Source organism: uncultured Martelella sp., assembly GCF_963677965.2.
Classification (GTDB): Bacteria; Pseudomonadota; Alphaproteobacteria; order Rhizobiales; family Rhizobiaceae; genus Martelella; species Martelella mangrovi.
This window is the reverse complement of sequence record NZ_CAXXFM010000001.1, coordinates 1877672-1993014: the sequence shown is the minus strand read 5'-3', so window position 1 is coordinate 1993014 and position 115343 is coordinate 1877672. Positions and strand designations below refer to the sequence as shown.

General features: G+C 59.9%; 108 protein-coding genes and 4 pseudogenes (2 of these 112 running past the window's edge). 53 read left to right on the top strand and 59 right to left on the bottom strand.

Annotation, left to right across the window (positions count from 1 at the left end; translation table 11 throughout):
- The 6 genes from ACHZCU_RS09430 to ACHZCU_RS09405 all read right to left on the bottom strand — a co-directional run.
- On the bottom strand, nt 1-661 hold the 5' portion of the coding sequence (locus tag ACHZCU_RS09430; RefSeq protein ID WP_319518577.1) for a sn-glycerol-3-phosphate ABC transporter ATP-binding protein UgpC. 407 nt of this gene lie to the left of the window's left edge; the window shows 661 of its 1068 coding nt (coding positions 1-661); it begins with the start codon at nt 659-661; the stop codon falls past the left edge of the window.
- 47 nt (nt 662-708) lie between these two features.
- The gene (locus ACHZCU_RS09425; RefSeq protein ID WP_319518576.1) at nt 709-2796 is read right to left on the bottom strand and encodes an alpha-amylase family protein; all 2088 of its coding nucleotides are present in this window, start codon (nt 2794-2796) and stop codon (nt 709-711) included.
- 92 nt (nt 2797-2888) lie between these two features.
- Nucleotides 2889-4166, bottom strand: a complete 1278-nt coding sequence (locus ACHZCU_RS09420) for an ABC transporter substrate-binding protein (protein WP_319518575.1) — start codon at nt 4164-4166, stop codon at nt 2889-2891.
- 105 nt (nt 4167-4271) lie between these two features.
- Nucleotides 4272-5150 carry a carbohydrate ABC transporter permease gene (locus ACHZCU_RS09415; protein WP_106311532.1) on the bottom strand — a complete coding sequence of 293 codons (879 nt, stop codon included), beginning with the start codon at nt 5148-5150 and terminating at the stop codon, nt 4272-4274.
- Between the two features lie 3 nt (nt 5151-5153).
- Nucleotides 5154-6089, bottom strand: coding sequence for a sugar ABC transporter permease (locus tag ACHZCU_RS09410; RefSeq protein ID WP_319518574.1), 936 nt, complete (start codon nt 6087-6089; stop codon nt 5154-5156).
- Nucleotides 6090-6327: 238 nt separating this feature from the next.
- On the bottom strand, nt 6328-7341 hold the full coding sequence (locus tag ACHZCU_RS09405; RefSeq protein WP_319518573.1) for a D-2-hydroxyacid dehydrogenase: 1014 nt from the start codon (nt 7339-7341) through the stop codon (nt 6328-6330).
- A 173-nt stretch (nt 7342-7514) separates the two neighbouring features.
- Between ACHZCU_RS09405 and ACHZCU_RS09400 the strand changes: the two genes are divergently transcribed.
- Nucleotides 7515-8288: an FCD domain-containing protein gene (locus tag ACHZCU_RS09400; RefSeq protein ID WP_319518572.1), complete on the top strand. Its 774-nt coding sequence runs from the start codon at nt 7515-7517 to the stop codon at nt 8286-8288.
- 67 nt (nt 8289-8355) lie between these two features.
- Entirely contained in the window at nt 8356-8850 is a 495-nt protein-coding gene (locus tag ACHZCU_RS09395) for an FCD domain-containing protein (protein ID WP_319518571.1), read from the top strand.
- A gap of 529 nt (nt 8851-9379) precedes the next feature.
- On the opposite strand, the gene ACHZCU_RS09390 is transcribed toward ACHZCU_RS09395, so the two are convergent.
- On the bottom strand, nt 9380-10522 hold the full coding sequence (locus ACHZCU_RS09390) for a mandelate racemase/muconate lactonizing enzyme family protein (protein WP_319518570.1): 1143 nt from the start codon (nt 10520-10522) through the stop codon (nt 9380-9382).
- A gap of 94 nt (nt 10523-10616) precedes the next feature.
- Complete coding sequence (locus ACHZCU_RS09385; RefSeq protein ID WP_319518569.1) at nt 10617-11312, bottom strand: GntR family transcriptional regulator; 696 nt, start codon at nt 11310-11312, stop codon at nt 10617-10619.
- A gap of 107 nt (nt 11313-11419) precedes the next feature.
- Here ACHZCU_RS09385 and ACHZCU_RS09380 point away from each other — a divergent pair, with 107 nt between their 5' ends.
- The 9 genes from ACHZCU_RS09380 (at nt 11420) to ACHZCU_RS09340 (ending at nt 20281) form a co-directional block, all read left to right on the top strand.
- Nucleotides 11420-13015, top strand: coding sequence for an ABC transporter substrate-binding protein (locus ACHZCU_RS09380; protein WP_319518568.1), 1596 nt, complete (start codon nt 11420-11422; stop codon nt 13013-13015).
- Nucleotides 13016-13021: 6 nt separating this feature from the next.
- Nucleotides 13022-14077 carry an ABC transporter permease gene (locus ACHZCU_RS09375; protein WP_106311508.1) on the top strand — a complete coding sequence of 352 codons (1056 nt, stop codon included), beginning with the start codon at nt 13022-13024 and terminating at the stop codon, nt 14075-14077.
- On the top strand, nt 14074-14997 hold the full coding sequence (gene nikC, locus ACHZCU_RS09370) for a nickel transporter permease (protein ID WP_106311505.1): 924 nt from the start codon (nt 14074-14076) through the stop codon (nt 14995-14997). The genes ACHZCU_RS09375 and nikC overlap by 4 nt, the downstream gene beginning before the upstream one ends.
- Nucleotides 14990-15871: an ABC transporter ATP-binding protein gene (locus ACHZCU_RS09365; protein ID WP_319518567.1), complete on the top strand. Its 882-nt coding sequence runs from the start codon at nt 14990-14992 to the stop codon at nt 15869-15871. The genes nikC and ACHZCU_RS09365 overlap by 8 nt, the downstream gene beginning before the upstream one ends.
- Nucleotides 15864-16610: an ABC transporter ATP-binding protein gene (locus ACHZCU_RS09360; protein ID WP_319518566.1), complete on the top strand. Its 747-nt coding sequence runs from the start codon at nt 15864-15866 to the stop codon at nt 16608-16610. Before ACHZCU_RS09365 ends, ACHZCU_RS09360 begins: the two co-directional genes overlap by 8 nt.
- Before the next feature lie 216 nt (nt 16611-16826).
- Nucleotides 16827-17618, top strand: a complete 792-nt coding sequence (locus tag ACHZCU_RS09355) for an aldolase/citrate lyase family protein (RefSeq protein WP_319518565.1) — start codon at nt 16827-16829, stop codon at nt 17616-17618.
- A gap of 16 nt (nt 17619-17634) precedes the next feature.
- Nucleotides 17635-18399: a hydroxypyruvate isomerase gene (gene hyi / locus ACHZCU_RS09350; protein ID WP_319518564.1), complete on the top strand. Its 765-nt coding sequence runs from the start codon at nt 17635-17637 to the stop codon at nt 18397-18399.
- A gap of 60 nt (nt 18400-18459) precedes the next feature.
- Complete coding sequence (gene glxR / locus ACHZCU_RS09345) at nt 18460-19356, top strand: 2-hydroxy-3-oxopropionate reductase (RefSeq protein ID WP_319518563.1); 897 nt, start codon at nt 18460-18462, stop codon at nt 19354-19356.
- A 91-nt stretch (nt 19357-19447) separates the two neighbouring features.
- Nucleotides 19448-20281 carry an aldo/keto reductase gene (locus ACHZCU_RS09340; RefSeq protein WP_319518562.1) on the top strand — a complete coding sequence of 278 codons (834 nt, stop codon included), beginning with the start codon at nt 19448-19450 and terminating at the stop codon, nt 20279-20281.
- A gap of 446 nt (nt 20282-20727) precedes the next feature.
- Here the strand turns inward: ACHZCU_RS09340 and ACHZCU_RS09335 are convergent, their stop codons facing one another.
- From ACHZCU_RS09335 to ACHZCU_RS09265, 15 genes are all read right to left on the bottom strand, one after another.
- Nucleotides 20728-21525, bottom strand: coding sequence for a CoA ester lyase (locus ACHZCU_RS09335; RefSeq protein ID WP_319518561.1), 798 nt, complete (start codon nt 21523-21525; stop codon nt 20728-20730).
- A 5-nt stretch (nt 21526-21530) separates the two neighbouring features.
- Nucleotides 21531-22397 (bottom strand): MaoC family dehydratase N-terminal domain-containing protein, encoded by an 867-nt coding sequence (locus ACHZCU_RS09330; RefSeq protein WP_319518560.1) that lies wholly within the window; start codon nt 22395-22397, stop codon nt 21531-21533.
- Nucleotides 22398-22426: 29 nt separating this feature from the next.
- Nucleotides 22427-23620 carry a CoA transferase gene (locus ACHZCU_RS09325; protein WP_319518559.1) on the bottom strand — a complete coding sequence of 398 codons (1194 nt, stop codon included), beginning with the start codon at nt 23618-23620 and terminating at the stop codon, nt 22427-22429.
- Nucleotides 23617-24777, bottom strand: coding sequence for a CoA transferase (locus tag ACHZCU_RS09320; RefSeq protein ID WP_319518558.1), 1161 nt, complete (start codon nt 24775-24777; stop codon nt 23617-23619). Before ACHZCU_RS09320 ends, ACHZCU_RS09325 begins: the two co-directional genes overlap by 4 nt.
- 124 nt (nt 24778-24901) lie before the next feature.
- Entirely contained in the window at nt 24902-26116 is a 1215-nt protein-coding gene (locus ACHZCU_RS09315) for a MaoC family dehydratase N-terminal domain-containing protein (RefSeq protein WP_319518557.1), read from the bottom strand.
- A gap of 213 nt (nt 26117-26329) precedes the next feature.
- Nucleotides 26330-26926 carry a cysteine hydrolase gene (locus ACHZCU_RS09310; RefSeq protein ID WP_319518556.1) on the bottom strand — a complete coding sequence of 199 codons (597 nt, stop codon included), beginning with the start codon at nt 26924-26926 and terminating at the stop codon, nt 26330-26332.
- A gap of 63 nt (nt 26927-26989) precedes the next feature.
- Nucleotides 26990-27625, bottom strand: coding sequence for a GntR family transcriptional regulator (locus ACHZCU_RS09305; protein WP_319518555.1), 636 nt, complete (start codon nt 27623-27625; stop codon nt 26990-26992).
- Between the two features lie 66 nt (nt 27626-27691).
- Complete coding sequence (locus tag ACHZCU_RS09300; RefSeq protein ID WP_319518554.1) at nt 27692-28498, bottom strand: N-acyl homoserine lactonase family protein; 807 nt, start codon at nt 28496-28498, stop codon at nt 27692-27694.
- 11 nt (nt 28499-28509) lie between these two features.
- Nucleotides 28510-29244, bottom strand: coding sequence for an ABC transporter ATP-binding protein (locus tag ACHZCU_RS09295; protein WP_319518553.1), 735 nt, complete (start codon nt 29242-29244; stop codon nt 28510-28512).
- The gene (locus ACHZCU_RS09290; RefSeq protein WP_319518552.1) at nt 29237-30013 is read right to left on the bottom strand and encodes an ABC transporter ATP-binding protein; all 777 of its coding nucleotides are present in this window, start codon (nt 30011-30013) and stop codon (nt 29237-29239) included. The genes ACHZCU_RS09295 and ACHZCU_RS09290 overlap by 8 nt, the downstream gene beginning before the upstream one ends.
- Complete coding sequence (locus ACHZCU_RS09285; RefSeq protein WP_319518551.1) at nt 30013-30999, bottom strand: branched-chain amino acid ABC transporter permease; 987 nt, start codon at nt 30997-30999, stop codon at nt 30013-30015. Before ACHZCU_RS09285 ends, ACHZCU_RS09290 begins: the two co-directional genes overlap by 1 nt.
- Complete coding sequence (locus ACHZCU_RS09280) at nt 30992-31882, bottom strand: branched-chain amino acid ABC transporter permease (RefSeq protein WP_319518550.1); 891 nt, start codon at nt 31880-31882, stop codon at nt 30992-30994. The genes ACHZCU_RS09285 and ACHZCU_RS09280 overlap by 8 nt, the downstream gene beginning before the upstream one ends.
- On the bottom strand, nt 31879-32784 hold the full coding sequence (locus ACHZCU_RS09275) for an NAD(P)-dependent oxidoreductase (RefSeq protein WP_319518549.1): 906 nt from the start codon (nt 32782-32784) through the stop codon (nt 31879-31881). The genes ACHZCU_RS09280 and ACHZCU_RS09275 overlap by 4 nt, the downstream gene beginning before the upstream one ends.
- A 4-nt stretch (nt 32785-32788) precedes the next feature.
- Nucleotides 32789-33538 carry an SDR family oxidoreductase gene (locus tag ACHZCU_RS09270; RefSeq protein ID WP_319518548.1) on the bottom strand — a complete coding sequence of 250 codons (750 nt, stop codon included), beginning with the start codon at nt 33536-33538 and terminating at the stop codon, nt 32789-32791.
- A 79-nt stretch (nt 33539-33617) separates the two neighbouring features.
- On the bottom strand, nt 33618-34826 hold the full coding sequence (locus ACHZCU_RS09265; protein ID WP_319518547.1) for an ABC transporter substrate-binding protein: 1209 nt from the start codon (nt 34824-34826) through the stop codon (nt 33618-33620).
- Between the two features lie 73 nt (nt 34827-34899).
- Here ACHZCU_RS09265 and ACHZCU_RS09260 point away from each other — a divergent pair, with 73 nt between their 5' ends.
- Nucleotides 34900-35196, top strand: a complete 297-nt coding sequence (locus tag ACHZCU_RS09260; RefSeq protein WP_319518546.1) for a hypothetical protein — start codon at nt 34900-34902, stop codon at nt 35194-35196.
- A 145-nt stretch (nt 35197-35341) separates the two neighbouring features.
- Nucleotides 35342-36583: a CaiB/BaiF CoA-transferase family protein gene (locus ACHZCU_RS09255; RefSeq protein WP_319518545.1), complete on the top strand. Its 1242-nt coding sequence runs from the start codon at nt 35342-35344 to the stop codon at nt 36581-36583.
- A gap of 959 nt (nt 36584-37542) precedes the next feature.
- On the opposite strand, the gene ACHZCU_RS09250 is transcribed toward ACHZCU_RS09255, so the two are convergent.
- From ACHZCU_RS09250 to ACHZCU_RS09240, 3 genes and pseudogenes are all read right to left on the bottom strand, one after another.
- Nucleotides 37543-38322, bottom strand: a complete 780-nt coding sequence (locus ACHZCU_RS09250; RefSeq protein ID WP_319518544.1) for an enoyl-CoA hydratase-related protein — start codon at nt 38320-38322, stop codon at nt 37543-37545.
- A 12-nt stretch (nt 38323-38334) separates the two neighbouring features.
- Nucleotides 38335-39196: pseudogene (locus ACHZCU_RS09245) on the bottom strand (hydroxymethylglutaryl-CoA lyase).
- Nucleotides 39193-39462 carry a biotin/lipoyl-containing protein gene (locus ACHZCU_RS09240; RefSeq protein WP_319518543.1) on the bottom strand — a complete coding sequence of 90 codons (270 nt, stop codon included), beginning with the start codon at nt 39460-39462 and terminating at the stop codon, nt 39193-39195. Before ACHZCU_RS09240 ends, ACHZCU_RS09245 begins: the two are co-directional and overlap by 4 nt.
- 60 nt (nt 39463-39522) lie before the next feature.
- Here ACHZCU_RS09240 and ACHZCU_RS09235 point away from each other — a divergent pair, with 60 nt between their 5' ends.
- From ACHZCU_RS09235 to catB, 3 genes are all read left to right on the top strand, one after another.
- A complete protein-coding gene (locus tag ACHZCU_RS09235; protein WP_319518542.1) occupies nt 39523-39633 on the top strand; it encodes a hypothetical protein in 111 nt (36 codons plus the stop codon).
- Between the two features lie 182 nt (nt 39634-39815).
- Nucleotides 39816-40142 (top strand): DMT family transporter, encoded by a 327-nt coding sequence (locus ACHZCU_RS09230; protein ID WP_319518541.1) that lies wholly within the window; start codon nt 39816-39818, stop codon nt 40140-40142.
- Nucleotides 40143-40448: 306 nt separating this feature from the next.
- Nucleotides 40449-41087, top strand: coding sequence for a type B chloramphenicol O-acetyltransferase (gene catB / locus ACHZCU_RS09225; RefSeq protein ID WP_319518540.1), 639 nt, complete (start codon nt 40449-40451; stop codon nt 41085-41087).
- 139 nt (nt 41088-41226) lie between these two features.
- Here catB and ACHZCU_RS09220 read toward each other — a convergent pair whose 3' ends face one another.
- The 11 genes from ACHZCU_RS09220 to ACHZCU_RS09170 form a co-directional block, all read right to left on the bottom strand.
- Complete coding sequence (locus ACHZCU_RS09220; RefSeq protein WP_319518539.1) at nt 41227-42180, bottom strand: SMP-30/gluconolactonase/LRE family protein; 954 nt, start codon at nt 42178-42180, stop codon at nt 41227-41229.
- Nucleotides 42177-43469 carry a TRAP transporter large permease gene (locus tag ACHZCU_RS09215; protein WP_319518538.1) on the bottom strand — a complete coding sequence of 431 codons (1293 nt, stop codon included), beginning with the start codon at nt 43467-43469 and terminating at the stop codon, nt 42177-42179. The genes ACHZCU_RS09220 and ACHZCU_RS09215 overlap by 4 nt, the downstream gene beginning before the upstream one ends.
- 1 nt (nt 43470) lies before the next feature.
- Nucleotides 43471-44007 (bottom strand): TRAP transporter small permease, encoded by a 537-nt coding sequence (locus ACHZCU_RS09210; protein ID WP_319518537.1) that lies wholly within the window; start codon nt 44005-44007, stop codon nt 43471-43473.
- Nucleotides 43991-44971 carry a TRAP transporter substrate-binding protein DctP gene (gene dctP / locus ACHZCU_RS09205; protein ID WP_319518536.1) on the bottom strand — a complete coding sequence of 327 codons (981 nt, stop codon included), beginning with the start codon at nt 44969-44971 and terminating at the stop codon, nt 43991-43993. Before dctP ends, ACHZCU_RS09210 begins: the two co-directional genes overlap by 17 nt.
- Before the next feature lie 75 nt (nt 44972-45046).
- Nucleotides 45047-45994 carry a tripartite tricarboxylate transporter substrate binding protein gene (locus tag ACHZCU_RS09200; RefSeq protein ID WP_319518535.1) on the bottom strand — a complete coding sequence of 316 codons (948 nt, stop codon included), beginning with the start codon at nt 45992-45994 and terminating at the stop codon, nt 45047-45049.
- Nucleotides 45991-47034 (bottom strand): amidohydrolase family protein, encoded by a 1044-nt coding sequence (locus ACHZCU_RS09195; protein WP_319518534.1) that lies wholly within the window; start codon nt 47032-47034, stop codon nt 45991-45993. The genes ACHZCU_RS09200 and ACHZCU_RS09195 overlap by 4 nt, the downstream gene beginning before the upstream one ends.
- A gap of 3 nt (nt 47035-47037) precedes the next feature.
- On the bottom strand, nt 47038-48558 hold the full coding sequence (locus ACHZCU_RS09190; protein ID WP_319518533.1) for a tripartite tricarboxylate transporter permease: 1521 nt from the start codon (nt 48556-48558) through the stop codon (nt 47038-47040).
- A gap of 7 nt (nt 48559-48565) precedes the next feature.
- Nucleotides 48566-49027, bottom strand: a complete 462-nt coding sequence (locus ACHZCU_RS09185) for a tripartite tricarboxylate transporter TctB family protein (protein WP_319518532.1) — start codon at nt 49025-49027, stop codon at nt 48566-48568.
- Nucleotides 49028-49116: 89 nt separating this feature from the next.
- Nucleotides 49117-50070, bottom strand: a complete 954-nt coding sequence (locus tag ACHZCU_RS09180; protein WP_319518531.1) for a tripartite tricarboxylate transporter substrate binding protein — start codon at nt 50068-50070, stop codon at nt 49117-49119.
- Between the two features lie 44 nt (nt 50071-50114).
- Complete coding sequence (locus tag ACHZCU_RS09175; protein ID WP_319518530.1) at nt 50115-50795, bottom strand: RraA family protein; 681 nt, start codon at nt 50793-50795, stop codon at nt 50115-50117.
- A 2-nt stretch (nt 50796-50797) separates the two neighbouring features.
- Complete coding sequence (locus ACHZCU_RS09170) at nt 50798-51808, bottom strand: hydroxyacid dehydrogenase (protein ID WP_319518529.1); 1011 nt, start codon at nt 51806-51808, stop codon at nt 50798-50800.
- A gap of 190 nt (nt 51809-51998) precedes the next feature.
- Between ACHZCU_RS09170 and ACHZCU_RS09165 the strand changes: the two genes are divergently transcribed.
- A complete protein-coding gene (locus tag ACHZCU_RS09165; protein ID WP_319518528.1) occupies nt 51999-52922 on the top strand; it encodes a LysR family transcriptional regulator in 924 nt (307 codons plus the stop codon).
- A gap of 87 nt (nt 52923-53009) precedes the next feature.
- Nucleotides 53010-53321 (top strand): annotated as a pseudogene (locus ACHZCU_RS09160) (transposase); the annotation flags it as partial.
- A gap of 246 nt (nt 53322-53567) precedes the next feature.
- Here the strand turns inward: ACHZCU_RS09160 and ACHZCU_RS09155 are convergent.
- The 4 genes and pseudogenes from ACHZCU_RS09155 to ACHZCU_RS09140 all read right to left on the bottom strand — a co-directional run.
- Nucleotides 53568-53654, bottom strand: a pseudogene (locus ACHZCU_RS09155) (IS5/IS1182 family transposase); the annotation flags it as partial.
- A 193-nt stretch (nt 53655-53847) separates the two neighbouring features.
- Nucleotides 53848-54672, bottom strand: coding sequence for a carbohydrate ABC transporter permease (locus ACHZCU_RS09150; protein WP_319518526.1), 825 nt, complete (start codon nt 54670-54672; stop codon nt 53848-53850).
- A complete protein-coding gene (locus ACHZCU_RS09145) occupies nt 54662-55576 on the bottom strand; it encodes a sugar ABC transporter permease (RefSeq protein ID WP_319518525.1) in 915 nt (304 codons plus the stop codon). The genes ACHZCU_RS09150 and ACHZCU_RS09145 overlap by 11 nt, the downstream gene beginning before the upstream one ends.
- A gap of 62 nt (nt 55577-55638) precedes the next feature.
- A complete protein-coding gene (locus ACHZCU_RS09140) occupies nt 55639-56910 on the bottom strand; it encodes an ABC transporter substrate-binding protein (protein WP_319518524.1) in 1272 nt (423 codons plus the stop codon).
- A 241-nt stretch (nt 56911-57151) separates the two neighbouring features.
- Between ACHZCU_RS09140 and ACHZCU_RS09135 the strand changes: the two genes are divergently transcribed.
- Genes ACHZCU_RS09135 through ACHZCU_RS09120 form a run of 4 tightly spaced genes read left to right on the top strand, consistent with a single transcriptional unit; the run spans nt 57152 to nt 62400 of the window.
- Nucleotides 57152-58348 carry an ROK family transcriptional regulator gene (locus ACHZCU_RS09135; protein WP_319518523.1) on the top strand — a complete coding sequence of 399 codons (1197 nt, stop codon included), beginning with the start codon at nt 57152-57154 and terminating at the stop codon, nt 58346-58348.
- Between the two features lie 31 nt (nt 58349-58379).
- Complete coding sequence (locus tag ACHZCU_RS09130) at nt 58380-59876, top strand: M81 family metallopeptidase (RefSeq protein WP_319518522.1); 1497 nt, start codon at nt 58380-58382, stop codon at nt 59874-59876.
- A 25-nt stretch (nt 59877-59901) separates the two neighbouring features.
- Nucleotides 59902-61263: a Xaa-Pro aminopeptidase gene (locus tag ACHZCU_RS09125; protein ID WP_319518521.1), complete on the top strand. Its 1362-nt coding sequence runs from the start codon at nt 59902-59904 to the stop codon at nt 61261-61263.
- 57 nt (nt 61264-61320) lie between these two features.
- Nucleotides 61321-62400, top strand: a complete 1080-nt coding sequence (locus ACHZCU_RS09120; RefSeq protein ID WP_319518520.1) for a sn-glycerol-3-phosphate ABC transporter ATP-binding protein UgpC — start codon at nt 61321-61323, stop codon at nt 62398-62400.
- Between the two features lie 542 nt (nt 62401-62942).
- On the opposite strand, the gene ACHZCU_RS09115 is transcribed toward ACHZCU_RS09120, so the two are convergent.
- Both ACHZCU_RS09115 and ACHZCU_RS09110 read right to left on the bottom strand, forming a co-directional pair.
- Nucleotides 62943-64097, bottom strand: a complete 1155-nt coding sequence (locus ACHZCU_RS09115; protein WP_319518519.1) for an ATP-binding cassette domain-containing protein — start codon at nt 64095-64097, stop codon at nt 62943-62945.
- 76 nt (nt 64098-64173) lie between these two features.
- On the bottom strand, nt 64174-65283 hold the full coding sequence (locus tag ACHZCU_RS09110) for a LacI family DNA-binding transcriptional regulator (protein WP_319518518.1): 1110 nt from the start codon (nt 65281-65283) through the stop codon (nt 64174-64176).
- A 545-nt stretch (nt 65284-65828) separates the two neighbouring features.
- Between ACHZCU_RS09110 and ACHZCU_RS09105 the strand changes: the two genes are divergently transcribed.
- The 8 genes from ACHZCU_RS09105 to ACHZCU_RS09070 all read left to right on the top strand — a co-directional run bounded on the left by ACHZCU_RS09105 (nt 65829) and on the right by ACHZCU_RS09070 (nt 71901).
- Nucleotides 65829-67094 (top strand): ABC transporter substrate-binding protein, encoded by a 1266-nt coding sequence (locus ACHZCU_RS09105; protein WP_319518517.1) that lies wholly within the window; start codon nt 65829-65831, stop codon nt 67092-67094.
- Between the two features lie 159 nt (nt 67095-67253).
- Nucleotides 67254-68177, top strand: a complete 924-nt coding sequence (locus tag ACHZCU_RS09100) for a sugar ABC transporter permease (RefSeq protein WP_319518516.1) — start codon at nt 67254-67256, stop codon at nt 68175-68177.
- Nucleotides 68174-69010 (top strand): carbohydrate ABC transporter permease, encoded by an 837-nt coding sequence (locus ACHZCU_RS09095; RefSeq protein ID WP_319518515.1) that lies wholly within the window; start codon nt 68174-68176, stop codon nt 69008-69010. The genes ACHZCU_RS09100 and ACHZCU_RS09095 overlap by 4 nt, the downstream gene beginning before the upstream one ends.
- A gap of 31 nt (nt 69011-69041) precedes the next feature.
- On the top strand, nt 69042-70640 hold the full coding sequence (locus tag ACHZCU_RS09090) for a glycoside hydrolase family 43 protein (RefSeq protein ID WP_319518514.1): 1599 nt from the start codon (nt 69042-69044) through the stop codon (nt 70638-70640).
- 127 nt (nt 70641-70767) lie between these two features.
- Nucleotides 70768-71076 (top strand): transposase, encoded by a 309-nt coding sequence (locus tag ACHZCU_RS09085; protein WP_324292333.1) that lies wholly within the window; start codon nt 70768-70770, stop codon nt 71074-71076.
- Nucleotides 71073-71435, top strand: coding sequence for a transposase (locus ACHZCU_RS09080; protein WP_324292332.1), 363 nt, complete (start codon nt 71073-71075; stop codon nt 71433-71435). The genes ACHZCU_RS09085 and ACHZCU_RS09080 overlap by 4 nt, the downstream gene beginning before the upstream one ends.
- An 11-nt stretch (nt 71436-71446) precedes the next feature.
- On the top strand, nt 71447-71803 hold the full coding sequence (locus tag ACHZCU_RS09075; protein WP_324292331.1) for a DDE-type integrase/transposase/recombinase: 357 nt from the start codon (nt 71447-71449) through the stop codon (nt 71801-71803).
- The gene (locus tag ACHZCU_RS09070; protein WP_324292338.1) at nt 71716-71901 is read left to right on the top strand and encodes an integrase core domain-containing protein; all 186 of its coding nucleotides are present in this window, start codon (nt 71716-71718) and stop codon (nt 71899-71901) included. Before ACHZCU_RS09075 ends, ACHZCU_RS09070 begins: the two co-directional genes overlap by 88 nt.
- Before the next feature lie 760 nt (nt 71902-72661).
- On the opposite strand, the gene ACHZCU_RS09065 is transcribed toward ACHZCU_RS09070, so the two are convergent.
- Both ACHZCU_RS09065 and ACHZCU_RS09060 read right to left on the bottom strand, forming a co-directional pair.
- Nucleotides 72662-73855, bottom strand: a complete 1194-nt coding sequence (locus ACHZCU_RS09065) for an enolase C-terminal domain-like protein (RefSeq protein WP_319518513.1) — start codon at nt 73853-73855, stop codon at nt 72662-72664.
- Between the two features lie 14 nt (nt 73856-73869).
- A complete protein-coding gene (locus ACHZCU_RS09060) occupies nt 73870-74520 on the bottom strand; it encodes a GntR family transcriptional regulator (RefSeq protein WP_319518512.1) in 651 nt (216 codons plus the stop codon).
- A gap of 195 nt (nt 74521-74715) precedes the next feature.
- Here ACHZCU_RS09060 and ACHZCU_RS09055 point away from each other — a divergent pair, with 195 nt between their 5' ends.
- The 3 genes from ACHZCU_RS09055 (at nt 74716) to ACHZCU_RS09045 (ending at nt 77742) form a co-directional block, all read left to right on the top strand.
- On the top strand, nt 74716-75747 hold the full coding sequence (locus tag ACHZCU_RS09055; protein WP_319518511.1) for a TRAP transporter substrate-binding protein DctP: 1032 nt from the start codon (nt 74716-74718) through the stop codon (nt 75745-75747).
- Nucleotides 75748-75931: 184 nt separating this feature from the next.
- Entirely contained in the window at nt 75932-76450 is a 519-nt protein-coding gene (locus ACHZCU_RS09050) for a TRAP transporter small permease (protein ID WP_319518510.1), read from the top strand.
- Nucleotides 76447-77742: a TRAP transporter large permease gene (locus ACHZCU_RS09045; protein WP_319518509.1), complete on the top strand. Its 1296-nt coding sequence runs from the start codon at nt 76447-76449 to the stop codon at nt 77740-77742. Before ACHZCU_RS09050 ends, ACHZCU_RS09045 begins: the two co-directional genes overlap by 4 nt.
- 318 nt (nt 77743-78060) lie before the next feature.
- Here the strand turns inward: ACHZCU_RS09045 and ACHZCU_RS09040 are convergent, their stop codons facing one another.
- Nucleotides 78061-79002 (bottom strand): 2-dehydro-3-deoxygalactonokinase, encoded by a 942-nt coding sequence (locus ACHZCU_RS09040; protein WP_319518508.1) that lies wholly within the window; start codon nt 79000-79002, stop codon nt 78061-78063.
- 105 nt (nt 79003-79107) lie between these two features.
- On the opposite strand from ACHZCU_RS09040, the gene ACHZCU_RS09035 reads away from it, so the two are divergent.
- The 5 genes from ACHZCU_RS09035 to ACHZCU_RS09015 all read left to right on the top strand — a co-directional run bounded on the left by ACHZCU_RS09035 (nt 79108) and on the right by ACHZCU_RS09015 (nt 86121).
- Nucleotides 79108-80019 (top strand): dihydrodipicolinate synthase family protein, encoded by a 912-nt coding sequence (locus ACHZCU_RS09035; RefSeq protein WP_319518507.1) that lies wholly within the window; start codon nt 79108-79110, stop codon nt 80017-80019.
- Nucleotides 80016-81185: a mandelate racemase/muconate lactonizing enzyme family protein gene (locus tag ACHZCU_RS09030; RefSeq protein WP_319518506.1), complete on the top strand. Its 1170-nt coding sequence runs from the start codon at nt 80016-80018 to the stop codon at nt 81183-81185. The genes ACHZCU_RS09035 and ACHZCU_RS09030 overlap by 4 nt, the downstream gene beginning before the upstream one ends.
- A gap of 30 nt (nt 81186-81215) precedes the next feature.
- A complete protein-coding gene (locus ACHZCU_RS09025; protein WP_319518505.1) occupies nt 81216-82205 on the top strand; it encodes a TAXI family TRAP transporter solute-binding subunit in 990 nt (329 codons plus the stop codon).
- 66 nt (nt 82206-82271) lie between these two features.
- Nucleotides 82272-84191 carry a TRAP transporter permease gene (locus tag ACHZCU_RS09020; protein WP_319518504.1) on the top strand — a complete coding sequence of 640 codons (1920 nt, stop codon included), beginning with the start codon at nt 82272-82274 and terminating at the stop codon, nt 84189-84191.
- A gap of 178 nt (nt 84192-84369) precedes the next feature.
- Complete coding sequence (locus ACHZCU_RS09015; protein WP_319518503.1) at nt 84370-86121, top strand: SMP-30/gluconolactonase/LRE family protein; 1752 nt, start codon at nt 84370-84372, stop codon at nt 86119-86121.
- A gap of 472 nt (nt 86122-86593) precedes the next feature.
- Here the strand turns inward: ACHZCU_RS09015 and uxuA are convergent, their stop codons facing one another.
- The gene (gene uxuA / locus ACHZCU_RS09010) at nt 86594-87799 is read right to left on the bottom strand and encodes a mannonate dehydratase (RefSeq protein ID WP_319518502.1); all 1206 of its coding nucleotides are present in this window, start codon (nt 87797-87799) and stop codon (nt 86594-86596) included.
- A 2-nt stretch (nt 87800-87801) separates the two neighbouring features.
- Complete coding sequence (locus ACHZCU_RS09005; protein WP_319518501.1) at nt 87802-88950, bottom strand: L-idonate 5-dehydrogenase; 1149 nt, start codon at nt 88948-88950, stop codon at nt 87802-87804.
- Nucleotides 88951-89358: 408 nt separating this feature from the next.
- Between ACHZCU_RS09005 and yiaK the strand changes: the two genes are divergently transcribed.
- The 6 genes from yiaK (at nt 89359) to ACHZCU_RS08975 (ending at nt 94694) form a co-directional block, all read left to right on the top strand.
- Nucleotides 89359-90381: a 3-dehydro-L-gulonate 2-dehydrogenase gene (yiaK, locus tag ACHZCU_RS09000; RefSeq protein ID WP_319518500.1), complete on the top strand. Its 1023-nt coding sequence runs from the start codon at nt 89359-89361 to the stop codon at nt 90379-90381.
- Between the two features lie 2 nt (nt 90382-90383).
- On the top strand, nt 90384-90866 hold the full coding sequence (locus ACHZCU_RS08995; RefSeq protein ID WP_319518499.1) for a YhcH/YjgK/YiaL family protein: 483 nt from the start codon (nt 90384-90386) through the stop codon (nt 90864-90866).
- A 16-nt stretch (nt 90867-90882) separates the two neighbouring features.
- A complete protein-coding gene (locus ACHZCU_RS08990) occupies nt 90883-91404 on the top strand; it encodes a TRAP transporter small permease subunit (RefSeq protein WP_319518498.1) in 522 nt (173 codons plus the stop codon).
- On the top strand, nt 91401-92678 hold the full coding sequence (locus tag ACHZCU_RS08985) for a TRAP transporter large permease subunit (RefSeq protein WP_319518497.1): 1278 nt from the start codon (nt 91401-91403) through the stop codon (nt 92676-92678). Before ACHZCU_RS08990 ends, ACHZCU_RS08985 begins: the two co-directional genes overlap by 4 nt.
- 92 nt (nt 92679-92770) lie before the next feature.
- On the top strand, nt 92771-93769 hold the full coding sequence (locus tag ACHZCU_RS08980; RefSeq protein ID WP_319518496.1) for a TRAP transporter substrate-binding protein: 999 nt from the start codon (nt 92771-92773) through the stop codon (nt 93767-93769).
- A gap of 181 nt (nt 93770-93950) precedes the next feature.
- Nucleotides 93951-94694 carry an FCD domain-containing protein gene (locus tag ACHZCU_RS08975; RefSeq protein ID WP_319518495.1) on the top strand — a complete coding sequence of 248 codons (744 nt, stop codon included), beginning with the start codon at nt 93951-93953 and terminating at the stop codon, nt 94692-94694.
- A gap of 513 nt (nt 94695-95207) precedes the next feature.
- Here the strand turns inward: ACHZCU_RS08975 and ACHZCU_RS08970 are convergent.
- The 9 genes from ACHZCU_RS08970 to ACHZCU_RS08930 all read right to left on the bottom strand — a co-directional run bounded on the left by ACHZCU_RS08970 (nt 95208) and on the right by ACHZCU_RS08930 (nt 103639).
- Nucleotides 95208-95546 (bottom strand): cupin domain-containing protein, encoded by a 339-nt coding sequence (locus tag ACHZCU_RS08970; RefSeq protein ID WP_319518494.1) that lies wholly within the window; start codon nt 95544-95546, stop codon nt 95208-95210.
- Nucleotides 95539-96204 (bottom strand): isochorismatase family cysteine hydrolase, encoded by a 666-nt coding sequence (locus ACHZCU_RS08965; RefSeq protein WP_319518493.1) that lies wholly within the window; start codon nt 96202-96204, stop codon nt 95539-95541. Before ACHZCU_RS08965 ends, ACHZCU_RS08970 begins: the two co-directional genes overlap by 8 nt.
- Nucleotides 96204-97715: an ABC transporter ATP-binding protein gene (locus ACHZCU_RS08960; RefSeq protein ID WP_319518492.1), complete on the bottom strand. Its 1512-nt coding sequence runs from the start codon at nt 97713-97715 to the stop codon at nt 96204-96206. The genes ACHZCU_RS08965 and ACHZCU_RS08960 overlap by 1 nt, the downstream gene beginning before the upstream one ends.
- Nucleotides 97715-98392 carry an isochorismatase family cysteine hydrolase gene (locus ACHZCU_RS08955; protein ID WP_319518491.1) on the bottom strand — a complete coding sequence of 226 codons (678 nt, stop codon included), beginning with the start codon at nt 98390-98392 and terminating at the stop codon, nt 97715-97717. Before ACHZCU_RS08955 ends, ACHZCU_RS08960 begins: the two co-directional genes overlap by 1 nt.
- A 3-nt stretch (nt 98393-98395) precedes the next feature.
- The gene (locus ACHZCU_RS08950) at nt 98396-99403 is read right to left on the bottom strand and encodes a formamidase (protein WP_319518490.1); all 1008 of its coding nucleotides are present in this window, start codon (nt 99401-99403) and stop codon (nt 98396-98398) included.
- Between the two features lie 10 nt (nt 99404-99413).
- Nucleotides 99414-100343, bottom strand: a complete 930-nt coding sequence (locus ACHZCU_RS08945) for an ABC transporter permease (protein WP_319518489.1) — start codon at nt 100341-100343, stop codon at nt 99414-99416.
- Nucleotide 100344: 1 nt separating this feature from the next.
- The gene (locus tag ACHZCU_RS08940; protein ID WP_319518488.1) at nt 100345-101463 is read right to left on the bottom strand and encodes an ABC transporter permease; all 1119 of its coding nucleotides are present in this window, start codon (nt 101461-101463) and stop codon (nt 100345-100347) included.
- Nucleotides 101464-101469: 6 nt separating this feature from the next.
- Nucleotides 101470-102591: a BMP family ABC transporter substrate-binding protein gene (locus tag ACHZCU_RS08935; RefSeq protein ID WP_319518487.1), complete on the bottom strand. Its 1122-nt coding sequence runs from the start codon at nt 102589-102591 to the stop codon at nt 101470-101472.
- Nucleotides 102592-102739: 148 nt separating this feature from the next.
- Nucleotides 102740-103639: a LysR family transcriptional regulator gene (locus ACHZCU_RS08930; RefSeq protein WP_319518486.1), complete on the bottom strand. Its 900-nt coding sequence runs from the start codon at nt 103637-103639 to the stop codon at nt 102740-102742.
- 122 nt (nt 103640-103761) lie between these two features.
- Here ACHZCU_RS08930 and atzF point away from each other — a divergent pair, with 122 nt between their 5' ends.
- Nucleotides 103762-105555, top strand: coding sequence for an allophanate hydrolase (gene atzF, locus ACHZCU_RS08925; RefSeq protein WP_319518485.1), 1794 nt, complete (start codon nt 103762-103764; stop codon nt 105553-105555).
- A gap of 141 nt (nt 105556-105696) precedes the next feature.
- Nucleotides 105697-106062: pseudogene (locus tag ACHZCU_RS08920) on the top strand (transposase); the annotation flags it as partial.
- Nucleotides 106063-106139: 77 nt separating this feature from the next.
- On the opposite strand, the gene ACHZCU_RS08915 reads toward ACHZCU_RS08920, so the two are convergent.
- Nucleotides 106140-107027 carry a LysR substrate-binding domain-containing protein gene (locus tag ACHZCU_RS08915; RefSeq protein WP_106311483.1) on the bottom strand — a complete coding sequence of 296 codons (888 nt, stop codon included), beginning with the start codon at nt 107025-107027 and terminating at the stop codon, nt 106140-106142.
- A gap of 106 nt (nt 107028-107133) precedes the next feature.
- On the opposite strand from ACHZCU_RS08915, the gene ACHZCU_RS08910 reads away from it, so the two are divergent.
- The 4 genes from ACHZCU_RS08910 to ACHZCU_RS08895 all read left to right on the top strand — a co-directional run bounded on the left by ACHZCU_RS08910 (nt 107134) and on the right by ACHZCU_RS08895 (nt 111672).
- The gene (locus ACHZCU_RS08910; protein ID WP_319518484.1) at nt 107134-108108 is read left to right on the top strand and encodes a tripartite tricarboxylate transporter substrate binding protein; all 975 of its coding nucleotides are present in this window, start codon (nt 107134-107136) and stop codon (nt 108106-108108) included.
- Between the two features lie 83 nt (nt 108109-108191).
- Nucleotides 108192-109670, top strand: coding sequence for a sulfatase-like hydrolase/transferase (locus ACHZCU_RS08905; RefSeq protein ID WP_319518483.1), 1479 nt, complete (start codon nt 108192-108194; stop codon nt 109668-109670).
- Nucleotides 109670-110167, top strand: a complete 498-nt coding sequence (locus tag ACHZCU_RS08900) for a tripartite tricarboxylate transporter TctB family protein (protein WP_319518482.1) — start codon at nt 109670-109672, stop codon at nt 110165-110167. Before ACHZCU_RS08905 ends, ACHZCU_RS08900 begins: the two co-directional genes overlap by 1 nt.
- Nucleotides 110164-111672, top strand: coding sequence for a tripartite tricarboxylate transporter permease (locus tag ACHZCU_RS08895; RefSeq protein ID WP_319518481.1), 1509 nt, complete (start codon nt 110164-110166; stop codon nt 111670-111672). The genes ACHZCU_RS08900 and ACHZCU_RS08895 overlap by 4 nt, the downstream gene beginning before the upstream one ends.
- Before the next feature lie 80 nt (nt 111673-111752).
- Here ACHZCU_RS08895 and ACHZCU_RS08890 read toward each other — a convergent pair whose 3' ends face one another.
- Nucleotides 111753-112658 carry a LysR family transcriptional regulator gene (locus tag ACHZCU_RS08890; RefSeq protein ID WP_319518480.1) on the bottom strand — a complete coding sequence of 302 codons (906 nt, stop codon included), beginning with the start codon at nt 112656-112658 and terminating at the stop codon, nt 111753-111755.
- Between the two features lie 88 nt (nt 112659-112746).
- Between ACHZCU_RS08890 and ACHZCU_RS08885 the strand changes: the two genes are divergently transcribed.
- The 3 genes from ACHZCU_RS08885 to ACHZCU_RS08875 form a co-directional block, all read left to right on the top strand.
- On the top strand, nt 112747-114264 hold the full coding sequence (locus tag ACHZCU_RS08885; protein WP_319518479.1) for a sulfatase: 1518 nt from the start codon (nt 112747-112749) through the stop codon (nt 114262-114264).
- A gap of 17 nt (nt 114265-114281) precedes the next feature.
- The gene (locus tag ACHZCU_RS08880) at nt 114282-115259 is read left to right on the top strand and encodes a tripartite tricarboxylate transporter substrate binding protein (protein WP_106311462.1); all 978 of its coding nucleotides are present in this window, start codon (nt 114282-114284) and stop codon (nt 115257-115259) included.
- Between the two features lie 79 nt (nt 115260-115338).
- On the top strand, nt 115339-115343 hold the 5' portion of the coding sequence (locus ACHZCU_RS08875; RefSeq protein ID WP_319518478.1) for a tripartite tricarboxylate transporter TctB family protein. 487 nt of this gene lie beyond the right edge of the window; the window shows 5 of its 492 coding nt (coding positions 1-5); it begins with the start codon at nt 115339-115341; its stop codon lies beyond the right edge, outside the window.

The following is a 115343-nucleotide window of genomic DNA, read 5'->3' as shown; positions in this document are numbered from 1 at the left end:
GGTCGAGAGGCGAACCGATCTGCTCGATGATGCCATCACGCATGACGACGATCTTGTCGCCCATGGTCATGGCCTCGACCTGATCGTGGGTGACGTAGATGGTCGTGGTCCGAAGCTTCTGGTGAAGCTCCTTGATTTCGGCACGCATCTGCACGCGAAGCTTCGCATCGAGATTGGACAGGGGTTCGTCGAACAGAAAGACCTTCGGAGAACGAACGATGGCCCGCCCCATGGCGACACGCTGTCGCTGGCCGCCGGACAATTGCCGCGGATAGCGATCGAGAAGGTCGGTCAGGCCAAGAATCTCGGCTGCCTGCAAAACCTTGGCATGCGCTTCCTGTTTGGGAACCTTTGCCAGCTTCAGCGAGAAGCCCATGTTCTGTTCAACGGTTTTGTGCGGATAAAGGGCATAGTTCTGGAACACCATGGCGATGTTCCGGTTCTTCGCCGGCAGATCGTTCACGACGGTGCCACCGATGTCGATGGTGCCGAATGTGATTTCCTCAAGGCCTGCGATCATCCGCAAGAGCGTTGACTTACCGCACCCCGAGGGGCCGACGAGCACAACGAATTCGCCATCTTCGATATCGACGGAAATACCCTTCATGGCCTGAAAGGCGCCGTAATATTTCTCGACATCCGAAATCAATACCTTGGCCACAGCGCTTCCCCCCTTCTGCTTGTTGACTTCATTGCCTGGCTCCCGCGTTACGACGTCGCCCCTTCAGGTTCGCCCGCAAGGACGATGACCTCGAAGAGTTCGAGTTTCGGCAGGTCGATCACCAGTTCGTCTCCCTCATTATGGCCAGCGACCGACTCACCGGCCCGAAGAAGCTGCGCCGGTCCCCTGCCGCCCCGGATACGGATGCGGGACGGCCCGAGCGTTACATGCGGACCGAAGGCGCGCGTCTTCACGCCCGTCTGGTTGACAACGTGGATGACCAGACCTGCGGCCGAGCGGCCGGCGATGATTTCCACCTGCTCGGGCAGATCGGAGATGATTTCGGGTTTCGCGAAGCCGGCGATGGTGTCCTGCAGGAAATCGCGCACCTCGGTCGTGCCGAATTCGCGATAGGTATGGCCCACCGTCCAGGGAAACTGCGTCACTGAACCGCCGCTGACCAGACGCATGGCCGCCGGACGGTCGCCGGGCATATGGCCGTAGCATTTTTCCGGCGGACCATAAGGCGCTTGCGGAATATACCGCCCGATCCGTTCGGCCCTGGGTTTCCAGACATAATCGGCATAGCTGCCATAGACCGGCACCACCCGTGCCGCCAGGCGGTAGTCGCCGGCATCGGGCTGATCCACATCCGTCACATAGCTCGACCAGAGCGCGTCGCCCTCCAGCGGGGCGCCGGACTGCATGACTGCCGGCCCCGTGGCAAGCTCGCTCTCGCCCTCCGCGGTGATGGCGCTTCCGCCCGTCAAAACCACGTGACCGCCGGCACGCACGAACGCATCGAGCGCCTCGGCCGCATCCCTGCCGATCTCTCCCACGTCGGGCAGTATGATCAGGCTGAACCGCCCGAGCCCGCCCTCGCTGCCGATCCGCGCGATATGGTCTTTCGACAGCACATCGAATGGCAGGCCGCACTCTTTCAAACCCGAAAAAAGCCCCTGGAACTCGGAGGCGCTCGCCATGTGCCCCATGACCGCGCTGCGGACCAGGTTCGGCCGCACCAGTGCGACCGTCGATGCAGGGCCGAGCCCCTCATAAACGTCATGATGATCCCGGAAAAATCTCTGGATCTCGCCTGCAACCGGCAGGCTGGCATAGGGTATGCGCCCCGGCGCGCCCATGATGTAGGTCGAGGGATTGCCGCCGCGCGCAATCGCCTGCAGCAGATATTGCGCGAAGCTTTCAGGCTGCTCGCCGGCCATGCGGTAGGGCATGTCGACAAAGGTCACCGAATTCACCATGACAGGCACTTCGGGAAAGGCCGTTGCATGCGCGCCGACCGATTCCGAGGTGATGTGCGGCCACAGATCACGGCCAAAGGCATTGTTGGCCTCGTGGTAGATGACGTCGGCTCCCTCGCGGTTGAGCACGAGTGCAGCCTCCGGCCGTTTCTTGCGGATATGCGCGCCGATCCGGATACAAAGGTCTCGGATGACCTTGTGCCCAAAGCGTCGCCATTCGGCGTAGGTTTCGTCGTCCGGACCGCTCGGAAGCGACTTGCCGCCGCTGAATTCGGCGAAGGATGCCTGGCATTTCGCGCAGTGACACGGACCATGATAGACACGGCTGTAGTCGAACTCGGGAAAGATGAACCAGTTGAAGAAAAACCCGTCGGCCGGATAGCGGGCAAGAATTTCGTCGACAACCTCTATGGAGCGCTCCTGATAATAATCGCCGGCGGGGCAGCAGCTGTAGAGGGTGTTGTAGACCTGCCGCTCGCCTTTCGGAGAGAGGTAGAGCCAGTCCGGATGTTCCGCGGCGATCCGGGAGGAGACCTTCGAAAAGTCGCAACGGCAGATCACCCTGACATTGCGCCTGTGTGCGGCGGCGATCGCGTCGCCGATCATGTCGCCCGAGGCGCGATCGACGAGAAATGGACTGCGCGTCTGGAAGGGCAATTCCGTCGGATAAAAGGAAACGATGCCGGCGGTGTTGATCAGCCAGGTATCCGCGCCTTGTGCCTCGATGATGTCGAGCGCGCGTTCGACATCCATCGTCGCGTCGACTTCCTGGAGGTTCGACTGGAACACCGAAAAGGGATGGCGCCACCACCCCTCGGTTCCGGTCTCGGGAGACGCTGTTTTTGCGGGATTTCTGCTACTGACTGACGACATGGAAAACACATCCTGAAGGTGGAAAATGAAAGGGCGGCGATGGTGTCCGGCCGCTGCCCGGTAAAACACAGCGGCCGGCCGGTTCGATGAAATCAGGCGCGCCGGATTGCGCTGTTGCCGCGCTTGACGAATTCCTCGGCAGCCTCTTTCGGGCTCGAACGGCCGAAGCCGACGTCTTCGTTGACCTTCTTCATCAGGTCGCGCAAAACGTTTTCCGCGCGTGAAGCCGGAGGAGCCGGTTTCGCCGTCGCGAGTGCCGTTTCGGTGTAGTCGAGGACGTTCCTGTCAAGCCGGTCGAGCGTTGGCAGTTCCTTGACGGCCGCGAGCTGCGTATTCGAAGCCGGCGGTCCGCTGATGAGGCCGAGAATCCGTCCGGATTCGGGTGAAGTACAGAACCAGTCCATAACGAATGCCGCGTTGTCCTGCAGCCTGCTGGCAGCACTCATCGACAGCGAACTCGACGGCAACGGATAACAGCCATTGTTCTGCGCCGTCCCCCAGCCGGGAGGGGCCATCATCGCCAGTTCATCCTCGGTCAAGGCCTGCATGCCGCTCTTCAGATCCTGGGTGAACATGGTGGCGAACAGCGCCTTGCCCAGGACCATCGGGGCGTTGGTCCATTCGCCGAAACCGTAGGCGGCCTGAACATCGGCCGGTACGGCCGCGCCCGTCTTGCGCATTTCCTCCCAGAAATTCAGCCATTCCGCGACGTCATCGACCGAAACGGCCAGCTTGTTGTTTTCGACCAGCACACGATCCTCAGATCGCAGTTTCCGGATGAAGTCCCAGAGAAACGCGCCACCGTCCTGACACCCGTAGAGCGAATTGTCGGCCTTGTGGATTTCGGCACAGAATTCACCGAAGCTTTCATAGGTGAACCCCTCGGCCGGCAGCTCCATGCCCAGCTGTTCCAGGGCCGTCTGGTTATAGCCCATGCACTGCGTGCTCACCGCGATCGGCAGTCCGTAGAGCTTGCCGTCGATCCGGCCCAGATCGAGCACGGAGGGCGCATAGCGATCAGCATGAATGATGTCGGGCACAAATTCGTCCAGGGGCTTGATCACACCACGCGTGCCATACTGCGCCAGGTCGGCAGGCCCGGTCGCAAACACATCCGGCGCATCGCCGCCCGCGATCATCGCGGTCATCTTGTCAGGATAGGCAGCGCTCGGCGTTCCCTCGAAAACGACCGGAATTTCCGGATGCGTCTCGGCAAACAAGGCGACCGATTCTCCCCGGATTCTGAGCTTGTCGGCACTGCCGTTGATGGCAAAGCGCACCGCGTCGCTCTGGGAAAGGGCCTTCGACCCGCCGAAAGCGGCAAGGGTTCCCAGTGCGGCAGCACCTTTGAGCAGCGCCCTTCGGGGCATTGTCGGCCCCGTATACAATCCGTAACGATTTACAGGCATTTCAATTCCTCCCTTTTGCTGTTCCGGCGAGGTCGGCCCCGCCGGTTCCGTGGCCTCCCACCACGGTCATCCTTTCAGCCCGGATGTGCTGATCCCCTCGACCAGGCGTTTTTGAAACACCATGAAGACGATGAAGGTCGGAACGAGACTGAGGACGGACATCGCCAGCAACTGACCATAGACGCCACCCGAATTCCCGATGAGCGAACGCAATCCGACGGGCACCGTCAGCGTATTCGGCGAAGTCAGGTAGATCAGCTGCGAAAAGAAGTCGTTATAGGTCCAGATGAAGGTGAAGATGATGGTGGTCACCAGAGCCGGCGTGAGCAATGGAAAGATTATTTCGACGAAGATGCGAAACATGCCGCATCCATCGATCGTGGCGGCTTCGTCGAGTTCACGCGGGATGCCGCGAATGAACTGGACCATCAGGAAAATGAAAAACGCATCGGTTGCCAGAAATTTCGGCGCAATCAGCGGCAGATAGGTATTCACCCAGCCGAGTTTCGAAAACAGGATGTATTGCGGAATGAGGATGACGTGATGCGGCAGCATCAAAGTCATCATCATGATCGCGAACAGCGTTTTCTTCAGCGGAAAATTGAGGCGCGCAAAGGCGAACGCCGTCAGCGAGCACGCGAAGACGTTGCCGATTACCGCGCCCAGGCACACAATGAAGGAATTGATATAGTACCGGCCAAAACTCGGGTCCGTTGCAAACCATCCTTTGACGTAATTGGTGAGATCGAGTTTCGTGGGCAGTGAGGTCGGTTGGGCGAAAATCAGGGCATCCGGCTTGAACGAGCTCATCAGCATCCACAGCAGCGGATAGAGCATGATGAGCGCGCCGAAGATCAGGCCGCCATATGCCCAGAAGGTTCTTGCCCTGATCGGGGCGCGGCGGCGGAGACGTATGGTTTGGTGTTCGATCGCTGTGTCTGTCATGATTCAATTGTCGCCGTAGAAGACCCAATGCCGCGAACCCCAGAAGTTCAACGCCGTGATTGCACCGATGATGACGAGGAGGATCCAGCCCATGGCCGAGGCGTAACCCATGTGAAAGCGGGTGAACCCTTCCTGGTAGAGGTAGAGCGTGTAAAAGAGCGTGGAGTCCGAAGGTCCTCCCGACCCGCCGCTGATGATGTAGGCGGAGGTGAAGGCCTGGAACGAGTTGATGACGCCCAGAATGAGGTTGAAGAAGATGACCGGGGTCAGCATCGGGATCGTGACGCCCCAGAATTTCTGCATGGTGCTCGCGCCGTCTATCTCCGCAGCTTCGTAAAGCTCCCTCGGGATCTGCTGCAAACCCGCCAGGAAGATCACCATCGATGATCCGAACTGCCAAACATGCAGGATGATCAGGGTGTAGATGGCGTAGGAGGGATGCGAGATCCAGTTCGGCGCATCTATTCCGAACACGGCGAGGAATGAGTTGATCACGCCATCGCCGCCGAACAATTGCCGCCACATGACGGCAATCGCGACGCTGCCTCCCAACAGGGAGGGCAAGTAGTAGATGCCACGGAAAAGGCCGACGCCATGAACCTTCTGGTTCATCATCACGGCGACCAACAGCGCGAAGGCGAGGTTGGTCGGAACGCCCAGAACGACATAAGTCAGTGTCACGCTCAGCGCGGCCCGATAGCTCGGATCGTAGGTGAAAAGATCGATGTAATTCTGCAAGCCGAGCCACTGTGGCATGCTGAGCATGTCAAAGCGCGTGAAAGACAGATAGAGCGACGACAGCAACGGCCCGGCCGTCAGGATGATGAGGCCGAGGAACCAGGGCAGCAGAAACAGATACCCCTCGAAATCCCGCGCCTTCAACCTGCGCCTGGCGGGTTTCCTCACCCGCAGCCCCCTTCCCGCGTCTTGTACAGACATTTCCCCTCCCATCAAAGCGCGACGGCGCGCTCTCCTGTCACCACCCGGGAAAACACAGCGCATGAGCCGGAAGCCCAGTGCTTCGCTCGTCTTCGCCATTTTTCCTGAATGTGGTTCGTGTTCTCCGGACGTCGGCTTGTCCTCCTTCGCCGAAGCTATCCGGTTTGGCAAAACCTGCTATATTTGTAATTATTTGTCAACACACATTGATAAATGTATATTCCGGCGCCAGCCGCCGTTATGCGTCGGCCGTGTAGGCATCCTCCTGACGCAGAAGGTTGATCATCGTCTCTCCGGCATCAAAGCGCCGGATATTTTCGAGGATGATCTCCAGCGAGCGCTCGGAACGGTCGGGTACGGGCGGCGTGAAATGCGGCGTGATCAACGTATTGGGCGCCGACCAGAGCGGATGCCCGGCAGGCAGCGGCTCCGGAGCGGTAACATCAAGCCCGGCGCCGGCCAGATGTCCCTCTTCAAGCAGATCAACGAGCGCATGCTGATCGACGACCTCGCCTCGCGCCATGTTGACGAGCAACGCACCGCGTGGAAGATGCAGAAGTTCCTCGCGGCCAATCAGGCCGGTCGTTGCGTCCGACAGCGAGAGGCAGAGAATAAGGACGTCGCAGCGCACAAGCATGTCTGCGAGCTGGTCACCCCGGTCGCTGCTGTAGATCTCGTCGACGCCTTCATCCTTTTCCTGATCACGTCGGCGATAGGCAAGAACCGTCATGCCAAAGGCCTTCGCGCGCCGGGCGAGCTCCCGCCCGGTATTGCCCATGCCGACGATCCCCATACATCGCCCCGAAAGCGCGCACAATTGCCCGATTTCCGGGCTGCGAAGCCATTCCTGACGCGCCTGGGCCGCCAGAAAAATCCAGGATCGATGCGCCAGCATCAGCGCCATAAGCATGGCATGTTCGGCAAGAGCCGGCGCCGACCGTCCGGCAGATCCGGTCACGGCCAGACCGCGTTCGAAGACTTCGGATCGCGCCGACCTGTTCAGCCCGGCGTGATCGCAATGCACCCATTCAAGATGCGGCGCGCGCAGAAACCTGTCATCCAGATCCGTGGCGATGATGGCGATGCGGGCCATCGCCAGCGCAGCAGTCATGGCCGCATCGTCCTGCGGATTAACGACCGCGACCGCCTTGCCGTGAAACGCCTGCAGGAGCCGGTTCCACTGGTCCTGTGAAAACGGCAATGCGGCAGAAACCAGAACGTCGCAAGCCTGTGTGGATGAGGTTGCCGTCATCGTGTGACCAAGGCGCTGAACATGAATACCCCAATTTCAGTCATTCCGACACGGAATGTTTGATTACAAGGCTACGTTTTATTATCAAATAATAACAACATTTACAACATTCTTGCTATATGCCTATAATTGACGCGCCTTGCGCTTTGTCTCATGTATAATTGGCAAAAGCGGTGATCGACGGAATGCGAGGCGGAAAAACGCCTTTGATCCCAAGTGCGAGCCGGCTTGCGAATACGGGTGACGAATTGACCGACAGCGAAACGACCTACAAACTCTCCGATACCGTTTACGAGGAGATGCTTCCGCTGATCCAGGGCGGCGCATGGGCGACGAACGGGCGGCTCCCTTCGGAGCAGGACATGGCGGCGCAATTCCGCGTGTCACGGCCCGTCATCCGCGAGGCGCTGAAGCGGTTGCGCAGTGAAGGTCTCATTCAGTCGCGGCGCGGCTCCGGAAGTTTCGTGGTCCGGGAGATAGCGCCGGAAACTGAATACCCTTCGATTTCCAGCATCGCCGATCTCGGCCCCCTGGCAAGTTTCCGTGAAGGCGTCGAGGGAGAAGCTGCAGCACTGGCCGCCGAGCGGCGCACCCAGGAGCAGCTGGATTCCCTTTATCGGCTCGTCGATATGCCCCGCGCTGCCGCCGATGAGAAAAATGCCGGCCGCGACTTCGCCTTTCATGTTCAGGTCGCAGAGGCATCGGCAAACCCTTTCTACCGCAACACGCTTTTATCGCTACGCCGTCAGATGATGCTGTCGATGAACCTGACCTGGAGCCTTTCCCTGTTCGAGGCGGATTTCCTGGACACGGTCGAGGACCAACATCGCAGCGTTGTCGTTGCCATCGGAAACCGGAACAAGGACGAAGCGTGCAGGCTGATGCGGCATCACATCCGCTGGGTGCACAACAGATTTTTGCATGGGCACCAGGGGGTACTAGGATAGCAGTACGCGCTCCAAGAATTGGCAAAATTCCGACCGGCGCGCGAGCGATGAGGTGGAGGATCGCACCATGGAGGAAAACAGGTTACTGGTACCGCTTGGCAATCGGGCCTTTTGTTACGAGTACCGGATGGGCGTGGAGGGAGAAGCCGCGGCGATGGCGGCACGCAACAGGACAAGCCGTGATCTGAAGGATATCCGCGAGGCGATGAACCGGCTCGAAACCACGCATGCGGCTTCGGAATATTCGTTCGAACTGGACTTCCGGTTTCATCTCCTTGTCGCCCGGGCGACGAAAAACAGCTTCTTCTTGATGAGTCTCGAGCGCCTTCGCGACACGATCTACAAGGGAATGCTTCTGGCCATCGCGCCGAGCACGACCGACCGGCAGGAAAAGAACCAGGCGATCCGCAACCAGCATCGCGCGGTATTCGAAGCGATTGCCGCGCAAGACGAAGCAAGCGCCCGCGACGCCATGCGCCTCCACCTCACCAAATGCCGCCAGTCGACCTTTCACTGGGCCAACGAGGAACGGGAACTTGAGCTGGAAGCAGAGCCGATCTAGCCGGCTGCTGCAAAACGACAGCGGCGATAGTTTGGGCGGTCTGACGAGATTACAGGCTGCGTTTGCGAAGCCGAAGACAGCCGCGACTTTCGATCTGCTCCGGACCTTGTCCCCGGCGAACCCGGCATATGCGCCTTGATCCGGCTGAACACCTCTTCGAGGCACTTGCGGCAGCGTAGTCTCATGCCGTGAGTTGCGTCCCGTGCGTCTCACATTTAGCTTGTGGGTTTGCGGTTTCGCAATCAGGGACAGCAATCATCAATCAGTGAATAGCTCCGAGCTTCGTAGACACTCCCGGTCTGGATTTTTTGTTGTCGTCCGAACCCGATGGGCGACAGCAGAAAATCAAAGATCCATATCCCAGGACGTGGTGTAGCTGAACGGTGGCCACCGGTATTTTTCCGGTAGGGTCAGTTGTCAAGGATACCATGCTGATGGTGCTGGAGGTCGGAACATCGGAAGCCGGTCCTGAAGAACCGGCTTCGATTTGGGCAGTCTGCCTGGTGCGGTCCGCCCGGGGGAGAGAGGGTTACGGGTAGGCCGTCGAACCGTCCGGCTTGGTGGCCATGACGCGTTCCCAGTGGATGTAGTCGTCCTGCTTCAATCCGCTTTCGTCGATTTCGATACCCCAGCCGGGGCGATCGGGGCGCAGATCGAGATGGCCGTCGACGGGGATATACGGGTCCTTTGCCCAGGCGGCTTCCTTGGCGAACTTGTATTCGAGGAAGCGGAAGTTCACCTGTGCCGCGCAGAAATGCACGTTATGCGCCGTTGCCAGCGGACCCATCGGGTTGTGAGGTGCGACGCTGACATAGTGGGCGTCGGCGAGGTCGGCGATCCGGCGCATCTCTGTCAGGCCGCCGACAACGCAGATGTCGGGCTGGATGATATCGGCGCCGCGGGCATTGAGAAGCGCCAGGAACTCATAGCGGCTGTAGAGCGATTCCCCCGTTGCCAGCGGCACCGTGCCCATCTGCTGGCGCAGCGCGCCCCAGGCCGGAATGTGTTCGGGCCGGATCGGCTCTTCCAGAAACAGCGGATCATGCGGTTCCAGAGCCTTTGCAAGCTGCAACGCCTGATTGGGTTCGTAGATCTTGGCATGGGCATCGAAGCAGAATTCGAAATCGGTCGGCAGGCGCCGCCGTAGCTCGCCCAGATAATTGCCTGCTTCCTCACACAGTGCTCCCCATCGCCCGTTATAGAGGTTGCGCCGGTAGGGGCTGAGCTTGAATGCCGTGAAGCCGTAGTCGGCGTTAAGCTTCAGGATCGCTGGAACGGCTTCTTCCGGATCGGGGGCGCTGTAGACACCGCAATAGACGCGAACCCGATCGCGAACATGGCCGCCGAGCAGCATATAGACGGGAACGCCCGCGGCCTTTGCCGCAATATCCCAGAGCGCATGGTCGATGGCTGCAATTGCGGCAAGGCCGAGTGCACCGGGCGGAAAGCGCGACTGCTGAATGAGCTTCTGGTTGATGAAGGTGACGCGGCGCGGATCGTCGTTTCTGAACTGCTCAAAAAGATAGTCGATGACCGGGGAGAGCGCCTTGTCGGGGCCGTGATTATAGGCCTCGCCCCAGCCGACGATACCCGCGTCGGTTTCGATCCTGACGAGCAGGCGCGGGCGCTCATCGACCCGCTGCATGAAGGTTTCCAGTCTGGATATTCTCATTGTCTCGCTCCCATAGGCCCCGGCAATGCAATGTTGCCGGAGCGATTTCCTGCACAGCCGCGCATCAGCCTTCAGGCGGCCGGCTGCAAACCGTTTATCTGTCTTGCGGAAAAACCGTCTTCATATAGTGCTCGCCCGAACGCCGGACATGGTTGCGCATGGCCTGTTCGGCCTGTTCGGGATCGCCGTCGATGATGGCCGCGGCAATCTGTCGGTGCTCTTCCAGGGCGCGCGCCCGCTCCGACGCGTCATCGTGGATCACCCGACGGGCGCTCTTGTCGTAGAACATCTGCAGATCGACGAGATGGGTCATGTGAACCGAGCGCGATGCGTCATGGATGACATTGTGGAAGACGGTGTTGAGTTCCACCAGAAGGTCGGCATTTGCACCCTTCGTCGCCTTTTCCATGTCCACGACAACCTCCCGCAGCTTTTGTCGCTGCGCGTCGGTGATGCGGGCAGCCGCCAGTGCCGCGATCGTGCTTTCGAGCGCGGCGCGCGCCATGATCATTTCCTCGGCAAACGCCCGGTCGAAGCAGACGATCAGGCCACGGCGCGGTCTGACCTCGATCAATCCTTCGGCGGCAAGCTGTCGCAAGGCTTCCTTGACGGGGGTCGTACTGACGCCAAGGTCCTCGGCCAGCCGTCGCTCATTCAGCCTCACGCCCTTTTCGAAACGGCCGGAAATGATCGCCATGCGCAGCGATTGATGTACGTGATCGCGCAAGTTCATATGTGCATCGACATGAAGCGGGGCCAGCGGCGTCCCTTCTGATCTTTCATCCGTCACGGTCTTTGTCCCCTTCGTCGCGTTTTGCAGTTGACGTCGATATCTGGTGTATGAGATATGATATATCAGACATCAGATACGGATGTCTATATCTACGGGAGGATAATATGAACTTGCAGAAGATATTGCTCGGCTCGGTTTTTGCCGGGGTCGTGCTGGTCGCGGGCATATCCGCAGAGGCGAAAGCGCCCAAGGATCAGTTCGTCATCGCCATGACCATGACGTCCATGCGCGGACTGGACCCGCATGAGCTGAACCAGTTCGAATCGGCCGAGGTCGTCGCCAATCTCTATGACCGGCTGATGATGCCGAATGCCGAGGACCAGACGGTTCTGGAACCGGCCATCGCCGAAAGCTGGGATGTATCGGAAGACGGCAGCACATACACGTTTCACATCCGCGACGGCATCACCTTTCACAGCGGCAACCCACTCACCGCGCGCGATGTCGAATGGAGCCTGCGCCGGCTTGTGAAGATGGGCCTTGCGCCTTCCCGCGACCTCAAGCAGTGGGGCTTTACCGAAGACAATGTCGACGACTTGATCCGCGCGACCGACGACCACACGCTGGTGGTGGAAACGCCGGAAGTCTGGAGCCCGAACCTGGTTCTCTATTCCCTCGCCTCGTTCTCGACATCGGTGGTCGACAGCGCGCTGGTGCAGGAAAACATTCAAAACGACGACTACGGGCTCGGCTTTCTGCAGACCCACGATGCCGGTTCCGGCCCTTATTCGCTGCGCACCTGGCGGGCGAACGACACGCTGATTGCCGAAGCCTTCGAAGACTACTGGGGCGGCAAGCCGGCGATGCGGCGCGTCATCCTGCGCAATATCCCTGAATCTTCCTCGCAACGCCTGCAATTGCAGTCCGATGACGTCGATGTCGCCACCCGTCTGTCCTCATCTGACCTCAACGCGCTTGCGGCGGAAGACGATGTTCACATCGAAACGACGCCCGGCGTCGGCTTCTACTATCTGGCGCTCAACCAGAACGACGAAATCCTGTCGAACCCCAAGGTGCGCGAGGCTTTCCGCTATCTGATCGACTATGAAGGTCTTTCCAACACCGTGATGAAATATTACGGGCGGATGCAGCAGACCATCATTCCGCAGGGCATGACCGGCGCGATCGATGAAAATCCCTATTCGCTCGATGTCGACAAGGCCAAGGAACTGCTGGCCGAAGCCGGCTATCCGGACGGTTTTTCCAAGGTCTATTATGCGACGCCGGTAACCCCCGAATACGAGATCGCCCAGTCGATACAGGCCAATGCGGGACTTGCAGGGATCGATCTCGATCTCCAGTCGGGCGACCATATCGGCGATTTCCGCAAGCGCGACTATGAGGTGTTCTCCGCGCGCACCGGCGAGCGCATGCCTGACCCTTACGCCATTCTGCGTTCCTATGCGCTCAACCCCGACAACAGCCAGGAAGCCAATCTGACCGGCTATATGGCATGGCGCGCGGGCTGGGATGTTCCCGCCGATATCCAGCAGCTTGTGCGCGATGTCGCTCATGAAGTCGATCCGGCCCGCCGGGAGGAACTCTACAGGGAGATCAACCAGAAATATCTCGAATCCTCTCCGCCGCTGGTCACCTCGTTCCAGCGCATGGATGCACGCGCGGTGCGCAATGAAGTGCAGGGCTATGTCGGGCAGATGACCTGGGTCACCCGCTGGGACACGGTTACCAAGACCGAGTAGAAAATCATGAACACCGTTGCACGTGAACACAGGTTGATGGACAGCGACTGGTTTCAGGTCCTGCGCAAGGTGCTGACATCGCTGGGTGTGATCCTGACGACGCTGTTCGGACTGCTTGTTATCACCTTCGTCGTCGGCCGGCTCGTCCCGGCCGACCCCGTGATCTCCGTTATCGGCGATCAGGCGGACCAGGCAGCCTATGACCGCGTCTATCACATGATGGGGCTCGACCAGCCGCTGTGGCAGCAATTCCTGAACTACGTCTATCAGGTTGCCCATTTCGACTTCGGCCAGTCCCATCTTACGAAAAACTCTGTCGCCGCGGACCTCGCGCGGGTCTTTCCCGCGACGATCGAACTGGCGACACTGGCGCTGATCATCGGCACGGTGCTCGGCGTGCCGCTCGGCATCATGGCGGCGGTCAAGCGCGGGTCGTGGTTCGACCATATCGCCCGCGTTGTCGGCCTCGTCGGTTATTCAATGCCGATCTTCTGGCTCGGAATGATGATCATTCTGGTCTTCTACGCCTATCTCGGCGCCATTCCACCCGGTGGCCGGGTCGGCATTTTCTACGAAGGGCTTGTCGAAGGACCGACGGGCTTCCAGATGATCGACGCCGCGCTCGCCGGTGAATGGGATCTGTTCTTCAACGCGCTGCATCACCTGATCACGCCGGCGCTGGTGCTGGGCTATGCGAATATGGCCTATATCAGCCGCATGAGCCGGTCCTTCATGCTGGAGCAGCTCAATCAGGAATATATTCTTACCGCTCAGGCCAAGGGGCTCGCCAACAGGGCGGTGATCTGGCGGCATGCCTTCATGAACATGCGCGTGCAGCTTCTGACGATCATCGCGCTTGCCTATTGCGGCCTGCTCGACGGCACGGTTCTGATCGAAACGGTCTTTGGCTGGCCGGGGCTCGGTCAGTATCTGACAACCGCGCTCTTCTTTGCCGACATGAATGCGGTTCTAGGCGCCGTTCTGCTCATCGGCCTCATCTCGATCAGTGTCAATCTCCTGTGCGATGTCGCTTATCGCCTTCTCGATCCGAGGACGAAATGACCATCGAAACCACATCTGCGCAAAAGCAGAGCCTGCATCAATGGCTGCTCGACGACGATTTCAAGTCGAAGAAACAGGCCATCCTGCACCGCTGGTATGTCGGCCTGCTTGTTCTGCTTGAAAACCCGGTGGCCGCGATCGGTCTTCTGATCGTGATCGCACTACTGCTGATCGCCGCCTTTGCGCCGCTGCTTGCAACCCACAACCCATACCTCCAGGACCTGTCGACGACGCTTCTGCCGCCCTCTTCGGAATACTGGCTGGGCACGGATGAGCTGGGCCGGGATGTCTATTCCCGTCTCATCTACGGTGCGCGCACGACGCTTTACATTACCGTTCTCGTGACCGTGATAGTTGCTCCGGTCGGCTTCCTGATCGGTGCGATTTCCGGCTATGTCGGCGGCGTGCTCGACGTCGTGCTGATGCGGCTCACCGATATTTTCCTGGCCTTTCCGCCGCTGGTTCTGGCGCTGGCCTTTTCCGCCTCGCTCGGCCCGGGACTGGAAAACGCGGTCTTTGCCATTGCGCTCACCGTCTGGCCGCCGATTGCCCGTCTGGCGCGGGCCGAAACACTGACCGTTCGCAATGCCGATTATGTCGCGGCGGCGGAGCTTCAGGGGGCGTCCTTGCCGCGCATCCTGCGGCGCCATCTCGTGCCCGTCTGCCTGCCCTCGATCATCGTCCGGCTGACGCTCAACATGTCGAGCGTGATCCTGACGGCCGCCGGCCTCGGCTTCCTCGGTCTTGGCGCACAGCCGCCGATCGCCGAATGGGGTTCGATGGCGGCAGCAGGTCGTCAGTATCTGCTGGATGCCTGGTGGATGACCACCTTCCCCGGCATTGCCATTCTTCTGGTCAGCCTTGCCTTCAACCTTCTGGGCGATGGCCTTCGTGATGCACTGGATCCTCGAAATGGCTGATATCAAAACCGCAACACCATCCCCGATCCTGTCGGTGCGCAATCTTGAAGTCGCCTTTCCGACGCTGATCGGTCTGAACAAGGCCGTGCGTGGCGTATCCTTCGATATCGGGCGCGAAAAAGTCGGCCTCATCGGCGAATCCGGATCGGGCAAATCGATGACCGGACGGTCGCTGATGCGGCTTTTGCCGAAGGCGGCCCGGGTGACGGCCGACCGCCTGAAATTCGAGGGCGAGGACATCCTGTCCATGCCCGAGGAGCGGATGCGCATGATGCGCGGACGGCGGATTGCCATGATCCTGCAGGACCCGAAATTTTCGCTCAACCCGGTCATGACCGTGGGCGACCAGATTTCCGAAACCTGCCGGATCCACCTGAAAATGGACAGGAAGGCGGCGAAAAAGCGCACGCTGGAACTCCTGGAACGGGTGCATATCCGCAACCCCGAACGGGTCTATCCGCTTTATCCGCATGAAGTGTCCGGCGGCATGGGGCAGCGCATCATGATCTCGATGATGATCATCGCCCAGCCGTCGCTGATCATCGCCGACGAGCCGACATCGGCGCTCGACGTCAGTGTCCGCCAGCAGGTCCTGCACATTCTCGACGAACTGCTGGCCGAACGCGATATCGGGCTCCTGTTCATCTCGCACGACCTCAATCTGGTGCGCAGTTTCTGCGACCGGGTGATGATCATGTATGCCGGTCACATCGTCGAAACTATCGAGGCGTCAAAACTCGACGAGGCACAGCATCCCTATACGCAGGGTCTCCTGAAAGCCTTGCCGCAGCTTGATCATCCGCGTGATCGTCTTGCCGTTCTTCAGCGCGATCCGTCCTGGCTGGAAGATACAGTGGGGGTTCCCAATGATTGAAATCGATGATCTCTCCATCTTCTACGGAGAACGCAACAAGCGCTTCATGGCGGTCGGGAACGCCTCGTTCCAGGTTGGCAAAGGCGAGGTCTATGGCCTCGTCGGCGAGAGCGGTTCGGGCAAGTCGACCGTGCTGAACGCCATTGCCGGCCGTCACCGGGACTGGACGGGCAAAATCCGCCTCAATGGTGAAGACGTCTCGGCAAAGCGCACGCGGGCCCAGTTACGGGCTTTGCAGATCGTGTTTCAGGACCCTTACGGTTCCATCCATCCGAAACACACGATCGGCACCACGCTGGCCGAGCCGCTGGAAATCCACCGGGTCGCCAATCGGGACAAGCGGATTGACGAATTGCTGGAAATTGTCAGCCTGCCGCGCAAATTCCGCTACCGCTATCCGCACCAGCTTTCCGGCGGGCAGCGCCAGCGCGTTTCCATCGCCCGGGCTTTGGCGCTGGATTCCCCGATCCTGCTTCTGGACGAACCGACTTCGGCGCTCGATGTCTCGGTTCAGGCGGAAATCCTCAATCTCCTGAAGGATCTGCGCAAGGAGAAGAACCTCACCTACCTGATGGTCACCCACGACATGGGCGTGGTCACGCATATGTGCGACCGGGTGGCGGTGATGAAGGACGGCGTCATCGTCGAGGAGGTGACCCGGCAGCAACTGATCACCGGCGACGTCAGCCATGACTACACCCGGCACCTGCGGCAGGGCAGTCTCGGCTATGCGGCCTGACGTCCTTTCCCGCTGAATGAATGTGCCGGACGCTGCAGCCCGGCAGAGATGAACCGCCGTTCAGGGCCATCCTGAACAAAGTTCGGTTTCCCCGCGAACGGCAATGACAGCGACTTGAGCAGCGACCGCTCCCGGCGGCCGCAAGGGCGGCGTGTGCCTTGCGTGCGCCTGCCTGCCGCAGCCGCATTGGAGCGAAAGAAAGCAGATACGATGCAGATGAAGAAGAACAGGTTCAAACAGGCAATCTCCACCGGCCAATTGCAGATCGGCCTCTGGAGCAGCCTTTCCGACAATATCTCGGTCGAAATTCTGGCCGCCAGCGGTTTTGACTGGCTGCTGATCGATACCGAGCACGCGCCCAATGAAATCCCCAATGTCGTGCGGCAGTTGCAGGCTGCAGAGACCGGAACCGCCAGCATGGTGGTGCGTCCGGCATGGAATGACACCGTGCTGATCAAGCGGTTTCTCGATGCCGGTGCCCAGACCCTGCTGATCCCGATGGTACAGACCGCCGAAGAAGCCAGGCGCGCCGTCGCATCGACCCGTTACCCATCAGCGGATGGTCTGCGCGGTTTCGCCTCGCAGTCGCGCGCTTCCGCCTACGGTCGCATGGAGGGCTATTTCCAGCATGCGCATGAGGAAATCTGCGTTCTGGTGCAGGTCGAGAGCCTCGCAGCGCTGGAAAATATCGAGGAGATCGCCGCCATCGAAGGCGTGGACGGCATCTTCATCGGCCCCGGAGACCTTTCCGCCGACATGAAACATCCGGGCGAGCCCGGCCATCCCGATGTCGTCGCCAGGGTCGATGCGGCGATTACCCGGGTGAAGGCTGCCGGAAAACCGGCCGGCATCCTGATCGGCAATGAGGCGCTCGCCCGCCATTTCACCGAAGAAGGCTGCGTCTTTACCGCAATCGGCTCCGATATCGGACTTCTGATCAACGGCGCGAAGCGCGCGCTTGCGGCATTCGACGACCTGAAACAGGCCAATGCGCAGAAGACAGCATGAAAATGAGGAGGCTTGAATGCCGAAACTTGCAGCAAATCTCTCGATGCTTTTTACCGAAATGCCGTTTCCCGACCGTTTCGATGCGGCGGCAAAGACGGGCTTCAAGGGCGTCGAATTCCTTTTCCCTTATGATTTCGAGGCGGGCCTGTTACGGGACCGGCTCGACAGGAACGGGCTTGAAATCGCGCTTCATAACCTGCCGTCGGGCGACTGGGGCGCGGGTGAACGTGGCATTGCCTGCCTGAAAGACCGCAAGGGCGAGTTTCAGGACGGCGTCGGCAAGGCCATCGCTTATGCCACCGCACTTGGCTGCCCGAAGGTGAACTGCCTTGCGGGCAAGCTTCCCGAAGGGGCCGACCGCGACGCGGCCGAGGAAACGCTGGTCGACAATTTGCGCTTTGCCGCGGCCGAATTGAAGAAAGCCGGCATCATGCTGGTGGCCGAGGCGATCAACACCTACGACATTCCCGGCTTTTTCCTGTCCGGCACGGCCCAGACGCTGGCGGTCATGGACAAGGTCGGATCGGACAACCTCTTCTACCAGTACGACATCTACCACATGCAGCGCATGGAGGGCGAACTGGCCAATACGATGAAGAAACACTTCGCCCGGATCGGCCATATTCAGCTTGCCGACAATCCCGGTCGCCACGAGCCGGGAACCGGCGAAATCAATTACGACTTCCTGCTGCCCTATATCGACACGCTTGGCTATGACGGCTGGATCGGCTGCGAATATGTGCCGGACCAGGGCTTTGGCTGGCTGAAGCGTTTTTCCTGAAAACATGAACCTTGAAAAGCGTCCCGCCGGAAACGGGGCGCAAAACGGAGGATTTGAACAATGAGCAAGCTCGGATTTATCGGACTGGGCATTATGGGAACGCCGATGGCCGCACGGCTGATGGCGGCCGGACACAGCCTTGTCGTCAACACCAAGGGCGATGTTCCCGAAGATATCGTGAAAGCGGGCGCGACGGTCTGCGAAACCGGTCGCGAGGTGGCCGAACAGGCCGATATCGTGTTCGTCATCGTGCCCGATACACCGGATGTCGCAGCCGTCCTGTTTTCAGAAGGCGGCGTCGCCGAGGGCCTGAGCGCCGGCAAGACGGTGGTCGACATGAGTTCGATTTCACCGGTGGAAACCAAGGACTATGCCGCCCGTATCGAGCAACTGGGATGCGATTATGTCGACGCGCCCGTTTCCGGCGGCGAAGTTGGCGCCAAACAGGGCTCGCTGTCGATCATGGTCGGTGCGAAGGACGATGTCTTTGCACGGGTGAAGCCCTATTTTGAAATCATGGGCAAGAACATCACCCTTGTCGGCGGTATCGGCGCGGGGCAGACGGCAAAGGTCGCCAACCAGATGATTGTCGCGATGAATATCGAGGCCGTCGGCGAGGCGCTTCTGTTTGCGTCGCGGGCAGGCGCAGACCCGGCGCGCGTGCGCGAGGCGCTGATGGGCGGTTTTGCCTCCTCGCGCATTCTCGAACTGCATGGCGAACGGATGGTCAAGCGTACCTTCGATCCCGGCTTCAGGATCGCGCTGCACCAGAAGGACCTCAACCTCGCGCTTTCCGCCGGCCGGCAGATGGGGCTCTCGCTGCCCAATACCGCCACCTGCCAGGAACTGTTCAACGCCTGTGCGGCGCATGACGGCAGCGGCTGGGACCATTCCGGCATGGTGAAGGCGCTGGAACTTCTGGCCGGTTATGAAATCGGACAGGACAGCGACGCCTGAGGGCCTGTTTGTGGTGACTGCAGGATAAGCCTATTTCTGAGCGATACGGCTTTGCCATAAGCCATGCATCATGCGGAAAGGAAGGAAAACGATGAAAACGGTCACGCTTCCCGAAGATGAAACAATTGCCGCGCTGGGACAGGGCACCTGGTATGTCGGGGACGATCCGGCGATGCGTGAAAGAGAGATCGAAGCGCTCAATCGCGGTATTGATCTCGGCATGACCGTGATCGACACTGCCGAAATGTATGGCAGCGGCCGTTCGGAAACGCGGGTCGGCGAGGCAATCGCCGGCCGGCGCGACGAGGTGTTTCTGGTCTCCAAGGTGCTGCCCGGAAATGCCTCGCGCAAAGGCACGATTGCTGCCTGTGAAGCTTCGCTGAAGCGGCTGGGGACAGACCGAATCGATCTCTACCTTCTGCATTGGCGCGGCGGCGTGCCGCTCGGCGAGACGGTTGCCGCTTTCGAAGCACTGGTAAAAGAAGGCAAGATCCGCCACTGGGGCGTTTCCAATTTCGACGTGAACGACATGGAGGAACTATTCTCCGTTCCCGGCGGGGCAAAGGTGGCGGCCAATCAGGTGCTCTATAATCTGACCCGGCGCGGCATTGAATGGGACCTCGCCGACTGGTGCGCATCGCGCGGAATTCCCGTCATGGCCTATTCGCCCGTGGAGCAGGCAAGGCTGCTTCGGCATCCCGATCTGAGGGAACTGGCGGCCGGCCTCGGCATCACCGCAGCCCAGCTCGCGCTTGCCTGGGTGCTGCGCCGCCGCGACACGATGGCGATCCCGAAGGCGTCTTCGCCCTCTCACGTTGCCGACAATGCCGCTGCGGCAGAAATAACCCTCAATGACGAAACCCTTCAAGCCCTCGACCGGATGTTCGCGCCACCGCGCAAAGCGACACCGCTTGAGATGCTTTGAGGTCGTCTGGTTCTGCTGTTGCTTGACACTTCAAACGGCTCTTCCTCAAAGTCTGCTATCCAAGGACAGCATTCTCGCCCGCATCAATTCCGAGCCGGAACAGGCCATACGTAGCTCGCTGCAACGTCTTGAATCAGTTGTCCGGGAGCTTCAACAACAACAAATACTCGTTTCCATCGATGGACGTCATCTGTCCCGTCGAGGTTCCTGCCTATGCTGACCGGATCGCCATCTAGCCGGATGGGGCTCATTCCGACGGGTGTTTCGTCGGCAAACGACAAAAAGGCTTCCCCATAAGAGTAAAGCCGTTGATATGATTGATAACACGGACCTGGTTGCGGAGTCAGAATTTGGACATTGTTTGATCACCAGGCGACAGTTGAGACTGGAAAAACCGCACTGAAACGCGGGCTTGCCAGCCTTCCTCAAACAGAAGCTGGCCTTTCCTATGCCGGATCCACGTTCTCAAGAATGTGGCGCGCATGATCGATCAGCGGGCGGTCGATCATCTTGCCGTCGAGTTGTACGGCCGCGCCGTTTGCTCCTTCGAGCGCGGCGATCACCCGGCGGGCCCAGGCGACTTCCTCGTTGCTCGGTGCAAAGCCGGCATTGACGGGGGCGACCTGGGCGGGGTGGATGCACAATTTGGCGCCGAACCCCATTGACCGGGCGTGACGCACATCACGCTTGATCGCCTCGGGGTCGGAGAGCGCCGTGGTCACGCCGTCGATCGGCGGCAGAAGGCCGCCGAGCCTTGAGGCGAGAACGAGTTCGAAACGGGCATGGTCCAGCCCGTGGCCGCCTTCGGGAATGCGTGCATCGGCGCTGAAATCCAGATTGCCGAAGGCAAGCCGCGTCAGGCCCGCAGCGTTCACCGTGTCGCGCAATGCGGCAAAGCCGGCGACGGTTTCCACCAGTGCCAGGAGCGGGCGACCGGGGAGCTTTGCCGCAACATCCGCCATCCCCGCCGGCGCGGCCTTGGGAACCATGATATCCGCCGAAATGTCGCGCAATGCGGCAACATCATCGTCATGCCAGGGCGTATCAATCCCGTTGATGCGCACAATGCCCTCCCCGCCTTGCATGAACCATTGCATGACATGCGCGCGGGCGTCGTCCTTGGCCGCATGGCTGACGGCATCCTCGAGATCGAAGATCACCGCACCGGCGCCGGCGCTGGCGGCCTTGACAAACCGGTCGGGACGATTGCCCGGAACGAACAGATAGCTGCGTGGAATGGCCATCGACATCACGCCCCGAACACCGCTTCGGCCTTCATCACCAGTTCGCCCTGTGGCCCTTTGGCCCAGAGAGCAAGCCGGTCGGGCGTCTCGCCTTCCGCTGCTTCCAGCGCGAAATCATCATCGACGAACAACGGCGCCATGCCGCGAAATTCAAACCGGGTCAGCCTTTCGTCCGGACGGCAGCGATGGGCGAAATCCTGCAGCAGCGTGGCAACCAGAGGACCGTGGACGACGAGGCCCGGATAGCCTTCCTCTTGCGTGGCATAGGGCCGGTCGTAATGGATGCGATGGCCGTTATAGGTCAGCGCGGAATAGCGAAACAGCAGGACGGGGTCGGGCTTGACCTCCTTGGTCCATATCGCCCCTTCTGGGGCTGCGGCCGGAACCGGCTTCGGCGCATCGGCCGCCGGCGGCGCGCGGTAGACGATGTCCTGCTCCTCTTCGATGCAAAGCGTTCCGCCGCTTGAGATGCGATGGCGGACGGTCACGAAGACAAGGCGTCCGGCGCGACCGTTCTTCTCAACGACGTTGAGGATTTCGCTCTCCTTCTCCGCCACCGCGCCGACGGCAAGCGGCGCGTGATAGGAAATGCGTCCGCCAGCCCACATCCGCCGTGGCAGACCGGTATCGGGCAGGAAACCTCCTGTCTTCGGGTGCCCATCCACGCCGAGGCTGGAACGCCGGACGAAGGGATTGAAGAACAGCCAGTGAAAGCCCGCCGGAAGCGGCTGGCCGGCGACCGGCATGTCCGGCAGTTCCAGCGTTTCGACAAGCGCCGCCACCCGTTCGGGCAGGATCGTTTCCGTCCGGCTTTCCTTGCGCCCGATCGCGGCTTCCAGGCTTGTCTCACGCATGGCGGCTTCAACTGTCAAAATCTTTCTCCCTCAAAACGGCGTCCGGATCAGTAGATGATCCGCTCCTCCACCAGCCGGTCGCGCTCTCTGCGGCCAAGCCCCAGAAGCTCGCCGTAAACATAATCCTCATGCTCGCCAAGACCCGGCGTACCGCGCGTCATCCCCGGCGCATCGCTTGCCGAGAACCGTGCCGGAAAGCCGGCCGCCATGCGCTTGCTCCCGTCGGTCTCGGTCACCTCGACCACGCTGTCGCGGCCTCGCATATGGGGATCGGCGGCGATATCGGCCGCGCGCCAGGAAACATGCGCGGCAATGCCCTTGGCCTGAAGGTCCTGTGCTGCCGTTTCGGCCTCCACACCCGACGCCCATGCGGCGACGATCGCGTCCAGAGCCGCGCGCGCTTCAACACGCGCCGCAGCGGTTGCGAAGCGGGAATCCCCCACAAGCTCCGGATGGCCGATGATGGCGGCAAGGACTCGCCATTCGGCATCCGTGGTGACGGCGATGCTCAGCCAGCGGTCGTCCTCACGCGTGGCATAGAGGCCGTGCGGCGCAAATTGCGGGTCGGCATTGCCCATGCGATGCTGACGAACGCCGGCCGAAGCCGCCGTGATCGCATCGCCAGCAAGCGACGAGGCAACCTCGCGCGCGGCGATATCGACATGGCAGCCCTCGCCGGTGCGTTTGCGGCGCGTGAGCGCGGCAACGGCGGCAAGCGCGGCGTTCATGCCAACCGAATGGTCCATGACATGGCGCATCTCCACCGGCGGGCCATCCGCATACCCGGTCAGATGCCCGAGGCCGCCCCATGCGCCGAACAGCGGCGCATAGCCGGCGAAATGGCTGTCCGGCCCGCTCTGCCCGGATGACGAAACCGAGACCATGACGATATCGGGCTTGACCGCCTTCAGCGCCTCGTAGCCAAGGCCCAACCGCTCCATCACCCCGGCGCGGAAGCTTTCGGCGGCCAGATCAGCCGCGCCGACCAGACGTTTGGCAAGCGCCACGCCTTCCGGATGTTTGAGGTTGAGCCGCACCGACAATTTGTTCGAGGCCACCTGATCGAAGGTTGCCGGCCCCGCGCGACCATAGACAGCATGGGGCTTGCGGAAAATATCGGGGCGCAGCGCGGTCTCGATCTTGATGCATTCGGCGCCGAGCTGCGACAGCATATGGGTGCAGAACGGGCCCGCGGCGTGAACGGTGAAATCGGCGATCCTGATGCCGGCAAGCGGTTTCATGCCGTCGCCCTCCTTGTTGCCGCAGCCGATGAAACAAGCGCCTGATCGGCGCCCGCCTGCGGCGCGGCTGCGGAAAGTTGCGGCGCGTCGGCGCCGAAGCGGAACGGCGCGGTCTGCACCGAAAATGCCCCAACGTCCGGCCACTCCTGCGTCTGGAAGATGCCGCGCGCGGTTTCGTGCGCGCCGGAAAGCACCTGTTGCGGCGTGTTGTAGCGCGCCATCGGCACGCCCAGCTTCTGCGCCCGCGCCACAATTTCCTCGACATCATGGGCGCGCGCCCAGGCGTGGATTTCACGGTTGATCATCTCACCGCGCGCGCTGCGCTCGACAGCATCGTTGAAGGCATCATCGGCGGCCCATTCGGGATGGCCCATCAGTTCCACAAGCCCGCGCCATTGCCGTTCTTCCAGTGTCAGAAGCTCGAAAAAACCGTTGCGGCATTCGATCACGCCGCCATAGCGAAACGAACGCGTCAGCCGGTGTTCGATCGAGCCATCGCCGAAACGCTGCAGCGCGAATGCGCCGACGGCGAGGTTGGCGTCCTGCACCGAAACATCGACGAATTGCCCCTCGCCCGACCACAGCGCTGCAAGTCCCGCAAGGGCGGCGGCCACGCCGCCCTGCATCTCGGCGAAATGGCCGGCGATCTTGAGCGGCGGCCGGTCCGGGAAAAGCGTTGCCGAAAGGCCGTTGGGCAGAAGATAGCCCTCGCCGCCGGCGTGAATGAGATTGATTTCCTCGCCCTTCCAGTCCGCTTTCGGGCCAGTCGCGCCGAAAGGCAGCACGGAGAGATGCACGAGATTTGGGTGGCGGGCGGCGATGGCGGCCTGATCAAGACCAAGCGCCTCCCGCCCGGCAAGCGGCGTATCGTCGATCAGGATGGCGGCATCCCCGAGCAGGGAGGCAAATGCATCGCGACCGGCATCCGTCGCCAGATCCAGAACCACGCTGCGCTTGTCCGCCGCGACATAGGCGAACAGCGCGCTGCTGCCGTTGTCAAAAAGCGGCGCGCGTTGGCGCAAGAGGCAAAGCTCCGGAGGTTCGACCATGATCACCTCGGCGCCCATGGCGGCGAGCAGGCGTCCGGCCCAGGCCCCGGCAACGCCGCCGGCGTGCTCGACAACCTTGATGCCGCTGAGCGGCTTGTCCTGTTGCATGGCGGGACCTCCTCCTCAAGTCCCTGAGCGCTCCTGCTTTCCAGCGAAAGGCGGGAATGCTCCGGCATTTCGATTGTGTTCCGCCGGTGCCCGCTCTCCCGGGCCCGGCGAAACTGCTTCATCCTCAGCGCACGACGGGAAGCTCGAGATCGAGCGCGGAACCGTCGAAGAACACCCGGAGTTCGGGATCGCGGCTCGGCAGGATCACCGTCGCCACGCCCGGCGTTGTCACTTCGCCGCGCTGGTTCTCGCCCCAGATCTCCAGATCGACGAGGGCGTGGCCATCCTTGACGTATTTGCGCGAGACCTTGCCCTTGCACCACGTGCTGTCGCCCATGGTGTTGAAGCGGCGCATTTCGGTGCGGACCCGCTTGAGGAAGGCGGCGTCGCCCATCCAGTTGGTCACCAGCGAGGCCATCCACGAAGACCGCTGCGGGCCGTAGTCATAGACACCGGGCACGCCGACCTCCTTGGCCGTGCTTTCGCGATGGTGGCCGATGCCGGTATATTCGATACCGCCGCCGGCCTCGGGGTTACGGAAGAAATGGCCCGGATGTTTCATTGCCGCCTGGAACACGACGCCATGGGTGTGGCCGCGGCCACAGCCGACGAGAAAGCCCATCGTATCCATCAGCGACAGCGGGCCGCGCACGATCGGGTCGAGGCTTTCACCTTCCGTCACATCTTCGAAGTAGCGCACATTGGCACCGCGGATGCGCTCCGGCTCGCGCATGATCGCGTCATCAAGCGCCTCATATTCGTCAGCCGTATACTCGTGGGTCTTGATATCCTTGTATTTGCCGGCATCGCGGGCGGCCTTGCGCTCGTGGCGGGTGCAGGTGCCGAGCGCGCGGGCGACAAGCTCGCCGCGCTGGTTGGAATAGCTCGCCTCGACATATTGCAGCACCAGCCGGCCCGAAAACTTGCTCTGCTTTTCCTCGACGCCGACAACGCGCTCGATGGCGCTGATGCGATCGCCGGGGCGGATATGGCGGAACAGTTCCCATTCATTGCCGGCGTAAAAACCGTGGACACCCGGCAGGCCCCAGCGGGTGCGGCCGACCCAGCCGAAGGCCATGGGAAACATCGGATGGCCCACCTGCCCGCCATAGCGCGAATTGCGGCCATATTCCTGCTCGCGGTAGAGCGGATTCAGATCGCCGATGCCGTTGCACCAGTTGCGCAGCGTATCCGTCGTGGCGTCCTGCAGATAGGGCCCTTCCGGGCGCAGCTGCAGGCCGATCATGTTGCGCGCGGCGGCAACCGCCTCGTCGGTGATCAGCCCTTCCGCCGGCGCGCCGCCGACGGCTTTTTTGGTCTGCTCTTTGGTGTCAGCCATGGTCACGTGTCAGTCTCCTCTCAAGATGCCCGGACGGCGCTCCCCGCACCATCCTCAGGCTTCGTTTGCTGACCTCAGTTAATGCATTTTATTTTCTTTGGTCAATCAATTTCCAGAAAATAATGCATTTTAATTGCCCTTTTGGGACGATATGGCGATAAAATGCACAAAATCGGACACAATTAGCCGTATCACGCACCATTAAAATGCATTTTATGACAGCGCGAAATCCGAAGCGGTCGTGATTTCCGCATAGCGGCGCAAACCGGCCAGCGCGAAGTCATGCTCCTCCGTGCTCGCCCCGGCGCAGCAATCCTCCAGCACGACGCATTGGTAATCGCGGTCATGGCCCTCGCGCACGGCGGCAGAGACCACGCCATTGGTGGAAACCCCGCACAGGATCAGCCGTTTGATGCCCTGCGCGCGCAACAGCGGCTCCAGCTTGGTGGCGTAAAACGGGCTGACCCGATGCTTGATGATATCGGGATCGCCCTCCTGCGGCGCAAAGTCCGAATAGACTTCCGTGCCCCAGCTGCCGAGCTTGAAGACCCCGGCATCGCGCGCCTTGGCGAAGACCGGCGATGTGGGCGGGCATTCCGCATAACTGGGCGAAAACCCGACACGGACATAGCCGACCATCACCCCGGCCGCGCGCGCGCGGCGGATGGCAAGCTCCGTATTGGTGTAGACGCCCCGCTCCTGGCATTGCGGAACATAGGATTTCGCGCCCATCCCGTGGGGATGAACGAGGTCGTTGAGCATGTCCATGACAAGCAGGATGCTATCGGGCAAAATGCTATCGGCGGGCATTTCGGTCTCCTTTCTGCGATATTCCGGTTTTGGCAGGCCGACCGGAACACGCATCAAGGCGTCCTAGCCGGTGTAGCTGGCCTTGAATTCGTCCCAGCCGGCGCGGATATGGCTGCGCAATGCCGTCAGCATCGCGCCCTCGTCGCGCGACAGAATTGCGCCCAGCATCTCGCGATGCTCCTTCGAGGCGCGATCGATCCGGTTTTCCAGCCTGTTGATCAGGTCGAAGGGGTAGCGCGCCCACAGCGCCCGGACGAAACGCAGCGTCTGCGGCAGGCCGGCGGCGGAATAGAGCACCTCGTGAAAGCGGTAATTGATGGAACGCACTGCGTCCTTGTCGTCGCGCGTGGCGGCTGCTTCCAGTTGCGTCTGAAGGTCGCGCAGCTCCTCGACCTGCTGCGCGGTCAGCCGTTCCATGGCGCGCAGCGCCAGTTTCGATTCCAGCGTCACGCGCAGATCGACGATCTCCTCCGTCGCATTGATATCGAAGGGCGCGACCGTCGCGCCGCGATGCGAGGTGCCAAGGATGAAACCTTCCGCCGCCAGCAGCTTCAGCGCCTCGCGCACCGGCGTGATGCTCATGCCGATGCTCTCGGCGATTTCGGCCTGTTTCAGCTTCGACCCGCGCGGAAACTTGCCGGAAATAATGCCTTCTCTGAGATAGTCCGCGACCTGCTCTTCCTTGGTCTGATGCTTCAACGTATTGACCTTCCATGAAATTTCGCGAACCACTATACCAGTGCTTCACCGGGATAATGCAATATTTCACGGATTGCTCCAAGCTTTTGGTGCGGCATCCAGACGAAGAATATGTTCCTCGCCTTCATGCCGGGGATAAATCTCGGCCAGCCGCGGATCATGCGCCGGCAAAACATGGTCATCGCTGTCGGCAAGGGCACGGATGGTATCGTGCGCGGCGATCATGTCGGAGGAATTGAACACCACGGCAAAGGGCACGCCGCGCTCATATTCCTCGTAGTAATGGAGCGCATCGGAGGCGAGAACCACATGCCCGCGCGCCGTTCGCACCCGCACGATTTCCTGGCCCGCGCAATGGCCGCCGACCCAGTGCACCGTCACGCCGTCGGCGATCTCGCTTTCGCGCCCGTGCAGGGTCAGTCGGCCGCCATGCAGCAGGTTGACCAGCCGGTTGATCTCGTCCGGCTCATAGGCCCGGCGAAACCACCATTTCTCCATCCACGGACCGGTGACATAGGCCATTTCCTCGGCCTGCATGTAGAAATGCGCGTTTTCGAACGCATCCAGAAAGCCCAGATGATCATAATGGGCATGGGTCAGAATGACGGTATCGGCGTCGCGCGCGGAAACGCCCAGCCTTGAAAGCGCATCGACCGGGCTCAGCACATGGGTATGGCCATGCTTTTTCGCTTTCGCCGGGTCCATGCCGGTATCCACGACGATGACCCGGTCATCGCTCACCAGCAGCCATGAATAGAAATCAAGCGGCAGTGCGCCAGCCGGGTCGCTTTCGAGAATGAAATTCTGCCCCCGCGTCCGGGTCGGATTGATGGCGTGGCGGATGCCGAATATCTTCCAGACTGTTTCGCGCATTCCGTTCTCCCTCACGCGGCCGATGCGGCGCCCAAATAGGCGTCGATGGCTTCCTGGCGGGCGGCGCTGTCGCTCAGTTCCTCGGCGGTGCGATGGCCGACAAGCTGTCCGCCGCGCAGGAAATGCAGCTCGTCACAGATGCGCATCGTCATCGCCAGGTTCTGCTCGACCAGCACGATCGCCAGATCGCTTTCGCTGCGAAACGCGCCCAGCCGGTCGAACACCCGCCTGACCAGCATTGGCGCAAGCCCGAGCGAAGGCTCGTCAAGCAGCAGCAGCCGCGGCTTTGCCATCAGGCCCCTGCCGATTGCAAGCATCTGCTGTTCGCCGCCGGAAAGCCGCCATGCGTGCCGGTCGGCCTTGTTGGCGATTTCGGGAAACAGGTCCAGCACCATCTCCGCGCGCGATTTCCGCTCCCGGCCGCCTAGGTGATAGCCGCCCAGCGTCAGGTTTTCGCGCACGGTCATGTCGCCGACGATTTCGCGGCCTTCCGGCACATAGACAATGCCGCGCCTGACCCTTTCGCGCGCGGAAAGCCCTGACACGTCCTCGCCTTCGAAGACCTGCCGCCCTTCCGCCGGGATCAGCCCGGCAATCGCCTTCATGATCGAAGTCTTGCCAGCGCCGTTTGCGCCCAGAAGCGCCACCACCGAACCGGAGGGTACGGAAAACGAAACATCGTCCACCGCCTGGGCGCTGGCGCCATAGAAAACGGAGAGGCCCGATATGGTCAAAAGATCAGTCATCATCGCTCCCCAGATAGATACGGATCACATCCTCGTTTTCGCGCACCTCGGCCGGCGCGCCACAGGTGACGAGCGCACCGAAATTCATCACGTAGATCCGGTCGCAGATCGACATCACGAGGTCCATGTCATGCTCCACCACGACCATGACCAGATCGGGCGAGACCAGCCGCTTGAGGCTGCGCATCAGGTCGCGGGTCTCCGAATTGTTGAGGCCCGCCGCCGGTTCGTCCAGCAACAGCACGTCCGGCTTGCCGACAATCGCGCGGGCGATTTCGACGAGGCGCAGCATGCCGGGCGGCAGTTGCGACGGCATCTTGTCCACCGCCTGTGTCAGACCGAGTTCGGCAAGCGCGGCCATGGCGGCCTCGCGCATGGCCGCCATTTCACTGCGCCCGCGCGCCGTCGGCAGGAAGGCATGCGCCCAGCCGGCGTGATAATTGCGGGCAACGCCGACCATGACGTTTTCGAGCACGGTCAGGTCCGGACTCAGCGCCACATGCTGGAAGCTGCGCACGATGCCCTTGCCGGCGCGTGCCGCCGGCGGCAGGCCGTCAAGGCTTTGCCCGGCATAGGTGATCGCACCGCCCTGAGGCCGGTAAGCGCCGGTCATGCAATTGAAAAGGCTGGTTTTACCCGCGCCGTTGGGGCCGATCAGTCCGGTGATCTCGCCGGCGCGGAATTCCACATCGAGATCCTTGAGCACATTGATGCCACCAAAGGACAACGAGATGCCGTCACCGCGCAACGCCTTGTTTGCCACATCCATCAGTCATCTCCCTTTCGCTGGGCCATGATTGCGCGAAGGCGCGGCAGATAGTGGCCGGCGAGGATCATCGACAACAGGGCAACGCCGTAGAGCACCGGTATCCATGCCCCCGAGGATGACAGGAATTGCGGCACCAGCGTCAAAAATGCACCGCCCAGCAGCGCGCGCGGCAGGCTGAGGCCGTAGAAGCTGACGACCGAACCGACCAGAAGGAAGATCGCCGACCAGAAGGTGAAGCCGCTGGGGCTGACCGTCGATCCGGCAAAACCGAGCATGGCGCCGCAAAGCGCGGCAATACCGCCGCTGATGCCCATGACGGCAACCCGCGCCCAGACCTGGCGCGTGCCAAAGGCATCGGCCGCCGCCGGGTGCGATTTCGACAGCAGCAGAACCAGCCCCTGACGCGAATGGCGCAACCGCGACACGCCATAAACGGCGGCCGCCAGCACCAGAAGGGCCACATAATAGCGCTGCAACCCCATCGGCAGGCCGGGAATGACCGGGGTCGCCACATAAAGCCCTTCATAGCCGCCGGTCAGCCCGTCCATATTGTTGATCAGTTCCGGCACGGCGAGCGCCAGCGCCATGGTCGAGACCGCCAGATAGATCCCCGACAGCTTGCGCGAGGGCCAGGCAAAGGCGATGCCACTGACAACGCCGAGCGCCAGCGCCAGCGGCAGGCTGACGAGCACCGAAAGGCCGTAGCGCGTATCCAGCACGGCAACGGAATAAGCGCCGACGGCGGCAAAAAACGTATGGCCGATCGAGACCTCGCCGCCATAGCGGACCAGCACGGAAACAGACAGCACGCCGATGGCATTGGCAAAGCAGAGGCCAAGCGCAAACACCCACGACCCGCCAAGCAGGAAGGGCAGAACCAGCAGCACCGCGACCAGCGCGATATTCGCCGCATCGGCCCGCGACACGCCTGAAAGGCGGGCCGGCAGGATACGATCGTTTTGCAGGCTTGCGGGGTGATCAGACACGGCTGCCTCCTACGCGGGCCAGAATGCCGTTGGGAAAGATGTTCAGCGCCAGAAGGATAACCCCCAGCAGGAATGTGCTGGAAAACTCCGGCGAGACATAGAAGGTGAAGAGGTTCATCAAGACGCCGATGAGAATGCCGCCGACGAGCGCGCCCGGCAGGCTGGCAAAGCCGCCGATGACGGCGGCGGCGAACGCCTGCAGCATGAAGGAGGCAACCGTGGTGACGCTCAGAAACGTTGTCGGCACGATCAGAAGCGCGCCGACCACGCCGAGCACCGCCGCGACGATCCAGGAAAACAGGTGGATCGAACGCAGATTGAGGCCACACACCTCCGCCGCGAACGGATTGATCGAAATCGCGCGGAAGGCCACACCGAGCTTGGTGAAGTCAACGACGAAAAACAAAAGCGCAATGGTGACGATGGCGACCGCAAGCACGGTCAGGTCATAGCCGGTGATGAAAAGCCCGAGCACCGACATGCCAAAACGCGGCACCGGCAGATCGAGGCTGACGATATCCGCGCCGAAGATCAGCAGCGTTGCGCCCTGCGCGATCAGGCCGATGCCAAGCGTCGCGATGGTGGCGGTGAGATCGCTTTCAAAAACCAGCGGCGCAATCACCGCATAGGTGAGGCAGGCAATCGCGATGACCGCCAGAATGGCAAGCAGCACCGCCGCGCCCCAGCTCAACTGCATCAGCGCGCCGCTGGAAAAACCGTAGATCAGAAAGGCGGCAAAGCCGGCGACATTGCCATGGCTGAAATTGACCACGCGCGAGGATTTGAAGATCATCACCAGCCCCAGCGCGCCGAGCGCATAGAGGCAGCCGGTGATCATCCCCGACCAGAGCAGCGGAAACAGATCGCGAAAAATATCGCTCATGCGCCCCCTCCCTTGCCGCGGGCCATGACGCCGCGCTCCACCAGTTCGATCACGCCGGGAAAATAGCGTCCCGACAGATCGGTCTTGGTGGCGACCTCATAATAGCGGCGCGCCGCATCGGCTGACGGCAGTGCGACGCCGGACTGTTCCGCCAGTTCGAAAACGTAGGAAATATCCTTCAGCACATATTCCGGCGAGAATGCCTTGTCGGGAAATGCGCGCGGCAGCATGGCCTTCAGCCCGTGATTGCGCAGCACGAAACTGTCGCCGGAGCCCTTGGAGACCGCGTCGAGCAGCACATCGGGGGCAACGCCCGCCTTTTCCCCCAGAACCATCATCTCCGCGAGGGCCACCGTGTTGGCGAAGACCAGCATGTTGTTGACCAGCTTCAGCACCTGCCCCGCCCCGACATCGCCGCCATGGGTGACGTCGGTCGCGATATAGTCGAGCATCGGCCGGATACGCGCGTAAACCGCATCGGACGCGCCGACCATGATGGCAAGCGCTCCTTTCTGCGCCGCCTCGCGGGTGCGGGCGACGGGCGCATCGGCAAAATCGATGCCGTGTCCGGCAAGATCGGCGGCGACCTTGCGCGCGGTCGCCACCGGCGTGGTCGACAGATCGACGACCAGCGCGCAACGGCCTGAAGCCTTTGCAATCTCGCCGGTCACCGCCTCGACCTGTGGACCGCCGGGCAGTGACAGGAAAATCACGTCGGCCTCACCGGCCAGCGCCACGACCGAGCCGACCCGCTGCGCGCCGGCTTCCTCGACGGCCTTCAGCGCGTCGTCGGAAAGATCGAACGCCAGCACTGCACCGTCGTGTTTCAGGGCCATGTTGCGACACATGGGACCGCCCATGACGCCAAGCCCGATAAATCCGATTGTCTCACTGTTGCTCATGATCTCAATCCATCAACATGCCGCCGTTCACATCCAGAACGGTGCCGGTGATCCAGTTGGAGGCGGGCGAACACAGGAACAGGATCGCCTGGGCGATATCTTCCGGCTGGCCGAAACGACCGAGCGGCACATTGCCGTTGGCGGAAGGGGCCGCGCGCTGGGTCACGGTCTCCCACATCGGCGTTTCCACCGGGCCGGGCGCGATGATGCTGGCATAGACGCCCTTGGACGCCCCCGCTTTGGCAACCCATTTCATCAGCCCGTGAACCGCCGATTTTGCCGCCACATAGGACGGGCCGGAAGCGACGCCGCCGATCTTGGCGGCGATGGAACCGAGCGCGACCATTTTGCCCATGCCCTGTTCGGCCATGACCGGGAACACCGCCCGCACCGGATTGACGACGCCCATCAGGTTGACGTCGAGAATGGCGCGCCATTCCTCATCGGTGCTTTCGCCGAGCGGGCGATGCGAAATCGTGCCGGCGCACAGGATAAGCGCATCGATGCGTCCATGGTCCGACCGGATATCGGCGACCAGAGCATCCGTCTCTTCCCGCGAGGTCACATCATAGCGGCGATAGCTGACCGCCGGATGATCGAATTCGGCTTTCTCGGCGATATCGGTGGCAATTACCGTCGCCCCCGCCTCGGCCAGCGCCAGCGTCGTGGCGCGGCCGATGCCGCCGGCGGCGCCGGTTACAAGAGCGATCTTTCCGTCCATATGCGCGGGCGCGCTGACTGGTATCAGGGACATCCCTGTCTTCTCCCGTCATTCAAGAATGCAATTTCAAAAGAACTGCGCGCCGCGCTTTGTCGCGGCGCGCGAAGGTCAATTACTCAGGCTTGGCGTCGAAGACGACGGCCGGATAGGGCCGGAACGGCTGCACCAGTTCGAAACTGTCGCCCTTGGCCTGGATAATGCCCTCCTGGCGGGTGCCGCGATGATCGCCGGACTCGAACGTGACGCCCTTCGCGCCGCCAACATCGGCATCCTTCAGCGTTTCCAGCGCGGCGATCAGATTTTCCCGCGTCAGGTCGTTGCCCGAAGCCAGAAGCGCCTCGAACCCCTTGTGGAAGATCGCCGCATTGCTCCAGCCATTGAGGCCGAACACGCCGACCGGATCATCGGGATAGTATTTCGCAATGGAATCCCGGTAGGCGGCGATATCCGGCACATCGGAGCTGACCGGCAGCAGCCAGGACGAGAAATAGACGCCGTCCAGAAGGTCGCCGGCAAGCTTGAAGGTCGACGGGTCGGCCGTGAAGAATGGCGCAAACCAGTCGACATCCAACCCCTGCAGGTCCGCCGCCTTCAGCGCCGCGGCAAGATTGGCATTGGAGCCGAACAGGATCACGGCATCCGCGCCGGAATTGGCAACGCGACGGATATGCGGGCTGAAACTGGTGGTCTTCACGTCAAAGGGGATGGACTCCGCCGGCTCAATGCCGAGTTCGGCCATATAGGCATCGAAACCGCGTTTGGCCGATTTGCCGAGTTCGTCGTTCTCCCAGAGCAGCGCGATTTTCTCGTGGCCGAGCGTGTTGACCGCATAGTCGACATTGGATGCCGCCGACCAGCCATAATCCGGCAAAAGCGGAAACACGGTCGGCTCGACAAAGAACGCGCTTGCGCCGCCAATCGGCCCGACCACCGGCAGATCAACTTCCCGCGCATAAGGCAGGACGGCAACATTGGTTGCCGTCCCGATTGGCGCGGACAGCGCGAAAATACCGTCATCCTCGACCATCTGCCGGGTGACGGCAACCGAACGCGCCGGCTCGTAGCCATCGTCCTTGGTGACGTAATTGACGGTCCAGCCGTCAATGCCGCCATTATCATTGAGGTTCTTGTAATAGGCCTCGGCTGCGTGGGTCAGCGTGGCGTAAAACGGCACCGGCCCCGTGACCGGCGTGAAAGCGCCGATGGTGACAACCTTGTTTTCGGCATCAATGCCGGCATCGGCGGCGGCCAGCGGCCCCGTGGTAAGCAATAGCGTGCCAATGGCGGCCGCAGGGGCCACCCTTCTCAGTCTCGAAAACATGTGATCTCCTCCCAAACATGTTTCGCTCCTCCATCATGACGATACGCAGGCCCTGCGAACAGGTCAATAGAAAATGCATCTTATTTTATTTTCAGATGCTATCGACGCAGATCGACTTTGTAAAAATTCTGAAACCACCTGCCTGCCGGCAAACCCTGCCATACCCTTTTCCGTCACCCTCGGGCTTGACCCGAGGGTCTATCCACGCTTCGGCGTGACAACCTTTAATGATAAATTACTACATAAATACAATATTTTAAATAAAGTTAACTTTATCCATACGGCAAGACAATTGGATCCTCGGGTCAAGCTCGAGGATGACGCCCATAAAAATGAGAAGCTTGCCCTCAGTCCGAATTGCAGCGACTAAATCATCGCTTTCTGCGGAAATCTAACATCCTGGTGATTCCTCACAAACAAAAAATAATGCATTTTATTCTTGTCAAAAACACGTGACCCTGACAGTTATAGCCGGGTCCGGCGCCATTCCGGGCTTCGCAATCAGGGAGGATTGAATGAACAACGGGGTATTGGCCGGCAAGACGATTCTGGAACTGGGCAGCATGATCGCCGCCCCTTTCGCCACCCATATTCTCCAGCAGATGGGCGCCACGGTGATCAAGATCGAGCCGCCCGCCGGCGAAACCACCCGCAAACTGGTGCGCGGCGGCCCGAGCGGCAGCTACCTCGCCTTCAATCGCGGCAAGAAAAGCCTGTGCCTCGATCTCCAGTCCGAACAGGGACGAACGGTCTTCAATCGTCTGGTCGAAGGCTGCGACATCATCGTGCACAATCTTTCCCCGTCCGCGGCCCGCAAGCTCGGAGCGACCTACAAGGACTGCGCAAAACGCAATCCCGAGATCATTTTCTGCCACATCAAGGGCTATGGCGCGGGACCGCTTGAAGAGGAGGTGGCTTCAAATCCCATTGCCGAGGCGGCAACCGGCGTGATGTTTTCAAACCGCGTCGATGGCCGCCCGTCCCGGCTCGGCCCGTCCTATCACGACCAGTTTGCCGGCTGTTATGCCGTGATCGCCGTCCTCTCGGCGCTGCTTTCCAACGACCCTGCCAAGCGCAATATCGAACTCGGGCTTTACGAGACCGGGCTTCATATCGCCGCGCGCGACCTGCTCGGCGTGCAGCTCAAGTCGCAGCTTCTCGGCCGACCGGAAACCGAGCCCTCGGCGGAATTCAGCATACCCGGCTATGGCGCCTATGAAACCAAAGACAAACGCTGGATCTATCTCGTCATGCTGACGGATGATCACTGGCGCAGGTTTTGCGCCGCGACAGACATCCCGCCCGATCCAGCCCTTCAAGGCCTCCGCGACCGTCGGCGCGCGCGCCCGCGGGTGGAAGAAATGGTAACCCGGGCGGTTGCCGCACATAATTTTGAGGCCTTGACCAAAAAACTCTCCAGCCACGGCATCGGCTTCACCGAAATCCTGTCCGCCGACAAGGTGCTGGAAGCGCCGCAGGCAAAGGCAGCGGACAAAACCTCGGCATTCGATTTCGGCGACTACGATTTCACCTCTCCGGACTTCCCGATCCCACCCCTTCTCCGCTCAGAAGGCCGCGCCGACGCCCCGCCCCTTCTCGGCCAGAACACCAGCGAAATCCTGAAAAACCTCGGTTATGACGACGACGCAGTAGACGCAATGCTCAAGGCCGGCGCCGCCGTTGAAGCCAACCGGGACAAGACGCTCTGGTCCAAGCCGAGCCAGACAGGACAACTCGACCGCCGCGCAGGGGACTGAGGGACCCGAGGGCGAAAGAGGGGTAAAAAAACACCGCGCACCGAACGCCATTATTGCCAGCGCCATTGGCGGCGGCTTCAGGCATTCACCTTTCGTCCGCCGACAGCGGACTGGCGGCTGGCCTGACAGTTCATTTCCCCGATCGGTCAGTTCGTCGTTTGTCATGCGCGGAAAGCCCCCTCTGGCTCAGCATTCCCGCGGTGCATACCTTCGGGAAAGATACAAACGAACCGGGCAGGCCTGTCGGTGAGGCAGAAATCATTCCGCTTCAGCAGCCCCTTGAGGAGCAATCATACGAGGCGGCATAGCAGGAGCGCCTGACCGCGCATGCAGCACCCGAGAATGTGCCCCATGCATTCGGGCAGAAGCAAATATCCGACGCCGAAGCATTCTTTGACAGGTCCTATGATCCGACCCTGAAAAGCCTAATTACAGGAAACATCGCGAAAGAAGGTCCGTTGCGGATAGCCTTGCTGGGGCAACGGATTTATGCATTTATCGCCCTAGCGTGTCTGCCGATCAGGCCAGAGGGAGCGGCACTTTCATCGTGCAACCTTCCTGCGTTTCGACAGTTGGGGAAATAAACCTCAAAGCGACAGACCATCGGACTGTGCTTGGTATTCGCATCAAAGATTCCGCCCGATCGGCCGGCGGCGCGAGTGTGGCCAACTTCGAACAGACCGAGTGTACTTCATCGAGATGGCGGAAACACCCAGAGAAATCAATTCCAGCACTGTGCCCTCGGCGACAACACCGACAGGCGGCGCGAAGCGCCCAGCATGGAAATCGGCATATTTGAGGCCGATTGACGTGCGCGACGGATTCGCTGGAATCCTTACGCTTTCGCTGCAAACGAAAAAACCCGACGGTCCGTTGGAGTCATCGCAAGTAAAGCTGGTTGCGGGGACAGGATTTGGACACTGTTTTGTAGGCGCCTTCGAGCCAGGGAGAAAGACACCCTATCCCTTTCGGCTGGCGAAGAAGGTGGCGATCCCGGCCTGTGCTTCCTGTGTTTCCCAGCGGTCGGCAAGCGCTTCGGCGGAAAACGTCATTGCCGCAGCCGGATCCATGCCGGAGACTGACAGACACAGCGCCTTGGCCGCGGCGACGGCGCCGGGGGCGCAGCGCAGGCAGGCTTCCAGCTCTTCTTCGACGGCAGTATTGATTTCGCCTGCCTCACAGACCCGGGCAACGGCGCCGGCGCGGTGCATGAAATCCGCACCGAAGGGCCGGGCGCTGAAGAACACCTGACGGGCGAAGGCCTCGCCGAATTTGCGGACGACGAAGGGGCCGATCGTCGCCGGGATCAGGCCGAGGCGGGTTTCGGTCAGCGCGAACCGGGCGCTTTCCTCAGCCACGACGATATCGCTGACGGCGATCAGGCCAAGCCCGCCGCCATAGGCGCCGCCCTGCACCCGCGCGATCACCGGTTTCGGCAGGTCGTTCCAGAGCTTGAGCATGCGCGCCAGCGTCAGCGCCTCCGCGATCTTGCCGGCCCGATCCTTGTCCCTTTGCGCACGCATCCAGTTGAGGTCTGCGCCGGCGCAAAAGGTTTTCCCCTCGGCCGCCAGCACGACGGCCCTGACATCCACATTGTCGGCGAGGCATGATGCGGCCTCGGCAAGCTCGGAGATCATGGTCGCGTTCATGGCGTTGTGCTTGTCGGGCCGCGCCAGCATCACGGTCGCGACCTGCCGGGCATCAATGCTCAATGAGATGGTTTCGAATGCGTCGGACATGGCCGGCCTCCCTCAGGCTGATGCTTTGGTGATTGAACGCAGATATTGCTCGGCCTCTGCCAGCGCATCATGATCGATACCCGTGTCGAAACCGGCTTTCTCCAGAAACGCAACAAGCGGTCCCGTCGCCAGATTGCCCTTGGCGCCCGGCGCATAGGGGCAGCCGCCAAGCCCGCCGACGGCGCTGTCGAACACCCGCAAACCCAGATCGAGCGCGGCCGCGACATTGTCGAGCGCATTGTCGTGCGTATCGTGAAAATGACCGGCCAGACGGTCGGCCGGCAGACCTGGGAGGACCGCTTTCAGCATGGTCGAGACGGTCTCGGGCGTTCCGGCGCCGATCGTGTCGCCCAGCGAAATCTCGTAGCAGCCCATGTCGAAAAGCGCCCCGGCCACATCGCGCACGGCTCCGGGCGCAACCGGTCCGTCATAGGGACAGGCGATCACGCAGGAGACATAGCCGCGCACGCGCATGCCATCCTTTTTTGCCGCTTCCAGCAACGGTTCGAAGCGCTTGAGGCTTTCGGCAATCGAGCAGTTGATGTTCTTTTGGCTGAAGCCTTCGGACGCCGAGGCGAAGACGGCGACTTCATCCACGTCTGCTACAAGCGCCCGTTCGTAGCCCTTCATGTTTGGTGTCAGCGCTGCATAGTCGGTCCCCGGCCTGTGTTTGATGCCGGCAAGCACCGTTTCGGCGTCGGCCAGTTGCGGCACCCATTTGGGCGAAACGAAGCTCGTCGCCTCGATTTTTTTCGAATCCTGCACGCGAGAGACGGTCGATCAGTTCAATCTTGCGGGCGGACGGAATCAGCATGTCCTCGTTCTGCAGACCGTTACGCGGGCCGACTTCGTAGATGCGGACATGCTCGCTCACGGCGTTTCCTCCTCGAAGGTCACCAGCACGGCGCCGTCATCGACCGTCGACCCTTCCGCGCAGTCGACCGATGCCACGCGGCCTGAACGTGGGGCGACAAGCGCCGTCTCCATCTTCATCGCCTCCATGACGCCGAGTTTCTGACCCGCCTCGACCATGTCGCCGACTGAGACCGAAAGCTGCACGATGGTTCCGGTCATCGGCGCGATCACGGCATCGGTCTCGTCGGCCATGGCCGCCGCGCCGGCGCGTTCGTCAACCAGCACGAAATCTTCCGCGGCGGCCTTGCCTTTGCGCTGTCGCGTGGCGATGCCCTGCCGGACGCATTGCGCTTTGCGTCCGCCTGCGGTGCGCTGGCGACAACCAAACGCGGCGCTGCCGCGACCGCCCCTTCGGTGAAGGAGGTTGAGGCGCTGATGAAATCGGCAAAAGCTTAAACTTTGAGATATTCAGGCGGCCTTTTCGGCCTGAAGTCGGCGTCGGATCAGGCGCGCTGGTGCCAGTGATTGCTTTTCCGCTTCAGAATTTTAAGAATCGTTTGCCTAAAAATGGTCAGCAGAGGTAAGTATCTGTCCACCATTCTTGATAGCTTTTCGCGATATATCGTGAGATGAAAGCTGTGCACGAACATGAAAGTCGGTTACAGGCGCCAATCCTGTCAAACCTTGCGCAAGCGCCCCGCTGGATATGGATCGGCGGTATTGTCGGCGTCGTCTATATCACCGGCGCACTCATGCTTGCCCCGAAACTCGGCGCTGCCGGCTTCATCATGGCGGTCATCGCAGGACAAATGCTGGCATCGGTCATCATCGACCAGTGGGGCCTCGTCGGCCTGCCTCAAAAACCCGTCTCGTGGTCCCGCCTTGCCGGTCTCGGCCTGATCATCCTCGGTCTGGTCGTGATGCAGTTGCAGGCGCTGGGGCTGAGACCGGCCACCAGTTCGTGACGGCTATGGGCCCGTACCGCACCAGGTTTCTTCTTCCTTTCCGGTCAAGCCACGCCCCTTCCCTGCAGACGGCCTGAAAAGGTTTGGTCGTCGCCGTGTCAGAAAGGACGCACTTGCGTCGAAACGGATATCCGGTGCATGATGATCTCATGAAGTCTGCAGATTGTACCATCTGAATCTGTTTCCGCGCATCGCCGCGAGAAGCTGCTGCGCTGGTCGGCTCGTTGAGCTTGCCGGCGCTTGTCCGTTTGCATCATCGCAAACGGGATATCGCCGCTGCTGCGGCAAGGATTCAGTGGTATTTTCATGAACAATTTCTTCGAAAGCCCCTTCAAGGGCATGACGCTCGACCGCCAGATCAGGAACCCGAACATTATTGTCGGTCGTTACAGCTATTATTCCGGCTATTATCACGGTCACAGCTTTGACGATTGCGCCCGCTACCTGCTTCCCGAGCCCGGTGTGGACAGGCTCCTGATCGGCAGTTTCTGCTCGATCGGGTCAGGGGCAGCCTTCATCATGGCCGGCAATCAGGGCCACCGGAACGACTGGATCAGCACGTTTCCCTTTTTCTGGATGGGTGAGGTGCCGGAATTCGCGGGCCCGAAAAACGGCTACCAGCCGGCAGGAGACACGGTTATCGGCAACGATGTGTGGATCGGTTCCGAGGCGATCATCATGCCGGGCGTCAGGATCGGCGATGGCGCCGTGATCGGCACACGCGCCCTTGTGACCCACGACGTGGAGCCTTACGCGATCGTCGGCGGGAACCCCGCCCGGGAAATCCGCAAACGCTTCAAGGACACGGAGATTGCCCTGTTGCGTGAACTGTCATGGTGGGACTGGAGCGATGCGCAGCTCCGCGAGGCGATGCCGATCCTCACAAGCGGCGACATAACCGCACTTCACCATTACTGGCAGAAGAACATCAAAGCAGACGGCTGACGGCGCTCCTGATCGGCGGCGTGTCGCGGCCGGATGAAGTTCCTCTGTATTTCGGCCGAAGCAATTCGCGTTGGCCTGCGCGCCACCACCGAAGCCGGGCCCTTTACGTCCTGCTTCGGTTCTCTCGCCAGGTCCGGGATCAGTCGCTATGGGCGAACATCGGCGCGCCCGAGATTCCGAGTTCGGGCGGAAACGTGGCGCGCAGGATCGAGCCGCTGTCGCTTTCGGTGATGAACAGACTGCGCCCGTCCGGCCCGCCAAAGGCGCAGTTGGTCGTGCCCAGACCCCGCGGGCTGCGCACCACGGCGATCGCCTGCCCCAGGGCATTGTGCACCCAGACGAGCCCCATGCCGGTCTGGCAGACCACCACGCCGCCCTGCGCCGTCAGCGCCAGCCCGTCCGGCCCGGCACGTCCGCCGGAAAACTGGATGAAGAGCCCGGCCTTGTTCACCCGGCCGCTCGGCGAGAGCATCAGCCGCCACACCGCGTTGGCCCGCGTGACCGCGAGAAACAGCACCTGTTCGGCGAGATCCAGCACCAGCCCGTTCGGGCTCGGCGCCGTATCGATCAGGCTGTCGAGCCGCCCGGTCTCCGGCTGCCAGCGATAGACGCGGCCCGTCGGGTCATGCAGGCCCGTCTGCCCCTGGTCGGTGAAGAAAAGCGTGCCGTCCCGGCCGAAATGCAGATCATTGCATCCCTTGAACCCTTCGGTGTCGCAATCGGCCAGAGCGGGCGTTACCGCACCGCTTTCCGGGTCCAGAAGCATGATGCCGTTTTGATAATCCGCCAGGAATATCCGCCCGTCGCGATGGATCTTCAGCCCGTTCGGCTGCCCGTCATATTCCGCCACCTGTTCGACCGCGCCGCCGGGCGAAGCCTTGAATACGCGGCCGAAGGGGATGTCCACGAAATAGAGGTTCCCCGCGCGGTCGAAGGACGGCCCCTCGACGAAGCTGTCCACCGCCTGCCCGCGCCGATTCTTTTCGGCCCAGTAGGATGAGACGCCCGGCCGGCGAAGATGCCCCGGCAACTCGGTAAAAACCTCGGCGTCGATGATGACGGGGTCGGGTGCGGGATAGGTGTGGGTCGTCATCCGAATGTGACCTCCGGCAGGAAGAGCGCGATTTGCGGGAAGCCGATCATCAGCAGCATGAACAGCAGGATGATGGCAAAGAAGGGTATGGTGCCCATGATCACGTCTTCAACCGAAACCTCTCTGGAAGACGAGGCGACGACGAAGAGGATGACCCCGAGCGGCGGCGTCAGCTGCCCCAGCTCCACCAGGATCACCACGAAGACGCCGAACCAGACCGGATCGATATTCAGCGCCAGCAGCGCGGGGAAGATCACCGGCACGATGATGGCGATCATGCCCAGCCCTTCCATGAAGCAACCGAGGATGGCGAAGACCACCATGATAATCAGCAGGAAGGCCACCCGCGACACGTCGGCGCTTTCCAGCTTCGCGACCAGATCCTCTCCCACGCCGGAGAGCGCGGTGGCATAGGCGAAGATCATCGAGGTGAAGACGACGAACAGAATATTGCCGCTCATCACCGCCGTCCGGACCAGCGCCCGGCGGAGCAGATCGACGCTGAGCTTGCGGTAAATTCCGGCAATCAGGATCGCGCCCACGGTGCCCACGGCCCCAGCCTCGGTCGGGGTGGCGAAACCGCCATAGATGCTGCCCAGAACGATGAGGATCAATAGCAGGAACGGCAGGATGTCGAGGCCCGCGCGAACCAGTTCGCCAGGCGTCGCCTTGGTCTCCACGCGGGGCGCGAGGGACGGATTGCGCAGGGCGCGGATCATGATGAAGACCATGTAGAGGGCGGCCAGCACGATGCCCGGCACCAGCCCCGCCGCGAAGAGCCGAGCAATCGAGGTTTCGGTGAACGTGGCATAGATGATCATCGTGATCGAGGGCGGGATCAGGATGCCCAGCGTCCCGCCTGCAGCCAGCGATCCCGCAACCAGGCGGCGGTTATAGCCGCGCCGGCCCAGCTCGGGCAGCGCCACGGTGGACATCGCCGCAGCCGTCGGTGCACTGCCGCCGGAAATGGCGGCGAAGATGCCCGATCCCACGATATTGGTGTGCAGCAATCCGCCCGGCAGACGCCGCATGAAGGGGGCAACGCCGTTATAGAGCCGCGCGGCCAGACCCGAGCCCAGCAGGATCTCTGCCATCAGCACGAACAGTGGAATGGCGGCAAGCGTAAAGCTGTTGGCGGCGCCCCAGCTCACCAGACCCAGAGCCTTCCACCCGGCGAAGCCTTTCAGCATCCACAGGTAGAACAACCCCGCGCCGGCGACAGCGAACTGCACCCACATACCCCCGAGGATAAGGCCGATGAGCAGGCCGAAGGCCAGGATCGCTTCCATGTCAGTCGCTTTCTTTGATTTTGCGGAATGCCAGCAGGAACTGCTCGATGAGGAAGAAACCGATGACGAGGAACCCCGCCGGCGGCACGATCTGCGGGATCCACAGCGGCGTGTGCAGGACGGTGGGCGCGAACTTGCCGCGGCTGAAGGACGACAGCGTCAGGTCCTTGGTCTTCCATGCCAATATCAGGCAGAGCGCGAAAGCCACGAGCACGAAGAGGCACCGCAGCCAGGCCCGCGCCCGATCGCCGAGCGCTTCATACAGGAAATGCACGCGAAAGAGCGCGCCGTGCCGCAGCGCCAGCGCCGCGCCCAGGAAGGTCAGCAGGACCACGCAATAGCCTGTCAGTTCCTTCGCGAAGCCGAGCGAGTAGTTGAACCCGCCCCGCAGCAGCGCCTCGGAGCAGACCAGCAGGACGAGACCGGTCAGGACCAGCCCGGTCAGCGCCCGTGTCACCGTCTCTCCCAAATCGAAGATGGAGCCGGCAGAGGCCGGCCCCATGGTTTTGGCGTTGTCAGTTTTATTTTCCGATTGCATCGCGCACGACTTTCAGGGCTTCGACATATTCGGGGCCGTTTTCTTCAGCCCAGGCTTCCCAGTAGGGCGAAAGCTTCCCGGTCGCCATCTCGATTTCGCTGGCGGAGGCTTCGGTAATGGTCATGCCCGCTTCCGACTGGGACGCCATCTGCACCTTCTCGTCCTTACGGAAATTTTCGGTGATGGCAGGTCCTTCCTCGGCGACGATCTTGCTGAGGGTCGCCTGGGTTTCTTCCGGCAGTGCGTCGAAGGCATCGGTGTTGGCGATGATCATCGAGTTACCGTAGTTGACCGGGAAGCGGTAGTTGTAGGGCAGGAACTCATGCCAGTTCTTGGCGCCGCCCGCACTGGCCGTCAGCACGCCCTCGATCACGCCACGCTCCAGCGAGGTGGGCACTTCACTGCCCGACAGGGTAATCGGCGCTCCACCGAATTCCTCGATGAACTTGCCCTGATCGGGAGAGGTCACGCGGACCTTGTGTCCCTTCAGATCGGCCAGGCTGTTTACCGGGAAGGTGGTGAAGATCGTCTGCTCCGGATAGCGGTAGCCGCCCAGCAGAACGACATTCTGTTCGGCAAAGGCATCAACGAGCGTCGGCTCGATGGCGGCATAGGCCTTGTCCCATTGCTCGTCGTTCTCGATCAGCATGGGCAGGTTCAGGATCCGCGCGATCGGCACAGTACCGGAAAAGAAGAAATCAGCGGCAAAATCGACGATTCCGTCGCCCGTCGCCTGGGTAATGTCGGACGATGCGATCTGCAGCGTCTTGCCTAGGTGCAACGTCATGGTCAGGTCGCCATCGGTTTCCTCTTCGACACGCTCCGCAATGCGGTTCATGCCCTTCACCGCCGCGGTCGTGGAGACCGAGGAATAGGTGTAAGCCGTCCAGTCTTCGGCATGGGCGGTCAGCGGCAGGGCGAAAGTCTGCACCAGCAAGGCCGCGCAAAGGATCTTCAGTTTCATCATCTCTCTCCTTGTTCACCGGGGCCAACCCCGGGGTGGAACGGCTCGCGGCCGGGAACGGCCACGAGAGGGTCATCAATTCCAGGGGGTCTGTTCCCAGATGCCGCGGGCGATCGCATCCTGCTCTTTGGCAACGGCTTCGAACGCATCACCGGAGACGAAGGCGATCGGGTTGCCCTGCTCGGCCATCTTGGTCTGGAATTCTTTCATGCCGTTAACCCTGGTCAGCGCCGCGCGCAGCTTTTCGGCGACCTCCGGGTCGAGGCCCGCCGGCGCGACGATGCCGCGTAGCGAGGACATCTCGACATCGTAGCCCAGCTCCTTCGCGGTCGGCACATCGGGGCGGAAATCCGAGCGTTCGTCGGCCAGCACCGCCAGCACCCGCAGATCATCCCGGAAGTTCGCGGTCTGGCTCAGCGCCATGGTGCCCACGTCAACATGCCCGCCCATCAGTGCGGTGCGCGCCATCGAAGCGCCCTTGAAGGGAACCAGCGTGAATTCAGCGCCGGAGGCCTCGGCCATCATGTTGGCCGCAAAATGGTTGTTGCCGCCCAGCGCCGACAGGCCGACGGTAATCGCGCCCGGATCGCCCTTGGCGGCCTCCAGCAGCTGATCCAGTGTTTTGAATTCAGACGAGGCGCTGACAACGATCGTGTTCGGATCCTCGACGAAATTCGCCAGATAGGTGAAGCTCGACACGTCGTAATCGGCTTTGCGGTCATGGGTCAGCGCCAGCACCGCCGGCAGGTTGAACGTGCCCAGCGTGTAGCCGTCGGGCTTGGCCTTGGCCACCTCGGTAAAGCCGATCTGGCCACCGGCGCCGGGCATATTCTTCACCACCACGGCGGCGCCATCACCCAGAGCGGTCTCCAGAAACTTGCCCACGGTGCGCGCCATCACGTCGGTCCCGCCCCCGGCAGAATAGCCGACGACAACCTCAATCGGCTTTTCGGGATATTCAGCCAGCGCCGGGCTGGCCAGCGCCGCAATGGTCAGCGCTGCAAGACTCAAGGCTTTCTTCATGACAGGGTCCTCCCAGATTGTGTCGTGAAAAGAGTTGGGTCGATACCGTAGGTTCCGACGGCCGTCCGCCAGAACAGCGCGTCGCGCTCGTCCCGGCCAAGCGGCGCGGCAAGATGCTTGAAGGCGTTCCAGAGGGTGCGATAGCCGAACTGTCCCTTGTCGACGGGAAAGTTACTCTCAAACATCGCGCGCCCGGGACCGAAGAGGTCGAGGCAGGCCGCGACATGGGGCTGCCAGTCGCGCGCCAGTTGCCCGGAGCCGGGCGGCAGGGCGGCATCGGCATAGCGATACCCCATGACCGACAGGCCGAAACCGCCGACCTTGACCCGGACATTCGGACAGGCGGCAACCCGGGCCATGCCCCTGCGCCAGTCGGCAAAACAGGCCGGGTCGTCGATCCGATAAGGCCCGATGCCCAGCGGGCCGCCGCAATGATCCAGCACGATCGTCAGTTCGGGCAGCGCGCGGGCCAAAGCTTCCACTTCTCCCAACTGACTCTGGTAAGCCCAGACATCCAGGCACAGCCCGGTCCGGGCGACGGCGCGCGCGCCCTCCAGAAAGGCATCGGTGCGCAGCAGCCCCTCGGGCGCGGGTCTTGGATTGGATCTCACAGCCGGGTCGGCATGCCAGGCGGTGGTGTTGTGGATACCGCGTAACCGCCCCTGTCCGGCCGCGACCAGCGCCTCCAGCACCGGCTGCACCCCTGCCCCAAGCTGCAGGTCGGCAAAGGCGACAAGGCCTGCGGGCAGATGCGGCTGATCCCGGCACCAGTCCAGTATCGTCCGCACCTCGCCCACAGGGCGCATTTCTTCCGGCCCGTCCTCGTCATAGCCGGTGCGGCACTGCACGTAGAGGCTGGCCCGGACATCATGGCCTGAGGCAATATCGGCCCGCAGTTCCGCCGCACGGTAACGGCCCTCGGGCCGGTCCCACAGGTGGTGATGACAGTCGAAGATCGGCTGGGCGGGGTCGATAACCTCTTCTTCGACCTGCGCCAGCCACCCCTCGCGCACCGGAAAATGGGGACTTGCGGTGACCATGCCTCAGCCCTCCGTCCCGTCGCTGTTGCGCGCTGCGCGCCGCGCCACGATCCGGCGCTTGATCATCGGTCCGAAGATCACCGCCAGGGTCAGCGCGACGATCACCAGACTGGTCGTGTTCTGAAACAGCACCAGCCAGTCTCCGCGGCCGATCCTCAGCGCCAGCCGCAGGTTCTCCTCGGCAAAGGCGCCCAGGATCAGACCCAGTACCATCGGCGGCAGCGGGAACTTCATCTTGTCCATGACCCAGCCGATGGCGCCGAAGCCCAGCATCAGATAGACGTCGAACATGCGGCCGTGGATCGAGTAGACCCCGATCACCATCAGCACGATGATGATTGATCCCAGCAGCGGGCGCGGCAGGTTCAGCAACCTGGCAAAGCTGTTGGTGGCCAGTGAGCCACCCAAGAGGACCAGAAGGATCGCGCCGAACAGGAATTGCCACATGAAGCCGAAGACGACATCGGGGTTGTCCCGAAACAGCATAGGCCCCGGCTGCAGACCGTGCACCAAGAGGCCGCCCAGCATCACCGCGGCCACGGCGGTTCCCGGGATACCCAAAGTCAGTGCCGGGATCAGCGCCGAGGCGGTGTCGGCATTGTTCGCGGTCTCGGCGGCGGCCACGCCCTCGGGCTCGCCCTCGCCCCAGCGTTCGGGGTGCTTCGAGGCGCGCCGCGCCTCGTTGTAGGACATGAAGGCCGCCATGGACCCGCCCGCGCCGGGCAGGATGCCGATCCAGATGCCGAGCAGCGATCCGCGCAGCCAGGTCTTCCAGAAATGCTTCATTCGGGGCAACGCCTTCCAGATCGGCTCGGTGCCCAGCTTGCTGCTCTTGACGGCATCCGTCTTCAATGGCGCCTCCAGCAGGTCGATGACAGGCGGCAGCGCGTAGAGGCCGACGAGCAGGATCACGATATTGATCCCGTCCAGAAGCTCAAGCTGACCGAAGGTGAAACGGTCGTTGCCATAGATCGGGTCGGAGCCCACCACCGAGATGAAGACACCGAAAAAGGCGCTGATCAGCCCCTTCACCGGATTGCCGCCCAGCAGGAAGATGACCGAGGCCAGGCCAAAGACCGCAACCCAGAATACCTCGGCGGGGCCGAACAGCAGGGTCACCCTGGACAATGGCGGCGCCAGCAGCATCAGCGCGAAGGCAGACGCGATGCCGCCGATGGAAGAGGAAACGACCGCGACCTGCAGGGCAAAGCCGCCCTCGCCCTTCTGCGCCATAGGGTAGCCGTCAAAAGTGGTGGCGACCGCCGCCGGAGTGCCGGGAATGCGCAGCAACACTGCCGGGATCGCTCCGCCATACATGGCACCGTTGTAGATGCCGGCCATGAGACCGAGCGCGACCAGCGGATTCAGCCCGAAGGTGAATGGCACGAGCACCGAGATCGCCATCGTCGCCGACAGACCCGGCATGGCGCCGACCATGATGCCGGCCAGCACCCCGATGACCACGGCAGCGAAGTTCGCAAAGCTGAGAACCGCTGGAAGGGCGTTGAGAAGATCGGAATACATTGTGACCTCAGTTCTGCCAGAGGCGTCCGGCGGGAAAGTCCTGGGACATCCCGAAATCGAAGACCAGCCAGATCGCCCCGACCACAATCACGGTGGCCGCGAGCAGGCCAAGCGGGTTCCTGAATCCGAATATCCACGCGACCAGCGGAATGACGACGATCGTGCTCGGGTAGAAACCGAGGAAGTCGCAGCCAAGCATGTAGGCGAGGATCAGACAGAAGGCGCCGATCACCTGGCGCGGCGATTTGGTGACGGGCTCCGCCACCTCGCCGCGGGCAGCACGGCGCTGGTCGCCGATCAGCAGCAGGACCGCCAGCACGATCAGGCCGATCAGCATGGCGGCGGGCAGAAGGGCAGAGATCGGACGCAGTTCTGCCGTGGGAATGAGGAACGCTGCAGCCGCGACCATGAGGCCGATGGCCGTCAGCGTCTCGGGCCGGAGCAGGCGATTTTTACGATCGTCGGACATGGACAGTCTCCCACGGGACCAGAGGCTTGACGGATTTCAGGACGGCAGGTCCGGCGACGCATCATCCGACGCGCCGCCGGCATGGAACATCAGTTCCAGGGCGTTTCCTGCCAGACCCCGTTCGCCAGGTCATAGAGGTCCGACGTCAGCTGCTTGAAGTCGTCGCCGGTGACAATCTCGACCGGGTTCGCCGTGGCCTTCATCGCGGCCAGAAACTCGGGGTCGTCGGCCATTTGTTCAAAGGCCCCGTCCAGCTTGGCGACGACATCGTCCGGCAATCCGGCCGGGGCGACGAAACCGCGCATGGCGCCATTCACGAGATCGACCCCCTGCTCCTTGAACGTTGGAATCTCCGGGGCAAAGTTCGAGCGTTCCTCGGTTGCAACGCCCAGCACATTGAGTTCGTCCTGAAAACTTGCCACCTCGGAGATATTGAGAATCCCCATCGCGACATGGCCGCCCATCAGCGCGGTCCGCGCAGGCGCGGAGCCCTTGAAGGGAACGATGGTGAACTCGGTATCGATCAGGCCTTCCAGCTTGATCAGCGCGAAATGGTCGTCGCCGCCGAGGCTGGACATGCCCACGGTGATCGCGCCCGGGTCCTGCTTCGCCGCCGCGATCAGCTTGTCGATCGTATCGAAGCCGCTGTTCTTTCCGGTGACGATCACGTTGGGATCGTTCACCACGTTGGCGAGGTAGGTGAAGCTGTCCCTGTCGTAATCGGCCTTCCGGTCGATTGTACGCGCCATCATGCCGGGCAGGTTGAACGTGCCGAGGGTGTAACCGTCGGGATCGGCCCCGGCGACCTCGGTCACACCGATCTGGCCGGACGCGCCGGGCACGTTCTTGACCACCACGCTCGCCCCGTCACCAAGATACTTCTCGATGAAGGGCGCTGCAGTCCGCGCCATCACATCGGTACCGCCGCCGGCGGAATAACCGACGATCACTTCGATCGGCTTTTCCGGATATTCGGCCAGCGCAGCGCCGGCCGACAGGATCATCGCGCCGGTCAGCGCCGTCATTCGGATCAATTTCAGCATGGTTCTCTCCTCCATAACATGCTCATTGGTCGTCTGGTTGCGGATCAGTCCGCGGGAAATTCGCAGCCCAGCCGCTGCAGCGTCGCATCCACCCAGGTGCGATCGTTGGTGCCTTCGGCAATGGCCTTCATCTGGTTGATTTCGGCACTGGATTTGGCCTGGGTCTTCTTCAGAACCTCCTCCGCATCGGAAAGCGGAACGCAGTGCACGCCGTCGCTGTCGCCGATGACGATGTCGCCGGGGTGGATCACCATGCCGCCGATGCTGATCGGCACATTGATCTCGCCGGGGCCGTCCTTGTAAGGGCCGCGATGGCTGATGCCGGCGGCAAAGGTCGGCAGGTTGGTCTTCACGAAAGCGTCGAGGTCACGGATCGCCGCATTCAGCACGAAGCCCGCGACCCCCCTTTTGACTGCATAGGCCAGCATCAGCTCGCCCATCAGCGCGTTGGACAGGTCGCCGCCGCCATCGACGACGATCACGTCGCCCGGCCCGGCCATGTCGATCGCCTTGTGCAGCATCAGATTGTCGCCCGGCCGCGCCTTCACGGTCAGGGCCACGCCCGCCAGGCTGCCGGAGGCATGCATCGGCCGCAGGGTCGGGCCGGCCGCCGTCATGCGCGACATGCTGTCCGAAACATTGGCGACGGGCAGCCTGGCGAAGGCCTCGACGAGTTCTTTCGGGGCGACCCGGGGGCGGCTGAGGATACGGAAACCGGCAGGCATTGTTATTTCTCCACGCTGGTGAGGGGCGCCGGCGAAGCGGCAAGGAACTTGCGGTTGATGATCCGCTCGGGCGCGACGTCCTCGCCGTCAAGGACCTGGAAAATCCCGCGCAGCGCATCGGTACCGACGCGCGCATTGGCCTGGGCGGTGACGCCGCCGATATGGGGGGTCATCACGATATTAGGCTGCGAGAAAAAGATGTGATCCGGTCCCGGCGGTTCGGATGCGAAAGTGTCGAGACCCGCGCCCGCGATATGGCCGGAGGCAACAGCCGCCACCAGCGCGGGCTCGTCGATCAGCCCGCCGCGTGCGGTGTTGATGACATAGGATCCCTGCGGCATCAGCGCCAGCGCCTCGGCGTTCAGAATATTGCGGGTCCCCTCGGTCAGCGGGCAGTGCAACGACAGCACCTGCGACCCGGCGAAAAGCTCTTGCGGGGTGGCTGAGCGGCGCGCGCCGACCGCCTCGAAGGCACTGTCGGGCGCATAGGGATCATAGGCGATCAGCGTCATGCCCAGCCCTCTGGCCATGGCGCCGGTGGCGCGTGCGATCGCGCCGATGCCCATCAGACCCATGGTGCCGCCGTTCAGCTCGCACCCCTGGAAACCGGGCTTTTCCCAGCGGCCCTCGCGCAGGCTCCGGTCCAGCGGCAGGATGCGTTTGGACACGGTCAGCAGCAGGGCAATGGCATGCTCGGCCACCGAAACCGCGTTGGCGCCCGTCGCGACCAACACCGGAATGCCGCGCTCCGCGGCAGCGACGATGTCGATATTGTCGACGCCCACGCCATGTTTCGAGATCACCCGAAGCTGCGGCGCCGCGTCGATGACGGAAGCGTCGATACGGCCCATGCGCGATACGATCCCGACGGCCCCGGTCTTCGCCATGTAGTCCGAAATCACGGCGGAATCCGAATAGGCCGGCGTATGCACCAGTTCGTAGCCATGGCTGGCCGCCAGCGCCTTTGCTTCGGCGGCAAGGTCGGGGCCGGTTACAAGTATCGTCTTGCTCATCGCACAGGTCTCCAAGGACGTTCCGAGGGGGCGGAACGCACTCAACTGTTTCTGAATTTCTTGGGATCCTCCGGATTGGCCTCCCAGCCGTTTCCGGAACATCTCCTCCTGTACAAAAGCCTTAATAGAAAGATTGACTTCACAAAAGCGATTAATTTTTGTTATTAAATTAAGATAAACTGGATTTGATATGGACACTCGTCAATTAAAGACCCTTCTCGCCATCCACAGTCAGGGAACTTTTGCCCGTGCTGCGGATGAAGTCGGGCTCACTCCCTCAGCCGTCAGCCAGCAGATCCAAGCTCTGGAGCAGGAGTTGGACGTGGTCATCTTCGACCGCGCCAGCCGGCCGCCGAAATTCACCACGCAGGGAACGCAGGTCCTTGATATGGCAAAGGATATTCTCCAACGGGAAGAAGATGCCAAGGCGGTTTTGCGGGGCAGCCAGATCGCCGGCACCCTGCTGCTCGGCTCGGTTCGGTCCAGCGCTCTGAACCTGCTGCCGCGCGCGCTTCTACGGATGCGGGATGAGTATCCGCAACTCAGGATCAACCTGCGCGTCTCACTCTCGGCGCCGCTGATCGCCGATGTCGCCGCGGGCCGTCTGGACGCGGCCATGGTCGCCGAACATGTCGGATTTCCGCATGCATTGCGCTGGTCTCCGTTCCTAAAGGAGCCGCTCTGGCTCATTGCTCCGGCCGGAACGGAAAGCCGCGACCCGATTTATCTGCTGAATACCCGGCCCTATGTCCGTTTTCACAGCCCGGTTCCACTGGCCAACCTCATCGACACGGAACTGTCCCGCCTCGGCGTCGTCACTCAGGATGTCGCCCATATCGACACGATCGGCTCGATCGTGACCTGCGTGCGCCAGGGTCTCGGCATCTCGGTCGTGCCCCACGTCGCATTGCAGGAGCCCGAAGGCCTCGAAGTCGTAAAGATCCCTTTCGGCACTCCTCAGATCACGCGGCAAATTGGCCTTGTTGACCGTGTCGGCTCTCCGAGACGGGAACTGACCCGTGCCCTGCATGGCGTGCTCGTCGATCTCTGCGGCCCCTATGGCGTGCGCTCGGGAAAGGATGGCGAGGACGAGAATGGGGTCCCGTTGATTTGACGCACCCGACTGGACGCCTCTAAAAACCTCGCAAAGATCGATGCTTTCTGATCCACTTTGGGCATGGTGATTTGCATGGAGCGGACGGTGCGCGGACAGCTCGGTTTCCTTGATCTTGATGAGCGCTATGCGCGCCTGAGTGCTGTCGGCGATCCTCTGGAGAAGCTTAACGACATTATTCCATGGCCCGTTTTCGAGAAGCCGCTGGCCAAAGCGTTGAAGCGTTCGGACGGGTCGAAAGGCGGGCATTCGCCGTTTCCCGCAGTCATGATGTTCAAGATCCTCGTGCTGCAGGCCATTTACAACCTGTCCGACGATCAGGCCGAGTTCGTCATTCAGAATCGGCTCTCGTTCATGCGGTTCTTGGGCCTTTCGCTTTCCGAAAAGGTTCCGGATGCGTGGAAAGACATTCACCACTCGGACAAGGGGGGGGGGCAATATGTGTCGATCAAGTGTTCGGAGCGACTGGCCGCGCAAGGCATCGACGGCTTCCGCTGAAAGCGACCTGACGCTTATGACAATGTCCTCGCCGACACGATCAACGGCCTCTACGAGGTCGGGGAGCAGTATTACGCCATGCTGGACGGACCAGCTATCGCCGCGCAGCTTAAGCCAAACAGCCTCCGGCATACCCGGTGCGGTTCAATCCGCGCGTGGCTTGCCGTGGCTCTTGGGGAAATACAGTGTAAGCAACGCCATTTGTTCGTCTGTCAGCCAATAAAGGTCGCTCATGATCACTCTCCTTTACGGAGCCTGAATCACATCAAACACCATCAATCAATGGGGTCCTGCCCCTAAGGCGAACATCGCCGATGTGACGAAGGAAATCCGGTTGTTCGCAAGAGTGCAAAGGTAGCACAGTGTCCTTGACAGAAAAGGATGCGGTTCCTTTTCCTGCCGCCCTATAGCCCTGACCTCAAATCCCTCATTTCGAACTGCCGCCAAGCACGCCGGCGACAAAAGCGCGCTGGAACAGCAGGTAGGAAATGACAACGGGCAGCACGGAGATGATTGTTGCCGCCATCAGAATGCCGTGCTGGACCTGCAGGCCGCTGGTCAGGGCGTTGAGCGAAACGGTCACCGGACGCGCCTGATCATTGCTGGTCAGCGTCATGGCGAAGAGAAGGTCGTTCCAGACGGCGCGCGACTGGATGATGGTGAGAGCCGCAAGGCCGGAGCGTGAGGCCGGCAGCAGCACCTTGTAGAAGTAGGTTCCGGTTCCGCAGCCATCGAGAAGTGCTGCCTCGAACATCGAGCGCGGCACAGAGGCAAAGAAGTTGCGCATGAAAAAAGTACAGATCGGAACGCCGTAGGCAGCATGCACAAGCCACATGCCCGGAATGGTGTTGTGAAGACCAAGGTGGCGCATAAGCGAAAACAGCGGAATCTGGACGATCTGATACGGCACAAGCATGCCGGTCAGTAAAAGGAGATAGATCAGGAAACCGACCCTGCCACGGATCTGGGATAGCGGAAATCCCGCGGCGGCCCCCAGAAGCACCGAGAAGAACACACCGGGTATGGTGATCATCAGGCTGTTGAGGAAGGTGCGGCCAATCTGTGACCAGGCGGCGGCGTAATTGTCTAGATTCGGACTAGCGGGAAGAGAAAAGACGTTCAAGACTTCAGCCGGTGTCTTGAGCGAAGTATTGAGCGCGACGAGTAGCGGCGTCAGGAAGACAACCGCGATAACTGCGGCTCCGAGATAGGAGGTGACCTGCGCCGTTCTGGAAGTCGTGTTACTGATCATTTTCTGAGCGCTCCACCTGACGGGCCATATAGACCACGAACGGCATGATGATGATGGCCGAAACAAGCAGCATTGCGACGGAAATGGCGCTCGCCTCGCCCATTTTGAGCCTGCCGAAAGCGGTGTCGTACATCTGCGTGGCAAGAACATCCGAGGCATAGGCCGGCCCGCCATTGGTCATTGCCCAGACAATATCGAAAAGCCGCATGGCGTCGACGGCAGACATGCCGAGTGCGATTGCCGTTGACGGCCACAAAAGCGGAAACGTAACCTTGGTGAACATCTGCCAGGCGCTGGCGCCATCCATCCGGGCCGCGTCGAGACACTCCTTCGGCAGGTTGCGCAACCCGGCAAAAAACACGATGAACGAAAAACCGACCGACCACCAGAGACTGGCGGCCATCAGTGAGTAGGTAACGATGCCGGCATCACCGATCCAGTTGCGCGCCAGAAAGCCGAGGCCGACTGCGTTGAGAACCTGCGTGATAAGGCCCGCACTCGGCTCGTAAAGCCAGCGCCAGATGGCAGCCACGGCGACAGGCGGAAGTGTGTATGGCAGGAAATAGACCAACTTGAACAGCGACTGCCCCCGCGTCAGCCGATTGACGAGTATGGCGAGCGCCAGCCCCAGACCAGTTGGCCCGATGACATAAAAAATCAGCCATTTAAGGTTGTTGAACAACGAGTGATAGAAACGGCTGCTATTGAGAAGCGAAGCATAATTTCGCAACCCCACATCAACACGGTTTGGCGTGAGGCCGTTCCAGCTTTGAAATGAAAGCCAGACCGTATCGATGACCGGATAAATATAGAAGACGATAAAGAACAGCACCGGGATAAACAGGAATAGGCAAAAAGTCAGCCAGGCACTTTTCTCCCAAGGGGCGGGTTTGTCTCTATGCATCGTCCACTCCACATGACAAGCCGCCGGCCATCGGGCCGGCGGGAGTTCATCATTTGCTCAGCTTACCAGCTGACAAAGCTTTCTTGGGAAAGCGCGTCCTGACGGAGGGCTTCAAGCGTTTCCACCACTGAATCGATCGTGGCATCCGACGGGTCTGCGGCGAAACGTTCGAGTTGAACGCCAAGTTCGGTGCCAAGCTCCGTCGGCAGCAGGAAGAACAGGTTCGGCATCACCGCGTCAGTTTCATTGGCGCTGGCCACCTCGGCGCTCGTCTTCTTGCCGATGTAATCATAGATTTCGTCGGATGTTTGCAGATTGGCCGCGACCGATCCCTTGTAGCGGTTGAACGCGGCCTGGCCTTCGGCGCTCGCTGATGTGCGCAGGAAGTTCGCTGCGGCGGCCTCGGAGGCTTCCGTGCCGTTGGGTGTCGCGATCGCATCGACCTGGATCACGACGGCGCCATCGACGCCGGGCGCGGGGAAGAAGTCATAATCCTCACCCGGGGCCCAGCCCAGTTCCTGAAAATAGCCTGAAATCCAGTCACCCATCTGGTACATGGCGGCACGGCCTGCAACGACGTCCTCGCCACCCTGGGCCCATGTCTTGCCGCCCCAGTTTTCGATGTAGTTCGCGGCATAGACCTCACCGTAGAGTTTGAGGGCTTCCCGGAACTCCGGCCCGTCAAAGGGCATCTCGCCGGAAGCAAGCTTGAAGTAGCCCTCGGTTCCAACGACAGAGATCAGCGGAGCGTAGAAATTGTAAAGACTCCAGAACGAGCCGGCGCCATTGGCGAAGCAGGCGATGCCGGTGGCCTCGACCTCGTCGCACAGTGCCTTCAGCTCATCGAAGGTTTGCGGGGCGGTCCAGCCGTTATCGTCGAACAACTCCTTGTTGTAGAAGATGTTGGAGATAACCGCCATGTTGAGCGGGATTGCATAGGGAACGCCGTCGACCTTCATCACGCGCTGCAGGCCCGACGGGAAAATCTCGCTTCCGTCGACTTCATCCCAAACATCCTGAACCGACTTGAGCTGGCCGGCATCGACAAACGTCTTGATCTCATAGCCCATCGCGCTCTGATAGGCGGCTGGCGGATTACCGCCAAGCATGGCGGTCTGCAACTGGCGCCGCAGCTCCACCGTATTGCCCGGAATGACCTCGCCGACAACGGGCGTGTCGGCATAGTTTTCGTTGTTAAGATCGATGAGGCTGGTGATGGCCTCCAGCTCTGCACCGGCACCCCAGTAATGCCAGACCGGGCTCGGTTCCTGGGCATGGGCGGCTGTCGCGAGGCCAAGGGCGCAACTCGCCAGAAGCGTAGCGCGTACAAACATGAGAATTCCCCTTTTTGTCGATTGTAGCGTGACGTCGGAAATTGAATGGTTAATTATTCAGAACCAATGACCAAATCGTATTTTTATGCACATAATTTTGTCAATAGAGTTTTTGATTAAAAAACGCTCAAATTCATTCATATCGTTGAATATAAATATATTATTTTATATTTAAGGGAACACTTGACGTAGAGCAATTGGCTGGTTTAAGAAAATTAAATCAGATTATCGGAATTAAAAAATGAACCGGAAGCCCAAAAATCTCGGCGGAATGCATCCCTCGGTCCTCCGGCGGATCAACTCGATCGCGGTGTTTCATACGCTGCGCAAGACCCCGCATATCTCGCAGCGGGACATTGGCCTCGCCACGGGGATTGACCGCTCCACGGTTTCAGCGATCACCGGCTATTTTGACAGTCTGGGCCTGCTGGAACGCCACCAGCCCGAGGAGCAACCCGTTCGGCGCGGGCGGCCGATGGAAGCATTGACCCTGCGCGCCGAGGCCGGGCTGCTGATCGGCGTTCATATCCTGCCTGAAAAGGTGCGGTTTGTTGCATCCGGGCTCGATGGCGTCCCGAAATCTACCCGGAACGTTCTGCCACTCAGGGAAGCGGCTGATTTCGGAGAAAGCGTCGAAGCGGGACTGGAAACATTTCTTCAGACAATCGGCCGTAAGCGCGATGAAGTTTCGGCCATCGGGGTCACCGTGCCCGGACTGGTCGCCAATGACGGGCGTCTTGCGGAATCCTCGAATATGCGCTGGCGCGACCTCGATCTTCAGGGCGCGCTCGTCGAACAGTTCGGACCCAATGTCTGGCTCAACAATGACAGCCGCGCGGCCGGCATTGCCGAAAAGATGTTCGGGCGATGCGCCGAGGCCAACGACTTTGTCTTCGTCGACAGCGCGTCCGGTGTCGGCGGCAGTCTTTTTCTGGATGGTGCCCCCTATGCCGGAGCAGGCGGCTTTGCCGGCGAACTGGGCCATATAAAGGTCGTCCCCAATGGACGGCTTTGCACATGCGGCTGCTCGGGGTGCCTGTCGGCCTACCTTTCGGAGCCCGCCCTTGTCCGTCGTTTCGCCCAGCTTGAGCTGAATGTCGAAGACTTTTCCCAGATGCGTGCTCTGGCTGAAAACGGTGTCGCCGCCGCTCTTTCGGCACTCGACGAGGCAGGGGAAATGCTGGGCCTGGCCCTTGCCAATTATATCAATCTTTTCAATCCGGAAATGATCGCTCTCGGCGGCGGAATCGCGTCACTGATGCCGTTTCTCGAAGCCGGCATGGAGCGCACGGTTTCCCGCCATGCGCTGGCTTCGGCACGGGCGCTCTGCACGATCGTGGTTTCCGATCTGGCCAGGGAAGAAACGCCGCGGGGCGGTCTGGCGCTGGCGCTCGGCGGCCTGACCGACACGAACAGCGGCCAGCCCTTCCCGTGGTGACTTTCAGTATAACAAAGGAAATGAAGCGAAAATGTCCAAACTGAGAATCGCGATCGTTGGTCTGTCCGTCGAAGCCTTGATCGGCTCTCCGCTAAAAACCGACAGCGATGCGATGCAGACCTACCGGGCGAAGGAACTGCCCGAGAACAATCTCTGGCTTGTCCGCGGCATTCTGGCGCGCATCGAGGAAGAGCGCGATGTCGAGGCCGTGCCGTTGCTGTGGTCCACGGCGCTGCCCGGCGGCGCGCTTACGCTTGCCAATTACGAGCAGATCAAGGCGGAAACCTGTGCGCTGTTGAAGGAAAACGGTCCCTTCGACGGCGTCGTCATCGCCAACCACGGCGCCCTGGAGGTGGATGATCTCCACGTTCAGGCTGACGGCGATTATCTGGCTGCGGTACGGGCAACCATAGGCCCGGATGTTCCGGTCAGCGTCGCGCTTGACCTGCATGGTCATATCACACCCGAAATGCTCGAAAACGCGACGGTTTTCAGCGCCCTGCGCACCGCACCACACCGCGACGACAAACAGACAGGCTATCGCGCCTGCCACCAGTTGCTGCGTGTGATCCGCACCGGCATCCGGCCCAAAACCGCCGCAGTCCACATCCCGATCCTGATTGCGGGTGAGCAGGCGATCACCCCGCAAACGCCGGGTGCCCATCTTTATGCCTCCCTGCCGGCCTATGATTCCCGTGACGGCATTATGGAGGCCAACATCATGGTCGGCTTTGCTTTCAACGACCGCCCGTGGACGGGCATGACGGCCATCGCCACAAGTGATGGCGATCTCGAGCAGGCAAAGGCAGCCGCACTCGATCTCGCCCGCGACATCTGGAACCGCCGTGATGATTTCATATTGCGGATGGAGACAGCCAGCATCGAGGACGGGCTTCTTATGGCAGCGGAAACGACCGAAAAACCTGTCTATGTGAGCGATTCCGGCGACAACACGACGGCCGGTGCACCGGGCGACCTCACCACCGTGCTGCAGGCGGCGCTCAAGGATCCGCGGCTCGGCAACGCGGTATTTGCCGGTATTTATGCGCCCGAACTTGTTGCGCAAGCGCTGGCTGCGGGCAAAGGAGCCAGTATCGATTTCGAACTTGGCGCCGAACACATTTCACTCCCGGGCGGACGCATGAAGGTGACAGGCACGATCGAGGGCTACGGCGCCGAACTGGTACTTGGCGGCTTTCAGCCCTATCGCAGCGCCGAGGGCGGATGGGCCGCCATCCGCATCGGTGACGTGATCGCGACATTCCACAACCTGCCGATCGGCATCACCACACCCGCGCATTTCAGGGCGATGGGCATCGATCCGGTTGCCCACAGCTATTACGTGGTCAAGCTTGGCTATCTTCACCCGCAGATCCAGGACATTGCTGCCCGCCACATCCTGTTGCTGACCGGCGGAACGGTGGACCTGAACCTCGCCGCGCGTGACTGGAAGCATGTTCCACGCCCGGTCTATCCCGTCGATCCGACAATGGACTGGTCCCCCGAAAGCGGTCTTTACACAAACTGATATTGCGTCACGAGGAGATCTACCGATGCAGATTACACTTGCTCCCGTTAAAATCCCCGCCTTTGAAATTCCCGAGACGCGGCCGGCTATTCCCGCAGAAACCTTTGCCGCACGTTGCGATACACTGTTTCAGCGCGCCGATTGCGATTGGGTCGTCGTTTACGCCGACCGCGAGCATCAGGCCAATATCGCGTTCCTGACAGGTTTCGAACCGCGCTTTGAAGAGGCTCTGCTGCTGCTGGGCAGGGCCGGCGAACGCATCATTGTCACCGGTAACGAAAGCAGTTCCTACACGGCCATTGCCGGGCTGGAAGGCGTCGAGACCGTCCTCAGCCAGTCGATGAGCCTCATGGGGCAGGACCGGAGCCGGAAACCGAACCTCGAGCAGGTCTTGTCCGATTGCGGCATCAAAGCCGGCCAATCGATTGGCCTCGTCGGGTGGAAATATCTCGAGCCCGGCGAAAGCGAGGACGCTGGCTATTTCCTGCCGCATCACTTCGTGCGGGTGCTCCAGCGGCTTGCCGGCGACAAGGGCGCACTCAGCGACGTGACCGGCCTTCTCATGCATGAGACCGACGGGTTGCGTGCCGTCGTCGACGCCGACGAAATCGCGATGCTCGAATGGGGCGCAGCGCGTGCGTCCGTCGCGGTCTGGCGGATACTCTCGCAGGCGCGTCCCGGCGAAAGCGAACTGACGGCCGCTGCCCGAATGGGCTATGCCGGCGAACCGATGTCCTGCCATTTCATGCTCTCCGCCCAGAATGCCAGCGCAGATGTCATCGGGCTTAGCAGTCCCTCGTCACGGACCTTGCGTCTTGGTGACGGCATCACAACAGCCGTCGGCTATTGGGGTGGTCTTTCCTCGCGCGCCGGGCTTCTTGGCGATGGAGATGACGCATTTCTTGCAAAAGCGGCCGGCTATTTCGAAGCACTCGTGACCTGGTACGAAACGGCCGATATCGGCACTGAGGGCGGCACGCTCTACAAGGCGGCCGAGGACGCCCTAGCGCGCCACGGACTCGATACGGCGCTCAATCCGGGCCATCTGCTCAGCCATGACGAATGGATGAACACGCCGATCCGCAAGGGCGGGAACGGCCTCATTGCATCCGGCATGCCCGTTCAGGTGGACGTCATTCCCGTGCCAATGAACAAGGGCCAGGCGCTGAACTGCGAGGACGCCGTCGTGTTTGCCGACGACAGCCTGCGCGAGGACATCCGTTTGAAGCATCCACAGATGTTCGCACGTATGATGGCGCGCCGCGACTTTGTGCGCGACGCGCTCGGCATCGATCTGAAACCCTGCGTCCTGCCGCTTTCCAACACGCCGCTCTGCCTTGCGCCTTTCTGGCTCAAGCATGACCACCTTCTGGTCCACGGCCGATAACAACACCGATGCGCAAGGGGCGGCAACCCTGCCCCGGCGCAGCACCGGAGCCCGATCATGGCCAATGTTCGCATACAGAATGCCGTCAAGACATTCGGTAAATCCAAGATACTCAACGACATCGACATCGATATCAGGGACGGAGAGTTTTTGATCCTCGTCGGGCCGTCGGGGTGCGGAAAGTCGACCCTTCTCAGGATGATCGCGGGGCTGGAGAGTTTTTCGTCCGGTAACCTGCTCATCGGCGGCGAGGACGTCACGGCGCTCCATCCGAAGAAACGCGACATTGCGATGGTGTTCCAGAATTATGCGCTCTATCCGCATATGACCGTCGAGCGGAACATGGGGTTTTCGCTGGAACTGGCCAAGATCGCGAAGGAAGAGCGTCGGCGCCAGGTCGCCAGGGCTTCGGAGATACTCGGGCTCGGGCATCTGCTTGACCGCTACCCGCGTCAGCTTTCCGGCGGTCAGCGCCAGCGCGTCGCCATGGGCCGGGCTATCGTGCGTAATCCTTCGCTGTTTCTGTTCGACGAACCACTGTCGAATCTCGATGCGCAATTGCGCGTCGAAATGCGGGCCGAGATCAAGAGCCTGCATCAGCGGCTGGGCTCGACGATCATCTACGTGACCCACGACCAGATCGAAGCCATGACCATGGCCGACCGGATTGCGCTGATGAACAAGGGCGTGGTCGAGCAGATCGGCACACCGATGGAACTTTACGAGCGTCCGGCCAACACATTTGTCGCTCGCTTCATCGGTTCGCCCTCGATGAACCTGATCGATGTCGAGGTTGTCGAGAAGGACGGAAATCTTGCTCTTTCGGCAGGCACGGGTGATGTCGTCGCAACATTGCCCCGTCAGATTACAATGAATGGCAAAAAGCATGTTCAACTTGGTGTGCGGCCCGAAGATTTCGTGATTTCAGACACCGGTTTCCCCGCCGAAATCACGCTTGTGGAACCGACCGGTTCCGAAACGCAGGCGCTTTGCCGCTGTGGCGACACACAGATCACCGTACTTTTGCGCGATCGGGAACGTGTGGATCCAGGCATGCAGCTTCGCCTGAAACCGAAGCCCGACCGCATTCATCTGTTTGATGCCGAGACCGGCAAGGCCATTCCAGTCCTCTCCTGAGCGTTACTCGACGAATTGCGATCATCGCGGACCGTAGTGTGCCCGATGCTCTTGATCCCGGGTTCGATGGTGGGCTGTCTTGACGAGAGAGGCGCTTTCAAGCCGGACACATTGTGGCAGCACCACGATCGCGTATGCAGTGTTCGCGCTGTGCCGTCTCAACGCCCTTGATACAGACTTGGGTTAACGAACAAGGAGCTTGAAACGGCTTTGTTGCAAAGATTCGTCGTGTCAGAGAAAAAACTATCTTTTTGGTTTTCAGGCAGTCTGACCTTTGAGGTTTTGGGCGAGTAGTGCCACGGCTTCGCTCAGCGCGCAGGGGCCGATGCCGAAAGATTGCGCCATGGACTGCCGGCTCGAGTTATCCACAAGACTGCCTCGATAAAAAGGCATTTATCCCTGCCGCTCCGTCCGGGATCGCTTCACTTCCCAAGACAATGCGGCTCCATCTTCGCCCATTGGGCGTCAGTCAAAACAAATCGGTCCATCCAGAGCTTGAATCACAGCCAAGCCAAAATGGGAATCCTAATTACCCACAAACCCTAAAGCGTAAGGTTTATCCCAGCCTCGTCTCCGGCGAAAACATGGGATTTCTCCATGATGAAGCTGAAACGGAAAGGTTCTCCGCGCATTGAGGCGTCAAGGCTTTGCGCATCGTCAGTGGGAACGCGGGCGGTGAATGGCAGGCCTTCGAGATCGAAGTGGACATAGACTTCATTGCCCATGTGCTCGACCAGCCGAATGGGGCCGGTTGCTTCCGCGATGATGGCGTTTTCGTCACGCCGCAATGCGGCGCTTTCCGGTGTCACGATATGTTCGGGCCGGATACCGAAACGGACTGTCTGCCCCATGTGACCGGAAAGCTTGCCGGCATAGTCCTTGGGCAGGGCCAGAAATGTGCGCTCGCCCAGAAGCAGCGCGGGGGAACCATCACTGGCGACCACGGTTGCCTCATGGATGTTCATTTCCGGAGAGCCGATGAAGCCGGCAACGAAAGCGTTTGCCGGGCGCTCATAGAGGCTCGTCGGCACATCGACCTGCTGAATGGTGCCCTCCTTCAAAACGCAGATGCGCTCGCCCATCGTCATCGCCTCGACCTGGTCGTGGGTCACGTAGATGGCCGTCGACGGCTGGCCGGTATTGCGCAGTTCGCGGTGAAGCTCGGTAAGGCGCACGCGCATCGAGGCGCGCAGCTTGGCATCGAGATTGGAAAGCGGTTCGTCGAAAAGGAAGACCTCCGGCCGCTTGACGATGCAGCGACCCACGGCAACGCGCTGGGCCTGCCCGCCGGAAAGCTGTTTTGGGTAGCGATCGAGCAGGTTGACCATTTCGAGCAGTTCGGCCGCATGCATGACGCGCTTCTTGATCTCGTCTTTCGGCACATGCGCCAGCTTGAGGCCAAGCGCCATATTGTCGAAGACTTTCATATGCGGATAGAGCGCATAGTTCTGGAACACCATGCCAATGCCGCGCTGTTTCGGCGGCAGTTTGTTGACGACCGTTTCGCCGATGCTCAGTTCGCCGTCGGAAATCTGCTCCAGCCCGGCCACCATGCGCAGGATTGTGCTTTTGGCGCAGCCCGAGGGGCCGACGAACACCATGAACTCGCCGTCGCGAACGTTCAGGTCGACGCCGTGGACGGCTTCGAAACCATTGGGATAAATCTTCCGGATCTGCTGGAGATTGACGTGGGCCATTTCCTCACTCCCTATGCTTTTGTCTCCCGGTCCCTGTTCGCTTCCGGGAGGTATGCGCCGCGTGAAATTTCGCGGCTCAGTCCTTGTCCTGGTTGATCTTGGGTGGTGGCGCAACGGACATGCGCTCCACCAGGTTCATCGTCATGCCGATCCTGCGGCGTGACACCAGTTTGCCTGCAGCCTGGTCGGCAAGCATCTGTATGGCCAGCCGGCCCATCTCGCCGCGTTCGATATGCATGGTTGTCAGTGGTACTTCGCAGTGCATGCTGATCGGCAGATCATCGAAGCCGACGATCGAGACATCTTCCGGAACGCGATACCCCGCCGAAAGCAACGCCTGAGTGACACCGATAGCAAGCATGTCCGATGCGCAGACGATTGCCGTGTGGTCGAAGCGGCCTTCCTCAATCAGGCTGCGTATGGCGTTGCTGGCATCCAGGCTGGAGAAGTTGGCGCTGCCGGTATCGAGCAGGTCGCGCTCGGGATCGAACACAATGCCGGCGCGTTCAAGCGCATGGCGCATGCCGTCGATGCGCTGGGCGACCGTGTCACGATAGATATGCGAAACATGCAGGAATTTCGTATGTCCCTTGTCGATCAAGTGCTGTGTGGCTCGATAGGAGCCGTAGTAATGATCGGGCGAAATGCTGGATATCCGCATCAGCGGATCGACGCCGTTGACGATCACCGCTGGACAGCCAAGGGCAGCTATGGCCTCGATGACCGGTCCCTGGTCTATGCCAAGCATGACCACACTTTCCGGCTTGCCGCGGCGGAAAAGTTTTTCGGGATCAACCTCGGTATAGCCATCGCCGATCAGCGCCAGATCCAGAGCAACATCCCAGCCAAGGTAACGGGCTTCATCTGTCAGGCCGCGCAGCGTGTCGACATAGTAGTGATCATTGGCCGCATAACGGTCAAAGGTCACGATTGAAACCGACCCCAGCTCGGCCATGGCGCGCAGTTTCGAATCAGGACGGCGATAACCGAGATCCTCGACAACCTGCATAACCCGCGCACGGTTGCTCGGGCTGACGCCGGTGCGTTCATTCAGCACTTTTGAAACCGTGCTGATGGAGACTCCCGAGGCCTCGGCGATATCGTGCAGCGTTGCTGTCTGCGCGACTTTGCGCCCTTTGGTCTTGATGATCTCGTCGGTTGTCTGCATGTCGTCGTGTCCACTCACATCCGCCTCCCATATCCGGCTTTGCAAGGCACCAGTTTTCTGCCGGTTTGGCAAGCTGGCGCCCAGGCCGGAGGCGGCGCTTGGCCTCAATCTACCAAGGGTTTCCGAAAAAGAAAATATAATTATTTTATTTTCCTTTTCTATTTTTATTTTCCTGCGCTCAAAGCGTTTTAAAATTCGGAATCTGCAATTTTTCGCCGTTCGGAATATGATAAATGCAAGAAATATGGCGAAAAATCTTCATTTTAGCGAATTTTCAAGGCTCGCGTTCAATGCAGGAATGATTGACGAAATGGAAATGCGCGGATAGTTTTCCTTCTGATGATCGTTTTCGCATTTTATTTTCCATAAAATTTCCATTTTCTGCGGAATTTCGAAAGCGGCGTCACCAAGCTGAAACCCGAACGGCTGACCGGAAGGGGCTCAGCGGAGGGCAATCGCAGTGCCTGGATCAGGAAAGGCGCGGTTGTTGAATTTCGGTTCGCGCATGGGCGGCCTGGAACCAGGTAAACGCCTGAAGAATATGCGCCAGTGGAGGATTGACTATGAAACTGCAAAGCAAGCTTGCGCTCGGCACGGCTGTCGCCCTGATGGGTTTGATGGGTGTAGCCCAGGCGGAAACCACCGTTCGCGTGATGGGGATTGAACCGAACGATCCTTATGAGAAGACGATCAACCAGGAAGTTGTCGACGCTTATGAGGCCGAAAATCCCGACACCAAGATTACAATCGAATATCTGGAAAACTCGGCCTTCAAGTCGAAGCTGCCGACCGTGCTCCAGTCCAACAAGCGCCCTGACCTCTACTGGTCGTGGGCCGGTGGTGTGCTTCAGGAACAGGCGCGCAATGGCGTAACCCAGAACATTACCGATCAGGTCAAGGCGACATTCGACGAGACCTTGCCGAAGGGCGCCGTGCAGGCCTTTAGCTATCAGGGCGACATCGTCGGTGCACCGTCCAAGGTTTCGCTGATCGTCCTTTGGTATAACAAATCGCTGGCTGAAGAAGCTGGCGTCGATGTCAGCCAGATCAAGACCTGGGATGATTTCCTCGCGGCCGTTGAAACGGCCAAGGGCGCCGGCGTGACGCCGATCGTTGCCGGCGGCAAGGACAAGTTCCCGCTGCATTTCTACGTTGCTTATCTGGCCGAACGGATCATGGGGACTGATGGGCTTGCTGCAGCCCGCGCCGGTGAAGATGGCGGTTTCACCAATCCTGACTTCGTCAAGGCTCTGGAAGAGTTCAAGCTGCTTGCCGATCTCGCCCCCTTCCAGAATGGCTTCGCCAGTGCAACATTCTCCAAGGAAAGCGGCATGTTCGGCGACGGCCAGGCGCTGTTTGAACTGGCCGGCCAGTGGAATTATTCGACACAGAAAGCCAACTCCGCCAGCGGCGAAGGCCTTCCGGAAGCCGATCTCGGCATGATGGCCTTCCCGGCCTATCCCGGTGGCAAGGGTGATCCGTCCGATGTCCTGGGCGGCATCAATGGCTGGGTCGTCACCAAGGATGCGCCGAAAGAGGCCGTCGATTTCCTGAAATACTGGGTCAGCAAGCCGGTCGAGGAAAAATACGCCGCCGCCGGCCAGTGGATCCCGATTGCCAAGGGCGCCGGTGAGGCCCTGACCAACCCGTTCTTCCAGGAAGTCTCGCAGATGTCGGCGGATGCGGCGAACATGCAGCTCTACCTCGATCAGGCATTCGGGCCCAATCTCGGCGGCGCCGTCAACGACATCTCGGCAGATCTGGCCGTCGGTGCAATCACGCCTGAAGAGGCGGCGCAGACGCTCGAAGACTATCGGGAAATGGAATAATCCTCTCCCGGCGGCCGGCGGTTTCGTCCTGCCGGCCGCTCCCTTCATGTCATTGCCAATCAGCGTGCGCATCGTGGCGTTACCGCCGAATGCGCACCCGTCAAGTCGCGACGCCTCACACCATAAATCAGCCGTGTGCAGCGTCCGCAGGAGGACAGGTTGTCGACCATCGCAAAGACGCAGACAGGCGTCCCGAAAACCCTATGGCGGCCATCGAACGCACTGGTGACCTTTGTCGTCTTCATGTTGCCGGCCTTTGTGCTTTTCACCACTTTCGTCATGTTGCCGATGATCGATGCGGCACATTTTTCGCTCTACAAATGGTCCGGCTACGGTTCGCCCACGGACTTTGTCGGCCTGCAGAATTTCGAGCGACTGGCGCATAACCGCATCTTCCTGCATTCCTTCGGCAACTCGATGAAGATCATCGCGGCTTCATTGCTAGTACAGTTGCCGCTGGCAATGGTGCTGGCGCTGCTGATCTACGAGAAACACTGGTCCAACACGATCTTCCGGTTGGTCTTCTTCCTGCCCTATATTCTGGCGGAAGTCGCAAGTGGCCTGATCTGGAGCTTCATCTTTGACGGCGACTATGGTTTGGCGGCAGAGATCGCCCGCTGGCTGAACATCGATAGCTTCTACATTCTGGCCAACCGGCAATGGGCGTTCACCGCCATCCTGGTCGTCATCGTCTGGAAATATTTCGGCTTCCACATGATGATCTTCATCGCCGGCCTTCAGTCGATCCCGAAGGACCAGATCGAGGCGATCACCATCGACGGCGCAGGGCCGCTTCAGGTCATCCGCTATGTCAAACTGCCGATGCTGAAGCCTGCGATCACCATGTCGGTGTTCTTCTCGGTGATCGGCGCGATGCAGATCTTCGACATCATCATTCCGCTGACCAATGGCGGTCCGTCCAATTCGACGCATACCATTGTCAGCTTCCTCTACACTTTCGGCCTTCAGCGCATGAATATCGGCTTCGGCAGTGCGGTCGGCATCGTGCTGTTCCTGTTCTGCGCGACCTTTGCCTTCACCTACCGGTCGACCTTCCAGCGTGAGAAAGGAACGGCACGATGAACCTGGAAAACATGTTCAACTGGCGCACGGCGCTGCGCATCATCTTCCTGCTGGTCATGACGGCCGTCATCATGGGGCCGCTCTCGATCACCGTTTTCGGCGGGTTCAAATCTCTCGGCGAACTCAGGACATCGCCGATCGGCCTGCCGCAGCACTGGGTGCTTTCCAATTATGCCGATATCCTCGCCTCGGCCGACTTCTGGCGCTATCTGCGTAATTCACTGATCATTTCGATCTCCTGCGTCCTGTTGACGCTGATCGTTTCGGGCATGGCGGCCTACTGCTTCGCGCAACTGCATTTCTTCGGCAAGAAGATGCTGTTTGCCTATTTCACCGTCGGCATGATGTTTCCCTTCGCAACGGCGATCCTGCCGCTGTTCATCAAGATCCGCGATCTCGGTCTGCTGGATATGCCAACCGGCGTCATCTTTCCGCAGGTTGCCTTCGGCCTCGCCTTTTCGATGATGCTGTTCCGCGGCTTTTTCGAACAATTGCCGAAGGAGTTGTTTGAGGCCGCGCAGATCGATGGCATCGGCTATATGGGCTTTTTCTTCCGCTTCACGCTGCCGCTTTCCGTACCGATCCTGTCAACGGTTGCCACCTTCGTTTTCGTTCAGAGCTGGAACAACTTCCTGCTGCCGCTGGTCGTCCTCAACGAACAGCCTTCCTACACCTGGACGCTCGGCATCATGCAATATCGCGGTGCCTACATGACCGACTGGAGCCGGGTTCTGGCCTTTGTGACGCTGACCATGACGCCGGCCATCGTCTTCTTCTTTGCAGCACAGAAATACATCGTGGCCGGGCTGACCGGCGGCGCCGTCAAGGGTTGATGCGCGATCAATTAACAAAAGGTCTTTTGAAATGACAAAAATCGTCAATCCGATTCTCAAAGGCTTCAATGCCGATCCGGCGATTTGCCGCGCGGGAGAAGATTATTACATCGCGACGTCGACATTCGAATGGTTTCCCGGTGTGCAGATCCACCACTCGCGCGACCTGAAGAACTGGGAACTGGTCAAACGTCCTCTGGACCGCACCTCGCAGCTGGATATGCGCGGGGAACAGGATTCCGGTGGCGTCTGGGCGCCCTGCCTGACCTATGCCGACGGTCTGTTCTGGCTGATCTATACCGACATGAAGCGTGCCGAAGGCGACTTCAAGGATGCCTTCAACTACCTGGTGACGGCGCCCGCCATCGAAGGTCCGTGGTCCGATCCGGTCTATCTGAATGCCAGCGGTTTCGATCCCTCGCTGTTCCACGACGATGACGGCCGCAAATATCTGACCAACCAGCTCTGGGATTACCGCCGCAAGCCATCGGCCTTTGCCGGCATTGTCATGCAGGAATATTCGCACGCCGAACAAAAGCTTATCGGTGAGCCAAGTGTTGTCTATCACGGCACGCCTGCCGGTATCACCGAGGGGCCGCATATCCAGAAGTTCAATGACTGGTATTACATGATCACCGCTGAAGGCGGTACGGGCTACAACCACACCGTTTCCTGCGCTCGCTCGAAATCGGTGGAGGGACCTTACGAAAACCACCCGGACCTCCACATCCTGACCAGCCGCGACGATCCGCAATCGCCGCTGCAGCGTTCCGGTCATGGCTGCATCGTCGAGACGCCGGATGGCGAATACTATATGGCGCACCTCATGAGCCGGCCGCTGCCGGGTATCAAACGCAGCGTGCTTGGCCGCGAAACCTCGATCCAGAAGGTCGTTTTCGATGCCGAGGGCTGGCCGCGCCTGGCCGATGGCGGCATGGCCCCCAGCCTTGAGGTCGATCTGCCGAAAGGCGTTGCTGTCGGCGAAGAAAAGCCGGATAGCACCGCAACAGATTTCGACACAGCAGAGCTGCCGATCGAATTCCAATGGTTGCGTTCGCCCGAGCCCGGTCGCCTGTTCAGCCTTTCCGCGCGTCCCGGTCATCTGCGGCTTTTCGGCCGTCAGTCTATCGGCAGCTGGTTCGAGCAGGCGCTTGTTGCCCGCCGTCAGACCGCCTTTGCCTGCGCCGCCGAAACCGAGACCGATGCCGCGCCCAAAACCTTCCAGCAGCTTGCGGGCCTGATCGCCTATTATAATCGCTCGAAATTCCACTATCTGGCGATTTCGGGCGACGGAAAAGGCGGTCGCGAACTTTCGATTATCTCCTGCAATGGCGCCTGGCCGGAATCCAATCTGACATTTGCGCTGCGCTCACCCGTTGCCCTTCCGGCAGAAGGCGCCATCCGGCTCGGCCTCGATATTGACGGTCCCGTGCTGCAGTTCCGCTATGCCGTTGACGGCGGCAACTGGGTAAAGGTCGGGCCGACGCTCGATGCTTCTATCCTCTCGGACGAAGGCGGCCGCGGCGTCAACGGCAGCTTCACCGGCAACTTCATCGGCATGGCTGCCTATGACCTTGCCGGCGGTGATTTCACAGCGGATTTCGACGGGTTTTCCTATCAGAACCTGTAGCGATGATCCTGTTGTCATGTCGAATGCATCTGACTGTGCAGAATGGAATGGCGCGGGAAAACTGGACAGGCGGTATAAGAGGTTTTCGGCTCTAGAACTCGGCGCGATGCCGTCAACAGGGGCTACCATGACAAGAAGGCCCCGTCGCAATCATAGCCCCGCTTTCAAAGCGAAAGTCACCCTGGCAGCGATCAAGGGCGAGAAGACCATGGTCGAACTTTCGCAGCAGTTCGACGTCCACGCTAACCAGATCAAGCAAAGGAAAGATCAATTACTCGAAGGAGCGATGAACGTCTTCGATGATGGGCGCAAAGAAGACGCCGCGCCTGTCGTTGATGTCAAAAACCTTCATGCGAAGATCGGCGAACTGACGCTGAAGAATGATTTTTTAGCCGGCGCGCTCGGAAAGGTCGGATTGCTGAGCGGAAAACGATGATCGACCGGAACCATACCCTTCCCATTTCCCGTCAGGCTCGGGGTCTCAGCATCAGCCGTGGCAGTGTCTACTATCTGCCTCGGGCGACATCGGCGGCAGATCTGGCGCTGCTGCACCGAATTGCTGAACTGCATCTGGACTACCCCTTCGCCGAGAGCCGGATGTTACAGGGTCTGTTGACGGCAGAAGGCTATCATGTCGGCCGTCTGCATGTCAGAACGCTAATGAAGAAGATGGGTATTGTGGCAATCTACCGCCGTCCGAACACCTCGAAGCCGGCGCCGGGCCAAAAGATTTATCCGTATCTTCTAAAAGGCCTTGCCGTCAGCCGCCCAATCAAGTCTGGGCAATCGACATAACGTATATACCGATGGCGCGGGGCTTCGTTTATCTCTGTGCCGTCATCGACTGGTTCAGCCGCCGGGTGTTGTCGTGGAAGCTTTTGATCACGCTTGAAACCGCGTTCTGCATTGAAGCCGTCGAGGAAGCGCTCGGCCGATATGGCAAGCCTGAAATATTCAACAGCGATCAGGGATCGCAGTTTACATCCATTGATTTTACTGGGGTTTCAAAAATGCCGAGATCAAGATATCGATGGGTGGCAAGGGAGCATGGCGCGACAATGTCTTTGTCGAACGGCTGTGGCGATCTATCAAGTATGAAGAGGTTTATCTTCACGCCTACAAGTCTGTTGCCGAAACCCGGGCGGGTATCGGGCGATATCTGAGCGTTTACAACAGCCGCCGCCCGCATTCATCGCTTGACCGGAAGACTCCCGATCAAGCTTACTTCAACGCGCTGCCCGCAATATCGGCGGCAGCATAAACAAGGCCGGAAACCACTTAAGAACGATCGGCGCTCTGTTCAAACAAACCGAGCCACTTCACCTTGCTCGACCTGATCCTCAAGGGAGGTGCAGCGGACAGGATCAATGCGAAGATGGTTGGCCTGGAGCAGCGGAAAAGGAAGTCGAAGTCTTCCTCACAGAAGCAGACGACCCGCCACCCCTTCTGCACCCCTCGATGGCGCAGCTCTACCGCTCGCGCGTCCAGAGCCTTCATCCTCGCCCTGCAGGGCGAGGATGAAGAGAAGCGCACGGGAAGCCGCCGATATCAGCAGGTCGCGGGTCGAGGACATCGTGCTGACACCGACGGACGGCAAGGTGGAGATCGACGTACGCGGCGATCTCGCTGGAATCCTTACGCTTTCGGTGCAAAGCAAAAACCCCGCCGGAGGGGCGGGGCTTTCGCAAGTAAAGATGGTTGCGGGGGCAGGATTTGGACACTGTCTTGTTGGGTTATCCACGCAAGGATCGTGACTAAGGATCCAGCGATTTTAGCTTCACAGTGATGATATCCATATCGGGAATGCAGGCGTCGCCCATGGAAATTTGAGCGCCCCCCGTCTTCCGCCATCCTGAAAGATCAACAGATGTGGCCTACCATTCGGTCTTCCGGTTCTAACATTCCCTAAAAGGATAGTTTGCCAGCTGACAACATATCTATCCTCAGCACAGGTCGTGTACGGGTGACCGACTGCTTCTCGTGAAGCGATCAGAAATAGTGGAGCGAGGCGGAAACAGCCTTCAGGCCGCCAGGTCTTCCTCGTACTCGATCCTGTCTGCTTCAAGCGCCATTCCCAAGCCTGGTTCGGACGGCGCATGGTAGACACCATCCTGCGGCAGAACGGGCGTCTTCAGAAAGTGCATTGTGATTTGGTTCCATTTCACCAGATCTTCCTGATACGGGGTGTGTATAGGCGACTGGCTGACCGAAAAGTGGATTCCGGCATTGGAGGAGTGTCCGTGCGGAACCACAATCAGATCATGGACCGTGGCATAGGCGGCAATCTTGATCGCCTCCGAGAGGCCACCGCACCAATAGATATCCGGCTGGAGAATATCCAGCGCATCCTTCTCCAGAAACCGCTTGAAACCCCAACGGGTATATTCGTGTTCGGCGCCCGCCAGCGGGATCAGTGTTTTCGCCTTCAGCTTTGCATAGGTGTCAATGCGGTCCGGCATAAAGCACTCCTCGATCCAGCGAGGACGATATTCCTCGATCCTGGAACAGAGATCGACGGCATAGTCGAGATTAAAACTCTGCCAGCAATCGAACATGAGATCATAATCCTCGCCGACGGCTTCCCGCACGGTTCGAACCAGCTCGACATTTTTCCTCAGACCCTCATAGCCACTCATCGGGCCGTGGCGGAAAAACCACTTCTGCGCCGTATAGCCCTTCTCCTTGAAAGCGATCGCCCGCTCGCGCACCAGGTCCTTGTCCTCAACATTATGGCCGAGCATGCTGGCATAGGCGGGAACCGGCAATTCACCCGAGCCACCGAGCAGACGCCATACAGGCGCCCCATAAAACTGTCCACGGATGTCCCAGAGTGCACAGTCGACCGCGGAAATGGCCAGCATGGTCGCCCCCTGGCGTCCATGCACCTGAAAACGATGCATTTGGTCCCACAAACTCTCACCGGCCAGCGGGTCCCGGCCAATCAGACGCGGAACCAGAGACGAGACGATCAGGCGCGCCGGGTCCGGGTTAACCGGTCCCGCCGTACCGACAATGCCGCTGTCGGTAATAATCTCCAGAAAGAACTGATCGATCTTCAGATGCGCGTTGTCGCTCTGCTGGCCTCCCTCTTCCCAGTTCACCGCCCGATAATCGGGATAGATGTCAACGGGCCGCACAAGGCGCTCTTCCCAGAAGAGGCCTTCGGTCTGCAATGTTCCGAACACGTGACGAACACGAACGTGCTGGATCTTCATTTCATTCTCCACTTTCAGGTCTGCTTGAATTTCTCTGCATACATGCGTGGCAGGCCATTCATGTGCCAGCTCAACGCCTGCACGGCATCGGCATCGCGCCCGGCACGGATATGGTCGACAATGGCGGCATGATCGTTCTGCGAACCTTGCAGCTCCGCATCCGTTCGCGCCAGGCGATTAAGAAGGGAACGCACGCGTCCGGAAATGCGGACATAAGCGTCGATCAGGTCCCGGTTACCGCATGTTTCGACAATCGTGCTGTGAAAGCCCGCATCGGCTTTTCGAAATTCGGCCGCACTTTGCCGGAGCGCAACCGCACCTTTTTCAAGTGACTCGTCAAGCCGCTCCACGATCAGGTCCCTGTCGTGGCGAATGCAGATCTGCAGGGCACCGGACTCCAGAATGTCGCGCATTTCGAACGTTTGCTCGAGTTGCTTTTCCTCAAACTGGAACACGAAAGTGCCGCGCTGCGGGAAAATCTGAACGAGCCGTTCGATTTCCAGCCGCTGCAATGCCTCACGGATCGGCGATCGGCTGACACCGAGCCTCGCAGCCAGGTCATTTTCCGAAATCAACGCTCCGAGCTCGATCTCGTCTTCCACGATCATTTCCCGGATCCGGTCAACAACCAGCAAGGTCAGGGACCTCGGCCGATTTATCTTCATCGAGTCTGCTGTTTTGTCCGTCATCTCTCTCATTCCGAATGTTGCCCATTATCAACCGATGATGGCCGTTATCGCCATGCAAGAAAAGACTGCAACCCCTGGCCCTGGCTGTCGTTGACAGGGTTATATTTGCATGCTAGTTCCTTACATGCAAGTTAAAAACACGACACTTCGCGACAGCAAAGGAGGACTTTGATGCTGACGCATTTCCTGAGAATAACTGCGGGCTCGGCTCTGATACTGGCGACAACCGTCGCCACGGCTTTCTCCGCCGATTACACGATGCGGATCGCGGCAAGCTCACCGAAGGCCGAGCAGAGTTTCGCCTATACGCATTTTGAAGTTTTCCAACGCGAACTCGAAGCCCGTTCCGGCGGCAGGATCGACGTGAAGCTGTTCCCGGGAGGACAACTTGGCGGCATCGAATCGGTCGTCAACCAGATCAAGGACGGCATTATCCAGGCGGGCGACCCTTCCGACGGACATATCGCACCTTACTTCCCCGATATTCAGGTTTTCGGCATCCCTTACCTGTTCACCAGCCGCGATGTTGCATGGGAAGTGCTCGATGGCCCGTTTGGTCAGAAAATGGCCGACATGATGGCAGAGCAGACCGGCATGCGCCCGCTCTTCTGGGCTGAAAACGGGGGCTTTCGCCACTATTCCAATGCCGACCGGCCGATCGAGACGGCAGAAGATATGGCCGGCCTGAAAATGCGGACGATGAACCATCCGCTGCATATGGAAATTGCGTCAAGCCTGGGCATGTCTCCCACCCCCGTTGCCTGGGACGAGGTCTATACATCACTGCAGACCGGTGTCGTCGACGGTCAGGAAAACTCCATTCCCACCTTCATGATTCCGAAACTGTACGAGGTCCAGAAATTCATCACGCTTGACGGACATGTCTATGGTTTGACCACCTTCACCGTCAATGAGGCCTGGTATGAGGGGTTGCCGGATGATCTGCGTGCGGCGGTCGATCAGGCCGCAATCATTGCACGCACCGCCAACCGTGGCCTGTCCGTTTCAAACGAGGTCATTGGCCGCAACTTCCTCGAAAGCGAAGGCGTAACGATCTACGATCCCACGCCGGCGGAAAAAGAGGAATTTCGCGCTCTGGCGCAGCCAAAAGCGCTGGACTGGCTGAGAGAGAGGGTCGACCCGTCGCTGATCGATGAAGCCCTGTCTGCCGTCAACGAGGCTGAAAACAAACTCGGCTATTGATGTCATGCGTAGCGCGGCCGCCGCATCGCGGCGGCTGTCTCCAACCTGTTTATCAACACAGCCGTGATGTAGCGGGCCTATCTGTTCCGCATTCGACCCTGCACCGCAGCATCCCGCCGGATGCAGGTGCGGCGCGATATCAGCGCTCTCATCCGGCCATCCGGTTTCAAAGGACACAGCGGCCATGCTCAATCGCATAGACGTGATCCTGGACCGCATCCTGTTTGGCGTGCAGATTCTGTGCAACTGCCTGCTTCTCATCATGGCGGTCATCATCATGACGATGGTCGTAACGCGCAACTTCTTCGGTTTTTCTTTCGCCTGGTCGGAAGAACTGACGCGTTATCTCCTCGTCTGGGTCAGCTTTGTCGGCGCTGCGGTGCTGATGCGCGACAATGATCACATCAAAATCGACTTTCTTGCCATGGTGCTTGGCCCGCGCGCCAACGCTGCCCGCCGGATCGTCATCGATGTCCTCACTTTGATTTTCATCGTTTTTCTGGCGTGGCAGGGCTGGCTGACCGCGTTTTCACGCAGTTCGAGCCATTCGCCGGCAATGGGCCTCAGTCTCGCCTGGCCCTATTCGGCCATTGTCGTTTCTTCCGTCCTCATGGCAGTCATCACCGCACTTCAGCTGGTCCGTGATTGCATCGGTTTCGTCCACCCTCGAAATGAGATTGCCGCAGCGGAGCAGGAACAATGAACATTATCGAATTCACCTTGCTCTTTCTCGGCCTCCTGTTTCTGGGCATGCCGATCGCTGTCGTGATGATGGTTTCGACGACCGCTTATCTCATGTTCTCCGGAAATCCTTTTTTTCTGAAGATGCTGCCCGAACGGCTTTATGCCGGCGTGGATGTTTTTGTGCTGATGGCCATACCATTCTTCCTGCTGACCGGCGAAATCATGAATCGTGGCAAGCTGACGGACCGGCTGTTCGATTTCTGCAACATGCTGATCGGCCGCATTCGCGGCGGCCTGGCTCAGGTCAATGTGCTTGCCAGCGTCATGTTCTCCGGTGTTACCGGCGTAGCGCTGGGCGATATCGCGTCGCTGGGGAAAATGTTCATTCCCGCGATGGTTCGGCAGGGTTATGATCGCGGTTTCTCCTCCGCCATCACGGCATCGTCGTCCCTGATCGGCGCCATCATCCCTCCGAGCACGATCATCATCGTCTACGCTGCGACAATGAATGTCTCCGTCGGGGCGATGTTCTCCGCGGCAATTTTTCCGGGCCTTTTCCTGTCCGTGCTGATCATGGGGCTGATCCAGTTTCTCGCCTGGAAGCGGCAATATCCCAAGGTCAGAGTCGAGGTGACCCCGCGCAAGCTCGGCATCGGTTTCAGGGATGCCTTTTTCGCCGTGCTCATGCCGATCATCATCATACGCGGCATCATCATCGGCTGGTTCACGCCAACAGAGGCAGCAGCCGTATGCGTGGCCTATTCAATGGTCGTCTCGGTCTTTTTCCTGCGGACAATCCGTATGCGCGATTTCGGGTCGATCCTGACAGTAGCAGCACGCGATACGGCACGGCTTTTCTTCATCATTGCCGGCGCGTCGGCAATGAGCTGGGTCTTTGCCATGGAGGACGTGCCTTCGCTTGTGACCGCCTTGTTTTCGGGAATTTCGGATAACCGATTGATCGTCGTACTGATGATCAACGTGTTTTTCCTGTTCTGCGGCATGTGGCTGGATGCAAGTATCTCGATTATCCTGTTCGCGCCGGTGGTTGCCCCGCTGGCGATCGGCGCGGGATTGCACCCTGTGCAACTTGGCATCATGCTGATCGTGAACTGCGTCCTCGGCCTGATCACCCCGCCCGTCGGCAACGTGATCCTGGCCGTCGCCAACGTCGCGCGCATCGGGATAGGACGCTTGAGCGTCGCCCTGGTCCCCTTCGTCATCATCGGATTGATTGCGGTGGTAACAATCGGTCTATGGGACGACCTTACACTCGCCCTGCCACGTCAGTTCGGCCAAATCAAACCGTAAAGGCGCGGCGTGGGAGCCTGTTTTGCTGCCCGGGCAAGCTGCCCAGGCAGCAATGCCCGCAACTTTTTGAAATGGAACGAGATCGGTCGTGTCTGGAGTGGAGGCGAAACGCGCAAGCATGTTGACCAACTGTTGCATGCACCGAAGCGGAGCGATCAACCATGTGATCTCCCGAGTATCTTCAACGAAGGCGAGTTCGCCAGTACGGTGTGTCCACCGGAATCTGTAGAGTTCGATGGAGCCTAAGCGCACGTGCGCCGTTGCCATATGTCTCAATGCTGCTGCCAAAGACCGATACCATTACCGGGGTTTACGAGACTACCGATGAAGGGCTTCCAGTTCTGCAGCAACCTTCACGGCGCCGACAAGCCCGGCGTGCTCACCGCCATCATCCACCAAAAGGCCGGCTATTTTCGCGGCACGGGCATAGCGATCATTCAATCCATCATTGCCGACGATACCGACCATATCGCCCGGCCTGCACCAGCCACAGGAAAACGCGCCGGCAAATTCGTGCCCGATCAGCAATCCCGAAACATAGTCGCGCATCTGTCCCGGCTGCAACTGCCCTGCCAGCATGCCGGCCCGCGCAGAAAACAGCAGGGTCGGAAGAGCATCATGCTGCGGCGTTCCCGCCAGTGCTGTGCGAACCCCGCGCTCGAAGGCTGCCATGTCGGGTTCGCCCGACAGATCACCTGACGCGGCGATAAACGAATGCTGCGCCAGAAGTGCAAAAAGCTCGCCGGTAACAAAGGTCTGAAATCCCTGAATGCTGCCCTCGGCCACGCGCGCCCACTTGCTATGCGTACCCGGCAATACAAGCGTCATGTTTTGTTCGAGGCCGAAGCCGACAATCTGGGTCTCCTCGCCACGCATCACATCGGGATATGGTGTGCGGGCGAGATCAGTGATGCCGGGCAGGAAAATGACTTCCGACCCATCCGGCAATGACCGGCGCATGATTTTCCCGGCGAGATCTGCAACGGAGACCGGACAAGCCACATAGGGAACCTCCACCCAGCCGTTGCGGCTGGTGATCATCCCCATTGCGTAGATCGTCATCGGGCCGTGCGTGTGAAGCCAGCCGCCGATCTGGTCGCGCAGTTCCTGCTCATACGCTCCCTTGGCAAGAACCTTGATCCCCCGTTCGTTCTCGATCTCCTCTATGACCGCACCTGCCTCATCAACAAGCATTGCACGAAAGGACGTCGTCCCCCAGTCGATGACAATTCTCGCTGGCGAACCTTCTGTTTTGGGCATTGGAGGCCTCTCCGATCCGAAGGTGAAATGAATGGAGTTGCTTTTCGCCGACAATCACGGTAGTGTCAATATGTAATATAAGGTATCATAAAAAGGACCTAGTTGATGGAGCGCACTCTAGAAGGCATCTTTCCGGTGCTTCCAACCCCTTTCACGCATCAGGGCGACATCGACAGCGAAGCGATGAAGCGGGTTGTCGAATTCGCGGTAAAGACAGGTGTATCGGGCCTCGTCTTCCCCGGCTTTGCCAGCGAGGTGGAAGAATTGACCGCCAGCGAGCGTGCCGAATTGCTCCGCATCATTGTCGAAACGATAGATGACCGTATGCCGGTGATTGCCGGGGCGAGCGCCGCCAGCGTGGAAGAGGTCGCCGCCCACGGTCGCCTGGCGGGCGAACTGGGTATTAAGTATCTGATGATCCAGCCGCCCAAGGCGCTTGACGCAGACGAGGCGCTGGATTTCATGACGGCGGTGGCCGAAAAACTGCCTGGAGCAAAAATCATCCTGCAGAACGCGCCGGCGCCCCGCGGATCGGCCCTGACGCCGGAGACGATCCTGCGGATCGTTCGCGAGGTCCCCAGCGTGTCCTACGTCAAAGAAGAAACGCTGCCGGCAGGCCCGGCGATCAAGGCCATTGTTACAAACGGACCTTCGTCGCTCAAGGGCGTGATCGGCGGTGGCGGCGCACGCTATATTCTCGATGAATATACGCGTGGCGCCTGTGCCGCGATGCCGGCGATCGAGATCGCCGATATTCATGTCGAGATCGACAATGCATGGCGTAGCGGAAACCACGACAAGGCCCGCTCCCTCTACATCCGGTCGTTGCCGCTTCTCGTGCTGCAGGCCGTTTACCGCATGCGTCTGACAAAGCTGGTCATGCAGAGGCGCGGAATTTTGAACAATACGGTGGTTCGCGCCCAAACGCCGGAGCTGGATGAAACCGCCATAGCCGATATCGACACCAATCTGGCCGAACTCGGGGTTTTCGAAGCACAGACCGAGGCGGCCCAATGAACGACACTGTCGCCAGGATCAACGTCTTCACGCTCACCCAGCCGCGCGACACGCCCTATCTCGGCGCCGCGCGAGCCGGCGAGGAACCGAACGCGCGCGGTTATCTCGTACGCAAGGGCAACCGCACGGTCTATCCGATATTCGACCGGTCGGTGCTGGTGCGCATTGAGACGGATCACGGCGTGATCGGCTGGGGCGAAACCTATGGCCTTGCCGCCCCCGGCGCAGTCGGAGAAATCATCCGGGATCTGCTTGCAGATTTCACGATCGGCCGCGACCCGACCGATCCACCGGCAGTCTTCGACGATCTCTATGACCTGATGAGGGTTCGCGGTTATACCGGCGGTTTTTATGTCGATGCGCTGGCCGCAATCGACATTGCATTGTGGGACATCGCCGGCCGGTTGGCGGATAAGCCGGTTGCCGACCTTTTGGGAACACGCTGCCACCAGACTATCCCCGCCTATGTCTCGGGGCTGCCGGAAAAGACGAGGGAAGCACGTGCCGCCCTGGCGGTTCATTGGCAGGAGCGTGGCTTCAATGCTTTCAAGTTCGCCAGCCCCGTCGCTGATGATGGCCCCGCCGCCGAATTGCAGAGCCTTCGTGCCGCCCTCGGCCCCACGGCTAGGATCGCGGCCGACATGCATTGGAACCAGACCGCAACCGAAGCCCTGGCGTTGATCGAGGCGATGGCGCCGCACGACCTATGGTTTGCCGAAGCGCCGGTCCGGACCGAAGATATCCAGGGACTGGAGGAGGTCTCGAAATCAACCGACCAGTGCATTGCCGTCGGCGAAGAATGGCGCACCGTCTGGGACATGCGTCACCGGGTCGAGCGTTGCCGGATTGCCATCGTGCAACCGGAAATGGGACATAAGGGCATTACCAGCTTCACCCGGATCGGCCGGTTTGCCGGCGAGCTGGGGATCGATGTCATTCCCCATGCGACTATCGGCGCCGGTATCTTCCTGGCCGCCAGCCTGCAGGCCAGCGCCAGTCTGTCCGCAGTCCGCGGACATGAATTCCAGCATTCGATTTTCGAGCCCAATCGCCGCCTGCTGAAAGGCGACATGGATTGCACCGCCGGCTGCTACACGCTGCCGACTGGCGCCGGGCTCGGAGTTGAACCATCCGAGGAAGCCATAAGCTTGCTCAAACCCATCTAAAAACCTAGCCAAAATCGGAGGAGACATTCGATGAAACACCTTATCAAGATCACTGCCGCGACAGTGCTGACAATCGGCACGCTGGCCGCTTCGACATTGTCGGCAGCCGCCACGGAAACGCTCAATTTCACCATGGGCTCCATTTCCGGCAGCATGTATGCCATTGGGGTCCAGGTCGGCGAGGAGCTGAAGAAGGAGGACGATATCAATGTCAACGTGAAGTCGGGCGGCGCCGTGGGCAATGTCATTCTGGTTTCCCGCGACAAGGCCCAGTTCGGCCACAGCAGTTCCGGCATGGCCTTTGCCGCACGGCAGGGCATGGAACCCTTCGACGAACCGATGGACAATGTCTACGGGCTGGCAAAGGTCATGGAATCCACCTTCCAGCTTGTGTTGCTGGAGAGCGTCCCCGTCAACTCGCTGGCAGAACTGAAGGAAGAACAGTACCCGCTCCGGCTGGCCGTCGGCCCGAAGGGCCGGGAACTGGAACTTCTGAGCCGCCGCGTACTCGAGGCCAACGGCATTACCTATGACGATATCCGCGACTGGGGCGGACGAGTGGAATTCGTCTCTATCAGCGATGCGAACTCGCTTATCCGCGACGGGCACCTTGATGGCGTCACGATGCTGTCCGGCCTGCCCTATGCCGCGATCGTCGAGATCAATGCCGCCAGGGAGATGAAGCTTCTCTCGCTCAGCGATGAGACGATCGACGTTCTGGGCGACAAGTATGGTTATATCGCGTCGAAAATTCCGGCCGGCACCTATGAGGGCATCGATACGCCGACAAGCACCGTTGCAGGAGGCGTCATCCTTCTTACCAACGATGCGGTCTCCGAAGAGACGGCCTACGAGATGACCAAGGCCCTGTGCTCGGATGCCGCACGCAAGCGCCTTGCCAGCCTGTCCAACTCGATCAAGACCTATCTGGTCTCGGCCAAGGCCTGTGCATCGGGCGTCGGCATTCCGCTGCATCCGGGCGCGGAGAAGTTCTTCCGCGAAGTCAGCGCCACGGAATAACGCGTCTTGCAGGAAACTATCTGACAATCAGAAACGCCTCTCGGGCGTCAAGTGGAGGAAAATGAAATGAAGGAAGCGCAGGCGGCGGCAGAACGCCACCCGAAGAGCGCTTTCGAGGCAATGCGGGGCGGGCTTACCAGGCTCGCCCAAGGCATTGCCCTGATCGCAGCAATCTATCATCTTCAGCTTGTCATCACGGGGATCCCCGAGGCCTACAGGTTTCGTACGACCCACGTGATGCTGCTCTTGCCGCTGGCCTTCCTGCTCAAACCCAGCGCGTCTACGCAGCGCCCCCGTTTGATCTGGTGGGATTTGCTGCTTGTCGTCCTGTCCGCGTCGACAACCGCCTATCTGTCCAGATTCGGCTATGCGGATATCATCGACCGGCTTCCCGGCATTGACGAACTGAGCATCTTCCAGCTTGCCATCGGCGTGGTGTTGCTCTTCTGCGTTCTGGAAGGCGCGCGCAGGATCGTTGGCCTGGGCATGGTGGTGATCTGCGTCGTGGCAGTCCTCTACACGCTGTTCGGCAGTGTCATTCCCGGCCCGTTCAATTATTCCGGCAGCACCTTTGCCGAACTGATCGACAAGCTTGTCTTCACTACTGACGGCGTCTTCAGTATTCCCATCGCCGCCTCGGCCACCTTCATCTTTGTGTTTGTCCTGTTCGGAAAATTTCTCGAACGTTCGGGCGCAGGCGAGCTTTTCATCGATATCGCCTTTGCCCTTGCAGGTCGTTCCCGCGGCGGTCCGGCCAAGATGGCCGTGATCTCGTCGGCATTCATGGGATCGATCTCGGGCAGCGCCACGGCAAATGTGGTTTCCACCGGGGCCTACACCATTCCGTTGATGAAACGCGGAGGCTATTCCCCTGCTCTTGCCGGCGCCGTCGAGTCCGCCGCGTCTACCGGCGGGCAGGTTCTGCCGCCGGTGATGGGTGCTGCAGCCTTTTTGCTGGTCGATTTCCTCGGCATTCCCTATACCGAGCTCATCGTCATCGCAGCCATTCCGGCCCTGATGTTCTTTTCCGGCATCTTCGCCGCGGTTCATTTCGAGTCCGTGAAGCTCGGAATGAAGGGGATCGAAGATCAGAACATTCCCCAGTGGGGATCAATTCTCAAACGGCTTTACCTGATCCTGCCGCTCGTCATCGTCGTCACGGTCATGTTCATGGGTTACACGCCCTACCTGTCGGCGGTGATCGCCCTGGTCAGCGTGGTCATTTTCGCGGCATTCCGCAAAGCCACCAGGATGGGGCCGATCGCCATCATCCGCACGCTGATCGACGGCACGAAAGATGCGGTCCTGATCTGCGTCACCTGTGCCGCCGCCGGCATTATCGTCGGCGTCGCAGCCGAAACCGGCCTCGGCGTGAAGTTCGCCTCGGTCGTCCTCGGCGCGGCCGGGAACAATCTGCCGTTGCTTCTGGTCTTCATGATGCTGGCTTCAATCGTCCTGGGCATGGGCCTGCCGACATCTGCGGCCTATATCCTGATCGTCGCCATTGCCGCCCCGGCCATGACAGAGGCAGGCGTACTGCCGATCGCAGCCCATCTCTTCATCCTCTATTTCGGGGTTTTTTCGGCAATCACCCCACCAGTCGCCATCTCGTCCTACGCGGCAGCAACGATGGCGGGAGCCGATCCAATGCGAACAAGCCTTCTCGCGTTCAAGTTCAGCATTCCCGCTTTCATCGTGCCGTATCTGTTCGTATTCCACAATGAGCTGCTGCTGATAGGTTCTCTCTGGGAGGTCATCTACCAGATCGGCACTTGCCTCATCGGAATGGTACTTCTTGCCGCTGCCGCATCGGGTTGCCTTCACAGGAAACTGACACTGATCCAGCGTCTGGTTCCGCTCGTCCTTGCCATAGGCTTCATGGCGGACAACTCGCTCTACATCACGATACCGGCGCTGATTGCCCTGTTCGTATTCGTCAAACTGTCCGGATCGCCTGCGCCCGAAGCAAAACGCGTGGACGCCTGACATTGACATAGGCGCGGCGAGCGAAAATCTCGACGCGCCCATATCCGATCACCGCCATATGTCCCGATGCGGAGGACACCCCCTCCATCCGGACGGCAATCTTGCTTTCGCATGAACCGTCGATTACTACCTTGGCGTTGAAAGCGCATGCACAAACCTGTCGGGACAAGTAGCGGACATGGACAACAAGGACGGGACGGGAACGGACGATCTGCCGCGCGACCGAAAACACGCCGGAAAGAGAGAAGCGACAGTCCCCGGCGGCGCTGCGGCTCTGGCAAAGGGCTTCACCTTGCTGAACCTTGTGGCAGACGCCAAGCAACCGCTGCGCTTTTCTGAACTGCACAAACAATCGGGACTTTCCAAACCGACTTTCGCGCGCATACTGCGCACGCTGGTCGCCTTCGGTCTGGTGCGACAGGACACGTCGCAGGGCACCTATGTTCTCGGCGCCCGCTTCATGCAGCTTTCGCAGAAAGTGTGGGAAACCTTCGACCTCTCCGCCTTTGCCTCTCCCGAGTTGCGCAATCTTTCCTCCGAGCTGGGCGAAACAGTGGCCCTTTGCGTGTTGGATGGCGACGAGGTGCATTTCATGGAACAGCAGGCTGGGACAGGACTTGGCGTTCTGATCGATCCGGGCTGGCGGGCGCCGGTCTATTCCACGGCGGCCGGCAAAGCCTTGCTTGCCTTCCAGGAGCCCGGCGTCGCTCGCGCGCTTCTGCATCGTCTCAGCTTTCACGCCTATACCGCGACCACCATTACCACGATGGAAAAGCTGCAGGCCGAACTGACGCTCACACAGGCACGCGGCTATGCCATTTCGTTCGAGGAGCACCTGCCCGGCGTCAATTCGGTTGCGGTGACCATTGCCGGACGGGACGGGCTGCCGGTCGGCGCGCTGACGGTGCTCGGACCATCGTCGCGGCTGACGGAAACTTCGATGCACGTCATCGGCCGCGAACTGATCGCAGCCGCGCGACGGATCACCGGCGCGGCCGGAGCAGTCGCCATCAGCTCCCATCCGCGACCGCGCTCGACAACCGGCAATGCCAGCACACCGCTGGAATGCGTGCTCCCGTGGGGCGCGCAGCTTGGAGAGGCGCCGGTCTGGCACCCCACAGAGCATGTTCTTTACTGGGTCGACATTCTCGGCCCCAATGTTTTCCGCTTCGACCCCGTCAGCAGGCGTAATGAAAGCCGGGATATCGGAAAGCTCGTCAGTTCGGTCTTGCCCGCCGAGGACGGAAAACTGCTGCTGACGACGCAGGACGGCATAGAGTGGTTCGATTTCGCCAGCGGCAAACTCGAACCCTTTGTCCACCCTGAAGCCGGCGTCGCGGAAAACCGTTTGAACGATGCCAAGACCGGACCGGACGGCGCCATCTGGGTCGGCTCCATGCGGATCGATGCGAGCCGTCCTTCTGGGGCGCTTTACCGCGTTCTTGCCGACGGACGCTTCGAGACGAAGGAGACCGGTATTACCGTATCCAACGGCCTTGGCTGGAGCCCCGACGGCCGCACGCTCTACTTCATCGACACCGTGCCGGGACATATCTACGCCTATGATTTCGAAATCGGGACCGGGACGGCTTCGAACCGGCGCATCTTCGTTACCGTGGAGGACAGCGAGGGCCGTCCGGACGGACTGACCGTGGACGCGGAAGGCGGCGTATGGGTGGCGATCTGGGACGGCTGGTGCGTTAAACGATACCGGCCTGATGGTCGTTTCGATCGGGCGGTCGAGCTTCCCGTGCCCCGCCCGACGAGCCTGACCTTCGGTGGAAAGGACCTCGACACGCTGTTCATCACAAGCGCGCGTACACGCCTTCCCGCCGCCACCCTCACCGAAGCCCCGCTTTCAGGCGGCCTGTTCGCGTGCCGTACGAAGGAGAAGGGAGCGCCAAGCCCCCTTTTCATCTCCAAACGTTGATTTCCGGCCGTCAGACAATGTTCCGCCTCAAGGCCTTTGACGTCCGTCGTCGAATGACGATGGACAGAATGCAGTTTGGATATCAGGAGGAAGGGTCTCGTTTGTAGGCAAAATACCTTGACCGCTGCCACAGCGCGTGCGGCATGAAGCAGATAGGCCGCGACCTCATTTCCCACCGCAAAATTGCTTCCACCGCTGAACGGGCGCGTAAAATGCTTCCGGCTCGAAACATAAGCCTATCTCGATTGGCCGGGCCGTCGCAGAACACCTGAAGAGCGCAGGCCCCACCGAGAGCGAGAAACACAAGGGGCCTACGATTAGGACGTGCCGGTTCCTGTCTGGATTGGCAAGAACCGGCACGTCATGGTCAAAGGAAGAACTACGCCAAGTTCACACATCCCGCCATTCGGCTCCTGTGTGACCTGAAGGCACTTCAGTTGGCGTTTTGTCTAACCTTCACGCCAGGAGCGAACTACTCGGCTTTCCACTCGAAGGCGGCGAAGAGCCCGCGAAGTTCTGCAAGACCTTTAAGCCTGCCAATCGCGGGGTATCCCGGTTGCGCCTGCCGGCCGATATCGTCGAGGATATCCTGTCCATGATCGGGCCTGATCGGAATTGACCAGTCCGACCGTCCTGCGGCTTTGCGACGATGCTCTTCTTCGACGACCGCGTTTACAAGCGCAGCCATATCGGTGTGTCCGGTCAGATGCTGATCCTCGTAGAAGGAATTCATCACAGCATCGCCCTCAATCGTTACATTGCGAAGATGCATGAAATGCACGCGGTCGCCGAGCGCTCTCATAATCGCTACAGGGTCGTTGTCCGGACGTGCGCCCAGCGCCCCGGAACAAAGCGTCACACCGTTTGCCGGCAGATCGACAGCATCAAGGATCTTTCGATATTGCGCTTGCGTCGACATAATTCTGGGCAGCCCGAGAAGCGGAAACGGCGGGTCGTCCGGATGGCAGCAAAGGCGTACGCCCAGTTCTTCGGCAAGCGGCGCGACTTCCGAAAGGAAGTCGATCATATGGCCCTGAAGCTGTTCCTCACTGATATTGTCATATTCCCCGAGCTGGGTTCTGACATCGTCCAGCGAGAAGCGCTCGGCTGCGCCCGGAAGACCGAAGACCACATTTCCGGCAATTGCTTCCTTATCGGTTTCGCTCATCTGCGCGAAGCGGGCTCCAGCGGCCTCCCTGACATCGATCGGGAAGCTTTCTGCCGCCCCGGGACGCGCGAGAATGTGGATATCGTATGCGGCGAAGTCGATCAGATCGAACCGCATGCAGCGCGCACCGTTCGGCCGTTCCCATGCAAGGTCCGTGCGGGTCCAGTCGAGCACCGGCATGAAATTGTAGCAGATCACATCGATACCCGCGGCCGCCAGATGCCGCATCGATTGCTTCCAGTTTTCAGTATGTGTTTTCCACTCGCCCTTCTGTTTCTTGATGTCTTCCGAGACAGGAAGCGATTCGACCACGCTCCAGCCAAGTCCCGACGGACGCCCGTTTGCCATTGTTGCGATCTGCTGCCGGCGAAGCTCTATTTCCTCGGTGGTCCACACCCTTCCAGTCGGGACGTGATGAAGGGCCGACACCACCCCCTCGACGCCCGCCTGCATCATCGTTTCCACTGTCACCTTGTCTGCTGGACCGAACCAGCGCCATGTCTGTTGCATTGTCAGGCCTGCTTATCTTCTGTTTCGTTGAGCGCAATATGGACCTTGCAGCTTTTGCTCTTGTCCAGCGCAAGGGCGAAGGCCGCGCCTGCCTGGTTCATGGGATAGGTCCTGGTGATGATTGGCCGCACGTCAATACGCCGCGATCCGATGGCATTCACGGCATCGGCAAATTCGCTGTCGAAGCGATGCGTACCGATATAGGAGATTTCGCGGGCGACCATGCGTCCGACCGGCAGTTCCATCGTGCCGGCAACGCCGACTTCGACCAGAACGCCGCAGGGCTCCAGAGCCTCGATGGCGCTCGTCACTGCTTGCGAGGCTGCAGAGCACTCGAACGCCACATCATAAGGGCCCTCTTCAGAGACACCGTTCGGACGAGCCTTGAGGTCGATGGTCACATCGGCACCCATTTTCGAGGCGACCTCCAGTGCTTCCGCATTAAGATCGGTGGCGACGATATGAGCTGCACCTGCCGCTTTCGCCGCTGCAATCGTCAGGCAACCGATAGGACCGCAGCCGGTGACGAGAACATTGAGCTTGTCGACGCCAGAGGGCACGCGCGAAACGGCGTGAAGGCAAACCGCAAGCGGCTCGGAACACGCCGCTTCGCCTGCACTGATGCCTTCGGGGAAGGCGAAGCACTGGGCCGCATCGACGGTGAGGTACGACCGGTAGAGGCCCTGTTCATGCGGCAGATGCATAGCGCTGCCCATGAAGTGCATGTCCGTGCAATGCCGCTCCATTCCGGACCTGCAAAAACGGCAATGTCCACAGGGGCGGCTGGGATTGACCGCAACCAGCATGCCCGGCGTCAGCGTATCGACACCCTGACCGATCGCCTCAATGCGGCCGGCTGCTTCGTGGCCCAGTATAATGGGCTCGCGGACCCGGATCTGTCCAACACCGCCATGCGCAAAATAGTGCAGATCCGATCCACAGATGCCGCCTCGCTCCATGGCAATCCTGACCTGCCCCAGTCCCGGGGCAGCAGCCTCACATGTTTCAAGCCGCAGATCCTGCTGTGCATGAAGACGCAGGATATCCGCCTGCTTCACAGGCATTCCAGACATAACAAAAACTCCCTTCTCGAATTCCGAGATAGCAACATTCAACTTTTGCTTTGAGAGAAGTGGATGGTGTCTGGTCAAAGACGATGCCCGCAAGCACCGGTCCGCGGTTTCCGCTCGTTGCATCGCGCCGCATGCTTTCCATCACCGCTTCTCCTCCCTTTAAGCCGCAGACGCCGGTTGCGGCCCCTGCTGCCGATCTTGTGTTTGCCCATCAGTTAATTTTCAAAATGGCTTTACACTATCGACAAACAATCATATACACATTGTCAGACGATTTAAAAGACATTGACAGTCGATTATGAAAATCGTTTACGGGAGGATGAATTATGATGCCTGCACCGACGACGCGGCTTCGCCATGTGTCCGATGCGTGTCATAGCCAGAGAGAGAACGTCGCCGCACGCCGTGGCGCGCTCGATCTGTCTCTTCTCCTGTTTGCAGAAAATTCGTGAAATCTCAGAATTTCCAATGGATGGAGTAGAGCAATTGACACGCATACCTTTCGACACGATGCGGGATGTCATCACCGAGGCTTTCGTCAAGGCGGGCATGCCCGCCGAAGACGCAGCACAATGTGCAGTGTTTCACACGCAGGCGAGTTGCGACGGGGTGTACTCGCATGGTCTCAACCGCGTCGCGCGGTTTGTCGACTACGTGAAAAAGGGTTGGGTCAACCTGGAAGGCAAGCCGGAACGCGTTCGTTCTCTCGCTGCTATTGAAGTGTTCGACGGTCATCGCGGACCGGGCATTCTCAACGCGCTTTCGGCCAGCAACCGCTCCATGGAACTCGCCAGTAAAAACGGCGTCGGCATCGTCGCCTTGCGAAACACGACCCACTGGATGCGCGGCGGCGCCTTCGGCTGGCATGCTGCCGACAAGGGCTATGTTGCAATGTGCTGGACCAATACCGAATCCTGCATGCCCGCCTGGGGTGCGCAAAATACGCGCCTGGGCAACAATCCTTTCGTCATGGCCGTGCCGCGTGACAAGGGGCACATCGTGCTTGATATGGCGATGTCGCAATATGCCTACGGCAAGCTTCAGGTCACACGGCTGAAAGGCGAGAAACTGCCCTTCCCGGGCGGCTTTGACAAAAACGGCGAGTTGACCTCCGAACCCGGACCTATCGAAGAATCAATGCGTATCCTGCCGATGGGCTACTGGAAGGGATCCGGCTTTGCCATTCTGCTCGATACGCTGGCCGCCGTACTTTCCGAAGGCGCGCCCACTTATGAGATCGACCAGATCCAGGAGGGAAGCTGCACCGGCTGCTCCCAGATATTCATCGCCATCGATCCGCAGCAGCTCGGCGGGCAGGATTTCACCAACCGGGTGGCAGATGGTATCGCCGATTATGTCAATGGCTCGACACCGGATGAGAAGAGCAAGGAAGTCATCTATCCGGGACAGATCGAGGTCCGTGTACGCAAGGACCATCTGGAAAACGGAATTGTTGTCGATGACGGTGTATGGGCAGAGGTTCTCGCCCTTGCAGGTCGGAGCGCCTGACAATGATTACGGGACATCTCGAATGCCTTCGACGGGCCGGCAGTGAATTTCCGGACGCCGTCTTCTCGGTTCTAAATGCGCTGGCGAAGATGGACTTTCAGAGCATTGAGGATGGCGAGGTCGCTCTCTCCGGCCAAGGTTTGACCGCCAAGCTGTTTTCTCTGGAAACGCACCCGGTCGAAGCAGGAACGGCTGAATCACACCTGGACAACATCGACATTCACCTCGTGGTGTCAGGTGCCGAGAAAATCGCTCAGGCACCGCTCACAACGGCGGCCGATGCGACCCGGCAAGGTCAGCCTGAAAACGACAACATCTTCTATGACCTGCCTGCCGAAGCAGCGACCATGGTCACTCTGAAACCGGGTGAGTTCGCGGTGCTGTTTCCGTGGGACATTCATGCTCCCGGCTGTTCGGCACCCGGGGAGGAAAGCGTCAGAAAGGTTGTCGTCAAGCTTCCGCTGGAGAGCCTCAAGGCTGGTTAAACAAAAAAAGGGTCACGTGAACAAGGTGGCCCCATCGAGATTCACTGGGAGGATCAAGGTGTCTATTCAAAATGCCGTGCAGCAAACGCTGAAGGCGCTGATGGTCATATCGCTTGCCCTGATGTGCGTTCTCGTTTTCGCCAATGTGGTGATGCGATACGGATTCAACTCCAACATTCTTATCACTGAAGAAGTCGCCCGCTACCTGTTCGTATGGCTGACCTTTCTTGGCTCGATCACCGCTTTTGCGAAAAACCGGCATGTTCGCGTCGTATTCGTTCTCAACCGCTTGCCGGATCCGTGGCGGGCAATCGTTCTCATCTTAAGCCGTTTCGCCATGCTGATGTGTTGCGCAATGGTGCTGATCGGTTGCTGGCAGTTGGCTGGACTGAACCTTCAGAACCGACTTCCCATAAGCGGCTTGCCGGTTGCCGTTCTTTATGCCGCCGGCATTCCTTTCGCCATCTGTGTCGGCGTCATGCTGGTCGTGCGGATCTGGCGCGCCATTCGGCAATTGCCCCGAGGTGAAACCCTATGACTGTCATCGTCTTCCTTGTCAGCCTGGTCGGCTGCATCGTCATCGGCATACCGATCGCCTTTTCGCTACTGCTCTGCGGCACGGCACTGATGCTCAATCTGGGGCTTTTCGATAGCCAGATCATGGCGCAGAACCTTATCAACGGTGCCGATAGTTTTTCGTTGCTCGCGATTCCGTTCTTCATTCTGGCCGGCGAGTTGATGAATGCGGGCGGCATTTCCAAGCGCATCGTTGATCTCCCCATGAAGCTGGTTGGCCACAAACGTGGCGGGCTTGGCTATGTCGCGATCATTGCCGCGGTGCTGATGGCAAGCCTTTCAGGTTCGGCGGCCGCCGATACCGCTGCGCTGGCGATGGTTCTTCTGCCAATGATGAAAACCGCGCGCTATGACGAAAGCCGCTCTGTCGGGCTGCTTTCTGCCGGAGGCATCATCGCACCGGTCATCCCCCCCTCCATTCCGTTCATTATTTTCGGCGTCGCAAGCGGGGTTTCGATTTCACAACTGTTTCTGGCCGGCATTGCGCCGGGTGTGATGATGGGGGCGACGCTGGCGGCCGTATGGTGGTGGCAGGCCCGCACCGCTGAAATCGAGACCATGGAAAAGGCGACGCCGGCTGAAATCATGCAGTCGCTTCGACAGGGGATATGGGCGCTGTTCCTGCCGGTCATCATCATCGGTGGTTTTCGCAGCGGCATATTCACTCCAACCGAGGCTGGCGTCGTCGCTGCCGTCTACGCGCTTTTCATTTCGGTGGTCGTCTATCGTGAACTCGACATCAAGAAACTCTACGAGGTGCTCTATTCCGCTGCCGAAACGACGGCGATTGTCATGCTCCTCGTTGCCGCATCGGCCGTATCCGCATGGCTCATCACGATCGCCGAACTGCCGCAGATGGTTGCCGACCTGATGGAACCGCTGATTGGATCGCCGATCCTGCTGATGGCGGTCATGATGATTTTCATTATGGTCGTGGGCATGGTCATGGACCTGACGCCGACGGTTCTTATCCTTGTCCCAGTGATGATGCCGCTGGTGAATGCCGCCGATATCAATCCGGTCTATTTTGGCGTGATGTTCATCCTGAACTCTTCGATCGGCCTGATCACCCCGCCTGTCGGAAACGTGCTCAATGTGATCGCCGGCGTTTCACAAATACCGTTCGAGCGTTGTGTTCGCGGAGTAGCGCCGTACCTGGCCGTTATGCTGGCTTTGCTCGTTCTGTTCATCCTGTTTCCGGCGTTGATCATAACCCCGCTTCATTGGCTGTCCTGACGTCAGCCCTTTCTGTGGCGACAAGCTTGAGCCGCGGGTTTGTCGTCGCACCTGACCTTGAGCGGCATCACACAAAAAACTGGGAGAGTAGAATGACTGCTACGATCAAAAACATCGTGATCGGGTCCCTCGTCGGGGTCGGTCTCGCATTGTCGGCGACGCATGGCGCTCAGGCAAATTCGCTGCGCTTCGCCTCGGAGGCCTCGCGCAATGATACGCAATATGCCGGCGCACAGAAATTCAACGAGTTGCTGGACGAAAAGACCGGCGGCGAGCTCGATCTGAAGATTTTTACCGACAGCACGCTTGGCAATGGCCAGGCCGCAATTACCGGAACGCGCGGCAGCACAATCGACATGCTTGTCACCGGGTCATCGAATTTCAGCGGCCTGGTACCGCTTATCGGTATGCTCGACATCCCCTTCCTATTTGAGAATACAGACCATGCTTACCGCACCCTTGACGGCGAGGTCGGACAGGAATTGCTGGACAAGTTGAACGATGTCGGCCTTCAGGGGCTTGCCTATTGGGATAATGGCTGGCGCCAGATTACCAATTCCGCACATCCGGTTCACACACCGGATGATGTAAAGGGGCTGAAGATACGCACGACCGGCGCACCGGTTCACATTGAGGCCTTCAAGCTTCTGGGTGCCAACCCTGTGCCGATGCCGATCGGCGAGCTTTATACGGCACTCGAGATGGGGACCGTCGATGCCCAGGAGCACCCGCTTGGCGTGTTTGTTTCGGCAAAACTGTACGAGGTTCAGGACTACCTGACCCTGTCCTATCACGCCTACAGCCCGCTGATCGTGGCAATGAACAAATCCAAGTTCGATGCGTTGCCGGAAGACCAGCAAGAAGCACTCATCGAGGCGGCACGTGAAGCGGGCGACTATCAGCGCGAACTCAACAATCAGGCGATTGCCGAAGAAGTTGAATTCCTCAGGGGCGAAGGCCTGGACATTGTGGAAAGCATCGACCAGGCGCCCTTCGTCGAGGCGACAATTGGGGTTCGCGAAACGTTTGTCGATCAGTTTGGCGGCGCTTCTGAACTGCAGCAGATTGACGCATTGCGCGTGGATGATTGACCTAAAAGCCGAGACCGGCTGAAAAGTCCTCAACCGGTTTGGACTGATACGAGTGGCGCCGGAGATGTGTCGTGGACATCTGCCGGTGCCACTTATTTATTGGAGGCGGATATTTTTGGTGAAGGACGAAAACTGCTAATGATGCTAACAACATGTCAAAGGTGAGTACTGCGAGGGTCTCTTGTCAAAGCTGACATCCGATAATGCTTCCAAGCCGGCCAGTGGGCGGGCGACAAAGCTCGAATCCACAATTGCTGTCTTTGGGAACGACATTGTGAGGGGCCGCTACGCCGGCGAAACTTCGCTTCCTTCGGAGGCGGAGCTATGCACGACCTATGGCGTATCCCGCGCGACCCTTCGCGAAGTCGCGAAAATCCTCGCATCAAAAGGGCTGATTGTCATTCACAAGCATCGTGGCCTTTTCATTCAGGAACGTCGCGACTGGAACTACCTCGATACCGATGTGCTGAACTGGGTTCTGTCGGGAGAAGACAATTACGAAATGATCAAGACGCTTCTTGAGACCCGGGCGATCATAGAACCCGAGATCGCCGGCTGGGCAGCCGCGCGGGCGAGTGCGGATGATTTGGCGAAAATGGAAGCGGCTTTGAAGGATATGGACAAATTCTATTCCGACAAGGAGCGTTTCAATCAGGCTGATATTCGCTTTCATGCGGCGTTAATTGCAGCAGCTCAAAACTATGTTGTCGAACAACTCGGAAAAGCCATAACCGCACTGCAGATCGCCGTCTTCGATGTGACCTACTTTCCTGATACCAACACGAAGAAAGTCACGATTGACCAACATGCCGCACTTCTAAACGCGATCCGCCTGCGCAAGTCTGCGGTTGCGAAAAAGATAAGCACGCAGATGATCGATGGCGTCCGCAACCGCGTCGACAATAAATATAACACGATGAAATAACGGCGTGTTTATATAAAAGCACGTGATTTTTCTAAGTCGAACGTGTTCGCTTCAGCATGGAGATTATATAATTTTCGCGTCCGAAAGCTTAAGTCGCTCGAGGACAAGAATGCCAGGCTGAAGAAGCCGCTTGCCGAGGCCATGCTAAACAACACGACCCTGAACGATGTCGTTTCAAAAATGAGACGACCAATGTGAAGTGGACCGCGGTGGCTCATATCTGTGCGCAACCAGCGTCGGGCGTGCGAGGTTTTATCGGTGGAACGGTCGAGCCTACCGCATCGCAGAGCTCGTCCCGGGACTATCCGGATTTTGTGCTCTGGCGTGGCAATTGCTCTTTTAGGAGACCCACGTATGAACATAGACAAAGACCTTTTGGACCGCTTGATGGCAGGGCTCTCGTACGTTCTTCTGCAACATCATCAGTGCGGCTATGATGGACAATAATACGGCCTCGACTTTGCAGGAATTGGTGCGGTATCTTTGCAGCGACCACGGAATGAAAGCCTTCACTTAGAGGATTACCACCGGCTTTTCCCACTGGATGAAGACGACACAGCCATTCTCGGTCCAGACATTGTGGCTGGTTCCCGGCGGATTGCAGATGACGCTGCCCGTGTCATAGGTGCCGCTCTCGTCGCTCTGCGCGCCTTCGACAACTATGATCGTCTCAAGACCTGTATGACGGTGCTCTGGCACGCTTGCGCCCGGTTGGTAGCGCAAAAAGGCCCAGACCGGCCCGTCATCTTCATGCCAGAGGTAATGGACATCGACGCCTTCACGGAAGGGTTCGAACGGAAGATCACGCCAGCCACCGGCCAGAAGATCGACAAAAGCACGAGGTTCAGGCATTGAGCGCCTCCAGGATTGCGTCGGTTTCGGCCGCATATCCGACAATGCCGCCCTGTGCGGTGATCATCTCGATCGTCGCTCGCTTGAAGGCTTCGAAATAGCTCTCGGTGGCATCGGTTGCCAGGATGCCGTCATAACCACGGTCGTTTGCCTCGCGCATGGTCGTCTGCACGCAGACTTCCGTCGTCACGCCGGCGACGACGAGCTGGCGGATATCCCGCGCCTTCAGCAGCGTTTGAAGCTCGGTGGCGTAGAATGCTCCCTTTCCGGGCTTGTCGATGACGATCTCACTTTCAGCGGGGAAGAGTTCAGGGATAATCTCAGCGCCCGGTTCGCCGGCAATCAGCAAGCGTCCCATGGGGCCGGGATCGCCAATCCTGAGCGCAGGATTTCCACGGTCACGCTTGGCGGGAGGAAGGTCGGAAAGGTCCGGCCGGTGACATTCACGCGTGTGAATGATTGGCAGATCTGCCTTACGGAACCCCTCGATTAGTCTCGCCACCGTCGGAATGATTGCGCGCAACCGCGACACATCATTGCCAAGCGACGCGCCAAACCCGCCGTCTTCGACGAAATCGCGCTGCATATCGATGACGATGAGCGCGATATGCTCTTTTTCAAAGGGAAAATCGAAGGGTTTTGCCTTAATCACATTCATCACGCATGCCCTGCCATATAGTGGCCAAGCGCCTTCGGATCGGCGGCCTCGACCGGTGTTTCGAAGGTGATGCGGCCTTCGCTCATCACCAAAACCCGGTCGGAAAGCTCCAGGATTTCGTCGAGGTCCTCGCTGATCAGCAGCACGGCAACACCGTTGTTGCGCGCCTCGATGATACGGTCGCGAATGGCGCGTGCCGCAGAGAAATCGAGACCGAAGCAAGGGTTCGATACGATCAGCAACGAAACATCGCCGGTCAGTTCGCGCGCCAGCGCCGCGCGCTGGATATTGCCGCCGGAAAGATCGCGAATCGGCGCGCGCGGGCCTTGCGCGCGAATGTCGAATTCACCGATCAGGTCTTCAGCCCGGCGCATCATCGCGCTCTTGTTCAGAAAAAGCCGCTTTCCATTGCCGTCGAAATCCCTGAGCGCTAGGTTTTCCGCAACACTCATATGCGGGGCGCAGGCGTTGACCAGCGGCTCTTCCGGCAGATAGCGCACCTTGTGACGGCGTGCCTCGCCACGGCGGGCGTGATAGGCCTCTCCGTCAACCAGGATCCGGCCCTGTTCCAGCGTGCGCTGACCGGTCAGCATTTCCATCAGCTCAACCTGACCATTCCCGGAAATCCCGGCGATGCCGACAATCTCGCCAGCGCGCACGGTAAGCCCGTCAATCACGATATCCTTGTAACCGCTGCGATCCTTGGCCGTTGTGCTCTCAATGGCAAGAACCGGCCCTCCAGCCTCGCCATGGCGGGGAAGCGGCGTACCGATTTCGGAGCGCCCCATCATCATCGCCGCCATATCCTCGTTCGAGAGGTCGCTGACCGCCCCCTTGCCTGCAAGCTTGCCCCGGCGCAGCACGGTTACCTCATCGGCAAAGGCGCGGACCTCGCGGAATTTGTGGGTGATCATCAAAACGCTCAGTTCGCCCGCTTTCGTCAGGGCGCTGACATGGCCGAGCACTTCATCCGCCTCGGAAGGTGTCAGCACCGATGTCGGCTCGTCGAGGATCAGAAAGCGGTGTCCGAGGTAGAGTTGTTTGAGGATTTCGAGCTTCTGCTTTTCACCAGCCGCAAGACTGTCCACGCGGCGATTGAGCGGCACGGCAAACGGCATTGTATGCATGAACGCTTCGAGCGCCTTCATCTCCCGACGCCAGTCGATTTTGGCCGGGGTATCCGAACGCGCAATCACCAGGTTTTCCGCTGCCGTCAGGGATGGCACGAGGGTGAAATGCTGATAGACCATGCCGAGGCCGAGATCATGCGCATCCTTCGGATTGCGGATCCCGACTTCCTTGCCATTGACGGCCACCTGACCGTCCGTTGCCGCATAAAACCCCATGATACACTTGACCAGCGTCGACTTGCCCGCACCGTTTTCACCCAAAAGGGCATGAAACGAACCGGAGCGGACCGTCATCGAAACATTGTCGAGCGCGGTGAAATCACCGAAGCGCATGGTCATGCCGATCGTTTCGATCGACGGGGCTTTGCGGCTTGTCGTCATTATTTCAATCCCGCAATCAGTGCCTTGCTGCTGGAAACAGCGCCAAACACACCGCCCTGCATCTTGATCATCGAGAGTGCTGCATCGTGGTTTGCCTTGTCGGTCGCGCCACAGCAATCTTCCAGAAGCACGCATTCGAAGCCACGGTCATTGGCCTCACGCATCGTCGTGTGGACGCATACATCGGTCGTGATACCGGTCAAAATGATGTTTTCGATACCCTTCAGCCTCAGGATCATTTCCAGATCGGTAGCGCAGAAAGAGCCTTTTCCGGGCTTGTCGATGATGATCTCACCGGGCTCGGGCGCAAGTTCGTCAATGATGTCCCAGCCCGGCTCGCCACGCACGAGGATCTTGCCGCAGGGGCCAGGATCACCGATACCGGCGCCGATCTGCCGCGAGCGCCAGCGTTTGTTGGCCGGAAGATCGGATAGATCAGGGCGATGTCCTTCACGGGTATGGAAGATGTGGTAGCCGCCCGTACGCATCGCCGACAACACGGCCTTGATCGGTTCGATGGGCGCACGCGTCAGCGACAGGTCATAACCCATCTTGTCGACATAGCCGCCCTTGCCGCAGAAGTCGGTCTGCATGTCGATGACGATCAGCGCGGTGTTTTCCGGTCGCAGATCGCCATTGTAAGGCCATGCATAGGGGGTGGATTCAATCACTGCCATCACTCAGCCTTTCTGTTTTTCGCCAAAGAGGCGCGTCGGTTTTTCAAAACCGAAGCCGGTACCATCGGTGACCTTCACATCATCTTCCCACGGAAGACGATATTGCCCGGCAGCCAGGTCGTTCATGTAAGTGTAGGGGCAATCCTGCGCGCCGCCTTTCACGGCCACGTAGCCGCGATGGCCGAACTGGTAGATGTTGTTTTCGACACCCCAGCCAAGCCGCGCCTCGCGCACGAGATCCGGACGCACTTCCGAGGTGATGATCTCGTCCGGCCGGCCGGTCGTGCCATGCACCAGCACCGTCCCGTCGAAATTGCAGATCATGCCCTCGCCCATGGAATCGAAGGTGCCATCCGAACCACACATGCAGACATTCGCTGTGACCATCAGGTTGCAGAAGGCATTCGACTGATTGGTGAAACGCCAGCTTTCGCGGATCGGTGCGGTATAGCCAGCCGTGCGGATCATGATCTCGGCACCCTTGTAGGCGCATTCACGCGCCATTTCCGGGAACATGCCGTCATGGCAGATGATCAGGGCAAGCTTCGAACCCTTCGGCCCGTCGCAGACCGGAATGCCGATATCGCCCGGTTCCCACGGCTCGACGGGAACCCAGGGATGCATCTTGCGGTAATAGAGCTTCAGCTCGCCTTCAGCATCGAAGATGATGCCGGTGTTGTAAGGCATGCCGCCGGGATTAAGCTCCATGATGGAAAAGCAGCCCCAGATCTTGTTATCGATACAGGCCTGCCGCATGGCTGCCACCTCAGGCCCATCCATCGTGCACATGATCGCGGGATTGATATCCATCGACAGGCCGTGCAGTGAATATTCGGGAAACACGACCAGATCCATGCCCGGCTGGTTGCGCCGTGCCTTGCCGACAAGTTCGACAACACGCGCCGTCTGCGCCGTCAGCTCCGCCTTGGTTTCGACCACGGGGAGTTGAAGCTGCACCAGACCGATGCCGACACCGTTTTCCGAGACGTTGAGACCGCCAAGTCCGCTCATGTTTTCTCCGTTATTTCGTGATGGCAAGTTCGCGCGGAGCGCCCGTCAGCGCGCGTTCGGTGGACGACGTCGCAATCAGGATGCCGAGTGTGAGGACGTAAGGCGCTGCGTAGAACAGGTAATAGCCTTCGGTGATCCCGACGGATTGCAACGCCGGGCCAAGCGCGCCTGCGCCGCCGAACAGCAACGCCGCCCAGAAACAATTGACCGGGTTCCAGCGGGCAAAAATCACCAGCGCCACGGCCATCAGCCCCTGCCCCGAGGCGATGCCCTCATTCCAGCTTCCGGGATAATAAAGCGACAGATATGCCCCGCCGATGCCGGCAAAAGCGCCACCGACCGCAGTTGCCAGCACCCGCACGCGGACGGGGCGGATTGCGAGCGTACGGGCAGCATCCGTGCTGTCGCCGACAACCCGGACTGTCAGCCCGATGCGGGTATTGCGGAACATCCAGCCCATTGCAAAGGCAAGGATCGCACCTGCAATGAACAGCACATTGACCTGGAGTGCGGCCCGCACCTGCGGGATATCCGACCACCAGCCGAAGGGAATGGCAGGCAGCCCGGGGGCTGCCGGCTGAACGTAGGGTTTGCCGAAATAGAATGCCAGCCCCATGCCCAGCACCATCATGGCAATCCCGACGGCGATGTCGTTGACGCCCTTGAAACTGCAGAGCCAGCCGTGAATAAGGCCAAAAACAAGCCCTGCCAGAGCGGCAAAGCCCACACCTATGAAGGGATTGCCGGCGTGATAGGACATGGCATAGCCGGTCATCGCCCCGATGACGAGGGTACCTTCCAGGCCCAGATTGATCCGGCCGGAGCGCTCCGTCAGGCATTCACCGAGCGATACAAACAGGAACGGGGTCGAAACACGGATCGCGCCGCCGAAAATGGCGAGCGGCACGCCCCAAAGCCCGAGTGCGGAAGCATCAGCCATCTCAGTTCCTTCCCCGTTCAAGCATTTTGCGAATGAGCGAATCCGAGCGCCCGTAGAGCGTTTCGCTCAAGAGCACGACGACAAAGATGCAGCCCTCGAAAACAAGGATGGTTGCATCGGGCAGATCCATGCGGCGCTGAACAAGACCGCTCGAAGCTTCGAAGCCACCGAGCAGCATCGCCATCGGAATGATCGCCAGCGGATTGTGCCGCGCCAGAAAGGCGATCAGGATGCCGGTATTGCCGACGCCGGAGATGAGAGAGTCATTGGCCGAACCATAGATGGCCGAGACCTCGAAGAAACCGCCAAGCCCGGCAAGCGCACCGCCGAGAGCGGTGAAACCAATCACCAGCCTGGCCACCGGAAAGCCTTGCACCTGGGCTGCCCGGATATTGTCACCGGTCACCCGTGCAGCAAAACCGATTGTCGTACGCTCGATCAGGAAGTAGCAGGCAAGACAGGCGAGAATACCGACCGCCACGCCCCAATGCGCATCAAGGAAGGGGATGTTGCCGATCCGCAGCCATTCCGGGAGCGGATAGGTCGCGGGCTTGTTGAGGCTGGAGGGATCGCGAAAAACACTTTCAACAAGCTGGTTGAAGAGCGATGTCGCGATATAGGCCATCAGCAACGAGGCGATCGTTTCGTTTACCCCGCGCAGAATGCGCAGAGCACCGACCGCGCCGATCCAGATGCCGCCGACGATGCATGCTGCCGCAACCATCGCGGCGAAACCGAAGAGCGACGGCAGATCGGCGACGAACACGCCGGTCACCGCAGCGGCGAGACCGCCAAGCACAATCGCGCCCTCGCCGCCAATGATCATCAGACCGAGCCGTGCCGGAATGGCCACGCACAAGGCGGCCATCAGCAGCGGGCTGACCCTTGAAAGCGTATTCTTCCACGAAAATGCCGACGAGAACCCTGCCTTCCAGACAAGCGAGAAGAACTCGGCCGGTGACTGCCCCTGCGTCATGAGGAACAGGCTGAAAAGCAAAGCGCCAGCAACCAGAGCGAACAGGGGGATCGCGATCGCCTCAAGGCGACCGATCATCCAGGCGGGGATGACCGGGCGGCGGTGTGATACCGTCGCCGCAGATGTGTCGTCAGCATTTGTCATGGTTTATCAGTTCGTTGAACCGATCACGCCCTCGACGAGATAATCCATCGATTCAAGCGCGATATCCGTTTCGGGGAAAGACTGTCCGGCCGTTGCAATGACATTGCCCTTGTTGTCCTTGAGCGGCCCCTTGATAGCCGCAAAGCCACCGAGCATGATTTCATCGCGCACAGCATTGAACTGTTTGGCAGCGGCATCGGTTACAGCCGGGCCGAGCGGCGACATCTTGATGAAGCCATCGGCGAGCCCGCCGCGCACGAAGTTCGGAATCTCGCCGCCGGCCAGCACCGTCTTGACGAACTCGGTGTAGACATGCGCCCAATTCCATTCTGCGCCGGTCAGATAGAGCTCGGGCGCCAGCGGGCTCTGGTCAGCGTGGTAGCCACAGATGTAGCAATCGCGCGATGCAGCCGTCTCAACGACAACCTTTGGTCCGTCGACATGGCAGGTGATAACGTCGGCGCCCTGGTCTGCCAACGCATTGGTGGCTTCCGCTTCCTTGACCGGCGAAGACCATGCACCGGTGAATATCACCTGGCAGGTAATGTTCGGATCAACGGCACGCGCACCGAGCAAGAAGGAGTTGATGTTGTTCAGCACCTGCGGGATCGGTTTGGCGGCAACGAAACCGATCTTCTTCGATTTGGACATGTGACCGGCCACGACGCCGTTCAGATACTGCCCCATGCCGATATAACCGAAATAGGATCCTGCATTTGCGGGGTCACCCTCGGTCCAGAGGCCACCACAATGCTCGAAGCGGACATCGGGGTATTTCGGCGCGGTTTCCTTCACATAGGGGTCGTAATAGCCGAACGAGGTCGGGAACAGGAAGGATGCACCGTCGAAGTTGATCATCGATTCCATCGTATTGATGACATCGACCGATTCCGGAACATTCTCTTCTTCAACGACGGTCACGCCTTCAAGCTCTTTGACAGCTGCCGCGCCTTCGGCATGGGCCTGGTTATAGCCGTAGTCATCCTTCGGACCGACATAGACGAAACCGACTGTGAGACTGCCGGCCGCCATGGCCTGGCGCAATCCAAGCGGCATTGCGCTGGTGGCCGCCAGCGCAGCCGAGGTCTGCAGGAAACGGCGTCGGGAAAATGCTTTAATTTTCGTCATTGAAGCTCTCCAGTTTGGCTGACCGGCCTGCGGTTTAAGGATGCCGGCTTGTTATTTGCAGGAAGCCTAACCACAATCATCTGTTCTGACGTCTGCTATTTTTTCCCAAGACCGGTGAAAAAAATGCATCGCTCGATGCTGAGCTGGTTCAGTCGACAAAAGCCTCCATCGCCGAGATCAGACTTTGCGCAAAGCGTGCAGAGGCAATCGGCAGCGTTCTGCCCTTCATCTGCCCCAAAAGCAATGAGCCCGCTGGCATATCCCGCGTCGAGATCGGCCGGCTTGTCAGACCGTCACCCTTGGCGAAGCGAAGTCCGACAGGTATCTGAAAGCTGAGGGCATCCTCGAACTTGATATAATGACGCATGAAATCAAAGGAGTCGGACTCGATTATCGGCTGAAGGCTCCGCGACGCACCGGCCAGCGCCTGCTCCAGCATATGACGCACGGCATAGGCCGAAGACGGCAGGACGTGGCAATAATCCAGACATTCCCGCAACCGGATTTCACACTGGCTGGCCAGCGGATGGTCCTCACGCATGATCACATGAACCGCCTGCGGAACAGCGGAAAGAACTGCGAAATCAACCATATGAACGGGCTCAAGCACCAACGCCAGATCACTTTGAAAGGTGATGAGATCCTGTTCGGCAGCGGCTCTGTCACGAATCTTGACCGAAAATGTGACACCGGGATGCTCTGCCCGATAGGCAGCCACATGCGCCGGCAGAAAATACGGGCTGAGCGCCTGTGAGCAGGCGATTGTGACATGGCCGCGCCGTTCGCCGGCCAGATCCGCCACCTGTCCCTGCACCCGGCGAAGCTCGGAGAGCTGTGTGCGAAAATGCTGGACGAGAAGCTCACCTGCCGGGTTCAGCCGAACCCCGCGCGGAAGCCGCTCGAAAATCTCGTAGCCAAACTCTTCTTCAAACCGCTGGATCCGCCGGTTCAGCGCCGAGGCGGTGATATTCATGTCATCGGCGGCCTTACGGATGGAGCCAGCGCGCATCACGGCTTCGATATAGCGAAAGTCCTGCAGATGTTTCATGGCGTAATTGAACCTTCGTCAAGCATGCGGTGCAAAAAATGCATCGGATTTGTGAAAATATAGCATTAGCGTTTTCGCTCAAAACTGCCAATGACTGTCTGCACAACATGAGGACAGACGAGATGACGACCCCACTGACCTTGCCGGGACTGCGTGCAGCCTACGCTGCCGGAACAATGCCTGAAGAGATTATCAGCCAGATTTACCATCGGATCGCGGAAATCGACGATCCCGCTATCTTCATCACGCTTCGGGATCACGCCGAAGTGAAGGCGGAAGTCCGGGCATTGGGCTCCTATGATCGAGAAAAGCCGCTTTGGGGCATACCGTTTGCGGTGAAGGACAATATCGATGTCGCCGGTCTGCCGACGACGGCTGCCTGCCCTGCATGGGAATACCACCCTGAAGCCGATGCATTCGTGGTGGCAAAACTGCGCGCAGCAGGCGCGATCGTCATTGGCAAGACCAATCTGGACCAGTTTGCAACGGGCCTTGTCGGCGTGCGTTCGCCTTACGGCGTGCCACGCAATGCCCTTGCCCCGGAAATCGTTCCGGGCGGTTCGTCCTCCGGCTCGGGCGTCGCCGTTGCCCAGGGCATTGTCACCTTCGCGCTTGGCACGGATACGGCCGGCTCCGGACGGGTTCCCGCCGCGCTCAACAATATTGTGGGGCTGAAACCTTCGCTTGGCGCGCTTTCTGCCTCAGGAGTGGTTCCGGCCTGCCGCTCCACCGAAACGATCTCGATATTCGCCACAACAGTGGAGGATGCTTATACGGCGTTTCAGGCAGTGGCCGAATTCGATCCCGCTGACGCCTATTCAAAGACAATCGCGACGCCAGCGCTTTTTGATCCGGCGACCGGACAGGTCATCGGCATCCCGGATGAGGAGAGCATCCGCTTTTTTGGCGACGAACAACAGGCGCAATCCTTCAAGCATGCCTGCGCTCTGCTGGAACAGGCCGGACACATTATCCAGCCCATCGACTTCACGCCGCTCTATGCCATAGCCGACATGCTTTACGAAGGCGCCTGGGTGGCCGAACGCAATAGCGTCATCGAGGATCTGCTGCGGAGCAACCCCGATGCCGTGCTGCCGGTTACCCGGAAGATCATCGGCAAGGCCGAGACGCTGAGCGCAACAGATGCCTTTCGCGGCTTTTACAGACTAAAGGAATTGTCGCGCGCGGTAGAGCCGGTGCTTGCCGGTCTTGATGCATTGTGCGTGCCCACCATACCGACCTTCTATTCACGGGCGGATCTCGAAGCCGATCCGGTAACGCCGAATTCCAATCTCGGCACCTATACAAACTTCGTCAATCTTCTGGATATGTGTGGCCTTGCGATCCCATTGCCGCAGCGAACGGACGGACGGCCCGGTGGTGTGACACTGCTGGCAAAATCGGGCGAAGATGCCCTGCTTGCATCGCTTTCCGCACCGCTTGAAATGGCAGGCGAGCGCAGTCTCGGCGCAACCGGCTGGAGCCGTCCCGAACGCCAAAAGACCAATGCACTGCCACCACACTATGTAAAGCTCGCAGTTTGCGGCGCCCATCTTTCGGGCCTTCCGCTGAACCACCAGTTGACAGACAGGAATGCATTCCTGTTGCGAGAAACCGTTTCGGCGCCCTTCTATCGCTTTTTCGCGCTTGCCGGCGACGGCGTGAAACGGCCCGGCATGATACGTACAGCAACGCAGCAGCCCAACGGCATCGCGCTGGAAGTCTGGGCAATACCGGAAGACAAGCTCGGCTCTTTCCTCACCGGCATTCCTGCCCCTCTGGGCCTTGGCAAAGTCGAACTTGAGAGCGGCGAAACGGTCTGCGGCTTCATCTGCGAGGCAAGCGGAGAAATCGGCGCGCAAGACATTACCCATCTAGCGAGCTGGCGCCATTTCCTGCACCGGACACATGGGTAAATGGACTTGCTTCGTAGAAGTATAGGGGTGGTTTGCTCCGATACGCTCCACGCTGAACCCAAACCTGAGCAGAGCTGACTTGTCTGAGCTGCTGCCGGTTTGGTGGACATGAGGATATGATCATGACCAAAAAACTGGAGGATAGGAATGACGAGAAGTAAGTTCAGCCGAGCGTTCAAAACCGAAACGTGCGGCTGATGACGGAAAGGGGCGTTTCGGTTGCGCAAGCTGCCCGTGACCTGGATGGTGCGGAGAACGTTTTGCGCCATGGGTGCGAGAGTTCTCCGCTCAGCTGCCACAGACTTTCCCGGCAGTGTTCAGAAGCGGGCAGAACTCGCCGAGATCGCGGCACTGAAAAAGGAAGTGGCGCGGCTCAAGGTCGAGTGGAATATTCTCAAGAGGGGCGCCACTTTTTCTCGCACGGGAGGCGATATGCGGTTCGCCTTTATCGCCAGACACTGCCACATCTGCCCGGTCAGTTGGCTGCGTAAAGCGCTTGAGGTTTCCATACTTGTCTCAAAGGTGCTGCCGTGACCCAGGAAGGGCCTGACCATCCGGTCTCACGTTTTTACACCGGGCATAATTCAAGAAAAACTGTCGCCGGAAAGCTGACTGATGAAATGTCGGACGGTCGGGCTGGGGCTGTCTGACCGCCACGCCGCCACGAGTTCTGCATGGGGGGCGTCTTTTTCGGCAAGTGGCCGGTAGACGACGCCGACGGTTCCGAGTTTCGAGGCGGAATCCGGCAAAAGCGCATAACCGATACCGCTGCTGACCAGGCCGAGGATTGCGGGAAGCTGGTTGACCTCCTGACCGACCCGGATGCCGAAACCGGCGCGGGCGAACATCGGGGAAAACTGGTTTCGCAGATAGGTCGCTTTCGCGCCGGCGGCAATAATCATGTTTTCTCTGGCGAGTTGTGCGACCGTGACGCTGTCAAATGCGGCCAGCGGATGTCCTTCCGGCAGCACGGCCAGATAGGGTTCGCGGTGCACCAGCACGGTATCGATGGCGAAATCGGTCGATAGCGGCCGTGTGAGCGCGACATCGATCCGTCCCGTCTGAAGATAATGATAGAGATCGGCCGAAATCATCTCGCTCAGCCGCAGGTCAACCTCCGGCGCGGCCTGGCGAAATGCCGAGACAAGGCCGGGCAGGACATTCAGGCTTGCATTCTCAACGAAGCCGAGATGCAGGCTGCCGATCTGCCCGCGCGCCGCCTTGCGTGCCGTGCGCACGCCATTCTCGATTTCCGACAGCGCCGTGCGGGTGCGTTCCAGAAAGGCGTGACCGCCTTCCGTCAGCGAGACCCGGCGCTGTGACCGGTTGAACAGCGTGACGCCGATTTCCCCTTCAAGACGCTGAAGCTTCTGGGAAAGCGCCGGTTGGGTGATCCCGAGCCGCTGTGCGGCACTGTGAAAATGCAGTTCTTCTGCGAGAACAATGATTGCGCGCAGCTGTCCGATTTCCATCCGCCTGTCTCCCATTGATAACAAATGCTTATTTGTTCATAAGACAGATAATCTTGATATTGGTCAATGCGCTGGCGGGAGACCAGCAGAAACCGGAGGAGAAATCATGAATATTTCCGTACTGACGAAATCCGCCGCCATCCTGGCCGCCACTGTTGCCATTGCCGGCTCGGCCCATGCCCAGAGCGACTGGCCGGAAAAACCGGTTCACGTCATCGTGCCCTATTCGGCCGGCGGCAATAATGACCGCATCGCGCGGACCCTCAGCGAACCGATGTCGAAATCGCTCGGCGTGCCGGTCGTGGTTGAAAACCGCGCAGGTGCGGGCGGAACGGTGGCCACCGGCGAAGTCGCCAAAGACGATCCCGATGGCTACACCGTGGTGATGTGCGAGATCGGCACCATGGCGATCAATCCGCATGTCTACACCAACCTGACCTATGACCCCGTTGCCGATTTCGATCCGGTCATCCAGATCACCTCGGTTCCGCTCGTCCTCGGCGTTGGCGACAAGCTCGGCGTTTCGACCATTGAGGAATTCCTCGAGACGGCCCGCAATGCGGACCCAGAAATCGACTTTGCTTCGTCCGGCGTTGGCTCCGCCCAGCATCTCGCATTCGAGCAGCTGAAGAAACAGGCCGGCTTTGAAGCGCTGCAGATCCCTTATAATGGCGCCGCACCCGCCCGCACCGCCCTGATTTCGGGCGAGGTCGGTGCTTTCCTCGATGGAACGCTTATTCCCTCGATCCAGGATGGTGAAGTGACCGCGCTTGCCGTGACCGGTTCCAGCAGGCTCGATGCGCTTCCCGATGTTCCGACCTTTGCCGAGGCCGGTGTCGAAGGCGTCGACTTTACCTCCTGGCACGGCTTCTGCGTTCCCTCCGGCACGGACCCGGCCATTGTCGACGCGCTGAACAAGGCGACCAACGCGGCGATTTCCGAAGATGACGTGAAAGAGCGCTTCGCGGCACTCAATATCGGCCTCGTCGGCGGCACGCCGGCCGAATTCAAGAGCTTTATAAGCGAGCAGTATGAAACGCTCGGTCAGCTCGTTGAAGAAACCGGCGCCAGCCGTCAGTAATCCTCCCCGGCCGCGCACCCGGCGGGCTGGCGGACCGTCCGCCGGGTGCTTTTGCCTGTCAGAACATGAGAAAGGTCAACACGGTGCAGCCCAACATACTGTTCGTGACCGTTGATCAGTGGCCCGGCCATCTGCTGGGGCACGCCGGCAACGACACCATCGAAACGCCCACGATCGACCGGCTTGCCGAAGTCGGCACGCGTTTTCCAAACACCTATGCGCAGACGCCGATCTGCATTCCCTCGCGCCGTTCGCTGATGACCGGGATGACCTCGCGCGGGCACGGCGACCGTGATTTCCAGCCGGATCTCAAGATGCCGGAAGGCGCGCCGACGCTCGCGGGCTGTTTCGGCAAGGCCGGCTACCAGACGACGGCCATCGGCAAGCTTCATGTCTATCCGCCGCGCGACCGTATCGGCTTTGACGACGCGATCCTTGCGGAAGAAGGCAGAGGGCATCTCGGCGGCCCCGACGATTACGAAATGTATCTGGCCGATTGCGGCCATGCCGGGGACCAGTTCATGCACGGCATGAGCAATAATGAATACTCCTGGCGGACATGGCACCTGCCGGAGGAGACCCATGTCACCAACTGGACGACCCGCACGGCGGCGCGCGCGATCAAGCGCCGCGACCCGACGCGGCCGTCATTCTGGCATGTGTCCTACACCCATCCGCATCCGCCGATCGTGCCGCTTGCAAGCTATTTCGACCGCTATGCCCGGCGCGCGATGACAGCGCCGGTCACCGGCGATTGGTCCGAAAACGACGATACGCTGCCCTTCGTTCTGAAGGCGGTCCGGCGGTATTACGCAAGCCTGCCGCCCGAACAGCTTTCCGATATGCGCCGGGCCTTTTATGCGCTCTGCACCCATATCGATCATCAGCTGCGCCTGCTGATCGGCACGTTGCGCGAGGAAAAACTGCTCGACAACACCATCATCGTGTTCACCTCCGACCACGGCGACATGCTGGGCGATCACGGATTTTACGGCAAGCGGCTGATGTATGAAGCATCCGCGCGGGTGCCGCTGATCATTGTCGACAAAACCGGAGAACATCGCCTCGGACAGGCAGGCGGCAGCGATGACCGGCTGGTTGCCCTGCATGACCTGATGCCGACCATGCTGGACCTCGCCGGGATCGCCATTCCGCAAACCTGCGAGGGCGAAAGCCTCGCAGCCGCGCCGCAGCGTTCGCATATCTATGGTGAATCGCATCTCGGCGCGCGCGCCTCGCGCATGGTCCGCGACGAACGCCACAAGCTGATCTGGTATCCGGCCGGAAACCGGCTGCAGCTTTTCGATCTTGTCAATGATCCTGACGAGCGCCATGATCTTTCTGCCGAGCCGGGTTCCGGCGCTGTGGTCTCGCGCCTGACGGAACTGCTCGTTTCGGAGCTTTATGGCGAGGACCTCGATTACGTGAAAGACGGTACCCTTGTCGGCTTTGGCGAACCGGAACTGGAAGCGGTGGACAACCGGGGCCTTTCCGGCCAGCGCGGCGTCCACTATCCGCCTGTTCCGCCGGCCAATCCGTCTGAAAAAGTCGGAGCCTTCTGATGAGCGCTCCGGCAGAAAAACAGGGTGGCAAGGACCCGATCGACAGGAACTCGCTTGTCGCCGGCGGCATCATGATCCTGATCGGCGCGTTCGTGCTTCTGGATGTCAGCGGCATGCGCCTTGGCACGCCCACACGAATGGGACCCGGCTTCTATCCGATGCTGATCGGCATTGCCTGCATCATTCTCGGCCTGATGATCGCTATTCTTGAGGCGCATGCGCATCTGGAACCCGACAGCACATTGACGGATCGCGGCGTGGCCGTGTGGCGCAGCCGGGTCTTCGTGCCGCTTTCCATGCTGGTCTTTGCGCTTCTGCTCAGGCCCGCCGGCCTGGCGCCGGCTTCGGTCGGTCTGATCTGTGTTGCCTGTCTCGCCGCGCCGCATTTTTCGCTGGCGCGGTTGATTGGCCTCATCGTTGTCACGCCCTTGCTGGCCTGGTTCATCTTCGTGCTTTGCCTCGGCCTTCCGTTTGAAATGATCAGGGGGATATTGTGAGCGACCTGTTCTCCAATCTTGCACTGGGCGCCGATGTCGCCTTCACCTGGTCGGCCCTGTTTTACTGTTTCCTCGGGGTCGTGCTGGGCATGATTGTCGGCGTTCTGCCGGGCATCGGCCCTCTGCCGGCCATTGCCATGCTGCTGCCGGTCACCTTCTACATCAGCCCCACGGAAGCCATCATCATGCTGGCCGGCATCTATTATGGCGGCCAGTACGGCGCGTCCACGGCCTCGATCCTTCTCAACCTGCCGGGAACGCCGCCGGCGGCGGTAACCTGTCTGGACGGCTATCCGATGGCAAAGCAGGGGCGCGCGGGCGTTGCACTGTTCATCACGGCCATCGCCTCGCTTGTCGGATCGATGTTCGGCATCATCCTCGTCGGCACGCTGGCGCCGGTTCTTGCCCATTTCGCGCTCGAATTCGGGGCGGCGGAATATTTCTCGCTGATCCTGTTTGCGCTGATCGGCACGGCAGCGATCGGCGGCGACAGTTTTCCCCGTTCGGTTTCCATGGTCGCGCTCGGCCTGCTTCTCGGCATTGTCGGGCAGGATATCACCTCGGGCCAGTTCAGGTTCACATTCGGCATACCGGGCATTGCCGACGGCCTCTCGCTGGTGGCCGTTGCCATGGGTATCTTCGGCGTCTCCGAAGTCATGGCATCGGCCCACAAGGAACGGGACACGCATTCGGAAAACTTCAGCTTCCGCAGCATGCTGCCGACGCGCGAGGATGTGCGCCGTTCATGGCCGGCCATGGGGCGCGGGTCGGTTTTCGGCGCGATCTGCGGGGTTTTGCCCGGCGCCGGGGCGTCGATGGCCGTGTTTATCGCCTATGCCTTTGAAAAGCGCATTTCAAAGACGCCCGAAATCTTCGGAAAGGGCGCCATTGAAGGTGTGACAGCACCTGAAGCGGCCAACAACGCCACGGCACAGTCCGCCTTTATTCCGACCCTGACGCTCGGCGTGCCGGGCGATGCGGTGATGGCGGTCATGCTGGGCGCGTTGATGATCCACGGCATCAATCCCGGTCCCAACCTGATCACCGAACAGCCGTCGATGTTCTGGGGCCTTGTCGTCAGCTTCCTGATCGGCAACTTCATTCTGGTGATCCTCAACATCCCGCTGGTCGGCATCTGGGTGCGGCTGCTGAAAATTCCCTACTCGGTGCTCTTCCCCGTCATTCTGGCGCTCATCTGCATCGGGGTCTATTCGATCAACTATGCGGTTTTCGACATCTTCCTGGTGATCGCCTTCGGCCTTGTCGGCTATGGCATGAAGATGCTGCATTTTCCGCCGGCGCCGCTGCTGCTCGGCTTTATTTTGAGCCCGATGCTGGAGGAAAACTTCCGCCGCGCCATGCTGCTGTCGCGGGGCAACTGGATGACCTTCCTGAACCAGCCGATCAGCGCCGTCTTTGTCGTTGCCTCCGGTCTGCTGATCCTGCTGCCCGTCTATACCTGGTGGCGCGGCCGCGGCAAAAAGGCCGGGACCCTATTGCCGTGATGATACCGGTTTGCACCCCGCAACGCGTCATAACGGACGCAGCGGGGTGTATGCCCCCATGCGGGCGAACACACGATTTGTCAGCCGGTCTGCCCGGTGTGGGCGGAAAACGCCTTCCTGAAAGCCGAAATCGGTTTGGAGGACGCCAGCGAGGCCTTGCAGATCAGGTCGACATCGAGCGTCCACAACCCGCCTTCCATGGTTCGCGCCGCAAGGCCTTCCTTTTCTGCCTTGGGCACGATCATGTCGCTGACAATGGCGTAATAGTCCGTCGTGGTCAGCAGTCCGAACATGATGTTCAGCGACGTCGTCTGCAGGATCGGCCGCAGGGACTGCGAACGCTCCCCGAAACATTGGCGGGCGCGGCTTTCAAATTCCCTGTCCTCCAGGAAGCCAACGCGGCGGAAGGCGGTCAGCGCCTCCGGGGTTATCGATTTTTCACGGCAGAGCGGGTGATCCGTACGGCAGATGATGACCATATCCGTCGACAGCAGCGGCAGGGTGACGAACCGGTCGGGAAGTGTGGCCTGTGGCAGGGCGGCGATGACGAGGTCGAGATTGTCGCGCAGCAGGCTTTGCACGAGCCCGGTGGAAATGCCGGCTTCGGCGGAAACCTCGACATCGGGAAAACGCCGGTGAAAATCGGCCAGAAGTGCGGGAAAAATGCTGACGGCCAGAACCTGTCCCACACCGATCTTGATGCGGCCGCCCATCGCCCCGCGCATATTGGCGATTTCAAGTGCTGCAAAGCGCGCTTCCTGTTCGATTGCGCAGGCATGCCGGTAGAGAATGTGCCCGGTTTCCGTTGCCACGAGGCCCTTGTGGGTCCGCTCGAACAGTTCGGCATCCAGCTCGTCTTCAAGCAGCTGCAGGCTCTTTGTCAGCGCGGGCTGGCTGATGCCTTTTTTCTGCGCCGCCGTGTGCATGTTGCCGGCTTCGAAGAGCGCCAGAAAATTCTCCAGATGACGTGAAACGAGCAGACGCATGATGATAGCTTTCAGTTATCGGTAGCCTACAAATTTTTATTATCATTTATCAATAAATTCCGCCACTGTCGCCGACAGAGGAGCATTCATGAAGACCATCTTTGTCCTTTTTGACAGTTTAAACCGCAATGCGCTCGGGGCCTATGGCGGCGAGACCGTCAAGACGCCGAATTTCGACCGTTTCGCAGCCCGTTCGGTGACATTCGACCGTCACTATGTCGGCTCGCTTCCGTGTATGCCGGCCCGCAGGGATATGCATACCGGCCGTCTGAACTTCCCCCATCGCTCGTGGGGGCCGCTTGAGCCTTTCGACAATTCCTTTGCCGAGATCATGAACCGGAACGGTGTTTATACGCATCTGATTTCCGACCACCTTCACTATTTTGAGGATGGCGGCCACGGCTTTCATACGCGCTTTTCCAGCTATGACTTCATCCGGGGGCAGGAATACGACCCATGGGTCGCCATGGTCGATCCGCCGCTGGATCGCATTCGGGAGAAGTTCGACAGTCGCCATTACAACACGGAAAATCCGGACAAGCGCCTTCAGCACGCGATCAACCGCGAAACGATTGTCGACGAGGCCGACTTTCCGGGGCCGAAATGCTTTGCCTCCGCCTTCGACTTCCTCGACCGCAACCGGGATGCCGATAACTGGTTCCTGATGCTGGAATGCTTCGACCCGCATGAACCGTTTCATGCGCCCGATCGCTTCAAGGCAGCCTACGAGACCGGCTACAATGGCGGCGTGCTCGACTGGCCGCATTACGAGCGGGCGACGGAAAGCCCGGAGGAAATGGCCGAAATCCGCGCCAATTATGCCGCGCTTGTCGCCATGTGCGACGACTATTTCGGAAAGCTGATGGATTATATGGACGCGCACGATATGTGGAAGGACACATGCGTGGTGCTGACAACCGATCACGGCTTCCTGCTCTCCGAGCACGACTGGTGGGGCAAATGCCGGATGCCCTATTATGAAGAGGTTTCGCATATTCCGCTGATGATCCATCATCCCGATCATCAGCATCTGGCCGGTACGCGCCGTGAAGGGCTGACCCAGACCACGGATCTGATGCCGACCTTTCTGGAGCTTTACAATCTGGAGCCGCCGAAAGAGGTGACGGGCCAAAGCATCATGCCGCTTTTCACCGGTGGCGAGGATATTCGCCAGTCGGCCATTTTCGGGGTGTTTTCCGGTCCCATCGGCATCACCGACGGCGACCATGTTCTCTATCACTACCCGTCCGATCTCGGGCGGGAGGGGTTGATCGAATATACGCTGGCGCCCGCGCACATGACCGCACCGTTCACGGTGGAGGAACTGCGCACCGCCCGGCTCCATCCGGGGTTTGATTTCACCAAGGGCGTGCCGGTTCTGGGGATCGATGCCCGCAGGGACGCCAAACGCGTGCCGTATAATGATGGCAAGGGCTTCGATGATCTCGGCACCCGGCTTTATGATCTGACGACCGATCCGGGTCAGACGGCGCCGGTGCAGGATGCGGCAACCAGTGAACGGCTTTACGGGCTGATGGTCGAAGAACTGAAAGCCCACGATACGCCGGCGGAACTCTACCGCTGGTATGAACTTGAAACCGATTGAGGAAGAGGGAGGAACCCATGAAAAAGATCCTTGGTATCATGACGGCGGCAATGATGCTGGCCGGAACCGCGCAGGCGGAATTTCCCGAGCGCAACATTGAAAACATCTACCCCTGGGGGCCGGGCGCGACCATGGCCGCAAGCCAGGTGATTGCCGACGCGATGGGCAGCGAGCTTGGCGTCAACATCTCGGTCGTCTCGACGCCGGGTGCTGTCGGCACCAAGGCGTTCCAGACAGCGATGGAAAAGCCGGCCGACGGTTACACCATCTTCGACGGCTATGTCGCGCCGCTGGTGCTGCAGCCGATGATGGGCAATGCCGACTGGACCTACAAGGACTTCAAGCCGCTCTGGTCTGGCACGTCCAACAGTTTCGCCATCGTCGTGCGTGAAGACGACGACCGGTTCGCCGATTTTCCCGCGCTGATCGCATATGCGCAGGAAAACCCCGGTGACCTGCGCTATTCGCCCGGCGTGACCGGCGGTCTGCCGCATATGGTGGCGGCCAAGGCGCTGCAGACATCGGATGCCGTGGCCCAGGTGGTGCCCTATCCGGAAATCGACAATGCGGTGAAGGATCTGCGCGGCGGCATTCTCGATTTCATCGTGATCAATCCCGGCGTTTATGCAGCCAACAAGGATTCCGTCCGTCCGCTTGCGGTTCTGTCGGAACTGGAAGGCGCCTCAGCCACCTATGACGGCGCGCCGCGCGTTCAGGATTTCGGCATCGAGCTCGGCATGACCGGCCTTTCGCCGATGGGCTGGAACTGGTGGCTGGTGCGCAGCGAAACGCCGGATGACGTGACGCAGAAGCTGCGTGATGCCATGGGTGCAGCGCTTGCCCGCGACGACGTTCAGAAGAAACTGATGGGCATGGGCTACGTCCCGCTTGGCTACAGCCCGGACCAGTATGACGAGATCGTCGGCCCCGTTGCCGATGAGCTTCAGTCCGGTATCGACGCCATTGCCTGGGAAAAGGCCGAACTCAAGAAGTAAACCGGATATTCCCGGCAGCGGCCGGGAAACCATGATGCGGCGGCCGGATAGCGGCCGCCGTATTGTCAGGGAGAACAACGTGTT

Coding starts and splice junctions, on each gene's coding strand:
- ACHZCU_RS09420 (WP_319518575.1), bottom strand. CDS start 4,166: ATGCCCCGAAGGGCGCTGCTCAAAGGTGCTGCCGCACTGGGAACCCTT.
- ACHZCU_RS09150 (WP_319518526.1), bottom strand. CDS start 54,672: ATGATCAGTAACACGACTTCCAGAACGGCGCAGGTCACCTCCTATCTC.
- ACHZCU_RS09050 (WP_319518510.1), top strand. CDS start 75,932: ATGCTCAATCGCATAGACGTGATCCTGGACCGCATCCTGTTTGGCGTG.
- dctP (WP_319518536.1), bottom strand. CDS start 44,971: ATGAAACTGAAGATCCTTTGCGCGGCCTTGCTGGTGCAGACTTTCGCC.
- ACHZCU_RS09280 (WP_319518550.1), bottom strand. CDS start 31,882: ATGAGCGATATTTTTCGCGATCTGTTTCCGCTGCTCTGGTCGGGGATG.
- ACHZCU_RS09335 (WP_319518561.1), bottom strand. CDS start 21,525: ATGGCCATTCCACGCAGCTATCTGTTCGTTCCGGGCAATCGTCCCGAC.
- ACHZCU_RS08970 (WP_319518494.1), bottom strand. CDS start 95,546: ATGCCTGAACCTCGTGCTTTTGTCGATCTTCTGGCCGGTGGCTGGCGT.
- ACHZCU_RS09020 (WP_319518504.1), top strand. CDS start 82,272: ATGAAGGAAGCGCAGGCGGCGGCAGAACGCCACCCGAAGAGCGCTTTC.
- ACHZCU_RS08980 (WP_319518496.1), top strand. CDS start 92,771: ATGACTGCTACGATCAAAAACATCGTGATCGGGTCCCTCGTCGGGGTC.
- ACHZCU_RS09130 (WP_319518522.1), top strand. CDS start 58,380: ATGTCCAAACTGAGAATCGCGATCGTTGGTCTGTCCGTCGAAGCCTTG.
- ACHZCU_RS08935 (WP_319518487.1), bottom strand. CDS start 102,591: ATGACGAAAATTAAAGCATTTTCCCGACGCCGTTTCCTGCAGACCTCG.
- ACHZCU_RS09325 (WP_319518559.1), bottom strand. CDS start 23,620: ATGAAACCGCTTGCCGGCATCAGGATCGCCGATTTCACCGTTCACGCC.
- ACHZCU_RS09380 (WP_319518568.1), top strand. CDS start 11,420: ATGAACTTGCAGAAGATATTGCTCGGCTCGGTTTTTGCCGGGGTCGTG.
- ACHZCU_RS08940 (WP_319518488.1), bottom strand. CDS start 101,463: ATGACAAATGCTGACGACACATCTGCGGCGACGGTATCACACCGCCGC.
- ACHZCU_RS09125 (WP_319518521.1), top strand. CDS start 59,902: ATGCAGATTACACTTGCTCCCGTTAAAATCCCCGCCTTTGAAATTCCC.
- glxR (WP_319518563.1), top strand. CDS start 18,460: ATGAGCAAGCTCGGATTTATCGGACTGGGCATTATGGGAACGCCGATG.
- ACHZCU_RS08960 (WP_319518492.1), bottom strand. CDS start 97,715: ATGACGACAAGCCGCAAAGCCCCGTCGATCGAAACGATCGGCATGACC.
- ACHZCU_RS09175 (WP_319518530.1), bottom strand. CDS start 50,795: ATGCCTGCCGGTTTCCGTATCCTCAGCCGCCCCCGGGTCGCCCCGAAA.
- ACHZCU_RS09105 (WP_319518517.1), top strand. CDS start 65,829: ATGAAACTGCAAAGCAAGCTTGCGCTCGGCACGGCTGTCGCCCTGATG.
- ACHZCU_RS08955 (WP_319518491.1), bottom strand. CDS start 98,392: ATGGCAGTGATTGAATCCACCCCCTATGCATGGCCTTACAATGGCGAT.
- ACHZCU_RS08995 (WP_319518499.1), top strand. CDS start 90,384: ATGATTACGGGACATCTCGAATGCCTTCGACGGGCCGGCAGTGAATTT.
- ACHZCU_RS09365 (WP_319518567.1), top strand. CDS start 14,990: ATGGCTGATATCAAAACCGCAACACCATCCCCGATCCTGTCGGTGCGC.
- ACHZCU_RS09045 (WP_319518509.1), top strand. CDS start 76,447: ATGAACATTATCGAATTCACCTTGCTCTTTCTCGGCCTCCTGTTTCTG.
- ACHZCU_RS08885 (WP_319518479.1), top strand. CDS start 112,747: ATGAAGACCATCTTTGTCCTTTTTGACAGTTTAAACCGCAATGCGCTC.
- ACHZCU_RS09250 (WP_319518544.1), bottom strand. CDS start 38,322: ATGTCCGACGCATTCGAAACCATCTCATTGAGCATTGATGCCCGGCAG.
- ACHZCU_RS09140 (WP_319518524.1), bottom strand. CDS start 56,910: ATGTTTGTACGCGCTACGCTTCTGGCGAGTTGCGCCCTTGGCCTCGCG.
- ACHZCU_RS09080 (WP_324292332.1), top strand. CDS start 71,073: ATGATCGACCGGAACCATACCCTTCCCATTTCCCGTCAGGCTCGGGGT.
- ACHZCU_RS09115 (WP_319518519.1), bottom strand. CDS start 64,097: ATGGCCCACGTCAATCTCCAGCAGATCCGGAAGATTTATCCCAATGGT.
- ACHZCU_RS09120 (WP_319518520.1), top strand. CDS start 61,321: ATGGCCAATGTTCGCATACAGAATGCCGTCAAGACATTCGGTAAATCC.
- ACHZCU_RS09410 (WP_319518574.1), bottom strand. CDS start 6,089: ATGTCTGTACAAGACGCGGGAAGGGGGCTGCGGGTGAGGAAACCCGCC.
- ACHZCU_RS08880 (WP_106311462.1), top strand. CDS start 114,282: ATGAAAAAGATCCTTGGTATCATGACGGCGGCAATGATGCTGGCCGGA.
- ACHZCU_RS09180 (WP_319518531.1), bottom strand. CDS start 50,070: ATGCTGAAATTGATCCGAATGACGGCGCTGACCGGCGCGATGATCCTG.
- uxuA (WP_319518502.1), bottom strand. CDS start 87,799: ATGCAACAGACATGGCGCTGGTTCGGTCCAGCAGACAAGGTGACAGTG.
- ACHZCU_RS08910 (WP_319518484.1), top strand. CDS start 107,134: ATGAATATTTCCGTACTGACGAAATCCGCCGCCATCCTGGCCGCCACT.
- ACHZCU_RS09320 (WP_319518558.1), bottom strand. CDS start 24,777: ATGCAACAGGACAAGCCGCTCAGCGGCATCAAGGTTGTCGAGCACGCC.
- ACHZCU_RS09145 (WP_319518525.1), bottom strand. CDS start 55,576: ATGCATAGAGACAAACCCGCCCCTTGGGAGAAAAGTGCCTGGCTGACT.
- ACHZCU_RS09200 (WP_319518535.1), bottom strand. CDS start 45,994: ATGAAGAAAGCCTTGAGTCTTGCAGCGCTGACCATTGCGGCGCTGGCC.
- ACHZCU_RS08915 (WP_106311483.1), bottom strand. CDS start 107,027: ATGGAAATCGGACAGCTGCGCGCAATCATTGTTCTCGCAGAAGAACTG.
- ACHZCU_RS08890 (WP_319518480.1), bottom strand. CDS start 112,658: ATGCGTCTGCTCGTTTCACGTCATCTGGAGAATTTTCTGGCGCTCTTC.
- ACHZCU_RS09295 (WP_319518553.1), bottom strand. CDS start 29,244: ATGACTGATCTTTTGACCATATCGGGCCTCTCCGTTTTCTATGGCGCC.
- ACHZCU_RS08945 (WP_319518489.1), bottom strand. CDS start 100,343: ATGGCTGATGCTTCCGCACTCGGGCTTTGGGGCGTGCCGCTCGCCATT.
- ACHZCU_RS09360 (WP_319518566.1), top strand. CDS start 15,864: ATGATTGAAATCGATGATCTCTCCATCTTCTACGGAGAACGCAACAAG.
- ACHZCU_RS09260 (WP_319518546.1), top strand. CDS start 34,900: ATGCATCTTATTTTATTTTCAGATGCTATCGACGCAGATCGACTTTGT.
- ACHZCU_RS09170 (WP_319518529.1), bottom strand. CDS start 51,808: ATGAGCAAGACGATACTTGTAACCGGCCCCGACCTTGCCGCCGAAGCA.
- ACHZCU_RS08965 (WP_319518493.1), bottom strand. CDS start 96,204: ATGAATGTGATTAAGGCAAAACCCTTCGATTTTCCCTTTGAAAAAGAG.
- nikC (WP_106311505.1), top strand. CDS start 14,074: ATGACCATCGAAACCACATCTGCGCAAAAGCAGAGCCTGCATCAATGG.
- ACHZCU_RS09065 (WP_319518513.1), bottom strand. CDS start 73,855: ATGAAGATCCAGCACGTTCGTGTTCGTCACGTGTTCGGAACATTGCAG.
- ACHZCU_RS09195 (WP_319518534.1), bottom strand. CDS start 47,034: ATGGTCACCGCAAGTCCCCATTTTCCGGTGCGCGAGGGGTGGCTGGCG.
- atzF (WP_319518485.1), top strand. CDS start 103,762: ATGACGACCCCACTGACCTTGCCGGGACTGCGTGCAGCCTACGCTGCC.
- ACHZCU_RS09220 (WP_319518539.1), bottom strand. CDS start 42,180: ATGACGACCCACACCTATCCCGCACCCGACCCCGTCATCATCGACGCC.
- ACHZCU_RS09405 (WP_319518573.1), bottom strand. CDS start 7,341: ATGACGGCAACCTCATCCACACAGGCTTGCGACGTTCTGGTTTCTGCC.
- ACHZCU_RS09165 (WP_319518528.1), top strand. CDS start 51,999: ATGGACACTCGTCAATTAAAGACCCTTCTCGCCATCCACAGTCAGGGA.
- ACHZCU_RS09190 (WP_319518533.1), bottom strand. CDS start 48,558: ATGTATTCCGATCTTCTCAACGCCCTTCCAGCGGTTCTCAGCTTTGCG.
- ACHZCU_RS09055 (WP_319518511.1), top strand. CDS start 74,716: ATGCTGACGCATTTCCTGAGAATAACTGCGGGCTCGGCTCTGATACTG.
- ACHZCU_RS09425 (WP_319518576.1), bottom strand. CDS start 2,796: ATGTCGTCAGTCAGTAGCAGAAATCCCGCAAAAACAGCGTCTCCCGAG.
- ACHZCU_RS09015 (WP_319518503.1), top strand. CDS start 84,370: ATGGACAACAAGGACGGGACGGGAACGGACGATCTGCCGCGCGACCGA.
- ACHZCU_RS09040 (WP_319518508.1), bottom strand. CDS start 79,002: ATGCCCAAAACAGAAGGTTCGCCAGCGAGAATTGTCATCGACTGGGGG.
- ACHZCU_RS09375 (WP_106311508.1), top strand. CDS start 13,022: ATGAACACCGTTGCACGTGAACACAGGTTGATGGACAGCGACTGGTTT.
- ACHZCU_RS09215 (WP_319518538.1), bottom strand. CDS start 43,469: ATGGAAGCGATCCTGGCCTTCGGCCTGCTCATCGGCCTTATCCTCGGG.
- ACHZCU_RS08950 (WP_319518490.1), bottom strand. CDS start 99,403: ATGAGCGGACTTGGCGGTCTCAACGTCTCGGAAAACGGTGTCGGCATC.
- ACHZCU_RS09060 (WP_319518512.1), bottom strand. CDS start 74,520: ATGAAGATAAATCGGCCGAGGTCCCTGACCTTGCTGGTTGTTGACCGG.
- ACHZCU_RS09210 (WP_319518537.1), bottom strand. CDS start 44,007: ATGCAATCGGAAAATAAAACTGACAACGCCAAAACCATGGGGCCGGCC.
- ACHZCU_RS09395 (WP_319518571.1), top strand. CDS start 8,356: ATGGAGGAAAACAGGTTACTGGTACCGCTTGGCAATCGGGCCTTTTGT.
- ACHZCU_RS09030 (WP_319518506.1), top strand. CDS start 80,016: ATGAACGACACTGTCGCCAGGATCAACGTCTTCACGCTCACCCAGCCG.
- ACHZCU_RS09255 (WP_319518545.1), top strand. CDS start 35,342: ATGAACAACGGGGTATTGGCCGGCAAGACGATTCTGGAACTGGGCAGC.
- ACHZCU_RS09185 (WP_319518532.1), bottom strand. CDS start 49,027: ATGTCCGACGATCGTAAAAATCGCCTGCTCCGGCCCGAGACGCTGACG.
- ACHZCU_RS08985 (WP_319518497.1), top strand. CDS start 91,401: ATGACTGTCATCGTCTTCCTTGTCAGCCTGGTCGGCTGCATCGTCATC.
- ACHZCU_RS09415 (WP_106311532.1), bottom strand. CDS start 5,150: ATGACAGACACAGCGATCGAACACCAAACCATACGTCTCCGCCGCCGC.
- ACHZCU_RS09095 (WP_319518515.1), top strand. CDS start 68,174: ATGAACCTGGAAAACATGTTCAACTGGCGCACGGCGCTGCGCATCATC.
- ACHZCU_RS08900 (WP_319518482.1), top strand. CDS start 109,670: ATGAGCGCTCCGGCAGAAAAACAGGGTGGCAAGGACCCGATCGACAGG.
- ACHZCU_RS09025 (WP_319518505.1), top strand. CDS start 81,216: ATGAAACACCTTATCAAGATCACTGCCGCGACAGTGCTGACAATCGGC.
- ACHZCU_RS09035 (WP_319518507.1), top strand. CDS start 79,108: ATGGAGCGCACTCTAGAAGGCATCTTTCCGGTGCTTCCAACCCCTTTC.
- ACHZCU_RS09085 (WP_324292333.1), top strand. CDS start 70,768: ATGACAAGAAGGCCCCGTCGCAATCATAGCCCCGCTTTCAAAGCGAAA.
- ACHZCU_RS09090 (WP_319518514.1), top strand. CDS start 69,042: ATGACAAAAATCGTCAATCCGATTCTCAAAGGCTTCAATGCCGATCCG.
- ACHZCU_RS09390 (WP_319518570.1), bottom strand. CDS start 10,522: ATGAGAATATCCAGACTGGAAACCTTCATGCAGCGGGTCGATGAGCGC.
- ACHZCU_RS09075 (WP_324292331.1), top strand. CDS start 71,447: ATGGCGCGGGGCTTCGTTTATCTCTGTGCCGTCATCGACTGGTTCAGC.
- hyi (WP_319518564.1), top strand. CDS start 17,635: ATGCCGAAACTTGCAGCAAATCTCTCGATGCTTTTTACCGAAATGCCG.
- ACHZCU_RS09290 (WP_319518552.1), bottom strand. CDS start 30,013: ATGGATGTGGCAAACAAGGCGTTGCGCGGTGACGGCATCTCGTTGTCC.
- ACHZCU_RS09275 (WP_319518549.1), bottom strand. CDS start 32,784: ATGAGCAACAGTGAGACAATCGGATTTATCGGGCTTGGCGTCATGGGC.
- ACHZCU_RS09310 (WP_319518556.1), bottom strand. CDS start 26,926: ATGCCCGCCGATAGCATTTTGCCCGATAGCATCCTGCTTGTCATGGAC.
- ACHZCU_RS08930 (WP_319518486.1), bottom strand. CDS start 103,639: ATGAAACATCTGCAGGACTTTCGCTATATCGAAGCCGTGATGCGCGCT.
- ACHZCU_RS09355 (WP_319518565.1), top strand. CDS start 16,827: ATGAAGAAGAACAGGTTCAAACAGGCAATCTCCACCGGCCAATTGCAG.
- ACHZCU_RS09300 (WP_319518554.1), bottom strand. CDS start 28,498: ATGCGCGAAACAGTCTGGAAGATATTCGGCATCCGCCACGCCATCAAT.
- ACHZCU_RS09265 (WP_319518547.1), bottom strand. CDS start 34,826: ATGTTTTCGAGACTGAGAAGGGTGGCCCCTGCGGCCGCCATTGGCACG.
- catB (WP_319518540.1), top strand. CDS start 40,449: ATGAACAATTTCTTCGAAAGCCCCTTCAAGGGCATGACGCTCGACCGC.
- ACHZCU_RS09135 (WP_319518523.1), top strand. CDS start 57,152: ATGAACCGGAAGCCCAAAAATCTCGGCGGAATGCATCCCTCGGTCCTC.
- ACHZCU_RS09340 (WP_319518562.1), top strand. CDS start 19,448: ATGAAAACGGTCACGCTTCCCGAAGATGAAACAATTGCCGCGCTGGGA.
- ACHZCU_RS09270 (WP_319518548.1), bottom strand. CDS start 33,538: ATGTCCCTGATACCAGTCAGCGCGCCCGCGCATATGGACGGAAAGATC.
- ACHZCU_RS09315 (WP_319518557.1), bottom strand. CDS start 26,116: ATGGCTGACACCAAAGAGCAGACCAAAAAAGCCGTCGGCGGCGCGCCG.